General features: G+C 62.2%; 104 protein-coding genes (1 of these 104 running past the window's edge). 38 read left to right on the plus strand and 66 right to left on the minus strand.

Annotated features, from left to right (window positions below):
• Positions 1-324 precede the first annotated feature (324 nt).
• The 4 genes from pssA to CK501_RS12285 are packed head-to-tail and all read right to left on the minus strand — an operon-like array spanning position 325 to position 4465.
• The gene (gene pssA / locus CK501_RS12270; protein ID WP_095618039.1) at positions 325-1146 is read right to left on the minus strand and encodes a CDP-diacylglycerol--serine O-phosphatidyltransferase; all 822 of its coding nucleotides are present in this window, start codon (positions 1144-1146) and stop codon (positions 325-327) included.
• Between the two features lie 45 nt (positions 1147-1191).
• The gene (ilvC, locus tag CK501_RS12275) at positions 1192-2205 is read right to left on the minus strand and encodes a ketol-acid reductoisomerase (RefSeq protein ID WP_095618040.1); all 1014 of its coding nucleotides are present in this window, start codon (positions 2203-2205) and stop codon (positions 1192-1194) included.
• A 42-nt stretch (positions 2206-2247) separates the two neighbouring features.
• A complete protein-coding gene (gene ilvN / locus CK501_RS12280) occupies positions 2248-2739 on the minus strand; it encodes an acetolactate synthase small subunit (protein WP_077529096.1) in 492 nt (163 codons plus the stop codon).
• Between the two features lie 4 nt (positions 2740-2743).
• On the minus strand, positions 2744-4465 hold the full coding sequence (locus CK501_RS12285; protein WP_095618041.1) for an acetolactate synthase 3 large subunit: 1722 nt from the start codon (positions 4463-4465) through the stop codon (positions 2744-2746).
• A 361-nt stretch (positions 4466-4826) separates the two neighbouring features.
• Between CK501_RS12285 and CK501_RS12290 the strand changes: the two genes are divergently transcribed.
• A complete protein-coding gene (locus tag CK501_RS12290) occupies positions 4827-5285 on the plus strand; it encodes a DUF4124 domain-containing protein (protein ID WP_095618042.1) in 459 nt (152 codons plus the stop codon).
• A gap of 11 nt (positions 5286-5296) precedes the next feature.
• Here the strand turns inward: CK501_RS12290 and clpB are convergent, their stop codons facing one another.
• From clpB to rluD, 3 genes are all read right to left on the minus strand, one after another.
• Positions 5297-7873 carry an ATP-dependent chaperone ClpB gene (clpB, locus tag CK501_RS12295; RefSeq protein ID WP_095618043.1) on the minus strand — a complete coding sequence of 859 codons (2577 nt, stop codon included), beginning with the start codon at positions 7871-7873 and terminating at the stop codon, positions 5297-5299.
• Positions 7874-7971: 98 nt separating this feature from the next.
• The gene (pgeF, locus tag CK501_RS12300; RefSeq protein ID WP_095618044.1) at positions 7972-8730 is read right to left on the minus strand and encodes a peptidoglycan editing factor PgeF; all 759 of its coding nucleotides are present in this window, start codon (positions 8728-8730) and stop codon (positions 7972-7974) included.
• A complete protein-coding gene (rluD, locus tag CK501_RS12305; protein WP_095618045.1) occupies positions 8727-9701 on the minus strand; it encodes a 23S rRNA pseudouridine(1911/1915/1917) synthase RluD in 975 nt (324 codons plus the stop codon). The genes pgeF and rluD overlap by 4 nt, the downstream gene beginning before the upstream one ends.
• A gap of 102 nt (positions 9702-9803) precedes the next feature.
• Between rluD and CK501_RS12310 the strand changes: the two genes are divergently transcribed.
• Entirely contained in the window at positions 9804-10685 is an 882-nt protein-coding gene (locus CK501_RS12310; RefSeq protein ID WP_095618046.1) for an outer membrane protein assembly factor BamD, read from the plus strand.
• 6 nt (positions 10686-10691) lie between these two features.
• Here CK501_RS12310 and CK501_RS12315 read toward each other — a convergent pair whose 3' ends face one another.
• Positions 10692-12314: an NAD+ synthase gene (locus tag CK501_RS12315; RefSeq protein ID WP_198949507.1), complete on the minus strand. Its 1623-nt coding sequence runs from the start codon at positions 12312-12314 to the stop codon at positions 10692-10694.
• A gap of 85 nt (positions 12315-12399) precedes the next feature.
• Between CK501_RS12315 and CK501_RS12320 the strand changes: the two genes are divergently transcribed.
• The 3 genes from CK501_RS12320 (at position 12400) to CK501_RS12330 (ending at position 16071) form a co-directional block, all read left to right on the plus strand.
• Positions 12400-14043, plus strand: coding sequence for a sensor histidine kinase (locus CK501_RS12320; RefSeq protein ID WP_095618048.1), 1644 nt, complete (start codon positions 12400-12402; stop codon positions 14041-14043).
• Positions 14040-15413, plus strand: coding sequence for a sigma-54-dependent transcriptional regulator (locus CK501_RS12325; RefSeq protein WP_095618049.1), 1374 nt, complete (start codon positions 14040-14042; stop codon positions 15411-15413). The genes CK501_RS12320 and CK501_RS12325 overlap by 4 nt, the downstream gene beginning before the upstream one ends.
• A gap of 100 nt (positions 15414-15513) precedes the next feature.
• Positions 15514-16071 (plus strand): GspH/FimT family pseudopilin, encoded by a 558-nt coding sequence (locus CK501_RS12330; RefSeq protein ID WP_095618182.1) that lies wholly within the window; start codon positions 15514-15516, stop codon positions 16069-16071.
• 6 nt (positions 16072-16077) lie between these two features.
• Here CK501_RS12330 and CK501_RS17095 read toward each other — a convergent pair whose 3' ends face one another.
• The 12 genes from CK501_RS17095 to murJ form a co-directional block, all read right to left on the minus strand.
• On the minus strand, positions 16078-16533 hold the full coding sequence (locus CK501_RS17095; protein WP_095618050.1) for a type IV pilin protein: 456 nt from the start codon (positions 16531-16533) through the stop codon (positions 16078-16080).
• Positions 16530-20015, minus strand: coding sequence for a pilus assembly protein (locus CK501_RS12340; protein WP_158223113.1), 3486 nt, complete (start codon positions 20013-20015; stop codon positions 16530-16532). The genes CK501_RS17095 and CK501_RS12340 overlap by 4 nt, the downstream gene beginning before the upstream one ends.
• Before the next feature lie 22 nt (positions 20016-20037).
• Positions 20038-20574: a pilus assembly PilX family protein gene (locus CK501_RS12345; protein ID WP_158223114.1), complete on the minus strand. Its 537-nt coding sequence runs from the start codon at positions 20572-20574 to the stop codon at positions 20038-20040.
• Positions 20575-20579: 5 nt separating this feature from the next.
• Positions 20580-21650, minus strand: coding sequence for a PilW family protein (locus tag CK501_RS12350; protein WP_158223115.1), 1071 nt, complete (start codon positions 21648-21650; stop codon positions 20580-20582).
• A 26-nt stretch (positions 21651-21676) separates the two neighbouring features.
• On the minus strand, positions 21677-22048 hold the full coding sequence (gene pilV, locus CK501_RS12355) for a type IV pilus modification protein PilV (protein ID WP_095618054.1): 372 nt from the start codon (positions 22046-22048) through the stop codon (positions 21677-21679).
• 30 nt (positions 22049-22078) lie between these two features.
• Positions 22079-22561, minus strand: a complete 483-nt coding sequence (locus CK501_RS17100; RefSeq protein WP_095618055.1) for a GspH/FimT family pseudopilin — start codon at positions 22559-22561, stop codon at positions 22079-22081.
• Positions 22562-22724: 163 nt separating this feature from the next.
• On the minus strand, positions 22725-23681 hold the full coding sequence (gene ispH, locus CK501_RS12365) for a 4-hydroxy-3-methylbut-2-enyl diphosphate reductase (protein WP_095618056.1): 957 nt from the start codon (positions 23679-23681) through the stop codon (positions 22725-22727).
• 18 nt (positions 23682-23699) lie between these two features.
• The gene (gene fkpB, locus CK501_RS12370; protein WP_095618057.1) at positions 23700-24128 is read right to left on the minus strand and encodes an FKBP-type peptidyl-prolyl cis-trans isomerase; all 429 of its coding nucleotides are present in this window, start codon (positions 24126-24128) and stop codon (positions 23700-23702) included.
• Complete coding sequence (gene lspA, locus CK501_RS12375) at positions 24125-24637, minus strand: signal peptidase II (RefSeq protein ID WP_095618058.1); 513 nt, start codon at positions 24635-24637, stop codon at positions 24125-24127. Before lspA ends, fkpB begins: the two co-directional genes overlap by 4 nt.
• A 4-nt stretch (positions 24638-24641) precedes the next feature.
• Positions 24642-27461 (minus strand): isoleucine--tRNA ligase, encoded by a 2820-nt coding sequence (ileS, locus tag CK501_RS12380; RefSeq protein ID WP_095618059.1) that lies wholly within the window; start codon positions 27459-27461, stop codon positions 24642-24644.
• 27 nt (positions 27462-27488) lie between these two features.
• Positions 27489-28469 carry a bifunctional riboflavin kinase/FAD synthetase gene (gene ribF / locus CK501_RS12385; protein WP_095618060.1) on the minus strand — a complete coding sequence of 327 codons (981 nt, stop codon included), beginning with the start codon at positions 28467-28469 and terminating at the stop codon, positions 27489-27491.
• A gap of 83 nt (positions 28470-28552) precedes the next feature.
• The gene (gene murJ, locus CK501_RS12390) at positions 28553-30148 is read right to left on the minus strand and encodes a murein biosynthesis integral membrane protein MurJ (protein ID WP_095618061.1); all 1596 of its coding nucleotides are present in this window, start codon (positions 30146-30148) and stop codon (positions 28553-28555) included.
• A gap of 154 nt (positions 30149-30302) precedes the next feature.
• Here murJ and rpsT point away from each other — a divergent pair, with 154 nt between their 5' ends.
• Positions 30303-30572, plus strand: coding sequence for a 30S ribosomal protein S20 (gene rpsT / locus CK501_RS12395; RefSeq protein ID WP_095618062.1), 270 nt, complete (start codon positions 30303-30305; stop codon positions 30570-30572).
• Positions 30573-30648: 76 nt separating this feature from the next.
• On the opposite strand, the gene proB is transcribed toward rpsT, so the two are convergent.
• From proB to rplU, 4 genes are all read right to left on the minus strand, one after another.
• Entirely contained in the window at positions 30649-31776 is a 1128-nt protein-coding gene (gene proB, locus CK501_RS12400) for a glutamate 5-kinase (RefSeq protein ID WP_095618063.1), read from the minus strand.
• A gap of 11 nt (positions 31777-31787) precedes the next feature.
• Entirely contained in the window at positions 31788-32966 is a 1179-nt protein-coding gene (gene cgtA, locus CK501_RS12405) for an Obg family GTPase CgtA (protein ID WP_095618064.1), read from the minus strand.
• A gap of 108 nt (positions 32967-33074) precedes the next feature.
• Positions 33075-33335 (minus strand): 50S ribosomal protein L27, encoded by a 261-nt coding sequence (rpmA, locus tag CK501_RS12410; protein ID WP_095618065.1) that lies wholly within the window; start codon positions 33333-33335, stop codon positions 33075-33077.
• 9 nt (positions 33336-33344) lie between these two features.
• Positions 33345-33656: a 50S ribosomal protein L21 gene (gene rplU / locus CK501_RS12415; RefSeq protein WP_077529122.1), complete on the minus strand. Its 312-nt coding sequence runs from the start codon at positions 33654-33656 to the stop codon at positions 33345-33347.
• Between the two features lie 220 nt (positions 33657-33876).
• Between rplU and CK501_RS12420 the strand changes: the two genes are divergently transcribed.
• Both CK501_RS12420 and ispB read left to right on the plus strand, forming a co-directional pair.
• Complete coding sequence (locus tag CK501_RS12420; protein ID WP_198949508.1) at positions 33877-35451, plus strand: Na+/H+ antiporter NhaC family protein; 1575 nt, start codon at positions 33877-33879, stop codon at positions 35449-35451.
• Positions 35452-35548: 97 nt separating this feature from the next.
• Positions 35549-36517 (plus strand): octaprenyl diphosphate synthase, encoded by a 969-nt coding sequence (gene ispB, locus CK501_RS12425; RefSeq protein ID WP_095618067.1) that lies wholly within the window; start codon positions 35549-35551, stop codon positions 36515-36517.
• Here ispB and CK501_RS12430 read toward each other — a convergent pair.
• Entirely contained in the window at positions 36509-37525 is a 1017-nt protein-coding gene (locus tag CK501_RS12430) for a glutathione S-transferase family protein (protein WP_095618068.1), read from the minus strand. The genes ispB and CK501_RS12430 overlap by 9 nt on opposite strands.
• A gap of 117 nt (positions 37526-37642) precedes the next feature.
• Here CK501_RS12430 and CK501_RS12435 point away from each other — a divergent pair, with 117 nt between their 5' ends.
• The 3 genes from CK501_RS12435 (at position 37643) to CK501_RS12445 (ending at position 40429) form a co-directional block, all read left to right on the plus strand.
• Positions 37643-38557, plus strand: a complete 915-nt coding sequence (locus CK501_RS12435; RefSeq protein ID WP_095618069.1) for a LysR substrate-binding domain-containing protein — start codon at positions 37643-37645, stop codon at positions 38555-38557.
• A 40-nt stretch (positions 38558-38597) separates the two neighbouring features.
• On the plus strand, positions 38598-40019 hold the full coding sequence (locus tag CK501_RS12440) for a wax ester/triacylglycerol synthase family O-acyltransferase (RefSeq protein WP_095618070.1): 1422 nt from the start codon (positions 38598-38600) through the stop codon (positions 40017-40019).
• 134 nt (positions 40020-40153) lie between these two features.
• The gene (locus tag CK501_RS12445; protein ID WP_233128898.1) at positions 40154-40429 is read left to right on the plus strand and encodes a DUF6316 family protein; all 276 of its coding nucleotides are present in this window, start codon (positions 40154-40156) and stop codon (positions 40427-40429) included.
• A 9-nt stretch (positions 40430-40438) separates the two neighbouring features.
• Here the strand turns inward: CK501_RS12445 and CK501_RS12450 are convergent, their stop codons facing one another.
• From CK501_RS12450 to glyA, 8 genes are read right to left on the minus strand one after another with little or no spacing between them, the layout of a single operon-like run.
• Positions 40439-40921: a phosphatidylglycerophosphatase A family protein gene (locus CK501_RS12450; protein ID WP_095618071.1), complete on the minus strand. Its 483-nt coding sequence runs from the start codon at positions 40919-40921 to the stop codon at positions 40439-40441.
• On the minus strand, positions 40914-41876 hold the full coding sequence (thiL, locus tag CK501_RS12455; protein WP_095618072.1) for a thiamine-phosphate kinase: 963 nt from the start codon (positions 41874-41876) through the stop codon (positions 40914-40916). Before thiL ends, CK501_RS12450 begins: the two co-directional genes overlap by 8 nt.
• Before the next feature lie 17 nt (positions 41877-41893).
• On the minus strand, positions 41894-42367 hold the full coding sequence (gene nusB, locus CK501_RS12460) for a transcription antitermination factor NusB (protein WP_095618073.1): 474 nt from the start codon (positions 42365-42367) through the stop codon (positions 41894-41896).
• Positions 42364-42843, minus strand: a complete 480-nt coding sequence (ribH, locus tag CK501_RS12465) for a 6,7-dimethyl-8-ribityllumazine synthase (RefSeq protein WP_095618074.1) — start codon at positions 42841-42843, stop codon at positions 42364-42366. Before ribH ends, nusB begins: the two co-directional genes overlap by 4 nt.
• 20 nt (positions 42844-42863) lie before the next feature.
• Positions 42864-44006: a bifunctional 3,4-dihydroxy-2-butanone-4-phosphate synthase/GTP cyclohydrolase II gene (gene ribBA, locus CK501_RS12470; RefSeq protein WP_095618075.1), complete on the minus strand. Its 1143-nt coding sequence runs from the start codon at positions 44004-44006 to the stop codon at positions 42864-42866.
• Between the two features lie 22 nt (positions 44007-44028).
• A complete protein-coding gene (ribD, locus tag CK501_RS12475) occupies positions 44029-45171 on the minus strand; it encodes a bifunctional diaminohydroxyphosphoribosylaminopyrimidine deaminase/5-amino-6-(5-phosphoribosylamino)uracil reductase RibD (protein WP_332888981.1) in 1143 nt (380 codons plus the stop codon).
• Between the two features lie 11 nt (positions 45172-45182).
• Complete coding sequence (gene nrdR, locus CK501_RS12480) at positions 45183-45701, minus strand: transcriptional regulator NrdR (RefSeq protein ID WP_095618076.1); 519 nt, start codon at positions 45699-45701, stop codon at positions 45183-45185.
• 38 nt (positions 45702-45739) lie between these two features.
• Entirely contained in the window at positions 45740-46996 is a 1257-nt protein-coding gene (gene glyA, locus CK501_RS12485) for a serine hydroxymethyltransferase (RefSeq protein WP_095618077.1), read from the minus strand.
• Between the two features lie 260 nt (positions 46997-47256).
• On the opposite strand from glyA, the gene ettA reads away from it, so the two are divergent.
• From ettA to CK501_RS12505, 4 genes are all read left to right on the plus strand, one after another.
• On the plus strand, positions 47257-48918 hold the full coding sequence (ettA, locus tag CK501_RS12490) for an energy-dependent translational throttle protein EttA (protein WP_095618078.1): 1662 nt from the start codon (positions 47257-47259) through the stop codon (positions 48916-48918).
• A 63-nt stretch (positions 48919-48981) separates the two neighbouring features.
• On the plus strand, positions 48982-49347 hold the full coding sequence (locus CK501_RS12495) for a PilZ domain-containing protein (RefSeq protein ID WP_095618079.1): 366 nt from the start codon (positions 48982-48984) through the stop codon (positions 49345-49347).
• Positions 49319-51001 (plus strand): HAD family hydrolase, encoded by a 1683-nt coding sequence (locus CK501_RS12500; protein ID WP_233128900.1) that lies wholly within the window; start codon positions 49319-49321, stop codon positions 50999-51001. Before CK501_RS12495 ends, CK501_RS12500 begins: the two co-directional genes overlap by 29 nt.
• A gap of 123 nt (positions 51002-51124) precedes the next feature.
• On the plus strand, positions 51125-51868 hold the full coding sequence (locus tag CK501_RS12505) for a lysophospholipid acyltransferase family protein (RefSeq protein ID WP_095618080.1): 744 nt from the start codon (positions 51125-51127) through the stop codon (positions 51866-51868).
• A 3-nt stretch (positions 51869-51871) separates the two neighbouring features.
• On the opposite strand, the gene CK501_RS12510 is transcribed toward CK501_RS12505, so the two are convergent.
• The 18 genes from CK501_RS12510 to CK501_RS12595 all read right to left on the minus strand — a co-directional run bounded on the left by CK501_RS12510 (position 51872) and on the right by CK501_RS12595 (position 71102).
• Positions 51872-52753, minus strand: a complete 882-nt coding sequence (locus CK501_RS12510) for an AgmX/PglI C-terminal domain-containing protein (protein WP_143421431.1) — start codon at positions 52751-52753, stop codon at positions 51872-51874.
• Positions 52750-53241 carry an ExbD/TolR family protein gene (locus CK501_RS12515; protein WP_095618082.1) on the minus strand — a complete coding sequence of 164 codons (492 nt, stop codon included), beginning with the start codon at positions 53239-53241 and terminating at the stop codon, positions 52750-52752. The genes CK501_RS12510 and CK501_RS12515 overlap by 4 nt, the downstream gene beginning before the upstream one ends.
• A complete protein-coding gene (locus tag CK501_RS12520) occupies positions 53238-53759 on the minus strand; it encodes an ExbD/TolR family protein (protein WP_095618083.1) in 522 nt (173 codons plus the stop codon). The genes CK501_RS12515 and CK501_RS12520 overlap by 4 nt, the downstream gene beginning before the upstream one ends.
• A gap of 9 nt (positions 53760-53768) precedes the next feature.
• On the minus strand, positions 53769-54461 hold the full coding sequence (locus tag CK501_RS12525) for a MotA/TolQ/ExbB proton channel family protein (protein WP_233128901.1): 693 nt from the start codon (positions 54459-54461) through the stop codon (positions 53769-53771).
• A 2-nt stretch (positions 54462-54463) separates the two neighbouring features.
• Positions 54464-54772 carry a hypothetical protein gene (locus CK501_RS12530; protein ID WP_095618084.1) on the minus strand — a complete coding sequence of 103 codons (309 nt, stop codon included), beginning with the start codon at positions 54770-54772 and terminating at the stop codon, positions 54464-54466.
• Entirely contained in the window at positions 54769-55365 is a 597-nt protein-coding gene (locus CK501_RS12535) for a tetratricopeptide repeat protein (RefSeq protein ID WP_158223116.1), read from the minus strand. Before CK501_RS12535 ends, CK501_RS12530 begins: the two co-directional genes overlap by 4 nt.
• Positions 55349-58150: a tetratricopeptide repeat protein gene (locus CK501_RS12540; protein WP_158223117.1), complete on the minus strand. Its 2802-nt coding sequence runs from the start codon at positions 58148-58150 to the stop codon at positions 55349-55351. The genes CK501_RS12535 and CK501_RS12540 overlap by 17 nt, the downstream gene beginning before the upstream one ends.
• On the minus strand, positions 58147-59208 hold the full coding sequence (locus CK501_RS12545) for a hypothetical protein (RefSeq protein WP_095618087.1): 1062 nt from the start codon (positions 59206-59208) through the stop codon (positions 58147-58149). Before CK501_RS12545 ends, CK501_RS12540 begins: the two co-directional genes overlap by 4 nt.
• Positions 59209-59486: 278 nt before the next feature.
• Complete coding sequence (locus tag CK501_RS12550; RefSeq protein ID WP_143421432.1) at positions 59487-60836, minus strand: tetratricopeptide repeat protein; 1350 nt, start codon at positions 60834-60836, stop codon at positions 59487-59489.
• 4 nt (positions 60837-60840) lie between these two features.
• Positions 60841-61473: an energy transducer TonB gene (locus tag CK501_RS12555; protein WP_198949509.1), complete on the minus strand. Its 633-nt coding sequence runs from the start codon at positions 61471-61473 to the stop codon at positions 60841-60843.
• Positions 61473-61889: an ExbD/TolR family protein gene (locus CK501_RS12560; RefSeq protein WP_095618089.1), complete on the minus strand. Its 417-nt coding sequence runs from the start codon at positions 61887-61889 to the stop codon at positions 61473-61475. Before CK501_RS12560 ends, CK501_RS12555 begins: the two co-directional genes overlap by 1 nt.
• Before the next feature lie 10 nt (positions 61890-61899).
• On the minus strand, positions 61900-62433 hold the full coding sequence (locus CK501_RS12565; protein ID WP_095618090.1) for a MotA/TolQ/ExbB proton channel family protein: 534 nt from the start codon (positions 62431-62433) through the stop codon (positions 61900-61902).
• A 12-nt stretch (positions 62434-62445) separates the two neighbouring features.
• Complete coding sequence (locus CK501_RS12570; RefSeq protein ID WP_095618091.1) at positions 62446-63840, minus strand: MotA/TolQ/ExbB proton channel family protein; 1395 nt, start codon at positions 63838-63840, stop codon at positions 62446-62448.
• Positions 63837-64640: a DUF3450 domain-containing protein gene (locus CK501_RS12575; RefSeq protein WP_095618092.1), complete on the minus strand. Its 804-nt coding sequence runs from the start codon at positions 64638-64640 to the stop codon at positions 63837-63839. The genes CK501_RS12570 and CK501_RS12575 overlap by 4 nt, the downstream gene beginning before the upstream one ends.
• Positions 64641-64800: 160 nt before the next feature.
• Positions 64801-66237 (minus strand): hypothetical protein, encoded by a 1437-nt coding sequence (locus CK501_RS12580; protein ID WP_095618093.1) that lies wholly within the window; start codon positions 66235-66237, stop codon positions 64801-64803.
• Positions 66238-66296: 59 nt separating this feature from the next.
• On the minus strand, positions 66297-69383 hold the full coding sequence (locus CK501_RS12585) for a TonB-dependent receptor (RefSeq protein WP_095618094.1): 3087 nt from the start codon (positions 69381-69383) through the stop codon (positions 66297-66299).
• Between the two features lie 159 nt (positions 69384-69542).
• Positions 69543-70157, minus strand: coding sequence for a methyltransferase domain-containing protein (locus CK501_RS12590; RefSeq protein WP_095618095.1), 615 nt, complete (start codon positions 70155-70157; stop codon positions 69543-69545).
• Between the two features lie 63 nt (positions 70158-70220).
• Entirely contained in the window at positions 70221-71102 is an 882-nt protein-coding gene (locus tag CK501_RS12595; protein WP_095618096.1) for a metallophosphoesterase family protein, read from the minus strand.
• Between the two features lie 138 nt (positions 71103-71240).
• Here CK501_RS12595 and CK501_RS12600 point away from each other — a divergent pair, with 138 nt between their 5' ends.
• The gene (locus tag CK501_RS12600) at positions 71241-71996 is read left to right on the plus strand and encodes a VIT1/CCC1 transporter family protein (RefSeq protein WP_095618097.1); all 756 of its coding nucleotides are present in this window, start codon (positions 71241-71243) and stop codon (positions 71994-71996) included.
• Between the two features lie 10 nt (positions 71997-72006).
• On the opposite strand, the gene CK501_RS12605 is transcribed toward CK501_RS12600, so the two are convergent.
• Complete coding sequence (locus tag CK501_RS12605) at positions 72007-72387, minus strand: MerR family transcriptional regulator (RefSeq protein WP_095618098.1); 381 nt, start codon at positions 72385-72387, stop codon at positions 72007-72009.
• A gap of 142 nt (positions 72388-72529) precedes the next feature.
• On the opposite strand from CK501_RS12605, the gene CK501_RS12610 reads away from it, so the two are divergent.
• The 3 genes from CK501_RS12610 (at position 72530) to CK501_RS12620 (ending at position 78781) form a co-directional block, all read left to right on the plus strand.
• Positions 72530-75013 carry a heavy metal translocating P-type ATPase gene (locus CK501_RS12610; protein ID WP_095618099.1) on the plus strand — a complete coding sequence of 828 codons (2484 nt, stop codon included), beginning with the start codon at positions 72530-72532 and terminating at the stop codon, positions 75011-75013.
• Positions 75014-75023: 10 nt separating this feature from the next.
• Positions 75024-75824, plus strand: a complete 801-nt coding sequence (locus CK501_RS12615) for a crotonase/enoyl-CoA hydratase family protein (RefSeq protein WP_233128902.1) — start codon at positions 75024-75026, stop codon at positions 75822-75824.
• A gap of 239 nt (positions 75825-76063) precedes the next feature.
• On the plus strand, positions 76064-78781 hold the full coding sequence (locus CK501_RS12620) for a TonB-dependent receptor (RefSeq protein WP_158223118.1): 2718 nt from the start codon (positions 76064-76066) through the stop codon (positions 78779-78781).
• Positions 78782-78924: 143 nt separating this feature from the next.
• Here the strand turns inward: CK501_RS12620 and CK501_RS12625 are convergent, their stop codons facing one another.
• Positions 78925-79461 (minus strand): methyltransferase, encoded by a 537-nt coding sequence (locus CK501_RS12625; protein WP_095618102.1) that lies wholly within the window; start codon positions 79459-79461, stop codon positions 78925-78927.
• A gap of 146 nt (positions 79462-79607) precedes the next feature.
• Between CK501_RS12625 and asd the strand changes: the two genes are divergently transcribed.
• Positions 79608-80489 carry an archaetidylserine decarboxylase gene (gene asd / locus CK501_RS12630; RefSeq protein WP_198949510.1) on the plus strand — a complete coding sequence of 294 codons (882 nt, stop codon included), beginning with the start codon at positions 79608-79610 and terminating at the stop codon, positions 80487-80489.
• Positions 80490-80562: 73 nt separating this feature from the next.
• A complete protein-coding gene (locus tag CK501_RS12635) occupies positions 80563-81198 on the plus strand; it encodes a hypothetical protein (RefSeq protein WP_095618103.1) in 636 nt (211 codons plus the stop codon).
• On the opposite strand, the gene CK501_RS12640 is transcribed toward CK501_RS12635, so the two are convergent.
• Positions 81192-82901 (minus strand): aminotransferase class III-fold pyridoxal phosphate-dependent enzyme, encoded by a 1710-nt coding sequence (locus tag CK501_RS12640; RefSeq protein WP_095618104.1) that lies wholly within the window; start codon positions 82899-82901, stop codon positions 81192-81194. The two genes, CK501_RS12635 and CK501_RS12640, sit on opposite strands and share 7 nt — an antisense overlap.
• 165 nt (positions 82902-83066) lie before the next feature.
• Here CK501_RS12640 and CK501_RS12645 point away from each other — a divergent pair, with 165 nt between their 5' ends.
• The 4 genes from CK501_RS12645 to CK501_RS12660 all read left to right on the plus strand — a co-directional run bounded on the left by CK501_RS12645 (position 83067) and on the right by CK501_RS12660 (position 87434).
• Positions 83067-83603 (plus strand): arsenate reductase ArsC, encoded by a 537-nt coding sequence (locus CK501_RS12645; RefSeq protein ID WP_095618105.1) that lies wholly within the window; start codon positions 83067-83069, stop codon positions 83601-83603.
• A 172-nt stretch (positions 83604-83775) separates the two neighbouring features.
• Positions 83776-85563, plus strand: coding sequence for a bifunctional diguanylate cyclase/phosphodiesterase (locus CK501_RS12650; RefSeq protein ID WP_143421433.1), 1788 nt, complete (start codon positions 83776-83778; stop codon positions 85561-85563).
• Between the two features lie 132 nt (positions 85564-85695).
• Positions 85696-86619: a UDP-2,3-diacylglucosamine diphosphatase gene (locus CK501_RS12655; RefSeq protein WP_095618107.1), complete on the plus strand. Its 924-nt coding sequence runs from the start codon at positions 85696-85698 to the stop codon at positions 86617-86619.
• Between the two features lie 68 nt (positions 86620-86687).
• Positions 86688-87434, plus strand: a complete 747-nt coding sequence (locus CK501_RS12660; protein WP_095618108.1) for a ParA family protein — start codon at positions 86688-86690, stop codon at positions 87432-87434.
• Between the two features lie 136 nt (positions 87435-87570).
• Here CK501_RS12660 and CK501_RS12665 read toward each other — a convergent pair whose 3' ends face one another.
• From CK501_RS12665 to CK501_RS12675, 3 genes are all read right to left on the minus strand, one after another.
• Positions 87571-87852, minus strand: a complete 282-nt coding sequence (locus tag CK501_RS12665) for a hypothetical protein (RefSeq protein ID WP_095618109.1) — start codon at positions 87850-87852, stop codon at positions 87571-87573.
• A gap of 103 nt (positions 87853-87955) precedes the next feature.
• On the minus strand, positions 87956-89977 hold the full coding sequence (locus tag CK501_RS12670; protein ID WP_095618110.1) for a hypothetical protein: 2022 nt from the start codon (positions 89975-89977) through the stop codon (positions 87956-87958).
• A 66-nt stretch (positions 89978-90043) separates the two neighbouring features.
• Complete coding sequence (locus CK501_RS12675; RefSeq protein ID WP_095618111.1) at positions 90044-90418, minus strand: DUF4112 domain-containing protein; 375 nt, start codon at positions 90416-90418, stop codon at positions 90044-90046.
• A 93-nt stretch (positions 90419-90511) separates the two neighbouring features.
• Between CK501_RS12675 and CK501_RS12680 the strand changes: the two genes are divergently transcribed.
• From CK501_RS12680 to CK501_RS12705, 6 genes are read left to right on the plus strand one after another with little or no spacing between them, the layout of a single operon-like run.
• Positions 90512-93310, plus strand: coding sequence for a monovalent cation/H+ antiporter subunit A (locus CK501_RS12680; RefSeq protein WP_095618112.1), 2799 nt, complete (start codon positions 90512-90514; stop codon positions 93308-93310).
• Positions 93311-93652, plus strand: coding sequence for a Na+/H+ antiporter subunit C (locus CK501_RS12685; protein ID WP_095618113.1), 342 nt, complete (start codon positions 93311-93313; stop codon positions 93650-93652).
• Positions 93649-95169, plus strand: coding sequence for a monovalent cation/H+ antiporter subunit D (locus CK501_RS12690; RefSeq protein WP_095618114.1), 1521 nt, complete (start codon positions 93649-93651; stop codon positions 95167-95169). The genes CK501_RS12685 and CK501_RS12690 overlap by 4 nt, the downstream gene beginning before the upstream one ends.
• 1 nt (position 95170) lies before the next feature.
• Positions 95171-95674: a Na+/H+ antiporter subunit E gene (locus tag CK501_RS12695; protein WP_095618115.1), complete on the plus strand. Its 504-nt coding sequence runs from the start codon at positions 95171-95173 to the stop codon at positions 95672-95674.
• The gene (locus CK501_RS12700; protein ID WP_095618116.1) at positions 95671-95940 is read left to right on the plus strand and encodes a K+/H+ antiporter subunit F; all 270 of its coding nucleotides are present in this window, start codon (positions 95671-95673) and stop codon (positions 95938-95940) included. The genes CK501_RS12695 and CK501_RS12700 overlap by 4 nt, the downstream gene beginning before the upstream one ends.
• Positions 95937-96344: a Na+/H+ antiporter subunit G gene (locus CK501_RS12705; protein ID WP_233128903.1), complete on the plus strand. Its 408-nt coding sequence runs from the start codon at positions 95937-95939 to the stop codon at positions 96342-96344. The genes CK501_RS12700 and CK501_RS12705 overlap by 4 nt, the downstream gene beginning before the upstream one ends.
• Here CK501_RS12705 and CK501_RS12710 read toward each other — a convergent pair.
• Both CK501_RS12710 and CK501_RS12715 read right to left on the minus strand, forming a co-directional pair.
• Complete coding sequence (locus tag CK501_RS12710; RefSeq protein WP_095618117.1) at positions 96305-97696, minus strand: sigma-54-dependent transcriptional regulator; 1392 nt, start codon at positions 97694-97696, stop codon at positions 96305-96307. The two genes, CK501_RS12705 and CK501_RS12710, sit on opposite strands and share 40 nt — an antisense overlap.
• Positions 97693-99162 carry a sensor histidine kinase gene (locus CK501_RS12715; RefSeq protein ID WP_143421434.1) on the minus strand — a complete coding sequence of 490 codons (1470 nt, stop codon included), beginning with the start codon at positions 99160-99162 and terminating at the stop codon, positions 97693-97695. Before CK501_RS12715 ends, CK501_RS12710 begins: the two co-directional genes overlap by 4 nt.
• A 208-nt stretch (positions 99163-99370) precedes the next feature.
• Between CK501_RS12715 and CK501_RS12720 the strand changes: the two genes are divergently transcribed.
• Together CK501_RS12720 and CK501_RS12725 are read left to right on the plus strand one after the other, a co-directional pair.
• The gene (locus CK501_RS12720; protein WP_095618119.1) at positions 99371-99757 is read left to right on the plus strand and encodes a DUF4168 domain-containing protein; all 387 of its coding nucleotides are present in this window, start codon (positions 99371-99373) and stop codon (positions 99755-99757) included.
• Positions 99758-99896: 139 nt separating this feature from the next.
• Complete coding sequence (locus CK501_RS12725) at positions 99897-100334, plus strand: DUF4168 domain-containing protein (protein WP_095618120.1); 438 nt, start codon at positions 99897-99899, stop codon at positions 100332-100334.
• A gap of 56 nt (positions 100335-100390) precedes the next feature.
• On the opposite strand, the gene CK501_RS12730 is transcribed toward CK501_RS12725, so the two are convergent.
• Positions 100391-101128, minus strand: a complete 738-nt coding sequence (locus CK501_RS12730) for a DUF481 domain-containing protein (RefSeq protein WP_158223119.1) — start codon at positions 101126-101128, stop codon at positions 100391-100393.
• A gap of 95 nt (positions 101129-101223) precedes the next feature.
• Between CK501_RS12730 and CK501_RS12735 the strand changes: the two genes are divergently transcribed.
• On the plus strand, positions 101224-101889 hold the full coding sequence (locus tag CK501_RS12735) for an SDR family oxidoreductase (RefSeq protein ID WP_095618122.1): 666 nt from the start codon (positions 101224-101226) through the stop codon (positions 101887-101889).
• On the opposite strand, the gene CK501_RS12740 is transcribed toward CK501_RS12735, so the two are convergent.
• From CK501_RS12740 to CK501_RS12750, 3 genes are all read right to left on the minus strand, one after another.
• The gene (locus CK501_RS12740) at positions 101878-102192 is read right to left on the minus strand and encodes a hypothetical protein (protein ID WP_095618123.1); all 315 of its coding nucleotides are present in this window, start codon (positions 102190-102192) and stop codon (positions 101878-101880) included. The genes CK501_RS12735 and CK501_RS12740 overlap by 12 nt on opposite strands.
• Positions 102193-102290: 98 nt before the next feature.
• The gene (locus CK501_RS12745) at positions 102291-103070 is read right to left on the minus strand and encodes a crotonase/enoyl-CoA hydratase family protein (protein WP_095618124.1); all 780 of its coding nucleotides are present in this window, start codon (positions 103068-103070) and stop codon (positions 102291-102293) included.
• A 117-nt stretch (positions 103071-103187) separates the two neighbouring features.
• On the minus strand, positions 103188-104990 hold the full coding sequence (locus CK501_RS12750; protein ID WP_095618125.1) for an acyl-CoA dehydrogenase: 1803 nt from the start codon (positions 104988-104990) through the stop codon (positions 103188-103190).
• A gap of 114 nt (positions 104991-105104) precedes the next feature.
• Between CK501_RS12750 and CK501_RS12755 the strand changes: the two genes are divergently transcribed.
• Both CK501_RS12755 and CK501_RS12760 read left to right on the plus strand, forming a co-directional pair.
• Positions 105105-106109 carry a GlxA family transcriptional regulator gene (locus CK501_RS12755; RefSeq protein ID WP_095618126.1) on the plus strand — a complete coding sequence of 335 codons (1005 nt, stop codon included), beginning with the start codon at positions 105105-105107 and terminating at the stop codon, positions 106107-106109.
• Positions 106110-106236: 127 nt separating this feature from the next.
• Positions 106237-108573 (plus strand): TonB-dependent receptor family protein, encoded by a 2337-nt coding sequence (locus tag CK501_RS12760; RefSeq protein ID WP_095618127.1) that lies wholly within the window; start codon positions 106237-106239, stop codon positions 108571-108573.
• A gap of 278 nt (positions 108574-108851) precedes the next feature.
• On the opposite strand, the gene CK501_RS12765 is transcribed toward CK501_RS12760, so the two are convergent.
• From CK501_RS12765 to CK501_RS12775, 3 genes are all read right to left on the minus strand, one after another.
• Positions 108852-110906 (minus strand): FAD-dependent oxidoreductase, encoded by a 2055-nt coding sequence (locus CK501_RS12765; RefSeq protein ID WP_095618128.1) that lies wholly within the window; start codon positions 110904-110906, stop codon positions 108852-108854.
• Positions 110907-110972: 66 nt separating this feature from the next.
• A complete protein-coding gene (locus tag CK501_RS12770) occupies positions 110973-112415 on the minus strand; it encodes an HDOD domain-containing protein (protein ID WP_095618129.1) in 1443 nt (480 codons plus the stop codon).
• A gap of 54 nt (positions 112416-112469) precedes the next feature.
• Positions 112470-113300 (minus strand): hypothetical protein, encoded by an 831-nt coding sequence (locus tag CK501_RS12775; RefSeq protein ID WP_143421435.1) that lies wholly within the window; start codon positions 113298-113300, stop codon positions 112470-112472.
• 20 nt (positions 113301-113320) lie between these two features.
• Here CK501_RS12775 and CK501_RS12780 point away from each other — a divergent pair, with 20 nt between their 5' ends.
• On the plus strand, positions 113321-113872 hold the full coding sequence (locus CK501_RS12780) for a PH domain-containing protein (RefSeq protein ID WP_158223120.1): 552 nt from the start codon (positions 113321-113323) through the stop codon (positions 113870-113872).
• Positions 113856-115343 carry the 5' portion of a PH domain-containing protein gene (locus tag CK501_RS12785; RefSeq protein ID WP_095618132.1) on the plus strand. It continues 12 nt past the right edge of the window, so the window shows 1488 of its 1500 coding nt (coding positions 1-1488); it begins with the start codon at positions 113856-113858; its stop codon lies off the right edge, out of view. Before CK501_RS12780 ends, CK501_RS12785 begins: the two co-directional genes overlap by 17 nt.

Here is a 115343-nt window from a genome sequence, read left to right on the forward strand (position 1 = left end):
ACAAGCTCAAAGACCGCACTCGAATCAACGAGCACTGACTTTGATGATCGCACCGACCACCACAGCCAGCGCCCACACAAATAACCTGACCCCATTGTTAAAGAACCTCAGAAGGCGTTAAGCCCCTGATTGGAAAAACAAAATTCTAAAGCATTTCAGAACTTTGTCAATCCCCGGAACAACTCATCCGCGCCCGAAAGCGCCGCCGCTGTGGGCCGTTGCCCCGAAAGAGATGCGTATTCTACACCCTGCGCCGTGAGCGTCAACACGTTTTTTGAATGACCTGTAACAGCAGCACAAACAGCCACTGCCACAGGTGCGCAATCACCCCTGAGTCGCGTTCTTCCTGCGCCGCAGTCGACGCCAAAGCCAGAGCATCGGCCCGGACAGGGTATACCCCAGGAACGCGAGGAACAGGATGACAGGCGGCTCAATGGCGACTACCGCGAAGGCCAGCACCACCAGCAGTATGGCCGCAAAGGGCACCCGCCCCTTGAGGTCCAGATCCTTGCCGGAGTAGTACAGCACATTGCTCACCATGAGCGTGCCCGCCCCTGTGACAAGAACCACCGCCAGCACTTCCAGCCACCATGACTGCTCCAGCCCATGGAGGCACCAGACCATGCCCGCGACCACTGCCGCTGCCGAGGGACTCGGAAGCCCGACGAAATAGCGCTTATCCACGGACCCGATCTGGGTATTGAAGCGGGCCAGCCTGAGCGCCGACCCCGCCACATAGATGAAGGTCACCACCCAGCCCAGCTTGTCCAGATCGTTGAGCACCCAGAAGAAGGCGACCAGCCCGGGCGCCACGCCGAAGGCGACCATATCCGCCAGGCTGTCGTATTCCTCACCGAAACGGCTCTGGGTGTTGGTCAACCGCGCGACGCGGCCGTCCAGACCATCCAGGACCATGGAGACGAAGATGGCGATGGAAGCCATCGCGAAGTCACTGTTGGAGGCCGCCACAATGGCATAGAACCCGGAGAACAATGACGCCGTGGTGAACAGGTTGGGAAGAAGGTAGATCCCGCGCTTACGCACACGGGATCCGCCCACAACCTCTTCCTCCACCACTTCGGCGCCCTCAATCTCCTCCTCGCCGGCCTCAGCCGGGGGCGACACGTCCTGCTCGGATTCCGCCATCAGGCTACTTCTCCCTTCAATACTACCGGGCGCAGCAAAACAGTCTCACTCGTTACCGACCAGGCGGCTTTTCTGCAGCCACGGCATCATGCCACGCAGCCGATCACCCACTTCGGTGATCTGGTGCTGCTCGGCAATACGGCGCTTGGCCTTGAGCGTGGGCTGGCCCGCCTGGTTCTCAAGAATGAATTCACGCGCGAATTCACCGCTCTGGATCTCGTCCAGGCACTTGCGCATTTCTTTCTTGGTGTCCTCATTGATGATGCGCGGACCACGGGTCACATCGCCATACTCAGCGGTATTGGAGATGGAGTAGCGCATGTCCGCAATGCCGCCCTGATAGAGCAGATCCACAATGAGCTTGAGCTCGTGCAGGCACTCGAAGTACGCCATTTCCGGCGCATAGCCCGCTTCCACCAGGGTCTCGAAGCCGGCCTGGATCAGCGCGCTGGTACCGCCACACAGCACCATCTGCTCACCGAAGAGGTCGGTTTCAGTCTCTTCCTGGAAGCTGGTCTCGATGATGCCGGCACGACCGCCGCCGTTGGCCGAGGCGTAGGAAAGCGCAGTGTCCTTGGCCTTACCAGTAGCGTCCTGTTTAACCGCGATCAGCGAGGGTACGCCACTGCCTTCAACATACTGGCTGCGGACGGTGTGGCCCGGGCCCTTGGGCGCGATCATGATGACGTCCAGATCCGCACGCGGCTCGATCTGGTTGTAATGGATGTTGAAACCATGAGCGAACGCCAGCGCGGCGCCCTTGCCGATGTTCGGCTCGATCTGCTGCTCGTAAAGGGCCTTCTGGTGCTCGTCCGGAGTCAGGACCATGACCACGTCCGCGCCGTTCACGGCATCCTCGATGGTCTGCACTTTCAGGCCGGCTTCTTCCGCCTTCTTCCAGGAGGAGGAGCCCTGACGCAGGCCAACAACCACGTTGCTGACGCCGGATTCCTTCAGGTTGTTGGCGTGGGCGTGCCCCTGGGAGCCGTAGCCGATGATGGCCACTTTCATGCCCTTGATAATGGAAAGATCACAGTCTTTATCGTAGTAGACCTGCATTACGTTCCCCTGTTCAGAGTGTCTTTAAATGGAATTGGCGATTCAGAGCGACAGCACTTTCTCACCGCGGGCGATACCGGAGACGCCGGAGCGCACCACTTCCAGAACGCCCATGGTGCCGACCGCCTGGATGAAGGCATCGAGTTTCTCGCCGTCACCGGTCAGCTGCACCGTGTAGACGGTGCTGGTCACGTCCACGATCTGGCCGCGGAAGATGTCGACCGTACGCTTGATCTCGGCCCGCTGGGCCCCTGTGGCGCGCAGCTTGATCAGCATCAGCTCGCGCTCCACATGGCTGCCCTCGGTGAGATCAACCAGCTTGACCACCTCGATCAGCTTGTTGAGCTGCTTGGTGATCTGCTCGATGACCTTGTCCGAGCCCTCGGTGGTCAGCGTCAGCCGGGACAGCGTCGGGTCTTCCGTCGGCGCCACCGCCAGACTTTCGATGTTGTAGTTACGCTGGGAGAACAGCCCGACCACACGCGAGAGGGCGCCGGGCTCGTTCTCCATCAGGATCGATATGATTCGCCGCATGGTATCAGACCCTCTCCGTCTTGCTGAGCCACATGTCCTTCATCGAGCCGCCGGCCACCTGCATCGGGTAAACGTGCTCGTAGGGGTCCACGTAGATATCGACGAAGACGAGCTGATCCTTCATGGCGAAGGCTTTCTCTAGCACGGGCTCAAGATCCTCGCGCCGCGTTACCGTGAACGCGACATGGCCATAGGCCTCGAACAGCTTCTCGAAGTTGGGCAGCGACTCCATGTACGAGTGCGCGTAACGCGACTCGTAGTTCATGTCCTGCCACTGCTTGACCATGCCCAGGGCCTGGTTGTTCAGGTTGATGATCTTCACCGGCAGGTGGTACTGCTTGCAGGTGGACAGCTCCTGGATGTTCATCTGGATGCTGCCCTCGCCGGTCACGCACACCACCTCCTGTTCGGGCATGTGCAGCTTGATGCCCATGGCCGCGGGGAAGCCGAATCCCATGGTTCCCAGCCCGCCGGAGTTGATCCAGCGGTTGGGTTTGTCGAACGGATAGAACTGGGCAGCGAACATCTGGTGCTGACCGACATCCGAGGTGACGTAGGCATCCCCTTTGGTAACGCGATAGAGGGCCTGGATCGCCTCCTGGGGCATGATGTTGTCACCGTTCTGCTCGTAGTGGTAGCGCGAACGGTACTGACCCCATTCCCGGATCTGCTTCCACCACGCCCCAAGCGCCTCCTGATCCGGCTGCTCCTCGCTTTCACGCACCAGCGAGCGCATCTCCTCAAGCACCGAGTCGACGGGCCCCACAATGGGAACGTCCGCCTGGACCGTCTTGGAGATCGAAGCCGGATCAATGTCCACATGGACGATGCGGGCACCGGGACAGAACTTGTCCGTGGCATTGGTCACACGGTCATCAAACCGGGCCCCGATGGCCAGTATCAGGTCCGAATGGTGCATGGCCATGTTGGACTCATAGCTGCCGTGCATCCCCAGCCACCCCAGCGACTGCGGATCAGTAGCCGGAAAGCCGCCCAGTCCCATGATGGTGTTGGTCACCGGGAACCCGAGCTCGTGGGCGAGATCCGTCAGCTGCTGAGAAGCCTTGCCGAGGACCACACCCCCACCGGCATAGATGACCGGCCGGCGGGCATTCATCATCATGTCCACGGCACGCCGGATCTGGCCGGCATGGCCACGCACCGCCGGATTGTAGGAGCGCATGCTCACCTTTTCCGGGTACTCGTATTCAAAGCGCCCGTTCGGTGCGGTCATGTCCTTGGGAATATCAATCACCACCGGCCCCGGCCGACCGCTCTTGGCGAGATAGAACGCCTTCTTCACGAGCTGGGGAATCTCGGAGGGATGGCGGACCGTCATGTTGTGCTTCACGATCGGCCGGGAGACACCGATCATGTCGGTCTCCTGGAAGGCATCCTCACCAATGAGATGGGAGGCAACCTGGCCACAGAGCACGACCATGGGAATGGAATCCATGGAGGCGGTTGCGATACCGGTGATGGTGTTGGTGGCACCCGGACCGGAGGTCACGAGAACCACGCCGGGTTCACCGGTGGCGCGCGCATAGCCATCCGCCATATGCGTGGCGGCCTGCTCATGGCGCACAAGGATGTGTTTGACATCGTCCTGACGGAACAGCGCATCGTAGATGTGCAGCGCAGCCCCGCCCGGGTATCCGTATATGTATTCAACACCCTGGTCCTTGAGGGACCGGATGAGCATTTCGGCACCAGACAGTAATTCCACGTTGGATCACCCTCTTACACAGCAATCAATGTTCAATGTCTCTTCCACTGCCTGTGCCCTGGAGAAACGCTTCTTGTGAAAGCTGAATCGGGCTCTGTTCCACACCGCCCCGCGAGGAGGTTGGCTCCGGGGCAACTGCACCCTGAGGGTAAAGGTGTACAGCAGGTTGAGTGGTGTGGATGCCGAGGAATTACACTACCGGGATTGCCGCCATGCAATTCAACCGCCTACAGGCACCGTCAATTCTGACAGGGTGTGCCGGAGTGTCAACCGTAAGACCCTGCGTGACGGCACATTTTGCGATCAGCCTGTAATGGGCTAGATTCGGGAGTAAGATTGATCCACACCACGGAGCTCCGCCATGCGCATTTTCCGCCAGCTTTTCCTGCTTGCCGCCCTCTGCATTGCCCTGCCGGCGGGCGCAGAAATCTACCGCTGGACCAACGAGGCCGGCGAAACCAACTTCGGCTCGAATCCTCCCGCCGGTGTTGATGCCGAACGGGTTTCCACGGGAAGCACCAATACCATTGATACCGGTTCACAGCAGACCGAGCAGCAGGACAGCAGCGCCAGCACTGACAGTAATGAGTCCCAGCAGGAAACGGCGGCTGATGGCGAAACACAGGACGGGAAAGAACAGCAGGAAAGAGAGGCGATCCGCGAGAAGAACTGTGAAGCGGCGCGCCAGGCACTGAAGACCCTGGAGCAGAATGCCCGGGTTCAGGTTATGGAGGATGGGGAGCGCCGCTACCTTTCCCCGGAGGAAAAGGAAGCGGAACGCGAACGTTACGAAAAAATCCGTGACGAGAACTGCGACTGAGGCCTCAAGCCTCAGCCCGCAGTAAAGCGGAAGGCGTCGCCTTCCACATTCGCCTGGATGTTGGTGCCCGGCTGGAATTCGCCCTCCAGCAGCTGCTGGGAAAGCGGATTCTCGATGTAGCGCTGAATGGCCCGCTTGAGCGGCCGTGCGCCATAGACCGGGTCGTAACCCACACCGGCGATCTTCTTCATCGCCTCCTCGGAGAGGCTCAGACTCAGCTCCTGCTCAGCCAGACGCGCATTGAGCTGGTCGATCTGGATCTGGGCAATGCCCTCAATCTGCTCCTCGTCGAGCGGATGGAAGACCACCACATCGTCGACCCGGTTAATGAACTCGGGCCGGAAGTGGCTGCTCACCACATCCATCACTGAGCTCTTCATCTGCTCGTACTGGCCTTCGCCGGCCATGGTCTGGATGATGTCCGACCCCAGGTTCGAGGTCATCACGATCACGGTGTTACGGAAGTCCACCGTACGTCCCTGGCCATCGGTCAGGCGGCCGTCATCCAGGACCTGGAGCAGGATGTTGAAGACATCGCCATGCGCCTTTTCGACCTCATCCAGCAGCAGCACTGAGTAGGGCCGGCGCCGTACCGCCTCGGTCAGATAGCCGCCCTGTTCATAGCCGACGTACCCCGGCGGTGCACCAATGAGCCGTGCCACGGAATGCTTCTCCATGAACTCCGACATATCGATGCGCACCATGGCTTCCTCGGTATCGAACAGGAAGTTCGCCAGGGCCTTGCAAAGCTCGGTCTTACCCACCCCGGTGGGACCAAGGAACAGGAAGGAGCCATTGGGGCGGTGCGGATCCGACAGACCGGCACGCGAACGGCGCACCGCATTGGCCACGGCACTGATGGCCTCATCCTGCCCGATCACCCGCTCATGCAGGCTCTGTTCCATGCGCAGGAGCTTGTCCTTCTCGCCCTCGAGCATCTTGGAAACCGGAATGCCAGTCCACTTGCCGACAACCTCGGCGATCTCCTCGTCCGTCACCCGGTTACGCAGCAGCGACATCTCCATCATCTCGGCCTGGCTGGCGCGGTCCAGCTGGCGCTCCAGTTCCGGGATCTGGCCGTACTGGATCTCGGACATGCGCTGGAGGTCCCCGGTACGACGGGCGTTGTCCAGCTCGATGCGCGCCTCTTCCAGTTGCTCCTTCACCCTCTGGGCGCCATGGAGAGAGGCCTTCTCGGTGTTCCAGACCTCCTCCAGATCCGCGTACTCCTTCTCCAGATCCGCGATCTGTTCCGACAGCTCATCCAGGCGTTTCTTGGAAGCTTCGTCTTTCTCCTTCTTGAGCGCCTCGCGCTCGATCTTGAGCTGGATCAGCCGCCGCTCGAGCCGGTCCAGGGATTCCGGCTTGGAATCCATCTCGATCCGGATCTGACTGGCCGCCTCGTCCACCAGGTCGATGGCCTTGTCCGGCAGCTTACGGTCCGTGATATAGCGATTGGAAAGCTTGGCCGCAGCAATGATGGCGCCGTCGGTCACCTCCACGCCGTGATGGACCTCGTAGCGCTCCTTGAGCCCGCGCAGGATGGCGATGGTGTCCTCCTCGGTGGGCTCGTTGACCATCACCTTCTGGAAACGGCGCTCCAGGGCGGCATCCTTCTCGATGTTCTCACGGTACTCATCCAGGGTGGTCGCACCCACGCAGTGGAGCTCGCCCCGTGCCAGCGCCGGCTTGAGCATATTGCCCGCATCCATGGAACCTTCGGTCTTGCCCGCGCCAACCATGGTGTGGAGCTCGTCGATGAACAGGATCACCTGCCCTTCTTCCTTGCCGAGCTCATTCAGCACCGCCTTGAGGCGCTCCTCGAAGTCCCCGCGGTACTTGGCCCCGGCCAGGAGAGCGCCCAGATCCAGCGCGAGCACGCGCTTGTCCTTCAGGCCATCAGGCACCTCGCCGTCCACGATACGCTGGGCCAGCCCTTCGATGATGGCCGTCTTGCCGACACCGGGCTCGCCGATCAGAACCGGGTTGTTTTTCTGGCGGCGCTGCAGTACCTGGATCGTCCGCCGGATCTCATCATCCCGGCCGATCACCGGATCCAGCTTACCGTCCCGGGCCCGGGCGGTGAGATCCGAGGTATACTTGTCCAGAGCCTCACGGTTTTCCTCTGCTGAGGGGTCGTCCACGGTCTCACCTCCACGCATGCTGTCGATGGCCTGGGCCATTGAGTCCTTCGTAACGCCGAATTCCCGGAAGACCTTGCCCAGGGGGCCCTTGTCCTCGGTGGCGGCCAGCAGAAAGAGCTCGCTCGAGATATAGCCATCACCACGCTGCTGGGCGAGCTTATCCGTCATGTTGAGCAGGCGGCCAAGCTCCTGGCCCATCTGGACATCGCCCTGGTTGTCCTTGACACGCGCCAGGCCATCGATGCCCTCGGCCACGGACTGGCGGAAGCGGTTGGGGTCCACACTCAGCTGCTGCAGCAGCCCGCGGGTGCCACCGTCCTTCTGGTCCAGCAGCGCCTGCATCAGATGCAGGGGCTCAATGGTGTTGTTGTCGTTCCCGACCGCCAGTGACTGGGCATCCGCCAGCGCGTTCTGGAGCCGGCTCGTCATCTTGTCGATTCGCATCGATTCATTCTCCCACTGTTCCAGGAACCGTGTGGTGCCATCACCAACGGTTGCTCATTTTGGCTTTGTGGGGAGATATTGGGGCTTTTACCGGCTCTTCAAGCGTTGTCAAGCCAGATCAGGGATGCCATGCGGCCGGTGGTGCCGTCACGGCGGTAGGAAAAGAAGTCCGCCTCATCCGAGAAGGTGCAGGCGCAACCTCCGAAAACGCGCTTAACCCCGGCGGTCTCGAGCCGGTGCCGGGCAAGGCCATAGAGATCCGCATACCAGGTTTCACCCAGCGAGGATGCCGGGCGGAAATGGAAACCAGCTTCCGGATCCTCCGCAATAAAGATCGCACGGACCTCATCGCCCACCTCAAAGGCGGAGGGCCCGATGGCGGGCCCCAGGTACGCCAGAACCCGCGACGGCTCCGGGAAAACACCCAGGGCTGCCTCCAGCACACCCTCCGCCAGTCCCCGCCAGCCGGCATGGGCCACAGCAACCCGGGATCCCCGGTCATCGCAGAACAGCACCGGGAGGCAGTCCGCCGTCATGACCACACAGGCCTGGCCCGGCTGGTCCGTCCAGGCCGCATCCGCCACCGGCGTCTGTTCCATGGCGGGGACACGCACCACCCGGTTGCCATGGACCTGTTCAAGCCAGTGGACAGCCCCTGGAGCCAGCCCGCTGACTCGGTTCAGCTTTGCCCGGTTGGCGTGCACGGCCCCCGCGTCGTCGTTCACATGAAAACCGAGATTGAAGCTGCGCCAGGGACCACTACTGAAACCACCACGGCGTGTGGTGACCAGGGATCGAACCCCGGCAGGAGCAGGCCAGTCCGGAACGAAGACGCTTTCGTCAGACTCCGTGATCATGAAGCGGAACGCCTTTCCTCAAAAGCAGACAGAGCATCCAGAAGCTGACGGAAATCCGCGGGCAATGGCGCCTCCCACTCGCAGAACTCGTCGGTGGCCGGATGCGCCAGCTCAAGGCGGGCCGCGTGCAGGGCCTGGCGGCGGAACCCGTCCAGCACGGATCGAAGCTCCTCATCCGTCCCTCTGGGATAGCGCATACGGCTTCCATAGACCGGATCACCGAGCAGCGGATGACGGATGTGTGCCATGTGAACCCGGATCTGGTGGGTCCGCCCGCTCTCCAGCTGGCAGCGGATGTGACTGAACCCGGCCACGCGCCTGACCAGCCGGTAATGCGTGACCGCCGGGCGGCCATCGGGCACCACGGCCATTTTCTTGCGCTGTTGGGGATGGCGACCGATGGGCTGCTCAATCCGCCCACCACCGGTCAGCTCCCCCAGACAGACGGCCTGGTATTCGCGCCCCATACGCCGTTCCTGCAACTGCGCCACCAGGGAGGTATGCGCCTCCAGGCTCCGGGCCACCACCATGATGCCGCTGGTGTCCTTGTCCAGCCGGTGCACGATCCCCGCCCGGGGAATACGCTCCAGCTCCGGGGCATGATGGAGGAGCGCGTTGACCAGGGTCCCCGCCTCGTGGCCGGCAGCCGGATGAACCACCAGACCCGCCGGCTTGTTCAGCACGATCAGATGCTCATCCTCATGGATGATGTCCAGATCGATCGCCTCCGCTTCCCAGGTGACCTCAGCCTCCGTTTCAGCGGCCACCTCCACGCGGTCGTCCACCAGTACCTGATCCCGTGGCCGGCGTTTCTCGCCGTTGACCGTGAGCTCGCCGGACCGCACCCAACCCTGGATGCGCGAGCGTGAATGCTCCGGCATCAGCCGTGCCACGGCCTGGTCCAACCGCTGGTCGCTGAGTTCCGGCGGTACACTGAAGCTTGCCTCGATGCGTTCTGTGCCGCTTGTCATGGATTGTGCTGTCCTGCCCTCTGCTGGTTCCGAATCATGATCCCGGCCGTTACAATGGCCGTCAACTCACACCCTTTTACATCACAGTATACAGGTAATCGCATGACGCGCCGGTCGCTGCCCCAATCCGAAGGTTCCATCCAGCGCACCGCGGGCCGGATTCTCGCTCCCGTGCTCACCGCCCTGCTTCTGGCTGGCTGTGCCAGCACCGGGGAGGAAACACTGCCCGAGGAGGAGTACTACGAACAGGCCCGCAGTTCCATGAACGCTGGCAACTTCGAGTCCGCCCAGCAGAACCTGGAGGCACTGGAGACCTACTACCCCTTCGGCCGCTATGCGGAACAGGCCCAGCTGGACCTGATCTATGCCCGCTACCAGAACCTCGACCTCCAGGGTGCGCGCAGCGCGGCGGACCGCTTCCTGCGGCTGAACCCCCAGAGCGAGAATGCGGACTACGCGCTCTACATGCGCGGCATCGCCTCCTATTACATGGACCTGGGGCTGGCCGCACGCTACTTCCCCATTGAAGTGGACGCCCGTGATCCCGGACAGCAGCTCCAGGCCTTCGAGGATTTCTCGCAGCTGGTCAGCCGCTATCCGGAAAGCCAGTACACCGCCGACGCCCGCCAGCGCATGATCGCCATCCGTAACCGGATGGCCGGGCAGGAGCTGGCGGCAGCGCAGTACTACATCAAGCGGGAAGCCTATATCGCGGCACTGAACCGCGCACGGACCGTGGTTGAGGAATACAACCGAACGCCGGCGGTGGAAGAGGCTCTGGTCATCATGGCCGAGATGTACGCCCGACTGGGACTGAAACAGGAACGCGAAGACACGGCCCGCGTGCTGGCCGAAAACTACCCGGACAACCCGGCGCTGGACGATGACGGACGCTTCATCCGCCAGACCTTCGGCATCCGGGACCGCTCCCTGGCCAGCGTACTGACCTTCGGACTCATGGGCGGCCCGGAAGAGGAGGAGTGACGGGCTTCAGTCGCCCGCCTTCCACCGGTTGGTGATCGGATAGCGCCGATCCCGCCCGAAAGCACGCCGCGTGATGCGGGTGCCGATGGGGGCCTGGCGGCGCTTGTACTCGTTGATATCCACCAGCCGAACCGCCCGCAGCACATCCTCCCGGTCATACCCCTCGGCGATGATGCCCTCGGCGCTGATATCCTGCTCCACATAGCGCTCCAGGATCCGATCCAGCACCTCGTAGGGCGGCAGGCTGTCTTCATCCTTCTGGTCCGGTGCCAGCTCCGCAGACGGCGGGCGTTCGATGATCCGCTGCGGAATCGCCTCCTCTTCCCGATTACGCCAGCGTGACAGCCGGTAGACCAGTGTCTTGGACACGTCCTTGAGCACACTGAAGCCACCAGCCATGTCGCCGTAGAGGGTGGAGTAGCCCACGGCAAGCTCGCTCTTGTTGCCGGTGGTCAGAACCAGACTGCCGAATTTGTTGGAAAGACTCATCAGCAGGGTGCCACGAATCCGGGCCTGCAGGTTCTCCTCAGTGGTATCCATGGCGCGGTCGCCAAAGGGGCCGGTCAGCGTCTCCATGAAGGCATCGTAGATGGATTCAATGGACAACACCCGGTACTCAACACCCAGGCCATCCGCCATGCGCTCGGCATCCTCCAGACTCATACCCGAGGTGTACCGGAACGGCATCATCACCGCGGATACCCGGTCCGCGCCCAGTGCATCGACCGCCACCGCCAGCGTCAGGGCCGAATCAATCCCCCCGGAAAGGCCGAGCACCACCGAGGGGAAGCCGTTCTTGCCGATGTAGTCACGCAGCCCCACGCACAGGGCCCTGTAAGCCAGTGCATCCTCATCAGGTTCCGGTGCCAGCTCCGTTTCCACCAGGTTTCCATCAGCATCCAGCTGCACCGGATGCAGCGCCTGATCAAAGCGCAGCGCCCGGGCACACTCCTGGCCCTGGCCGTCAAAAGCCAGTGAACCACCGTCAAAGACCAGTTCATCCTGGCCGCCCACAAGGTTCACGTAGATGATGCCCAGATTGTGCGCACGGGCCAGTGTGGCCAGCCGCTCCCGCCGCTCCGGCTGGCGTTCCAGATGGTAGGGGGAGGCATTCAGATTAATGAGCAGCCGGGCTCCGCTATCAGCCGCCGCAACCGCCGGCTGATCGTGCCAGATATCCTCACAGATGGTGACGGCAACCGGCAGCCCCCGCAGCTCAAACACACTGGTGGCCGTTCCCGGAACGAACCACCGCTTCTCGTCAAACACATCCTGGTTGGGCAGGTACTGCTTTGCGGCCTGCCCGAGCACCTGGCCGGAGTCCAGCACCATGGCCGCATTGACCAGGCCCTCATCCGTAACCCGGGGAGCGCCAAAGATCAGGATGGCCTCTGGCATGGCCTCCGCAATATGTTCCAGTGCGCGCTCCACCCTGGTCCCCAGACTCGGACGCAGCAGCAGGTCCTCCGGGGGATAGCCCGTCAGCGCCAGCTCCGGGAAAACCACAATGTCCGCCCCATGCGACCGAACCGCGTCATGGGCCATTGAGAGGATCCCTTCGGCATTACCGGGGATATCCCCGACCGTGGCATTGAACTGGGCCATCACGACCCGCAAACCCGCTGTCATTCCCCTGTCTCCTGTCACCATGGGCGCTGGGACGCTATTATAACCACCTGAATCCATTTTGACGTTCCACTCACACGGAGTCTCCATGGAGGCGTCGCCACAGGCAGCAAAGAAGGACCAGCGGGCCCGTCTTTTCCGCATCTACAACTACTACCGGATCGTCATCAGCCTGCTGCTGGTGGCGCTGCTGCTGCTTGAGACGGATCTGGTCGGCACCAGACTGCACAACGAATGGCTGTTCCAGGCCACGGCCCTCACCTACCTGGCGATGAACATCGTCACGGGCATGCTGCTGCTGGCCGGCTATGCGCTCCGCCCCTGGCACATCACCCTCTCCATCCTGGCGGACATAGTAGCGATCCACCTGCTCGCCTTCTTCAGCGGCGGCATCAGCAGCGGCATCGTGAACCTGGGCATCATCAGCGTGGCAGCGGGCAATATCCTGATTCCCGGCCGGGTCGGTATCTTCTACGCCGCACTGGCCACGCTGGCATCGCTGGTAACAGCCACCCTGCTCCTGCTGCAGGGACTGTCCGGTGTGGATGACATCGTGCGGGCCGGCGTCATGGGGCTCATCTACTTTGCCGCCGCCTTCCTGCTCCAGAACATCACCCGCCGCCTGGCCTCCAGTGAACAGCTGGCCTCGGAACGCGCCCGCAGCATTGAGGAGCTGGAACAGCTCAACCATCAGATCATCCAGCGCATGCATACCGGCATCCTGGTCGCGGAGCCCAATGGGGCCCTCCGGATGGCCAACGCCGCTTCCGGCGAGCTGCTGCTGGGAGAACGCACGGCAGCCCCGCGCCTGACCACCCTGCCCCAGGCGCTCAAGCAGCGCCTTGATCAGTGGCTTGAACAGCCCGGCGAACGCACACCGCCATTCCAGGCCCGCAACGACACGCCCAGTGTGCAGGCGAATTTCATGCGCCTGGACAGCCCACTGGAGCATCTGGTCCTGATCTTTCTGGAGGACACGGGCAAGATCGTCCAGCAGGCCCAGCAGCTGAAACTGGCCTCCCTGGGGCGACTCACCGCCGGCATTGCCCATGAGATCCGCAACCCACTGGGTGCGATCAGCCACGCGGCCCAGCTTCTCGGCGAATCCGATACCGCGGATGATGGCGACCGCCGGATGGCCGGCATCATCCAGCGCCACAGCGAACGCGTGAATGCCATCATCGAGAATGTGCTGGAGCTCTCACGCCGGCGCACAACCAGTGTCCGCCTGATGGATCTGGGCGAGTGGCTGGCCGGGGTGGTCAACGACTATGTGGAGACGGTCCAGGAGCCGGTGCTGATCGACCTGAAACTCTCCGGCGTTCCGGGGTCAGCCCGTTTTGATCCCTCACAGCTGCAGCAGGCGCTGACCAACCTGATTGATAATGGCCTGCGCTACAGCCGTCAGCGAACCGGCCGCCCCCAGCTCACGGTGCGGACCGGCGTGACCGAGGACGGTCAGAGGGCCTATATTGACGTGCGGGATTACGGCCCTGGGCTGGATGAGACCCAACAGGCCTCGCTGTTCGAACCGTTCCACACCACCGAACAGGAAGGCACCGGCCTGGGACTCTATCTGGCACGGGAACTGTGCGAGGCCAACCAGGCCCGGCTCTTTCTGCTGGAGAGCGGCGAGACCGGATGCTGTTTCCGCATCACCTTTGCCCATCCGGGGCGCCGCGCTCTGGATTTCAGTGCCTCGGGCGCCAACCTGACAGGGAATGAACCATGACCGATTACAGGGCCCTGATTGTCGACGACGAGCCGGACATCCGGGAACTGCTTGATATCACGCTCAGCCGGATGGCTGTTGAGTGCACAACCGCCGCCACACTGGCTGAAGCGCGGGACCTGCTCGCCAACCAGGTCTTCCACCTGTGCCTGACCGATATGAGCCTGCCGGACGGCAACGGCATTGACCTGGTCGACTGGATGCAGAGTCAGTGCCCGGACATACCGGTAGCGGTGATCACCGCCTATGGCAGCATGGATTCCGCGATAACAGCGCTCAAGACCGGCGCCTTCGATTTTGTCTCCAAGCCCGTGGAACTACCCCGCCTGCGGGAGCTGGTTGAAAGCGCTCTGCGACTGCCCCCGGAAAACGCTGGCGAGGACCGGGGAACCACTGGTGCCAGAGACGAGGAGCTGTTGCTCGGCGAGTCGCCGGAAATTGACACACTCCGGCGCCAGGCCCGCAAGGTCGCGCGCAGCCAGGCCCCGGTCTACATCAGCGGCGAGTCCGGCAGCGGCAAGGAACTGGTGGCCCGGCTGATCCATGAGCACGGCCCTCGCCGGGAGCATGCCTTTGTTCCGGTCAACTGCGGCGCCATTCCCCAGGAACTGATGGAGAGCGAGTTCTTCGGGCACCGCAAGGGCAGCTTTACCGGCGCTACCGAGAACCGTGAGGGGCTCTTCCAGGCTGCACACCAGGGCACCCTGTTTCTGGATGAGGTCGCAGATCTGCCGCTGCCCATGCAGGTAAAGCTTCTTCGGGCCATCCAGGAGAAGCGTATCCGGCCTGTCGGGGCTAAGGAGGAGGTTGCCGTGGACGTGCGTATCCTCAGCGCCACGCATCGCAATCTCGCCGCACTGGTGGAGGACGGCCTCTTCCGCCAGGACCTGTTCTATCGGATCAACGTGATTGAACTGAGGGTGCCTTCCCTGCGCGAGCGTGCCGCCGATATCCCGATACTGGCCCGGCACATCCTGGAACGCCTGGCACGGGACTACGACCTGCCACCGGCCCAGCTCAGCGACGACGCGGTAACCGCCCTGCAGGCCCACCCGTTCCCGGGCAACGTAAGGGAACTGGAGAACTGCCTGGAACGGGCCTTCACCCTGAGCGAGGAGGATGTGATCCGGGGCGAGGACCTCCAGCTCAACGGCGCCCCCTCACCAGGGTCGGCCCCGGAGGAGAGCGCAGCCATTCCGGAGCCCGGGGAGAGCGGCATGGACCTGGAGTCCTACCTGGAATCCATCGAGCGCACCACCATCGAGAAGGCCCTGGCCCAGACCGAAGGCAACAAGACGGCAGCCGCGCGCTGGCTGGGGATCAGCTTCCGGGCCCTGCGTTACAAGCTCAAGAAGCTGGGCATGGAGTAGCACTTCCGCGAATCCCTTCGTTGCGCTCCCGGGCCCTCTTTGCCTAGAATCCGCTCATCCGAACAGGGATTGAACGGATCTGACAGAAGAGGACTCAGGGATGAGACGCACGGAATGCGGCGTGACGCTGCTCGAACTGATCATCGTCATTGCGGTACTGGCCATTGTGACCACTACCATGGTCCCCGGCCTGCAGAAGCTTTTCGAGAACACCACCCGCCGGACCCAGATGCAGAATATGGTGGGGCTTTTCCATCTTGCCCGAACCGAGGCGGTCAGCCAGGGCACCATCGTGACCATCTGCCCCCTGGATGACAGCAATCAATGCACCGGGGACTGGCAGAAGCCAGTGCATGTCTTTGCAGACCCGAACAACAAGCGCGCGCTCACGGCCGGCAGGCAATCACTGCGCATCAAGGAACCATCGGAATCCGGCTCATGGACGGTACGGGTGGGCAACCGGGGCTATTTCCAGTATCGGCCCAACGGCATGATCCGTGGAACGCTCGGCAATCTGACATGGTGTCCGGAAAGCGGTGACGAGAAAAACGCCGGACAGCTCATCATCAATATGGGCGGACGCCTACGCTACGCTCAGGACCATTCGGGAGATGGGATCGTTCAGGGCAGCAACGGACAGGCCGTAAGCTGCCCCTGAGCGCGGTTACCAGCAGTCGCTGCCGTCGGCGCCACGGTTACCCTGGTTATCCAGTGTGAGCGTGCCGCAGTCGTCACCGCTCTGCCCATTCTTTGGCTGGGCCTGGAGCGTGAAAGAGTTCTGATCAACATTGCCGCTGAAGCTGATGTCATAGAACGCATCCCCTGAATCATACTCACGCGGTGAGTGACTGAAGGGTAGTGCCGGGGCATTGCCATCATCATTCAGGTAGCTGAAGTTCTCGCTGTAGCGGCGCTCCATCCACTGGGCCAGCTCCATCAGGTCGCCCTGGGCCGTGGTGCGCCGGGTCCTCTCCACATGGTTCTGATACGTAGGGAACGCGATGGCGGCGATGATGCCGATGATGGCGACGACGATCATCAGTTCGATGAGAGTGAAGCCACCTACCCTCGCCTTTTCCTCAAACACTGGTGAACTAGCCTCGCCCCACTGCCCTGTCATTGCAGCAACTCACGCCATCCACGCCGACCAAGCCCTTCCACGTCCGCCGATGACGGCGGGATACCGCCAACATCGAGAGTACCATCCGAGAGGGTGGTTACGCGGTAATCCTCTTCACCACCACTAAGCACCTCTGAATCATTGGGCAAGGCGCCCACCTGATAGCCGGCAATCGGCTGTTCAAAATCCAGAAATGCCCGTTCTTCTGGAGTCTGACCATCCAAGCCAAACGCCATAAGCCAACCCTTGCCTCCCTGTGCGCAGGGATTGACGTCAGGAATCATCGAATTAACAAACACGGTATCTCCACGAGTGTCCGCCGACGTTGTAATCCGTTCAAAGCGGTCAGGCAAATCCAAGTACCACCCATGCTTATTGGTATAATCCACAGGATTACCAGACGATTGGCGAATATTGCGGCCTTCGGAAGTGGTTTCCGAAACTGTGCGCTCAACCAAGCCATTACGACTGAGCCCACCGCTACCGTTATCACGAACAGCATAGAAGCTCTGCTGCTGGTCGTCACTGGCGTCACCATTGAACTCATACTGCCCGGTTCCAAAAAGAACCAGGAAATCCTCATCGTCACTGTCCACGCTCGCCACAGGTGTCCGTGTTACACGAGGCGCAGCCGTAATGGGTTGCGGCTTTCCCTGCCTGCTCGGCGTACTGAACAACGGCTGAGGAGTGGCGTTATTCCCATTGCCTGAGGTATAAACCGATCCCCACTCATTCTGGCCAGAGGCAGCCCAAAGGTTTCCTTCCAGATCACCTGCGTAAATACGGTCGGCAATACCATCGGAGTCGGTATCAAGAACCGCCATCGAGGAGAGTCCTGTTGCCCCGTCCCCTGAGTCAAACTCAACGAATTGCCGGTTCTCGTCACTCCAACCGTTCTCAATTCCCCCTTCAAGATCCAGCATGAAGAAGCCGGTTGTATCGGAGCCGGACTTATAGCCATTCGGAAGGAAAACCGTCCATCGAACGTCCGTGTTATTGCCCTGTCCTCCCCAATCCGCGAGCGAAACGATGGGAGCCTGGGTGATCCGACCCATCCGGTTGTCATCCGAATCCGAAAACTCCCAGAGGGCAATATCGTCGGCATTGGCTTCACTGAAGTTGCTGGGATCCGTCACATCCAGTGCAAAGATGCCATTCGCACCAGTACGGCTCCCCCCGAGTAATACAGTGCGCCACTCCCCATCGACGTAAACATCCTGAGTACGTGGTGAGAGATCAACGTAGTAACGATGCTCGTAATCCGGATCCGCAAGGGCATGCAGACCTTCCCCTTGTTCGTCCGAATAAAGGTATTCAGGGACATAGGCAAGGAGTTCCTCCCCGCCATTTTCCGTAGCCTTGAAGCCATGAAGCATCCCATCATTAGCGCCCGCATAGATCACCGGAGTACGCCCCTCCTTCTCCGCAGCAAAGTCAGAATAGGGGGACTCAGAAGGTGCATACGGGGGAACATCCGGCCACCCCGCTTCAGGATCCCCAACATAGGCTGGCGTGGAATTCACGATATCCCCCAGGCGACTCCCGCGCTCACGGAAGGTAGTGCTCTCCTGAGAACGATCACCGCGCAGGAATGCCAGTAATTCCTCTGGGTCATCGCCTACCCCGGCCTGAAGGTCCGCTTGCTGGTCAGAATTGAGCTCATCCCACGCAAAAGGCTTACCTGCCCCGCCTGTAGCCGTAATGATGGTCCGCCCGTTGCTTTCCAGATTGCGCTCATCCAGACGCGCCGCAGCGGACCAGACCCCCTGATCAAAACGGTCGGGAAATGTCACATCCCCGTCGTCCTGTCTCTCGATGGATAATGCCTGGATATCACCGCTCCAACTTGCGGGGTCAAAGGAAGCTGCAAAAGTCAACGCTTCCTCCTGAAGCGTGGCCACATCAAAAGAGACCCCACTGGATGAGGCAGCTTCACTCTCAATCTCGGTGAGCAAGTTGGCCATTTGGCTCCCGAACGTTTCCACATCAGAAGTACTGAAGAACTGTCCCCTAGTATTCACGGAGGCGTGTAACAGATCATCAATCTTCGCGGGGCTCCCTTGAGCCACGTTAACGGGATCCGGCCAGTCATAGGAGGCCAGTTCGGATTCAGGGACGGGGTCCCTGTTTTCGTTACCGGAAAGGGACGCCAACTCATCAAGCACTTCCTGATCGTCAAATGTTCCTTCAACGCCAAGCCCCACCCCATGGGTCACCATGTGCTGCCAGAATGCCGGGTTCTTTTTGGAATCCGGCACGAAATCATCGAGATCCTCACGGATATCCCGCCGCCAGTAATTCATAGCAACGTCAGCAAGGGTGTTACCTGTATCATCAGACCAGAATCCATGAGGCTCGTATTTATAGCTATCTCCAGATGCCTCGTTCTCTATGAGCTCACCCTCTGTACCATCCAAATTCCCAGGTTGAGGAGTGCCGCTCTGATATCTTTCGCTCCAAAAACCGTCCGTCATCAGGATCGTATTGGACTGACGACACTCACGCAGTTCCGAATCGCCGGATGCAGGATCAGCTGCCCAGGATCGGTCGTTTTGCTCATAATACTGCCCCGCCCCATCCAGAGCAGAAAGTAGCGGGGTCCCGCCGTCAGGCTCCACCTCGTCGTACAGGAAATCGTAGAATGACTCCCGATGAGACCCATAAGGGCGAACTCCCTGGGTTACTGTTCTCTGGTTCGTTCCATCCACCGAGTTTGACGCAGTGTTGATTGACCCCCAGCCAAGCCGTACTTCGTCTCCCAGCTGTTCAAATCCTTCGCCGATCGCTGCACGTGCGCTGAACATCCGGGTCCGATAATAGGAATACCAATTGGCGAATTTCTGTTTCAACGGCTCGGGCTGAGTGTTCATTTCCACGTAGGTATAGCACTTATTCTGTTTCGGGTTGTCTTCACACCCTTCAACCGTGCCATCAAACTCGTAATAGAAAGCACCGGACTCCTGGAATGTAGTTCCACTGTGGCGAAAATCATCCTGAAGACCGCGCTTGGTAGTGCCCCCGTTTTCGTTATAAAAGTCCTTGTAGCCGTCGACCCAAGCATTCGTGTAGTCAGCATCCGGCATGCGGTCGTCACTGTTTTCCGCATCGGGTTTCAATGGCGGATTATAGGGACGGTCTGGATCAAAATAGACTGAGTTTACACGCGCTGAATAATACCACTGGTTTTCGACACGCTCCCCGGATGATTCCGGATACTCCCATTCCTGACAACCCTCTTCCCACCAGTTTGATCGAACACAGTCCCCCCTTCCATTACTGGCGTCATATTGGATCTCATCCGGCATGAAGCTCCAGCCCATTGAACCGGAATCGTCAATGACAAACATAACGTTGGGCTGCACCTTGGAACCCACAAACAGGGGTTTATTAGCCAGGTCCGCGCCACTGGCCAAGAGGGGTACCATCAGGAACAATCCCACCAACCAGTTCCGCGCGATTTTTCTGCACATTGCCCCGTTCATAACGCCTCCACTGAAGCCCGCTTCAGGCATCCGGTTCATAGACATAGAATGATTCGATCAGCCGCTTACCATTGCCGTGGTTGCTGCGCGCCATTACCACTATCCGGGCACGGCGCACATCAACGCTGCTCTGCTGGTTACCGTCCCTGAAATCCCTCACTGAACTCGCGACCGAACCGGTTATCTCCGCCTCTCCGAGATCTTCGATGAAATATCGATATTCGGGTGAACGCTCACTCTCAAACCCCTCCACATCAATCGTCTGGGTACTGTTCCCAGTCCAGGTATCACTATCGAAAGGGTCAGGCGCATCATCAGGATCATGGAAGTCAGTCGGCCCCAATGATCCTGCCCGGATGCGGGCCTCCACCTCAGATAATGCAGCGTCGGCCAATTCCAGAGCCACGACACCTTCACGCTGGGCCTGAGCCATGCGGTTCTGCATTAAAGCGCCATCGAGGCTCGAAATACCCAACAGGGTCAGGACAAACAGAATGATCAGGGCAAGCAGTAGCGCTGCCCCTCCCTGTTTACGACGGTGTCCAGCCATTTTATTCATGGTCATCATTCCAGGTTACGATTACGAACAGATGCAGTCGCGGTATAAACACGATAGAGCCGCCCATCCGAGGCCGTGGTTCTGTTGGAGGATTCTGTACAGTCCTGCCCATCCCAGGGCTCTCCCGGGAAACAGTACGTCATCGGATCATTCATCAGGTTCTCGTTCTTTGAACGGACGAGGATGCTGATACGCACCGCACGCACATCCGCCCAATTCGGGTCAACAGCTGAAGGGGAGCGCCAGTCAACAGATCCCGCACCAACTCCATACTGCACCCGCATATCCGCAACGCCCTGAACCAGTTCAGTACCACTGTTTGTTTCAGGATCCCAACGGAACAGCGCGGGTTCAGCATCTGTGGGATTCTCCACGTAATACATCGTTACCCCAAGGCGATTGATCCGCGCTCCTTCGCTGTACAGTCGGCTGGGGCAGTTACTGCCGGAGCACCCATCAAAACCCTCGTCATAGCTATTCCCCGGTGAATGGGTAGTACCGCTGTTTGCGACGATCACGCCCCCACTCTGGACATTGGTCACCTGAACCACATCGCCGCCGATGCAATCCGTCAGGGCGATAATATCGCCCTCTTCCAATCCATCGGCATTGTTCACCTGGAAGTTCGCAGAATTGGGAACATCCTCAACCCGCATTTCGATAGCGTTACCGCTGCCATCACGAGCGGCCTTAACGCCAAGCAACCGAAGGTTGTGACTGTTCGTGATCTGATTGGTAGGCATTGACAGTGAGGAGGAAGGCTGAACCGTCATCACAGCCTCATCAAGGCTCATGTCATGCTGGTCTTCCGAGTACCCTGCATCGTTCTCATCGAGATTATTGACCAGCCCTTCACTCGGGGTGCACCCGAAAAATCCTGCGTTCCGAGCTTCCCGCGTCAGCATTTCCATTGCTATCCGGCCTGCCTCCTGAGTACGCGCGTTCGCTTTCTGCATGTGAAAACTTTTGTTGTTGGCGATAAAAATCTGCACAACACCCAGCATCACAAGAGACGAAATCACCAGAGCAACCATAAGCTCAACCAGGGAGAATCCCTTTTCATGACGATTGGCCATACCTTTTTCCCCAATGCAACCCGTCATCATTGCGACCTCGTATAGACCGTCACCGAATTCATCCCATTCCCATCATTTTGCTGCGACTTCCAGCTAACCCGAATCCGTGCGAGTTCATCCTCAACCGTCAGCGCCACTCCCGCCTCATCACCAAGATGACGTTTTACGACCCGGTTCATTGCACTCTCATCCCACGCCCCGTCATTCACACGGTAATTTTCGGCAACTGTATTGGCATGTAGCGTCGCAATACTGCGCTTCTCAGCCCCGTGGGTCTGCTTAACCGCCTGGGTTTGAAGCCCGACCATACCCAGAAGGCCAATGGACAGGATCAGAACCGCAACGATTACTTCGGTAATCGAGAACCCCGCCTCCCTGGTCTTGGTTAATCTGTTCATTGAATTCCTCCTGTCCCGCTGGCAGCCAAATCAGTTACAACTATTCTTGGTGACCCGAACCTGGCCCGCCGGGGATATGGCCACGAACTGAGGCGCTTCGTCCCCCCCCGCATCAATCTCCAGGCACTTGCTCTGGCCGCCAAACACCTCTCCGACGGCGCGGAACGCGAAAGATTCTCCCGTAAAAGTAACACCATCGGTGATCTCAATACGCTGTATGGTGTTGCCATCCACCTCGATGCTCATTCCGTTCCCCCAGTCTCCATCCAGAGGGTTAATACTTACCTGTTCACCCCTTGAGGCAGCCTCTGAACGAGCGAAATTCAATCCTCCGACCACATCATTGGTGGCGGACGTCAGTCGATTTCGTTCTACAAAAGTATTGAGTGCCGGTACCGCGACGGTAGCCAGAATCGCCGCTATGGCAACCACAATCATCAACTCAAGCAGAGTAAAACCTCGCTGGAGGTTTCCGTCCGAACCAGCAGGCACTTCCATTCCGATACGCTTCATGACACGCCTCGTCCAATCGATGGACACGGTTCAATTGACTCAGTATTGAGGATAGCGCGGGTTACAGAAATGTCAGCCGATGGCCGACGAGCGGAAAGGATCAGGGGATGAGCGGTAAAACGGTGTGAAAGACTTCACACCGGGATGATTACGGAGGCCCGACTCAGGCCTCCACTTCCTTGGCGGGAATCCGGAGTGCCTTGGGCATGCTGAAGACCACGTTCTCCTGCTCGCCTTCCAGTTCATCCGGCGTTTCGCCGCCGAACTCACGCAGGCGGGCCACGACTTCCTCAACCAGGACCTCAGGCGCGGAGGCGCCGGCCGTCACGCCCACGGCGCCCACGTTCTCAAGCCATGAGGCCTCAATCTGGTCGGCCGCATCAATCAGGTAGGCGGGCGTATCCATACGTTCAGACAGCTCGCGCAGGCGGTTGGAGTTGGAGCTGTTGGGTGACCCCACCACCAGCATCAGGTCGCACTCGGCGGCGAGCATCTTCACCGCGTCCTGACGGTTCTGGGTGGCGTAGCAGATGTCGTCTTTTCGCGGGCCTTGGATGGCCGGGAAACGGGTCTGGAGGGCGTCGATAACGCGCGCTGTGTCATCCATGGAAAGCGTGGTCTGGGTAACGAAGGCCAGCTTTTCAGGGTTCTTCACCTGCAGCTTCTCGACATCGGCCTCGCTTTCCACCAGGTAGATGTCGCCGCCATTGCTGCGATCGTACTGGCCCATGGTGCCTTCCACCTCGGGGTGGCCGGCATGGCCGATCAGGATGCATTCACGCCCTTCGCGGCTGTAGGTCATGACCTCCATATGTACCTTGGTGACCAGCGGGCAGGTGGCGTCAAAGACCTGCAGCCCGCGGTCCTGGGCCTCCTGCTGTACGGCCTGGGAGACCCCGTGGGCACTGAAGATCACCCAGGCGTCGTCGGGCACCTGGTACAGCTCGTCCACGAACACGGCACCGCGCTCGCGCAGGTTGTCCACCACGAACTTGTTGTGGACGACTTCGTGGCGCACGTAGATGGGGGCGCCGTACACATCGAGCGCCCGGTTGACGATCTCGATGGCGCGGTCAACGCCGGCACAGAATCCACGGGGATTGGCGAGCTTGATCTGCATGGTCATGATTCCCGGTGCTTACTGGACATCCACAATCGAGACTTCAAACTCAAGTGTCTTGCCCGAGAGTGGGTGGTTAAAGTCTACCTCAACGGTATCATCATCAAACGCCTTGATGACACCGGGCACTTCCGCCTTGGCAGCATCCGCGAAGGAGAGCACCATGCCCTCCTCCAGCGGCAGCTCGGGGCTGAACTCGCGGCGCTTGAAGGTCTGTACGTTGTTCGGGTTGGGCTGGCCAAAGGCATCCTCGGGCGGTACCGAGAAGGTCTGCCGGTCGCCTGCTTTCAGGCCGTGCAAACAGCGCTCGAACGCTTCCGGCAGGTTGCCGTCGCCCACGGTGAGCGTGGCCGGCTCTTTCTCAAAGGTGGAATCCACGTCCGAGCCGTCTTCCAGCCGCAGCGCGAAATGCAGGGTCACCTGGCTGTCCGGTCCGATTACGCTCATTGCCTGTTGCCCTTTTGCTGTGACCCGCTGTCGCCCTGCTCGCTGCCCATGAAAAGGTCCAGCAGCAGCATGATGGCGCCAACGGTAATGAAACTGTCCGCCACGTTAAAGGCGGGGAAGTGGTAACCGGCCCAGTGGAAGTGGAAGAAATCCACCACATAGCCGTGCACCACGCGATCGTAGAGGTTGCCGACAGCGCCGCCAAGCACGAAAGCCAGCGCGATGCCAAGCCAGGTCTCGTGCCGCTTCAGCCGTGTCAGCCACACCACCAGCACCCCCGAGATGACGACCGCGAGCGTGATGAAGAGCCAGCGCTGCCAGCCGGCCCCCTCCGAGAGGAAGCTGAAGGCCGCGCCGGTATTGTGCAGCAGCGTCAGATTGAAGAACGGCAGAACCACCCTGGCCTCACCGTAATCCAGCATGGCCGTGGCGGCGGCCTTGGTGGTCAGGTCCGCGATCACGATGAAGGCCGCGATGATGAGCCCGTTACGGGCCAACGGTGTCAGCATACCGTTACGCAAACCGCCGTTTTTCGCCATCGCCGCTGATGTTGCTGATGCAGCGGCCGCACAGATCCGGGTACTCGCTGTGCTCGCCCACATCCGGGCGATGGTGCCAGCAGCGTTCGCACTTGGTGTGGTTTGCGGCGACTACAGCCACCTTCAGCCCCTCCACATCCGTTTCCGGGGCATCACCCGCCTCGGCCAGCGGTGCCACCCGCGCCTCGGAGGTGATCATCACGAAACGCAGCTCCTCACCCAGGCGCTCCAGCAGTTCCTTAAGCCCGCCGTCCGCGTAGAGGGTAACCTCGCCACTGAGCGAGCCCTTGATCGTGCCTTCATTCCGGGCCGCCTCAAGCTGCTTGTTCACGACGCTGCGCACCTCGATGAGCGTATCCCACTCATCCTGCTTGATCGGTGCGTCCGCCGGCAGCGCTTCCAGCCCTTCGTGCCAGGTGGCCCAGTGCACGCTCTCATCGCGCTCCCCGGGGATATGCTGCCAGATCTCGTCCGCTGTGAAGGTCAGGATGGGCGCGATCCAGCGCGAGAGCGCCTCGGCCACGTGATACAGCGCGGTCTGGCAGGAACGCCGCTCCAGGCTGTCCGGCTGGGTGGTGTACTGGCGATCCTTGATGATGTCCAGGTAGAAACCGCCCAGATCCAGGATGCAGAAGTTGTGTACCTTCTGGTACACCTGCAGGAAGCTGTAGCGGTTATAGGCGTCGATCACCTCCTCCTGAAGGCGCCGCGCCCGGTCCACCATCCACCGATCCAGCGCCACCATGTCATCAAAGGCCACGCTGTTTGTGGCCGGGTCGAACCCGTCCAGATTGGCCAGCAGGAAGCGCGAGGTATTGCGGATACGCCGGTACGCGTCCGCCGTGCGCTTGAGGATGTCCTGGGAGACGGACATCTCGGCACTGTAGTCCGTCGCCGCCACCCAGAGCCGCAGAATGTCCGCGCCCAGCTCGTCCATCACCTTCTGGGGCGCGATCACGTTGCCCATGGACTTGGACATCTTGTAGCCCTTCTCGTCCACGGTGAAACCGTGCGTCAGCACTTCCTTGTAGGGGGCCATCTTCTTGATGGCGATGCCGGTCTTGAGCGAGGACTGGAACCAGCCGCGGTGCTGGTCCGAGCCTTCCAGGTACAGGTCCGCGGGGTAGCGGTTGAGGTCCTCGCGCCGGTCCAGAACCGAGGCGTGGGTCACGCCCGAGTCGAACCAGACGTCCAGGGTGTCCGTGACCTTCTCGTAGGTGTCCGCGTCGTCGCCGAGCAGTTCGCGCGCATCCAGCTCATACCACGCATCAATGCCGTCCTTCTCGATGGCCTTCGCCGCTGCCTCGATCAGCTCCGGCGTGCGCGGATGCAGCTCGTAGGTGTCCTTATGCACGAAGAGCGTGATCGGCACACCCCATGTGCGCTGGCGCGAGATGCACCAGTCCGGGGACTGCTCGATCATGCCCTCGATGCGCTGCTGCCCCCAGGACGGAATCCAGCGCACACCGGGAATGGCCTCCAGAGCGCCTTGCTTGAGTCCGTTGCGGTCCATGCTGATGAACCACTGGGGGGTGGCACGGTAGATCAGCGGCGTCTTGGTGCGCCAGCAGTGCGGGTAGCTGTGTTTGAAGGACTCCTGGAACAGCAGGCAGCCCTCACGCGCCAGCGCCTCGCAGACCGGCGTATCCGCCTTGTAGATGTGGATGCCCGCGAACTCACCCGCCGCCTCGGCGTAGGTGCCGTCCGCCTTGACCAGGTTGAGGGTGCCGATGCCGTTCTCGCGCCCGATCTCGAAGTCATCCGGGCCGTGATCCGGTGCAGTGTGCACCAGGCCGGTGCCCGCGTCCGTGGAAACATGATGCCCCAACAGAACAGGTACCTGGCGTTCATAGAGCGGGTGCTGCAGCATCACCCCGGTGAGCGCCGCGCCACGGCAGCGTGCCACCACCTCGGCGTGCTGCAGGCTCCAGCGCTCGGTCACTGCCTCGCGCAGCTCTTCGGCCACCACGAGGTACTCTGTGCCCCGCCCGGCATCCGCGCGGATAAGGCTGTATTCCAGTTCCTCGTTAACGGCCACCGCCTGGTTGGCTGGGATGGTCCAGGGGGTGGTGGTCCAGATCACCAGTGATACCGGAGCATCCAGTCCGTTTTCACCAAAGGCGGAAGCCACCCTGCCCGGCTCGACCGCCGGGAAACGGACGTCAATCTGGATGGAGGTCTTCTCCTGGTATTCCACCTCGGCCTCGGCCAGGGCGGACTGGCCGACCACGCTCCAGTAGACCGGCTTGAAGCCCCGCTCCAGATGGCCGTTGTCGATGATGCGGCCCAGGGAACGGACGATGTCCGCCTCCACCTTCGGGTCCATCGTCAGGTAGGGGTTATACCAGTCGCCCATCACCCCCAGGCGGATGAAATCCTGGCGCTGGTTGTCCAGTTGCTCGGCAGCGTAGTCGCGGCAGGCCTGACGGAAGGTCTTGTAGTCCACCTTGTCGCCGGCCTTGCCGATGTCCTGCTCCACCTTGTGCTCGATAGGCAGGCCGTGGCAGTCCCAGCCCGGCACATAGGGCGCGTCATAGCCCATGAGGTTACGGGACTTGACCACCATGTCCTTGAGGATCTTGTTGACCGCGTGACCAATGTGGATGCTGCCGTTGGCGTAGGGCGGGCCGTCGTGCAGCACAAAGCGCTCGGCGCCGGCGCGGCGCTGGCGCAGCGTGCCGTAGAGGTCCAGACGGTTCCAGCGCTCGAGCATTTCGGGCTCGCGCTTGGAGAGGTTCCCGCGCATGGGGAAGTCCGTCTTCGGCAGGTTCAGCGTGTCTTTGTAGTCGCTCATGAAGGTTCCCGGAGTCTGTCGTTTCGGTCAGCGTTCCACATTGGTCGGTACCGGGCGGTTGTTCGCCAGCCAGTCACGCCCCTGGTTGATGTCCTCGTGAATGCGTTTTTCCAGTTCGTCCACGGAATCGAACTTGACCTCATCCCGCAGGTGGTAAAGGAAGGTCACCCGTAACCGCCGACCGTAGAGGTTGGCGGAGAAATCCAGCAGGTGCACCTCCAGCGACGGGTACTGCCCGTTGACCGTCGGCCGCATGCCAATGTTGGCCAGCCCGCGTTCAATGTGCCCACCCGGCATTTCAACCGCCACCACGTAAACCCCCCGCAGTGGCGGCTTGCGCCCGCTGAGCAGGATATTCGCGGTGGGCACGCCCAGCTCACGCCCTAAAGCCTTGCCATAGACCACCCTGCCGGACAGCGAATAGGGCCGCCCCAGCAGTTCATGGGCGTCCGCGAGGCGGTTTTCACCCAGCGCCTGACGCAGCCGCGTGGAACTGATGCGCTCGCCCCCCACCCGGATGGTCTGGGTGTGTTCCACTTCGAAGCCGCGCTCCGCCCCTACCTGCTGCAGAAGCCTGAAATCCCCCTTCCGATCGCAGCCGAAACGGAAATCATCACCCACCACCAGGTGCTGCACGTTCAACCCTTCCATCAGGACCTGCTCGATGAAGTCCATGGCCGAGAGATTGCGCAGCCGGGAGCGGAACTGCAGGCAGACCACAATATCCACATCATGGGAGAGCAGCATTTCCACTTTTTCCCGGAAACGCATCAGCCGTGGCGGCGCATCGGCACCGCCAAAGAACTCCCGCGGCTGAGGCTCGAACACCATTACCACCGAGGGAACGCCCAGCTGATGGGCCCGGTCCCGCACCTGGTCAATGATTACCTGGTGACCACGATGGATACCGTCAAAGTTGCCTATGGTGGCGACACACCCATTCGCAAGGGGGTTGTCACTGCGTTCCGCCCAGCGCTTGAGATTGTGCAGCCCTCGGATCAGCCGCATGCGGGGCTCCTCCTGATTTTCGGGGACCGCGGATTATACCGCAATGGTGGGACCGGGCCCAATGCCCGCCGTTGCAACAGGCCTCAATGCATACGGAAATGCCGCAGCCGCACGCCGCAGATCAGGAGCACGGCAAAGTAAGTCAGTGCCCCACCCGTCACCAGGGCGGCTGTAAAGGCCATGCGCGTGAGCAGATCAAAGTCCAGCCACTGCGCAGCCGCCGGCGAAAAGGCGAACAGCAGCCCACCCATGACAGCGTTGGCCGCCAGCAGCTGCAGCGCGAAGCGCCCCCAGCCTGGCTGGGGCCGGAAGACACCTTCGCGGTACAGCCCCCGCAGCAGAAGGCTGCCGTTCATCCAGGCGGAGAGTGCCGTTGCCAGCGCCAGCCCGGCGTGCGCCAGCGGCCAGACCAGGATGAGATTGAAGACCATGTTGGAGGTCATGGCGATCACCGCGATCCGGACCGGGGTCCGCATGTCCTGCCGGGAAAAGAAACCGGGCGCCAGAACCTTGACCAGCATGAAGGCAATCAGCGCCAGGGCATAGGCCCGCAGGCTCTGCGCCGACATGAACACATCCCGCGCCGTGGTTTCGCCGTAATGGAAGAGGGTTGCGACCAACGGCTCCGCCAGCAGGCATAGCGCCAGCCCCGCCGGGATACCCAGCAGCAGCACGCTGCGCAGCGCCCAGTCCAGAGTGCGTGAAAAGGCATCCATGGACTCATCCGCGTGTTTGCGGGAGAGATTCGGCAGGATCACGGTGCCGATGGCCACGCCAATGATCCCCAGCGGCAACTCTGAAAGGCGATCCGAGTAATAGAGCCAGGACACACTGCCAGTCTCCAGCATCGAGGCCAGTATGGTATCCAGCAGGAGGTTGATCTGGCTGACCGAGACCCCGAACAGCGCGGGCGCCATGAGCTTCATGATCTGGATAACGCCTTCATGCCTGTAATCGATTCTTGGCCGCGGCAGCAGATTGAGGCGGGCCAGAAACGGCAGCTGGAACAGCAGCTGCAGGACACCGGCAATCAGCACCCCCCAGGCCAGCGCCAGCACCGGCTCCTGCATGTAGGGGGTCAGCCAGATGGCGCTGGCGATCATGCTCAGGTTCAGGATCACGGGCGTGAACGCCTGGACCCCGAAAATGTCGTAGCTGTTCAGTGTGCTGCTGCAGAAGGCCGTAAGCGAGATCAGCATCAGATAGGGAAAGGTGATGCGCAGCATCTCCACCGCCAGCGGGTAGCGCACCTCATCCCCGATGAAGCCAGGCGCAAACGCCGCCGTGATCCAGGGCGAACCCAGTACCGCCAGCACGGACAGCACCAGCAGCACAAACCCCAGTGACCCGGCCACGGTATTGACCAGTGAGTGCACCGACCGGGTGTCATACTTCTGGCGGTATTCGGAAAGCACCGGCACAAACGCCTGGTTGAAGGCACCCTCACCGAAAAGCCGACGCAGGAAGTTGGGAATCTTGAACGCCACGAAGAAAGCGTCCGCGTCCGGGCCGGCCCCGAAGTAGCGTGCGATCACGATATCCCGGGCCAGCCCCAGGACCCGGGAGAACATGGTGAAAACGGCGAAGATGCCGGAGGACCCCAGCAGGCCACGGGAGCGACCAGCCGGCGGCGTCTCATCGCTCTGCGGTGCTGGCTCTGTCTGCGGCTCCTGAGTCATGCCTGATGATCCCGGGTGAAAACGCCGGATACTACCACCCCGCCCGCCGGATGACGACAGCACCACCGGCCTGTCCTTGACAACAGGCCATCTGCGCGGCATTATTCCGCGTCATTTCAGACCCATTGGTAACCCGAATTCGAGGAGTCAAACGGTGGCTAACTCTCCGCAAGCAAGAAAGCGTGCCCGCCTCAACGAGATCCAGCGCAAGCACAACGCTGGCCAGCGCTCACGCGCCCGCACCTTCATCAAGAAGGTCGAGACCGAGCTGAACAAGGGCAACGCAGAAGGCGCACGGGCAGCGTTCCGTGAGATGGAACCCGTGCTCGACAGCAGTGTTAACAAGGGCATCTTCGCCAAGAACAAGGTGGCCCGCCACAAGAGCCGCCTCAACGCCCGCATCAAGGCGCTCCAGTCCGCCTGATCGGCACCGGGTTGCCGTCCAGCAGACAGACCCCGCCTCGGCGGGGTCTGTCTGTTTCAGGGGGTGGGAAGCCGGTTTACACCAGAACCATGTTATCCCGGTGTATCAGCTCCTCCTCCTGAAGGTAACCCAGCCGCTCGGCAATCTGCTCACTGGGGCAACCCACCAGTTGACGGGCTTCAGCCGCATCATAGCTGACCAGCCCACGCGCGACCTCCCGGCCCTGTTCATCTACACAGGAAACCATTTCGCCACGCCGGAATGCACCCTCTACCCGACGCACACCGACCGGTAGAAGACTGCGCCCGCCTTCAGTGAGCACCCGCACAGCCCCTGCGTCCAGAACCAGCCGCCCACGCGTGCGCAGATGCCCCGCCATCCACTGCTTACGGGCATCCAGCCGCTCCTGGTCTGGAACCAGAAGGGTGCCTACCGGCTCACCGGCCCGGGCCCGGGTCAGGACCGCCTCCATGCGCCCGCCCGCGATCAGCGTGAAGGCTCCGGAACGGGCCGCCAGACGGGCTGCCCGAACCTTGGTCGCCATACCCCCGCTACCGAGCGCACCCCGCCCGCCGCCGGCAACCATGGCATCCAGGCGCTCATCGCTGGCATGCGCCTCCGGAATCAGCGCGGCGTCAGGATTGCCGCGTGGATCGCTGTCATAGAGACCCTCCTGATCCGTCAGAAGAATCAACCCATCCGCTTCCACCAGATTGGCAACCAGCGCGCCCAGGGTGTCGTTGTCACCAAAACGGAACTCGTCGGTGACAACGGTGTCATTCTCATTCACAACGGGCACAACGCCCATGGGCAGCAGCGTTCTGAGCGTACTGCGCGCGTTCAGGTAACGCTTGCGGTCGGAAAGATCATCATGGGTAAGAAGAATCTGGGCGGTATGGCTGCCGTAGCGCTGGAACTGGGCTTCCCAGGCCTGCACCAGACCCATCTGCCCCACTGCCGCGGCCGCCTGCAGTTCATGCACATGTTCGGGCCGCTGCAGCCACCCAAGGCGGCTCATGCCCTCGGCCACGGAACCGGACGAGACCAGCACGATTTCCACGCCAGCGCGCTTCCAGACCATGAGCTGGTCCACCCACTGGGTCAGAATGCTCTGGGAAAGACCGCGACCATCGTCGGTCAGCAGCGCGCTGCCGATTTTCACCACCAGCCGCCGGGCCTCAACAATACGCTGGCGCTCAGTCATGGCGCGCAGCCTCAGCGCACGTAGACCACCTCGACATCGTGATCATCGTCCTCGTCGTCGTCATCATCGTCGTCATCATCCTGCCGGGGGCCACGCAGCGACTGGATGTGTTCCCTGGCTTCCTCATCCACACGATCACGCAGCTCGGCCTCGGCCCGCGCGAACTCCGGGTCATCCCGCTCAAGTTCGTCGCGCTCCTCAAGCCAGCGCATGATCGCCTGGGAGAGAGCCTGGATTCCGTCACCACTGAGCGCCGATACCAGGAAAACCGGTCCCTGCCAGTCCAGCGCCTTGCGCATGCGCTCCACTTCCTCCTCGGCATCGGGAAGGGAGTCCGACTTGTTGATGACCAGCCAGCGCTCACGCTCGGCCAGAGCCGGACTGAAACGCTCCAGCTCATGGGTGATGGTATGGACGGAATCCACGGGATCCGCGTCATCCCAGGGCATCGGGTCCACCACGTGCAGCAGAAGCCGGGTGCGCACCAGGTGACGCAGGAATCGGATCCCCAGGCCGGCGCCCTCGGAGGCGCCCTCGATCAGCCCCGGAATATCCGCCACCACGAAACTCTGGTGCGCCGCCACGGATACCACGCCCAGGTTGGGCACCAGGGTCGTGAAGGGATAGTCCGCAACCCGTGGCTTGGCCGCGGACATGGCGCGGATCAGTGTGGACTTGCCAGCATTGGGCAGGCCGACCAGGCCCACGTCCGCCAGCACCTTCATCTCCAGGCGGATCTCCCGGGCCTCACCCGGCGAGCCGGAGGTGGTCTGGCGCGGCGCCCGGTTCACGCTCGACTTGTAGCGGGTATTGCCGAGGCCGTGAAAGCCGCCCTGAGCCACCAGCAGGCTCTGCCCCGCCTCGGTCAGGTCGCCCAGGATCTCGTCCGTATCGCAGTCGACCACGGTTGTGCCCACGGGCACATCCAGAACCCGGTCCTCACCCTTACGGCCGGAGCAGTTGCTGCCACGGCCATCCTCGCCGGTACCGGCGCGGAACTTACGCTGATAGCGGTAATCCGCAAGGGTGTTGAGGTCGCCGTGTGCCCGCAGGAGAACGGAACCGCCGTCACCACCGTCGCCTCCGTCCGGCCCACCCTTGGGCACGAACTTCTCGCGGCGGAAGCTCAGGCAGCCATTACCGCCCTTTCCGGCCTGAACCACAATGGTGACTTCGTCTACGAACTGCATGGAATGCCTCGAATCAAAAAACCCCGTACCGGGTCGGCGACCGCCACTGGCTCAGCCAGCAGCGGACAGCACGTCGGCACGGGGTTGTTCAGCGTCCGGAAGCGCGGTTCAGCCCGCGGATTCGACGCTCACATACTTACGGTTGCGGGGCCCCTTCACATCGAACCGCACCACGCCCTCGTCCAGGGCAAACAGGGTGAAGTCCTTGCCAATGGCCACGCCCTGGCCGGCATGGAAGCTGGAGCCGCGCTGGCGAACAATGATGCTGCCGGGCTTGACTGCCTGGCCACCGAACGCCTTCACACCCAGTCGTTTCGACTCGGAATCGCGTCCGTTTTTGGTACTGCCTGCTGCCTTTTTGTGAGCCATGCTGCCCCCTTAAGCCTTGATACCGGTAATCTTGACTTCAGTGTACCACTGCCGGTGCCCCATCTGCTTCATGGAGTGCTTCCGGCGGCGGAACTTGATGATCTGGATCTTGTCGTGACGACCGTGGCTGACCACTTCGCCGGTCACTTTCGCGCCTTCCAGGTCCGGGGTGCCGATCTTCACATCGTCCCCTTCGCCCGCCAGCAGAACACGGTCGAATTCAACCGTACCGCCGGTCTCGGTCTCGATCTTCTCGAGCTTGATCTTTTCGCCTTCGCGAACGCGGTGCTGCTTACCACCGCTGACAAACACTGCGTACATGCGCCTTCTCCGTCGATGACCCATCCCTGCTCTTTGACCTGGTTCTAAGGGAAGCGCTCTGGCGACCCTATAGCAGGGAGCGGCAGGTATTGGGATGAGTTACAGGGCTGCGGATTATAGAGAAATCCGCCCCCGGAGACAAGCACAACAACCCTCGTGGTGATCATCCGGGTGCGTTATGCTCCGGTCAGGCAGCAGGCAGAATCAGGGAGACCGGAACATGAACGGAAACCGTCATGACACCAACCCCGCTACGGGGCCGAACAAACGCGTGATCGCGGCCCTTGCCGGGATCGTTCTGGGCGGCACTGGCCTCTACCTGGTGGGCCAGTCCCACCCGGGCGACGCGGAGCACTTCGGGATCTGGTCCCTGGTACCGCCCGCCCTCGCGATTGTGCTCGCCTTCTGGCTGCGCGAAGTCATCAGCGCCCTGGCCATCGGCATCATCGCCGGCGGACTCATTGCCGGGCAGGTGAACGTCATCGACGCCTTCCTGATCCCGTCCATCGGTACGGAAAGCTACGCCCTCATCCTGCTGGTCTACCTGTGGGCGCTGGGCGGGCTCATCGGCATATGGACCCGGACCGGTGGCGCCGCCCGTTTCGCCAGCTGGGCCGGGGAACGGATGGTCCGCGGCCCTGTCAGTGCCCGCCTGTTCACATGGATCATGGGGCTCATCTTCCACCAGGGCGGCACCATCTCAACCGTGCTGACCGGCACCACGGCGCGACCGCTTGCGGATAAACACCGCGTCTCCCACGAAGAGCTGTCCTACATCACGGACTCAACGGCCTCACCCGCGGCCACCCTGATCCCATTCAACGTCTGGCCCATCTATGTGGGTGGCCTTCTGGCCGGCACCATCCCGCTCTTCGAAAGCAGCGAGGACGGCATCCAGTTCTTCTTCCAGGCCCTGCCTTACAACTTCTACGCCATCGCCGCCCTGCTCATCACTCTGCTCTTCGCACTGGACCGGCTGCCCTTTTCACCCGGCAGGCGGATGCGCGAAGCCATGAGCCGGGCCCGGGATACCGGCAAGCTCGATCGTGACGGCGCCCGCCCACTGACCTCCAGGGAGCTGACCGAAAACCACGTGCCGGAAGGCTACCGTACCGGGCTGATCGACTTCCTGGCACCAATCGGGATCCTGCTGGGCGTTGCCATCATTCCCTACTTCGTGACCTACTTCCTGCTCGGCTGGACCGGGGGCGAGCAGGACCCGCTTCTGCTGGTGGCCGAAGCGTTCATCCTCGCCGTGATCACCGCCATTGTGATCGCCCTGGTCAAGGGCATGCCCTTTGATGAGGTCATGGGCGGGTTCGTGGATGGCTGCAAGGGCGTCACCATTGGCGCCATCATCCTGGGGCTGGCCGTATCCCTCAAGGACGTCACCGATGCTGTTGGCACCGCCGACTTCCTGGTCTCCACCGTTGGCGACAGCATACCCGCCGCACTCATGCCCGCGCTGCTGTTCGGCCTCTGCCTGGTGATCGCCTTCGCGACCGGCACTTCCTGGGGCACCTACGCGGTCATGATCCCCATTGCCATGCCCCTGGCCTGGCACATTGCGCCGGACCCATTCTTCGTCACACTCTGCTTCAGCGCCGTGATCGGGGGTGCCGTCTTCGGGGACCAGTGCTCACCCATATCGGACACCACCGTGCTCTCCTCGCTGGCCACCGGCGCGGACCTGATGGACCATGTGCGCACCCAGATCCCGCTGACCGTCCTTGCCGGCGGCATTGCCGTAGCGGGCTACACCCTGCTGGCGCTGGTGACAGGGGCGGGGAGCTGACCGTTCAAGTTGACAGCCCCGGGCGCGCCCCATAATGTACGGCTCCTGCATGTCCCGGCAGCCGCTGGGGCGCCGCCCGACAACTGCCCGAATGCCTATGAGTCTGGATGCGATCTACGCCCCCGTCCGGGATGACTTTGAGCGCGTCAACGCGCAGATCCACGATCAGCTGAATTCCCGTGTGCCGCTTGTCGAGCACATCGGACACTACATTGTGGACAGCGGCGGCAAACGCCTGCGCCCCCTGCTGGTCCTGCTCAGCGCCGGCGCCCTGGGTAACGGCGGGCAGCGCCAGGCGACCCTGGCGGCAGTGATCGAGTTCCTGCATACCGCCACCCTGCTGCACGATGACGTGGTCGACACGTCCGAACTGCGCCGGGGTCGGGAAACGGCCAACGCCCGCTGGGGCAATGCCCCCAGCGTCCTGGTCGGCGATTTTCTCTACGCCCGCGCCTTCCAGATGATGGTGCGCCTGGAGAACATGCGGGTGATGGACCTGCTGTCCGAGGCCACCGGCGTCATCGCCGAAGGCGAGGTGCTGCAGCTGACCAATGTCCGCAACCCGGATCTTTCCGAAACGGACTACCGCAACGTCATCCACAGCAAGACCGCCATGCTGTTCCAGGCGGCTTCCCACTCCGCCGCCGTGCTGGCGCAGGCGGATGGAGCCACGGAAACCGCGCTGCGGGATTACGGCCAGCACTTGGGAATGGCCTTTCAGATCGTGGACGATGTTCTGGATTACGAGGGCAGCGCCGAAACCATGGGCAAGAATGTGGGTGACGACCTTGCCGAGGGCAAGACCACCCTGCCCCTGATCCACGCCATGGCAAAGGGCACGGCCGAGGATGCGGCAACCGTGCGCCAGGCCATTCGCAGCGGCGGCCCGGACCAGCTGGGCCCGGTGCTTGAGGCTGTCCACAACAGCGGCGCCATCGAGTACTGCCGCTCGCGCGCGGCCGAGGAAGCGGAAAGGGCCCGGCAATGCCTTGAAACCCTGCCCGATTCCCCTCACCGCCAGGCCCTGTACCACCTGGTGGATCTGGCGGTTCAGCGCTCAGACTGAGGCGCTGGCACAGGCTTCCGGAAAGTCCGGCCCCAGATGCCCCCGCCCATGGGGCCGTTCCAGTTCCAGCTCCGGCCCGGCCGGCACAATCTGGGTCGGATTGATGGTTCTCTGGCTGCGGTAGTAATGACGCTTGATCTGGTCGATGTTCACCGTCTCTGAAACGCCCGGGATCTGGTACAGATCCTGCAGATAGCCCTGCAGGTTCGGGAAGTCACGCAGCTGCTGGCGGTTGCACTTGAAGTGGCTGTAGTAGACCGCGTCAAAACGCACCAGGGTCGTGAACAGGCGCCAGTCCGCTTCCGTCAGGCGGTTACCCACCAGGTAGCGCTGCCCGGCCAGAACCCCGTCGAGCCAGTCCAGGGCATCAAAGACCTCCGTGAACGCCTGCTCGTACTTGTCCTGGGCGGTGGCAAAGCCAGCCCGATAGACGCCATTGTTGACGCTGTTGTACACCCGCTCGTTCACGGCCTCGATCTCCTCCCGCAGCGACACCGGGTGGAAATCCAGCGCCCGCGCGCCCTGGCCGTCAAAGGCACTGTTGAACATCCGGATCAGGTCAGCGGATTCGTTGCTCACGATCCGCTGCTGGTGTGTATCCCACAGACACGGAATGGTGACCCGACCGGTATAATCCGGTGTATCCCGGGTGTAGATCTCATGCATGAACCGGGCACCGTTCTCGTGATCGCGATGGAAAGGCTCATCCGGCCGGAACTCCCAGCCGTTCTCCAGCATGTCCGGGTGTACAATGGACACCGGAATCATGTCCTCCAGCCCCTTGAGTTTGCGGAAAACCAGCGTGCGGTGGGCCCAGGGGCAGGCCAGCGCCACATAGAGGTGATAGCGCCCTGGCTCGGCGGCAAAGCCGGCCTCGCCCGTGGGCCCGGCACTGCCATCCGGTGTGACCCAGTTGCGGAACTGGGCGCTTTCGCGCACAAAGGCACCGCCGCTCTTGGCGGTGTCGTACCACTGGTCATGCCACTGCCCATTGATCAGCAGCCCCATGGGACCTCCTTCTTTCAGAAACGTTCAGGGGAATGAATACGCCTGACGTCAGATTGCGTTAGACTGGCGCTCACAACAAGCAACCAAATCTGGCCAACCCTTTCAGTTTTTCTGACCATGGCATTTCCCATCACCATAGACGCCCTGCGCGTGCTCGACGCCATCGCCCGAAGGGGCAGTTTTGCCGCTGCCGCCGAGGAGATGCACCGGGTGCCCTCCGCCATCAGCTACACAGTGAACAAGCTGGAGGAGGACCTGGATGTACTGCTGTTTGACCGCTCCGGCCACCGGGCAACCCTGACCAATGCCGGCCATTACCTGCTCGAGGAAGGCCGGCAGCTTCTGGAGGCCGCCAACACACTGGCACGCACCACCCGGCGTGTAGCTGAAGGCTGGGAGGCGAGCGTGGCGATTGCCGTAAATGCATTACTTCCCGTGTCAGCTCTATTCCCGGCCGTCAATGCATTCAACGAGCTGGGGGTTCCGGTAGAAATTCAGCTGCTCGATGAAGTCTTCAATGGCCCCTGGGATGCCCTGCACACCGGCCGGGCGGACCTCATTGCCGGGGCCACCAGCGAAATCCAGCCCCAGGGAGATTTCGAACACCGGGATATAGGCCAGATGCCCTTCGTCTATGCCGTCGCCCCTAATCACCCCCTGGCGTTCGAAACGGGCCCACTTTCCGAAGAGATCCTGAGCGCCTGGCCGGCGATCGTGGCAGCGGACAGCTCCCGCCAGCTGCCGGCCGGTTCCGCGGGCATCTTCGCCCGCCAGCGCACTCTTACGGTCTCCAGCATGGCCCACAAGATCGAGGCCCAGAAAGCCGGCATGGGCGTAGGCTGGCTGCCCCGCCCGCAGGTGGAAACGGCCCTGGCGTCCGGGGAACTTGTCGCGCTGGACGTAGCCACCAAGCGGCCGCCAGTGATACTTTGCATGGCCCGCCGACGCGGAGACCAGGGCAAGGCCATCAACTGGTTCTGGGAGCACCTCTCCCGGCCGGACTACTTCGACCCCTGGCTCGATCCGGCCTGAAACGGACATCATCCATCACGGAGCAGAGCGGATTTCCCTGATGCATCAGCTGAACGAACTGGACGCGTCCTTTCTCTTTCTCGAATCCGAAACCACCCCAATGCACATTGGGGGCGTCTACATCTTTGATGCCTCGGAACGGGAGAAGGCCCTGACCTTCGATGACTTCCGGGATTACCTGAACCACCGCCTGCACCTGGCCGGGTTCTTCCGCCAGAAGCTGATGACCCTGCCCTTCAACCTGGACCGGCCATACTGGATCGACGACCCGGATTTCGACATCAACCAGCACCTGGAATCCGTGGATCTCCAGGGCGGCGGCTATGATGCCCTCATGGACCTGGCCGGGGAGCGCCTGGCTACCCTTCTGCCACGGACGCGCCCCCTGTGGCAGGTGACCTGGATCGATGGATTCGGCCGGGATACCCTGCTCCCGGTGGATGGCTTCGCCCTGGTGGTCCGCGTGCATCATGCCGCTGTCGATGCTTTCAGTGGCGAAGAGGTGATGGGCAAGCTCCTGGAATACACCCCCGACACCCCGACCAAGACACGACCGCCAGCGTGGCAGCCGGAGCCCGCGCCACGGGCGGAGCAGCTCCTGACCCGGGCCTCGCTGAACCTGCTGCGCAAGCCCTTCCAGTTCATGACCCTGACACAGTCCACCATGACAGCGGCCCTGCGCGACCTTCTGGAGCACCCCATTGGCCGGCTCCGCGCCGCCAGGGATGTTCTGGGCGCGCCGCGCACGCCCTTCAACCGCAACCTGACGGAACGCCGCCGCCTGCACAACACCTCCATTGATCTGGCGCGCCTCAAGACGCTCAAGGCCGCCATCGGGCCGGACATCAGTCTCAATGACCTGGTCCTCGGAATCTGTGCGGAAGCCCTGAACCGCTATATGGTTCGCCACGGCATCGACACCCGGGAGAGCCTGGTGGCGCTGACGCCGGTATCCGTGCGCTCACGCAGCCTGCGCCAGCCCACGGGCAACCAGATGTCCGCCATGCTGGTGAGTCTGGCCACGGATGAACCCGACCCGGCTCGCCGGGTGGCCCGTATCCGCGACAACACCCGAACCTCGGAAAACTACCGGGAAGCCATCGCGGCGGACCGGCTGACGGAACGCCTGCCCTCCACGCTGGTGGCCCTGTCGACCCGGCTCTACAGCGAATTCCATCTGGCCCAGCACTACCAGCCCGCCTTCAACCTGCCGATCACCAATGTCCCAGGTCCCCAGGTGCCCCTCTACCTGAAGGGCGCCCGACTGGTACACCAGATCAACTCGGCGCCCCTGTTCCATGGTGCCGGCCTGGCCATTCTGGCGCAGAGCTACGCGGGCGCCGTCCACGTCAATCTCACCACCTGCCCGGACCTGGTACCGGACGGCGAACAGCTCGCCGAGCTGATCGAGACCGCCGTGGAAGCAATTGAAGCCAATGTTATGGCCGGAATGGACAAATAAACGGTAGACTTAAGGCAGTCCCGCCAATCACAATCCAGTAACATCATGTAACCGTATCCCGCTGTGGGTGGCGATTCGTGACGGATTGTCAAATTGGGTTTAAATCTGTCTATACTGGCGGAGAGGGGTGATCAGTGAGTACCCGGAAAGACGCGGCCGAAAACAACGACAACGACATGGTACTGAAGGGGGCAACCATGGAGCCGAAACCGAGGGCGGGTGAAGAGCGCACCCCCATCCCGTTCCGCAGCAGCCGTTTTTTCTGCGTTGGCAACCGCTGGTACTTCACCACCCGGGAAGGTTTTGACAGCGGCCCCTACGCGACCCGTGAGCGTGCCGAGGTAGGACTGCGCCGGTTCCTGAGCGTTGTGCGGATGCTGCCGGAACAGCAGTCAGAGACCCGGCACTGAAGCAGCGCTTCAGAATCCCCACTGGAGCAGCGCCATCAACACCAGGGCATAGGCGCCGGCCACTACGTCGTCGACCATGATGCCGAGCCCACCTGGGGCACGACGGTCCAGCCAGCCGATGGGCCAGGGTTTGATGATGTCGAAGAAGCGGAAGGTCACAAACGCGAACAGCAGCCAGACCAGCGCGGTCGGCTGCAGTGCCAGCGCCAGCCAGATGCCCACGAACTCGTCCCAGACAATGGCTGGATGGTCATGCACGCCCAGCGCTTTCGCCGTACGCTCGCACAGGTAGATCCCGGCCACGAAGGTCAGCACCAGAACGCCCACGTAGACCGGCCAGGGCATCCAGACGATCAGCGAATAGAGCAGCAGACCCGCCAGGGTTCCCCAGGTTCCCGGTGCCTTCCGGATGCATCCGGAACCCAGCCCCAGCGACAGGCAGTGGCCGGGATCCCGCAGCAGTGCGCGCGGATTAACCGCAGTGTCAGTCATGGTGCCCTCCGAAATGGGTGTAACCCTGCTCTTCCAGCTGGATGCTGCCCTCAGGGCCATTGAGCGTCACGCCCGGGCCTTCTGTCACGGTCCCGATCACGGTCAGTGGCAACGCACTGCCCGTCGGCCCTGACGGTGCAGGTCCATCGCCCGGCCAGACAAACAGCAGCTCATAGTCGTCCCCGGCGGATGCAGCCAGCCGCCGCGCCCCTTCCAGACCCCGCAGGGAGACCAGTCCGTCGGAAACCGGCAGGGCCTGCCAGTCCAGCTGGGCACCCCGGTCAACCAGAAGATGCCCGAGATCCGCCAGCAAACCGTCACTCACGTCCACGGCTGCAGAGCCGGCCTCACGCAGCCACTGCCCGAGAGCCAGGCGGGGTTCCGGGTACCGGTAGCGCTGGAGCACGGTGCCCACCGCCGGATCCGGAATATCCGATTCGTCCAACCAGTTGAGCGCCTCACCGGCCTCTCCCAGGCTGCCGCTGACACAGATCCGGTCACCGGGTTGGGCATTCCCGCGGCGCACGGCTGACCCGGCCGGCAGAAGCCCCTGGGCCTGCACCGTGATGCTCAATGGGCCACGTGTGGTATCCCCGCCCACCAGCTGGATGTTCTCGCGCACCGCCAGCGCCTTCATGCCGTCCGCAAACGCGGCCAGCCAGGAGGCACTGGCTTCCGGAAGTGTCACCGAGAGGGTAAAGCACAGAGGCTGGGCACCCATGGCGGCGAGGTCGCTGAGGTTCACGGCCAGAGCACGCCAGCCCAGGGCATGGGGCGGCATATCGCGGGGGAAGTGGACGCCCTCCACCAGGGTATCCATGGTCATCACCTGATCCTGACCGGGCGGGCAGCGTAAAACCGCGCCATCATTGCCGATGCCCTCAATCACCTCACTGCGGGTGACCGCGTCCCCCAGGGGCTTCCAGAACCGGTCGATCAGGCTGAATTCGTCCATGGTGGAACCGGGCGGGATCAGGCCCGCCGCGAGCGTGTTTCCGACGGGCGCAGGCGCGGGCTGAGGCGGTCGAGTATACCGTTGATGTACTTGTGACCGTCGGTGCCGCCGAAGCGTTTGGCCAGTTCGATACCTTCGTTGACCACCACACGGTAGGGCACGTCAATGCGGTTCATCAGCTCGAAAGTGCCGATGCGCAGTATGGCCAGCTCAATGGGATCAAGCTCGCTCACCGAACGGTCCAGCAGGGGCTCGAACTGGCGGTCCAGGTCACTGCGGGAACGGTCCACGCCCTGCAGCAGCTCCCGGAAGTAGGCACCGTCGATTTTCTCCATGTCGTTGTCGGTCACGAACTCCGCCTCGATCTGGCTGATCGGGCTGTCGGAGAAGTGGCGCTGATACAGGGCCTGAAGCGCCAGCGAGCGCGCCTTGCGGCGATCCGCCGGGCGTGACTTGCCCTGGTTGTTCTCTGGCTGACCGCCTTCACTCATTGCGCGTCAATCCTCCGGAACAGGCTGACCATTTCCAGTGCCGTCATGGCGGCATCGGCGCCCTTGTTGCCGGCCTTGGTGCCGGCGCGCTCAATGGCCTGCTCAATGGTGTCCAGGGTCAGTACGCCGAAAATGACCGGCAGCCCCGTGTCCAGACTCACACTGCCCACACCGGAGGCACTTTCCCCGGCCACGTAGTCAAAATGGGGGGTGCCACCGCGGATCACCGCGCCCAGTGCGATCACCGCATCATGGCGCCCGCTTCGGGCCACTTTCTGGGCCGCCACCGGAATCTCGTAAGCGCCCGGTACGCGGTAGATGGTGATACTGTCCCGGCTGATGCCATGCCGGATCAGGGTGTCCGTGGCCGCCTCCACCAGGCTCTCAACCACGAATCCGTTGAAGCGACCCACCACCAGCGCGTAGTCCCCGCGGCAGTCGGTGAAGTCACCCTCAATGGTCTTGATGTCTGTCATTGCTGTCTCCGTAGCGGGTCTCAACCTTGCTGGCCGTTCCCGTCATCGTAGGGGAGGTATTCCACAACCTCCAGATCAAATCCGGAAATCCCCGAGAACTTGATGGGGGCGCTCATCAGCCGCATCCGGCTCACCCCGAGTTCCCGCAGGATCTGGGAACCGGTACCCACGGTCAGGTAGACACCGGAGCTGCCGGTGGAGTCCGTGGATGGCTTGCCATCCGAGCGCGCCTCAAAGAAGCCCCGGATGCGTTCCTCCAGGGCATAGCTGTCCTGGCCGTTGTTCAGAAGCACGATCACGCCCGAGCCTTCCTCGGCCACCTTGCGCATGGCCTCATGCAGCGGCCAGCGCGGCGATCCCGGGTAGTTGGCGTGCAGCAGGTCCCGCAGGGTGTCCGTGATGTGCACCCGGACCAGCGTTGGCTTCTCCGGGTCCACCTCGCCCATGGTCAGTGCCAGATGGGTCTCACCCTGAATGGAATCGCGGTAGGTGTGCAGTCGGAATACCCCGTATTCCGTCGCCATCTCGTAGTGATCAACGCACTCAACGGTGCGTTCGTTCATGGTGCGGTAGTGGATCAGGTCCGCGATGGTGCCGATCTTCAGTCCGTGGCGTTCCGCGAACGCCTCCAGCTGGGGGCGGCGTGCCATGGTGCCGTCATCATTCATCACCTCACAGATCACACCGGCCGACTCGAATCCGGCCATACTGGCCAGGTCGCAGGCCGCCTCGGTGTGACCAGCCCGGGACAGCACGCCCCCGGGCTGCGCCATCAGCGGGAAGATGTGGCCAGGGCTCACAATATCCTCCGCCCTGGCGCCCCGGGATGCGGCCACCTGCACGGTACGGGCCCGGTCAGCGGCGGAGATCCCCGTAGTGACCCCCTTGGCAGCCTCGATGGAGACCGTGAACTTGGTGCCGAACCCGGAACTGTTGCGCTGTACCATCAGCGGCAGGTTAAGGCGCTCACAGCGCTCGCGGGCCATGGGCATGCAGATCAGGCCGCGCGCCTCAGTGGCCATGAAGGTGACGTGCTCGGGCTGGACGCACTCGGCGGCCATGATCACATCGCCTTCATTCTCCCGGTCCTCGTCGTCCATCAGGATGACCATCCGACCCTCGCGGATGTCCTGAAGGATTTCCTCAATACTGTTCAGCGCCATTCTGCACCCTGTTCGCTGTCTCTTAATGGCCGGACGCCGCGGGTTTCAGGATCAGTCGCTGATCCGCGCCGACCACCCGCCGGTCCCATACCTCCATCCGGTGCTGCTGCGCCATCCGATCCAGCGCCAGCTCCGCCATGGGTTTCGCCCGACTGCCCAGTATTGTTGGTGCCTGGTACAGCCAGAATTCGTCAATCACATCCGCTTCCAGGGCCGCGCCCGCCAGCGTGGCACCCGCCTCAATGAGCACGTCGTTGATGCCACGCGCCGCCAGCAGCCCCAGGACCGCCGCCAGCGCCGGTCGGCCACAGCCATCGGGGTCCACGGTCACCACTTCGGCACCACCATCACGCAGGGGCCTGGCCCGGCTTTCCTCCAGGGCCGCCGCAGTGCTCACCACCAGGCACTGCCCCTCCCCCGTCACCACACGGGCGCCGGGGGCCGTAAGCAGACGCGGGTCGAGCACCACACGCAGGGGCTGCTGCAGCGGCAGCGTTTTGTCTCCGGGATCCCCCAGCTCTCCAGGGCGCACCGTCAGCGACGGATCGTCGGCCAGAACCGTCCCGGAACCGGTGATGATGGCACCGGAGCGGGCACGCAGCCGCTGGACATCCGAGCGGGCATCAGGCCCTGTGACCCACTGGCTTTCACCGGACGCCATGGCAGTACGCCCATCCAGGCTGGCGGCCACCTTGAGCCGCACCCAGGGGGCGCCACCGGCCATACGCCGCAGAAAGCCCGCGTTCAGCGCCCGCGCCGGTTCCTCCAGCACACCGCTGAGCGTTTCGATGCCCGCCGCTTCCAGCAGCGCCAGCCCCTGGCCGGCTACCGCCGGATTCGGGTCCCCGGTGGCCACCACGACCCGCTCCACACCGGCATCAACCAGCGCCTGGGCACAGGGCGGCGTGCGCCCATGATGGCTGCAGGGCTCCAGGGTCACATACACGCTCGCCCCGCGCGCACGCGCCCCCGCCTCGGCGAGGGCGTTCACCTCCGCATGAGCCTCGCCGGCCCGGTGGTGCCAGCCACAGCCCACTATGTCGCCCTCACTGACCACCACGCAGCCAACCCTGGGGTTGGGGTGTGCGCTGTACAGGCCGCGTTCGGCAAGCTGTAGCGCCAGGGCCATGTATCGGGTATCGAAAGCGTTGGTCAAGGCGGGCACCCGTTTCCGGACTATTTATCCACGGATTCCTTCAGCGCCCGTGCCGCCACGGTCACGGGGGATTCATCACCCACGTCACCGGAATGGCTCAGCCGCTCGATCTCGTCCTTGAATTCATTGATGTCCTGGAAGCTGCGGTACACGGAAGCAAAACGAACGTAAGCCACCTTATCGAGCTGGCGCAGTTCGTACATGACCTCCTCACCGATCATCAGGGATTTCACTTCCCGTTCACCGGTGGAACGCAGCCGGAACTTGATCCGATTGATGGCGGCCTCAATGGCCTCAATATCCACAGGGCGCTTTTCGAGGGCCTTCATCAGACCCTCGCGCATCCTGTCCTCATCGAAGGGAACCCGCGAGCCATCCTGTTTGACCACCCGGGGCATGATCAGCTCCGCCCCCTCGAAGGTGGTGAAACGTTCGCGGCAGGATAGACACTCACGACGACGGCGCACCTGGTCGCCATCGGCAACCAGGCGCGAGTCGATCACTTTGGTATCCGCCTCGCCGCAGAAAGGGCAATGCATTCAGTCACACTCCCGGACGGCAAGCGGGCCAGCGGTGGTCAGTCAGCGTAGACCGGGAAACGCCGGCACAGCTCCAGAACCTGCTTGCGGACCCGCTCGATGGTCTCTTCATTTTCCAGATCATCAAGGATATCACACATCCAGCCGGCCAGGTCCCGTGCCTCGGTTTCACCAAAGCCACGCGTGGTCATCGCCGGCGTACCAATCCGCAGACCGGAGGTCACAAACGGCGAACGCGGGTCGTTGGGGACCGCGTTCTTGTTGACCGTGATGTTGGCCTTGCTGAGCGCGGCGTCCGCATCTTTACCGGTGATATCCTGCTTGATCAGGCTCAGCAGGAAGAGGTGGTTCTTCGTACCGCCGGAGATCACGTCGAAGCCTCGCTCCTGGAACACCCCGGCCATGGCCTGGGCGTTCTTCACCACGCGCTGCTGATACTCCTTGAAATCATCCTGCATGGCTTCCTTGAAGCACACCGCCTTGCCGGCGATCGCGTGCATCAGCGGGCCACCCTGGCTGCCCGGGAAGACCGCGGAGTTGAACTTTTTCTCCAGCTCCGGATTGGACTTCGCCAGGATCAGGCCACTGCGCGGGCCCCGCAGGGTCTTGTGGGTGGTAGTGGTCACCACGTCCGCGTATGGCACCGGATTGGGGTAGACACCCGCCGCCACCAGGCCGGCCACGTGGGCCATATCCACAAACAGATACGCCCCGACCTTGTCCGCGATCTCGCGGAACCGCTTGAAATCCAGTTCCTGGGAATAGGCGGAAAAACCGGCCAGCAGGACTTTGGGCTTATGCTCAACCGCCAGGCGCTCGACCTCGTCGTAGTCGATCATGCCCGTTTCGGTATCCAGACCGTACTGGACGGCATTGTAGGTCTTGCCGGAGAAGTTGACGCTGGCCCCGTGGGTCAGGTGGCCGCCGGCGTCCAGGCTCATGCCCAGCACCGTCTCGCCCGGCTTCATCAGCGCCAGGTAAACCGCATTGTTAGCGGAGGAGCCGGAGTGCGGCTGGACGTTGGCGTAATCCGCCCCGAACAGCTTCTTGGCGCGCTCAATGGCGATCTCCTCAACCACGTCCACGTGCTCGCAGCCACCGTAGTAACGCTTGCCGGGATAGCCCTCGGCGTACTTGTTGGTGAGTGCCGAGCCCTGCGCTTCCATTACGCGTGGACTGGTGTAGTTTTCGGACGCGATCAGTTCGATATGCTCTTCCTGTCGGCGGACTTCCGCCTCCATGGCATTCCAGACTTCCTCGTCGTAACCGGCAATGGTCATATCTCGCTTAAACATTGTCAGCCTCTCGTGTGCTGGCAATTGACGCGCCCCGAGGAACGCCTTTGCTTGCCAGAAAATGGTCGATGATGAACTCTCGGGGTCTCTCTGAAGGCGAGGCTATTCTACCGAAAAGGGGCCGCAATAACATCCGCCGTCCAAAAACGCGCCAGAACGCCCGCCACTGGCGGTCTTTATTGCCTCAGAAGCCGCTATTGGTTAACGTACGTCCAGACTTACGCTTCCATTTTCCGACTTCCCAGCAGGACACCGATTCCATGGCTCAGTACGTATTCAGCATGAACGGCCTCGGCAAGGTCGTTCCCCCGAAGAAAGAGATCCTCAAGGACATCAACCTGAGTTTCTTCCCAGGCGCCAAGATCGGCGTTCTCGGCCTCAACGGCGCGGGTAAATCCACCCTGCTGCGGATCATGGCCGGCGTTGAGACGGACTATGTGGGCGAGGCCCGCCCGCTGCCGGGGCTGAACATCGGCTATCTGCCCCAGGAGCCACAGCTGGACGAGAACAAGACCGTCAAGGAGATCATCGAGGAGTCCGTGGAAGGCGTCCATAAGGCGCTGGCGCGGCTGGATGAGATCTACGCCGCCTATGCCGAGCCGGACGCGGACTTCGACGCCCTCGCCAAGGAGCAGGGGGAACTGGAAGCCTTCATCCAGGCCTCCGAGGGCCATGATATCGAGCGCCGCATGGAGGTGGCCGCGGATGCCCTGCGCCTGCCGCCATGGGACGCTGGCGTACACCATCTTTCAGGCGGTGAACGCCGCCGCGTGGCGCTGTGCCGACTGCTGCTGTCCAGCCCCGACATGCTGCTGCTGGACGAGCCCACCAACCACCTGGACGCCGAGAGCGTGGCCTGGCTGGAGCGTTTCCTGCACGACTTCCCGGGCACTGTGGTGGCCATCACCCACGACCGCTACTTCCTGGACAACGTCGCCGGCTGGATCCTCGAACTGGACCGTGGCCAGGGCATCCCCTTCCAGGGCAACTACACGGGCTGGCTCGAGCAGAAGGAGAAGCGCCTGGAGCAGGAGGCCAAGCAGGAGGCTTCCCAGCGCAAGGCGGTGCAACAGGAACTGGAATGGGTGAAGTCCCAGGCCAAGGGCCAGCAGTCCAAGAACAAGGCGCGCCTCAAGCGCTTTGAGGAGCTCAACTCCCAGGAATTCCAGAAGCGCAACGAGACCAACGAGCTTTACATCCCACCGGGTCCACGCCTGGGCAACAAGGTGATCGAGGTCGAGGGCGTGACCAAGCGCTACGATGACGAGGTCCTGTTCGAGAACCTGACCTTCAGCGTGCCGCCGGCCAGCATCGTGGGCATCATCGGCGGTAACGGCGCGGGCAAGTCCACCCTCTTCCGCATGATCGCTGGCACCGAGCAGCCGGACGAGGGTCAGATCGTACTGGGTGAGACCGTGGAGCTGGCCTACGTGGACCAGATGCGCGAGCTCAACGAGGAGAACAGCGTCTGGGAAGAGATCAGCGGCGGCCAGGACATCATCCAGGTCGGCCAGTACCAGACCCAGTCCCGCGCCTATGTGGGCCGTTTCAACTTCAAGGGCGCCGAGCAGCAGAAGCGCATCAAGGAGCTTTCCGGAGGTGAGCGCAACCGGGTGCACCTGGCCAAGCTGCTGCAGGAAGGCGGCAACGTCCTGCTGCTGGACGAGCCCACCAACGACCTGGACGTGGAGACCCTGCGTGCGCTGGAGGAAGCACTGCTGGTCTTCCCGGGCTGTGCCATGATCATCTCCCACGACCGCTGGTTCCTGGACCGGGTCGCTACCCATATCCTCGCCTATGAGAGCGACGGCGAGGTGGTCTTCCACGAAGGCAACTTCTCGGACTACGACCGCGACCTGCGCGCCCGCAAGGGTGAGGACGCCTGGGTTCCCAAGCGGGTGAAGCATAAGAAACTTGCCTGATCGGTTTTCCCCATCAGGGCATCTTTCACTATAGTGAAGGAAACGCCCTGATGAGGTTTGCCCATGGCCAACCGGGAACGCCGCTTTTTCAGCCGCATCCTGTTCGATGCCGCCTGTGAGATCCACCTGGGAGACCGCATCTGGCCCAGCCAGGTCCAGGACATCTCGCTCCACGGCGCGCTTCTGACGGCACCGGAGGACTTCACGGGCCAGCCCGGTGAGGGCTACACCATCACCATCTGGCTTTCCGACAACACCACCCAGATCACCATGGGTGCCACGCTGCGCCATCGGAAGGATGGCTTTCTGGGCTTCGAATGCCGCTCCATGGACCTGGAAAGCGCCACCCATCTCCGGCGCCTGGTGGAACTGAACCTTGGCGACGAAGCGGAGCTGCACCGTGAACTGGCGCGCCTCAGCGACACCTGAGCTCATCCTCTTTGACTGGCACGGAACCGTCGTGGACACCCACGATGCGATGTTTTCGGCCATGGAAGAGATGCTCCCCCAGCTGGAGGAGCTCGGCCTGGTGGAGGAACTGCTCCCGGAAGACCAGTGCAAGACCGCGGATGACGCACGGCTGGTGCGCTACATCCGCCTCTTCCGTCGGCTCCACCCGCGCATTCTTTCGGAACGCCGGGTCTCGCGCACCGACATCTTCAACGCCATCTTCGGCGACAACACTGCCGCCAAGCAGGTTGCCCACGAAGCCTACAATGCCTGTTACCGCAGCCACTACGGCGAAGTCAGGCCCTTCCAGGAGGGGATCTTCGAGTACCTCAGCGCCTGGCGTGCCGCCGGAATCCGCCTGGGCGTGGCCACCAACCGCAACCGCGAGTTCCTGGAACATGAGCTTACCCTGGTGGATGGCGGGCGCTGGGCGCCACTGATCGACGTCATCGTCTGCGCCGGGGACGTCACCGCCTACAAGCCCGACCCCGAGATCATCCTGAAAGCCGCGGAGGCTGCAGGCTGCCCGGCGGATGAACGGGTATGGTATGTCGGCGACAGCACCACGGACATGATCACTGCCGGCAATGCGGGCGTCACCCCGGTGTTCTTCAACGGTGGCCAGTGGGAACCGGAATACATCAAACGCCGTTTTGCCGGCGATCCCGACCACCACCCGGCCGCCATCGCCCATTCCTTCGAGGCGCTGACCGACCGCATCGCGGAAAATCTGGAGGGCGATGCCAGGGCCACACTCGATGCCAGGCGCCCGCCCCCCTATCCGGCGCCGCAGCCACCGGAACCCCGTATCGAACCGGACTGGCACCCCTCGGTGGTCAACCTGACACTCCCCAGGGTCATCCTGTTCGACTGGCACGCTACTCTCGTGGATACCCTGGACGCCATGTACCACGCGGTGGACGACATGCTGCCGGAACTCCGGGAACGGGGCCTTCTGGACAACATCGCCACCACCTCCAACGCCCGCTCCCCGGAGGAGCAGCGCCTGGTGGACTACGCACGCGACCATTCCCGCCTGCACCCCCAGGTCCGCGCCGACCGCAAGATCTCCAGAACCGACATCTTCGAGGTGCTTTTCGGCGAGGACGACACCAGCAAGAGCCTTGCCCACCAGGTCTTCCGGCATCATTACCGACGCCACTACGGCTCCGTGCTGCCACTGGAACCGGGGGTGCGGGACCTGCTTTCAACGCTGAACACACTCCCCCTGCGCATTGGCGTGATCACCAACCGCGACCGTGAATTCTTCGAGGAAGAACTGCGCCTGGTGGATGACGGCGGCTGGACGGAACTGTTCGCCATCAACATCTGTGGCGACGACGTACCCCACCGCAAACCGCACCCGGATCAGCTGCTGCTGGCGGCGGAACGCCTGGAGGAAGCCTCGGACGCCGGCATCTGGTACGTGGGTGACAGCACCACGGATGTGAGCGCGGCCCAGCGCGCCGGCCAGACCGCCGTATTCTTCAACAGCGCCCAGTGGGACCTGCCAGCCCTCAACCGGCTGTTCCCGGGGGATACCAACCACCCCTACCAGCCGGATGTAGTCGTCAACGACTTTTCCGAGTTCTGGGCCATGCTGCTGACCTGCCTCGATGACGCCACCCCCTGACCCGGACCGCTCTCCCAAACGCCTCATTGGTGATGGTTACAGTTGACTACAAATTGACCGATGACAGGTTTCTGGTACGGCTGTACACTGAAATAAAGTGAACATCTGTACGAGGAATACCGAATGCGCTGGCTCCAGAGGATCGGCCTTTTCATCACGGCAATACCAGCAACCCTGGCCGGCTTCCTGCTCTGTGTGGCACGCCCATTCCATCGCGGCAACAACAGAATCTGCGCACGCATGTACGCATGGGGTGGCCTCAGGGTGCTCAATGCCCGGGTACGCCTGGAAGGCTGGCAGCATCTTCCCACCAACGAGCCGCGCGTTCTGATCGCCAACCATCAATCGAATCTGGATCTCTACGTGGTTGGCAGTATGACCCCGGACAATGCCGTGGTTGTCGGCAAGCAGAGCCTGGGATGGATTCCGCTGTTCGGTCAGATCTTCTGGCTGGGCGGCAACGTGCTGATCCGGAGGCGTAACAGGGCCAGGGCCATGACCGCCATGACTGCCGCCAATCTCGCGATCGCGGCCAGAGGGCAGTCGGTATGGATCATGCCGGAGGGCACGCGCAGCCGTGGTCGGGGACTGCTGCCCTTCCGCAAGGGCGCATTCCATACCGCCATCGCCACGGGTGCCCCCATCACCATGGTGTGCATCAGCGACTACCTGAAAACACTGGCATCGGGCAAAGGTCCTCACACCATCACCGTGAGGGTGCTGCCGCCGGTGGAGACAGAGCACCTGGGCAGTGCCGATGTGCCCTGGCTCATGGAGCACTGTCGCTCGCTGATGGTCCGCAACCTGACGGAACTCAATGGCGAGTCCCCCGCTCCGGAGGAAGTGCATCCCCGGCAGGCCGCCTGACGCCTAACCCGGTGGCGCGAAATCCACCGGGAACCGGACCGAACGCTCCGGCACCTCCATGGCGCCGAAATTGAACAGCGCAACACGCTGGGCAATCTTCCGCGCCACGCCCTCATCGCCCAGCGTTGATTCGGCCACCTCCACCTCCAGCACGTTCCCGCCCGGGCCAATTCTCAGGGCCAGCACCACCTCGCCCTCCAGCAACGGATTCTGGCGGCGGGCGCGGTTGTAGATGGAGAAGAGCGCGGACTTGTTGCGCTCAAAGGTCTCCCGGATGTTCGCCATGGGGCGCTCCTCCGGTTCGGCGGGCTGTGCGCCAGAGTTGTCGCCGGATCCGGCAACATCCCGGGTTTCGCGGCGGGTCATATCGCCTTCCTCAACTGAGGCTCCGCCCGGTTCACCAGGACCGCCCGAATCCGCCATGAGCTGCTCTTCATCCGGCCCGTCCGGAAGCGCCCCGGCACCGTCGTCCGCACTTTCCTCCGGATCCCGGATGTCGGTCTCCGTCTCCGGGGCCAGCGAACGCAGCTCCGCCAGCTGATCCCGCATCCCCACCAGACCGGATTCACGCGCCACTTCCCGCGCTTCTTCAACCGTCTCCTCAGGCTGGGGCGCCTGCGGTGCGTCCGGCTCCGGTTCCGTTTCCGCCTCGCTGACTTCAGGTTCCGGCTCGGGCTCCGGTTCAGGCTCCTCGGGTTCCTCGAGCATGCGCGCCATCTGCGGATCCGGTTCGTCCGACTGCTCCGGTGCCCGCTCTGGCAATTCCATTCCAGGCACCAGTACGACCAACGGCAGGAAAACCACCAGCAGCATCGCCAGTATCACCCCGAGCAGTCGGTCTTCGCCCCGGGTGCTGCGCCACGGCAACGACGGAGAACGGCTCAAGGCCTACCTCCTTCACTCTCCGGCGTGCTTTCAACGGCTAGATGAATCCGGGTGTAGCCCGCATTCACCGCGCTGCGCATAACCGGGCGCAGGCGTGCGTAATCCAGGCTCCGGTCCGCCACGATCATTGCCCTGGCCTCGTCACCGGATTCCACGCTGCCGGCCAGGTGCGCCTGGAGATCGGCAATGACCTCACCGCCCTTGCCCTCGGTTACGCCGTCCAGCCGGGCCACCTCGCTGCCACCGACGAGGATGCTTTCGCCGGCCACCACCACCCGGAGGATGCTTTCCGGCACCTGCTCCGCCGCGGAGCGCGGCAGCTGGATATCGCTGTCCTCCTGCAGGACCTGAACATCTGAGGAATTCACCATCAGGAAGAACACCAGGATGGTGAAAATGTCCATCAGGGCCGTGAGGTTCAGTCCACCCGGGCGGTTCATGCGCCGGTAGTGGCGCTGGATGCGGCGGGCGCGGCGGGATGCCTTCATGAGTCCGCCTCCCCACCCTCGGGCGCCGGCGCGTCACCGAGGGCGATGTCCGGGAAGAGTTCCGCGGTGACCGCATCCGCCGCCACCACCTCCGGGTAGCCGCGAACGGTGTCCATGGTGGTCACCAGTGTCTGGTAATCCGTATCCGGCCCCGCGAGCAGTCGGATGTTACGGGTTTCGGGGAAGCGCTCCTTAACGCCCTTGAGAAGCTCCCGCAGCCCCGCAAAGTCCGGGTTGCCCTCTTCACCCGGCTCAAAACGCCGGAGCACGCCCCCGTTGCGGTCGCCCACTTCCAGGCGTCCATCACGCACGATCACGTAGAGCGCGAGCTCCTCCCCGTCGTCCACCATCTCATCCAGGCGCTCACCGGCTTCCGGGAAGCGCAGTTCCAGGATGCGGGTCTGGGTGAAGACCATGCTCAGCAGCAGCACGGGCACCAGCACGATCATCAGGTTCAGGAAGGGCGTGATGTTCAGGTCCGCTTCCGCCGTCTGCCGGCGATGTCGGCGTCGTCTCATGGGCTGGCCTCACCCTTCGCTGCGCGCGGTACTGCCCGCCTGGGTTTCCGAGATCAGGTTCAGGAGCTTGACCCCGGCCATCTCCAGGCTGTCGATCATTTCGTTGGTACGGGTCTGGAGATAGGCATGGGCCAGCAGTAGCGGAATGGCGGACATCAGCCCGAAAGCCGTGGTGTTCATGGCCACGGAGATGCTGTCCGAAAGCATGCTGGCCTTGTCGGCCGGGTCCGCATCCGCCACGGCGGTGAAGGCCGAGATCAGGCCCATGATGGTGCCCAGCAGCCCCAGCAGCGTGGCCACATTGGCCAGGGTGGCCAGGTAGGGCGTGCGCTTCTCGAAGCGTGGCAGCACCTCCATCAGCCCCTCTTCCATGGCGTATTCCACATCCGAACGCGACTGGCTGTTGCGGAAGCGGGCCAGGCCGGCGGCCACCATCTCGCCCACCTCGACGCCCGACTCCCGGGCCGCTTTCGAGGCTTTCTGGAACTCCCCCTTCTGCAGCAGTGGCCAGAGACCGGACTCAAAGAGCCTGCGGTTGCGCCGTCGTGCCACCTGCAGGTAGATCATGCGCTCCAGCACAATCGCCAGGCCGATGAGCAGGATCAGGGCAATGGGAACCATGAACAGCCCCCCTTGCTGGAAGAAACGGACTGCGGATTCCATCAGTGGGATCTCCGTTGCGTTGGCTATCGGTGTCTGCATGGTCAGCGGGTCTCTCCGGTTGAGGCAGCCCCCGGCAGCGCTTCCAGAAGCGTGCCGGGGTCACTGCGGTATCTGAGATAACGGCGGTAGCTCTGATCATCGAGGGGGCTGAGGAGCTCGCCCAGACGCCCCTGTTCCGCCCGGGGTGCCTCCATGGGGGCATCCCTGGGCAGTCGCCAGGGCATCAGGTGCATCACACCCGGGCGCTCGTCCACACCCTCGATGCGGATGCCCTCCGGGTCGTCCTGGGCTGTCACCGGCAGGGCCAACAACGCCAGGGCCATCAACAGGGTTCTGTACCGCGTCTTCATTCCACCCTCCGTTCCAGGTCCCGGATCCACAGGGCGACTTCCTCATCCTCGGTGTCCGTCAGCGACTGGTAGCGCCGGTAATGGGTCAGGGCCTGCTCCAGATCGAGCAGATAGAGTTCCGACAGGACAGCGAGGTTGTAGTGCAGCTGCGGATGCTCAGGATTGGCCTCCAGCGCCTGGCGCAGCAGCGCCGCGGCCTGATCAATCCGCCCCTGTTGCCGGTAGAGCAGCGCCAGATCGTTGGCCGCCGCCGCATGCTGCGGGGACTGATCCAGCAGTGCCTCCAGCGCCCGAACTGCCTGCCGCGGCCTGTCCTGGTGACGGGCCACCATGGCCCTCAGCATCAGAACATCCGGGTGGAAACGGTGATCGTCTTCCACCCGCTCAAGCTGCCGCCCGGCAGCAGCTGGACTGCCATCAGCGAGCGCGGCGCGCACCTGCTCCAGTCGATCCCGGTCCGATGGATCCAGCGCTGGCGTGACCAGCGCCACTCGCTCCGGCATCCGTCCTGGCTCCGGCCCTGACTGCATACCGGCACAGCCGGCCAGAAGCCCCATGACGAGCACCATCCCCCATTCAGCGCGCCGCTTCATGGCGTGCCTCCGTCCACTGAAGATCGCGTTCATAGCGGGCCGGGAAAAGATCCGCCAGGCTGTCGAGGCTGCGGCTCACCCATCCCGTCCAGTGACCCTCTGGGATCCGCTGCTGATTGCGCTGGTGGAGTTCAATGGCTTTTTCCTCAAAGGGGTAGGCTTCCTCTTCCAGCAGCATCTCGTACTGGTTGGCCTGGAGATCGGTCAGCCCTGAGGGGCGCTCGGAGTCAAGCACGTCCTGAGCCAGCTGGCGGTACAGCTCGGCCATGCGATAGGTGCTTTCGGTGGCGGTCTCCGCGATGCCGAAACGCTCTGCCCTGCGGAACCACTCCAGGCTCTCGGAAAGGGCGTCACGCTTGCGCGCCAGGGATTCGTCCAGCGGCGCCCCGAGTTCGATCCGCTCAAACACGTCAGCAGCACGCCGGCCCAGCCAGAGCGCACTGCGGCTGGCCAGCCGGGCGCTCCGGGCCGTTCCTTCGGCCCCATCCTCGGCTTCGACAATGGCCCTGTGGGTCCCGGACAGTGCCTCCTCCCTTTCCAGCGTCTTCTGCATCAGTGCAAGCTCATGCCGGCGCTCCTGCTGGAAGACATGCCCGCCCAGATGGTCGGTCCCGTCCGCCAGGTAACGTTCGTAAAGCGCTACCGCATCCGCCAGGCGCCCCGCCTCACGGTAGTAGCGGGCGGCCCGCAGCTGACGGCTCCAGCGTTCCTCGGGGTCCAGATCGTCCGGCGTTGTCGCGAGCATGGCATCCGCTGCCTCTCCCGGGCGGCCCGCCTGGCGGTGGGCATGCACAATACGTTCGCCCGCCCCTTGGGCCAGGTCATGTTCCGGGAAGCGCTGGCGGAATGTCTGCAGAAGGCGGATGGCTTCATCCCACTGCGCCAGTTCCAGCACCAGGCCGGTTTCATCATAGCGGGCGCTGGCCGCCACATCCGTGCCAGGCGCCGCCCTGTAGGCCTTCTGGAACCAGGTTCGGGCCTGCTCTGACTGTTCCCCGGCAGCCAGCCGTTGCGCTTCCCGATAGAGAGCCAGGCCATGGCGCTCCCGGAAATCCGCCATACGGTCATCCTCTGCCGGTGTCAGCTTCCGCACCTCGGCCCAGGCGCTGGCGGCATTCGCGTATTCCTCCGCGTCCATGCGCAGATGCCCCAGCAGGATCCAGCCTGCCCGGCGCTGATCGTCTGTGGCATCGGCGTCCACCAGGGTCCGCGCCACCCCGCGTGCTTCGGCATACCGCCCCGCCTCGTACAGCCGGTTCGCCAGTGTCTGCCGCACGCCGTTGATATCCGCGTGCCAGGGGAAGTCCTGAACAAAGCGGCGGGCATCCGCGATCAGCCGATCCCTGGACTCCGCGTCCTCCTGCCTGTGCCACTGGTCCTGGCGCAGCTGAACAAGCGCATAGGCTGCCTCACCCGCGCCCGGGAAAGGCGGTTCGGACCAGGCCGCACGCTCATACAGGCCGGCAGCCCCTGCGGTGCGGCCACCCCGAAGGGCGGCATCCCCTGCAAGCAGCACCATGTAGCCGGCGCCGGTTCCCATGGCGTCGGCCTCCATCCGGAAACGGCCGGCGCGGTCGGCATACTGGCGCAGCCGCTGGGATGCCTGGCGGTAATGGCTGCGGGATTCGCCGCCTTCCAGAGCCTGGCCCCGGGTGTAATGCCACACTCCCAGTGCACGCAGATAGCCCATCACCTGCCGGCGCACCGGCCGGTCAAGCGCGGCCATCGCGTCCGGCTCGGCATGGGCTTCCACCGCCTCCGCCATGGCATCACGCATCCGCTCGGTATTGCCCGCCAGCCGCCAGCTCTCAACCACTTCCGTGAGCATCGCCGGCGCCGCAACATGGTCCAGGTAGCGGGCACGGAAGGCTTCGGCGGTGGCCACACTGCCCTGATGATCACCCCGCTCCCTCAGGAAGCGCAGCAGGTGATCATAGAGGGTAGCGGCATAGGGGCGGTCGCCATGGGCATCGAGCACGCGTGCGAGTGTTTCCGGGCCACGATCATAGGTGGCGATAAGGCTGAGCACCCGCTGGGCATCCGCCACCTGCTCGGCGTCCTTGCCCGAGACACTGGCGAAGCCCGTGCCCTGGTCGTGATAGCGATCCATGAACACCAGGAAAAGCCCCGCCGCCTTCATGGCCTCGTCATTGAGAAAACGGCTCCATCCCAGCATGTAGAGGCTGTCATTGCGGAAATCGTCATCCGGCCCATGCTCCCGGGCCCCTCCGAAGGCCTCCGCCGCGTCCGCGTATCGGCCCTGACTGAAACGGTGCTCGCCCGTGCGGAATGCCGCTTCCGCCATGAACTCCGAATCCCCATGCTGCTCCAGGATCCGTTCCAGATACCCCACGGAGCGCCGTGGCTGGCCCGCGATATCGCTGGCCCGGGCTGCCTCGTACAGCAGTTCCGCCTCCCGTTCGCCCTTTGTGCCTGCCAGCAGGGTCTCAAAGTCGTCCAGCGCTTCCCTGTGCAGACGTTCTGAGGCTTTCTCGGAGAGGCCCAGCGGACCGCCGAAACGGGCCTGGAGATTCTGGATGCGGTTGAGGGTACGCACCCGCACCAGCGGGTCATCCGCCCGCCGGAAAACCCGGGCGTGACGGCGCACCGCTTCTTCCAGCGAGGCGTCCGGCCCGGTACCGCCACCCGTACGGATGACAATGGGGCTGAGGTCCCCCAGCGTAGCCGCGCCTTCCTGCAGGAGCACGGTTGCACGGGCGCCACTGGCCCCGGTCATAAGGAGCGCGATGAGGCCCGCATTCAGGAGACGACCGGCACGCATCATTCCCATCCGCCCCGCTGAACCGGCCTTTCCGTCTGGCGCAGGGCCACCTGCTCATAGACCAGCGCCTGCTGCCTCAGGTTGCGGTCCCGGAACCCCGCCAGCCGTTCACGCTCATCGGCCAGGAACCCGAGAAATCCGGAATCCAGTTTCGCTGGTTCCACCGAGGGATCACCGCCGTCCGCCACATATTCCAGTACCCAGGCGATCAGTGGCGAACGGGTGTGGTTCCGGCTGCCCCGCAGGAACTCAACCAGATCCTGGTCTCCCTGCAGCTCCGAACGGATCAGGCGCGCCAACCCGTGTTCCCTCACCTGCTCCCGCAGGCCATCAAGCCGTTCGATGCTGCGCTCAAGGTAGGCACGGTTGCGTTCCGCCGTGGTCAGCGCTTCACCGTGATGACCGGACTCGATGTAACCCCAGACACGCGCCAGCCGCGCCTCCACCACTCCCGGCCAGGCTACCGGAAAGCGCTCCACCCGCTGCCAGGTCTGGAGGGCACGATGCAGGCTGCCGTTCCGGGCCCGTGCGATGCCGAGCAGATAGAGCCCCTCGCTGACCAGGGTGCTGTCCGTGCGTACGCGGCTCAGGACCTGCTCTGCCCGCGGGGAATCGTCTTCACGCAGGGCAAGCAGTCCCTCGGCGATATGCGCCCGGCTGACCAGGTCCGCGCCCCGCAGAGAGCCATCGCCACCCGCCAGCGACCGGACCACCCGCAGCGCAACGCGCGTGCGACTCAGCGACTCCCGCTCCAGGTACGCCATGGCCAGGTTGTAATACCCCATGCCCCCCCAGAACGGGTCACTGATGCGGTTGAGCTGGTTACCCGCCTCACTGAAGTGCTCGTAGTGACGTGCGGTCTCGGCGAGCAGGAAGAAGAGTTCATCACGCTCCTCGTCACTCACACTGTCGGGCGGGATATTCTCGGACAGGATGGACTCCGCACGCTCCGGGGTATCCTGGTCGAGCGCTTCCCGCGCACGGTCCAGCGAGGAGGCCAGCGCTGACGGAACGAACAGAGCGCAGAACAGGACAAAGACCGTAATCAACCGGATCGCCATAACCTCCAGACTCCGGATTACCGGGATAGGCGGCGGCCAGTTTACCAATCGCGGTCAGCGCGGGATGTGGGACAGGTCACCCACTGGCGATCCGGAGTGTTATGGCTGTCTCAAATCGGGCCGTCAGGGGCCGGCAATGGCAGCGGTCTACGTGATTTCAAAGCAGCGCCGGGCTTCGGATACACCGCACGCCGGCCATACAGCGTTTGCGGTGTTTCTGGTTGTCATCGCCCTCCCTTGCCTGACAACCGAGTATGGCGATCATGATGCCTTTCCTGTCAGAGAACCTGGGCCGCACTCTCGTCCTGCCCATTCCCCGATTCCGCGGACGCCTCCAGCTGCTGGCGACGCTTCTGTTCGCGCTCAACGTAGTCATGCCACTGGCTGGCCATCTTCCGCGTCTCCTCGAACTGACGGGCCTGCTTCAGCGCCTGAAGACTCTGACTGAAACGCTCCAGGTGATAGAGCGCAAGCCCGCGCACGACGTGAGCCCGTCCGAGCCGATCAAAATCACCCCGCTCAACCGCCGTGGCCGCGTACTGCTCCGCCTGCTCCCAGTTGCCGAGGTCCGCCGCGATCTGGGACATGCGCAGGTGCAGCTCGCCATCCTCAACCTTCGATGCAGCCTGCCTGAACGCGTTGATGGCCTCTTCGTACTCCTTGGCCATCAGGAAGTTGTCCCCCATCCGCTCCAGGTTTTTCCTGCTGGCCTCGATATGGCCATTGTCGATGCCGTCACGCAGAACCTGGGCCGCCTTGTAGGGACTGTCCTGAGAGGCCATCAACTGCGCCAGCCCGACCAGTTCGGACTCCTCTTCCAGGTAGCCCTTCTCATAAGCCGCCTCACGAACCGCCAGCTGATCCGCCGGCCGATCAAGCTCACCGTAAACCGAGGAAAGTTGCATCAGATAACTCTTCTTGGGGAACTCCCGCACCAGAATTTCCAGGACATTCGCCAGCCCCTGATAATCTTCCTGCTGGTAGAGGACCCCTCGCTTGAGCAGGTACCAGTTCTCGGATACTGCCTCGTCGCTGTCCCTGCGAGCCTGGATCGCCTGATTGATCGCTTGCAGGGACTGTTCCCAGTTCTCCTGCCGGTAGTGGATCTGCGCTTTCAGGGCATAGGCACCCCCTCCCGGCTCATCCTGGAGCGCGAACCATTCATCCAGCGCCTTCTTGGCGGCCTCGTAACTGCCACGCACCATCTCCACCCGCGCCAGGCTGTACCAGGTATCCTGTTCCAGGCTAAGAGGGATGTCCGATTCCTCCAGGAGCTTGCGATAGGCGTTGGCGATGGCGGCGTTATCCCCCTTCTGGTGGTACAGGAACGCCGCCAGCTTCCAGCGCATGGCCCGTTCGTAGCTGTTGAGTCCGGACGGGTCCATCTGTTCCCAGACCTCGAACGCCTTGTCGAGCTTGTCGTTATCCACCAGATCCCGGATGCGGCTGAAGCGCTTGTGCGTGCTCTGCCGCATGGCCGGCGTCCGGCGCACATTGTCGTCCTCTTCGGCATGGGCCGTATTGAACAGCCCCGCCGGCCCCTTATCCATAACCGGAACCGGTTGCCCCAGAAACAGCGTGGCCGCGATCAGCGGAACGCTGCATGTCCTGATGGCTCGATTAATCATGACCTCACCTCCCATCCTCCATCTCGAAACGGATGATGTTGCGTACGCCCGCGACCTCAACGGCTTCCCCGTTGACGGTCTTGGGCCGGTATTTGAACTTCTTCGCCGCTTCCTTGGCGGCCTCGTCGAAGACACCCTGGGGGTCGGCCTCAACCACCCGGGGGTTCTCCACGTTGCCCCGCTTGGTGACGGTGAATTCCACGACCACGTAGCCCTCAATGCCCCGTCGCAGGGCGCGCTGCGGGTAGTTCGGCTCAACCTTGACGATCGGCAGGTACTCGCTGTCCCCCCCGCCGGAAATCCCGGCACCGATATCCAGGCCGCTATCCATGGCCACATCGCTAATGTTCAGGCTGCCGCCGCCGGTACTGGCCTGCTGCTGGGTCTGCTGCGGCGTCTCCGGTTCCGGCGGTTCCTCCGGCGGCTCGGGCGGTTCCGGCTTCTCGCGCTCCTTTTCCTTCACCTGGTCCTGTTCCTGGACGCGCACGAAGTCCACGGTGTAACGCTCGCTGTCCTCATCCAGCGCCGTCGTCCCGGAGGCGATCAGCTGCTGCATCAGGAAGAAGACCGTAAACGTCACGGCGGCCCCGACAGCCAGTGCTGCCAGCAGCCGCCCCAGAATGCCGACTCGGTTCATCACGGCTCCTGCGCTGCAATGGAGACATTGTTGACGCCCGCCTCACGGGCGGAGTCCATGACCGAGACCAGGTGCCGCGTGGCGGCCGCCTCGTCCGCCTGAATCACCACGGAACCCTGGGGGTTCTGGGCGTGCAGGCGTTCGATGTTGGCCCGGACCGAGCCTGGCTCGACCTTGCGTTGGTCAATCCAGATATCGCCGTCCGGTCCGATCGCGACCAGGATGCTCGCCTGGTCCTGCTGGTTCGCCGTGTTCGCATCAGGCCGGTTCACCTCCAGGCCGGATTCCTTGACGAAGGAAGCGGTCACAATGAAGAAGATCAGCATGATGAAGACGACGTCCAGCATGGGCGTAACGTCGATGCTTTCCTCTTCCTCGGCTTCCTGGCTGGCGAATGATTGAAAACGTCTGCGCATGATTCGCTACTCAGTGGTCAAAGGTCAGTTGGTCTTCAAGCCGTGTGGCCTTCAGGCGCGCGTTGCGCTGAAGCACCGTGATGGCGAAGACCCCCGTCAGGGCCCCCACCATCCCGGCCATGGTCGGAATGGTGGCCTTGGAGATCCCGGAGGCCATTGCCCGGGCGCTGCCAGTGCCCATGACCGCCATGACATCGAATACCTCGATCATGCCGGTGACGGTGCCGAGCAGGCCCAGCAACGGGCATATGGTCACCAGCGCCTTGATCAGCCCCAGCGAGCGCTGGAGTTCCTGGCGCACGCCGGTGACCATCTCCTGGCGGATCTGATGGGCGTACCAGGACTGGCGCTCGGAGCGGGCTTCCCACTGGTTCTGTACCTGGTCGGCCAGGCGGCGGAACGTCAGCACAAAGAACAGGCCCCGCTCGATGATGAGCAACCACATCACGAAGATGACCACCATGATGAACCCCAGGACCGTACCCCCGCGCTCCAGAAACTGGAGCACCTGGTTGTAAGCTTCGATGAGCTGTACCGGTACCATGCTGGGCCCTCCTCAGGCGGTCGCCTCGGCCGTGCCGCCGGCGCCCTCGTCGTCACGCCACGCGATGATGCCGATGGAGCGCTCCTCAAGAAGCTGGCTCAGGCGTTTGCTCCGGCCCTGGACCACTGTGTGCAGCAGCACCGTCGGGATTGCCACGGCCAGACCCATGACGGTGGTCACCAGCGCCTGGGAAATACCGCCAGCCATCAGCTTGGGATCGCCGGTGCCGAACAGAGTGATGGCCTGGAAGGTATTGATCATGCCGGTGACGGTGCCCAGCAGACCCAGAAGCGGCGCAACGACCGCGATGATCTTGAGCACCGCCAGGAAGCGGGTCAGCTTCGGCGACTCCTGGGCAATGCTCTCGCTCAGCTTGAGCTCCAGGGTCTCGCCGTCCTTGTGCCGGTTCTGCTGGTACACCTGCATGACACGGCCCAGCGGATTGCCGGGGTCGGGTTCGCTGCTGCGCGCCTGGCGGTTCACTTTCATCGTGACGATACCAAGCGAGATCAGGCGTTCCAGCGTCAGCAGCAGGGCAAAGGCCCCCAGCGCCAGGATGATGTAGCCAATCACACCGCCCTGGTCGATGCGCTCACGCAGATCCGGCGTCTGCAACAGCAGGGACAGCAGGGAGCCACCGGAGGGGTCAACCCAGAAGTCCTCGCGCTCGCCCGCTTCGGCGTTTACGAACCCAGCGGCTGCGGACAGGTACCGACCGGCGGGCTGGCTCGGCAGTTCCACCAGGTTACCTGTGTCGCTTTCCCAGTTGAGGTACCGGCCTTCGCCGTCGAGCACGTTGAAGGTGCCCACGCGGACAACCTCGCGCTCGTCGGTCTCGCCCGTGTCGTCAACCACGTCCGCGTTGTAGCGCTTGATTTCGCCGGAGGCGACCATTTCCTCCTGCATGCGGTACCAGAATTCCTCAAGCTCGCGGATGGAAGGCAGCTTGGACGATGAACCGGCTTTCTCGATCAACTGCTGCAAGAACTCGCCGCGCCCCGGATATTGCGAGCTGGTGGGCGAGGCCGCCAGTGTGGAGCGCACATCGCTGCCGACCTGCTGAAGCACCCCAAACAGTTCTTTCAGGTCGCCGGAGCGCTCGTCGAGGCGATCCTGAAGCTCTGCGATCTCGGTTTCGTTCTCGTCAAAGCGACTCTCCATCGCTTCGACCTCGTCCTGGAGTTCCGCCAGGCGTGCCTCGCGCTCCTGCAGCCTCTGGTCCTGCTCATTGCGTTCCTCGATAAAGGTCTCCAGGCGCTCGCGCTGCTCACTGGCATCACGGGCCTTGCCCTGGCGAACGAGCTCCAGCAGTTCCCCGAGACGGGCCCCTCGGTCGGAGCCGGAATCCTGTGCCACGGCCGGAACCGCAAGGCACAGGCACAGCATCAACATCAGAATCCGGTTCATTCTTCGGCCTCCTCTGGCGCGCTCAGCGGCAGTCGGATCAGGTCGGGGGCAGCCTGTTCACGGGCGATTTTCAGCCCTTCCTGAACCTGGCTGTTGTAGGTGGCGGGCAACGTCTGCCACTGCTCCTCGTTGTTGTCCCAGACGCCACTGCGACTGCCGTCGAGGGTCTGATACAGCAGCGCGATGCGCCCGATTCGCAGGAAGTCCACCTGGCGCTCGTTGCCCTCGGTTTCCAGAGTTCCCCGATAGGCCTCGATGGTGCGGCCATACTCGATCTCTTCCTGGTAGGCCTCGAGCAGATTGCGGAACTTCTCGGCGGTGCTTACGTCCGAGCGGTCCATGGTGTCGACAATGCCCGCAACCGTTTCCTCGCGCTCTTCCTTAAGGAAGGGAACATCCAGTTCCACGAACTGCTCCAGCCCATCCACCATCTTGAGCATCAACGGCGTAATCTGGCGCTCGGTCTCGGTCACCTCGTCGATGGACTGTTCCAGGTCCGCCATCTCGGTTTCCTGACTCTCCACCTGGCGCTCAAGCTGAGCAAGGTAGATCTCAAGCCCGTCGATCTCGCGATTAACGCTACGATAATTCTCGACTTTCTCGCGGATTTCGCTGTCCAGTTCGTTGATGCGCTGCTGCATCTCGCGGTTCTGCACCAACCGGTCCTTACCGGTCTCGACGATCTGCTCCAGCTCTTCATCCTGGGCCTGCGCTGTGGTCCCCAACACCATGCCCATAACGGAAACCGCGAGCAGCGAACGAACGGGCCACCATGGCCGGCGAACACTTGCCTGGGTCATCGGAACTCCTGGTTCATCGGTTTGATTCAGGCGAGATGATGACAGGCGAATGTTGCAGTTACGTGACGTTTAGACTGCAGAAATATGAAAGCCCGCGCACCGGAGGTGGTGGGCGGGCTTTTTAAGGTAGGACCGGCGCAGGGGCCGGTAATGTGGGGCGTTACAGGGTATTTTCCAGGGTCCAGCCTTCGAACCAGAAGGGGCTGGAAGCGTCTGGATCAACGGCGCCGAGATAGTCCGTTTCCTCGAGGAAGTTCATATCAGCTGTAGCATCCGCCGGATCTCCCGCATTTTCCTGAACCGTTCTGAAGTTCTTGGCGGAACTCAGCGTGGCGTTGGCGGACGAAGCCTGGTAGGTGTCTTCGTCCAACATCGGATCCTCAGCATAAATGGTGTTGGATCCGTTATTGTTCACGATGAGATCAGCGAACTCATTGCCATTATCGTCATCATCGTCACCCGCGGTATTCGCGGCACAATTGAAAATGACCTCGTCGTAGATGAGCTCGTCGTTGTTGATCTCATTGTTCTGATCATCCACGTCAATGCAGACATCACCGGCGTCGTAGACAGCATTATGGATGAAACCACCCATACCTTCGCGATGCAGCGCATTGGCGCCGGCACCTGTCGCGCCCTTGATTGTCAGGTTGGCGATGGTCGGGCGGGTCCGCGGCGTCGAGTCGAAACCACTGCCGTTGTTATCGCTTTCAATCCCCCGATCGCTTTCGGAATTCTTCTTGACGATCGCGTACTGGATATTGCCCTGCCAGCCAAGGTCAAAGTCGATGCTGTCGTCCAGGTTGTCCGTCAGCACCAGGTGGCTCACCTGCGCCGTGCCGCCGAAGAACTCGATGCCATCGTCCTGGTTGTCGTGCACCTGGATATGGTCGATCGTGGTCTCATTGCCCACGCCAAAGAGCGTAAAGCCGTTGAGCTCCTCACCCGGGGCCACCTCAAAACCACCTTCGGCGATGCGCACGTACTGAACCGTACCACTGTTGTCGTCGTTGCTAACGCCATCGTTGGTCGTGGGCCCGTAGATCCCGAGACCGGCTTCGGCATCCACGTTGTTGCCCGGGTTTGCCTGAGCAAAGCCCTGGAGTACCAGGCCACCCCATTCACCAGCACCCTGAAATCCGTCGTCTTCAGAGCTGAAGGTGATCGGGTTGTCCTCCGTACCTGCTGCGTTGATCTGCGAGCCACGGGTGATGATCAGCCAGCTGTCAGCGCGGCCACCGCGGATGTCGGTGCCGGGTTCGATAGTGAGAGTCAGGTTATCGGCGTCAGCTTCATTGTCGAGCGAACTGTTGCCGTTGCCGACCTCAATCTTGCCGTCGAGAAGCCAACGGATGTCGCTGGTCAGGGTGCGGTCCTGTTCAATGTCTTCCTCGATAGCGCAGACATTCGTGCCGTCTGAGGTCTGCGGTTCCGGCGTAGTCCAAGCGGGGCAGGTACTTACAGTACCGCCGCCACCACCGCCACCACCGGAGCCACTGCTCAGGTCCACGTTCACATCGTCACCGTTGTTACAAGCGGTCAGGGCCGCCATCGAGCCCATAAGGGCAATTGCGCTTACCAGTTTCTGTTGTTGCATGGGGACAACTCCTTGCTTGCTTGAATGGCACCGTGTGCCGTCGTTGGTTTGGACATTGCTCAGAATCGCCAGTCGGCGCCGACACTGAGGCTCATACCGGGTTTGTACTTGAAGAAGGTATTGCCTCCCTGAGTGAACTCCTTCTCTGCATCCAGCAGGTTTTCCACCTTGGCCTGGAGGGTAAGGCTTGGAGTGAACGTCTTCTTGTAGGTCACATCCACCTGGTTGACCGGCTCCTCAATGACGCTGGGCAGATCGCCGCGTGAGGCGTCTTCAATGCTTTCGCCATTGCGGTTGAACAGCAGGGTGACTTCCTGGCCGCTATCCAGGTGGTCATACCCCAGCGCAAGGTTCAGGGTGGACTCGGCCTGCCCCTGGAGCGCCCGGCTGCTGCGGTTCTCGCTGCTTCGCTCCGGGAGCGTGACTTCGGAATCGATCAGGCTTCCATTCGCCTGCACGAACAGGGTCTGGCTGAATCCCTCGTCCAGCTGGAATTCCTTGCGGAAGTCCACCTCGATGCCCTGGATCTCGCCGTCCTGGGCGTTGGCGAAGCTGCGCGTGCCCTGCAGTGCCGAGCCGCCACTGGGCACGATGATGCGCTCAATGGGCTGACTCAGGTCTTTGTAGAAGGCGCCAACCGTAAGGGTGTCGTTCTGTGAGAGGTACCACTCCCAGCGCACGTCAAAGTTATTCACCTCAGAGCTTTCCACATCGGGATTGCCCCTGACGGTGAAACCGAACACCGGATCAAAGAAGCTGGCGTTAGCCATTTCCTTGAAGTCCGGCCGTGCAATCGTCTGGCTGTAGCCGACGCGCAACTGCATGGCCGGCGTCATGAACCAGGTCAGGTTCGCGCTGGGCAGAACATCCGTTTCGTCGAACCCTGTATTCACCGCCTCGCCATCGGAATCGAAGGTGTCCACGCTCTGTTCGGCGGTTTCGACTCGCGCCCCAGTCACAAGGCGGAACCGGTCGTACAGATCCATGTCGGTCATGAGGTAGGCGGCATTGATGTCCAGATCACCGTCGTAACGGTCAGAGGGCGCAGTCAGGTTCTGGAGGACGAACTGATCCTCATCGATGTTGGAATCCCCCAGCACGTCGTTGGCCCCGGGTGTAGGCTCCTGCCGGATCAGTTCCAGCTCGTCCTGCCGGTCACCGCGCCAGTCGTAGCTGAAACGGGCGGTTTCGGACTCACGACTGCGCCGGGTCATGCTCAGACCGGACTTGAGATCGGCCATGACGTTGGTGCCCGAATAAGCCGGGAGCGTGAAATCCAAGCTGGCGTCATGGTTCTCGTCGGTCAGGTCGTCGTAGCGGCGCGAGAAACCCGAATCGTTGAATACCAGGCGCTCGTCGTTACTCTTCAGTGTGTCGTAGCGGATGGTGCGTCGGTCCGGAGCGTAGCGTTCGGCCAGTGAATAGGTGTACTGCCACTCGACCAGAAGCTCGTTGTAATCTTGGAAAAAGTGCTCACCGGCTAACTGCTGGGATAAGAACTGGCGTTCTTCGTAGTTGAACTCCAGATCCCGGAGCCGTTCCCCATTCTCGCCGGAGATACCGGTGGTCTGCCGCGTCTGGGTCTGGGTTTTACGCGAGAAGAGAGTGGTCACATCCAGTTCATGATCGAGACCGAGCTCAGCGCCCAGAGCCAACATGCCTCCAAGGTCCACGTTATGCTCTGTCTCAGTGAAGTCGAACTGATTCCTGGTACTCAGCTGGCCGTCACCGCCCCCGGCAGCGAAGGTATTTTCGACTCCCTCGTCTTTGATGCTCCAGCTATTGTCGTAAGAAAGAGACCCATAAATGCCGTAAAGATTGTTGCCACGGCTGATCTCCTGACCACCGCTGAGCCCGAGGGACACGTCCGGGTTGGCCGTGGTTTGCTGCGCTTCCAGGTTGCGCTCAAAGGACTGGCCCAGTAGTTCGGTAATCTGGGGGTTATCGTATTCCTCGGGGCTTACACGACCGAAAGCCGTAAGGCCATTCACGAGACCCGGCAGCTTGCGGGTGCCGTCGTCATAACCCAGCAGATCCGTGTCGCCGTCTGAAGGATCCGAGATCACGCTGTCGCCGGTAATCCGGGTGTTGCCTCCAAGCCCCAGGGAGAGCTCCAGAAAGTCCTCTTCCGGAGAGGAACGGGTCTGCAGCTGCACATTGCCGGCAGAACTGTCACCAGGCATGTCAGGCGTAAAACTTTTACGGACCTCCACCTGATCCAGAACACCAGAGGGGAACAGATCCAGCGGCGTGGTACGGCGACTGGGGTCAGTACTGGGCATCGATGAGCCGTTGAGCGTTGTGGTTGTGTAACGCCCACCAAGCCCGCGCACAAACACAAACTTGCCCTCGGCCACGTTGACCCCGACGCTGCGCCGCGTGGCTTCCGCTGCGTTGGAGTCACCAAACCGGGCAAGCTGTTCGCTGCCGATGACGTCCAGCACCGACTCGGAGGTGCGTTCCTGCTCCGATACTGTATCCGGCTGGTAGCTGGCCACGGCGGTTACCTCTTCCAGCTGACCGCCACCGGCGCCAGCCGCGCTCAGCTCGTAGCCCACGTTCGTGGTGACGTTAGCGACGACCCGCACCGCGTCTGCCGTAATGTTGCTGTACTCAGGATGCGTGATGGCGAGCTCATACACACCCCGGGGCATTTGCAGTTCAAAGTTACCGTTGGGGTCAGTGGTCGCGGCGTAGTCCGAACCCGGCACAGAAATCCGGGCATCACTCAGCGCAGCGCCGGTTTCACGGGAACGGATCTGCCCGGCCAATACGCCCTGCGGCTCGCCCGCACGTTCCGAGAAACTCTCGCGCGGATCATAGGTTTCCACGCTGATCTCGGGATCGCTTTCACCCTGAAGCCGAACCGCAACGTCTGCGTTCTGGTTCTGCCCGCTGTCCAACCGGAAAGCACCCAGCTCGTTGCCGCCCCGGGTCAGAAGAACGCGGTAACTGCCCTGCGAGAGGTCGAGTTCCGCTCGACCCGATGCATCGGTGGTCGCTTCAGTGCCATTCAGCTCAACCGTCACACCCTGGGCGGGTCCGCTCTCTCCGAACACGTAAACCAGAAGCTCACTGGCCTGAACGCCGGGACTCAACGCCGTCATGGCGAGAAACCCCCACAATGCCGTGGTCTGTCGTCTCATCTGCCTGCCTTCTTTGTCGTGACTTGAACCAGGAGGGGCTGTACCCCGCTAGGAAAAGAAGACTAGAGAGGAGCTGTGACAGGCAGATGACAAAAACGTCATTCAAAAGGGGATTGCCCCTTTTGTCACAAAAACTTCACGGAAGTGAAACAGAATCTTTCAGGAGTTGAGGCGCTCAAACCGAGCCAGCTGAGAGGGAGCCCCCAGATCCGGATCCGCCTCACCAATGCCGCTGAATCGCACTTGGTAACCATGGCGCCTCGCAATCCCACTAGCCCACTGGCGGAAGCGGGCCTGGCCCCATTCAAACCGGTGATCGGGATCCCGGAACTCGCCCGGCGCAAGATCAAGGAGCGGATTGTAGTCGGCATTCGGGGTAGTCACGACGACCATGCCCGGGCGGTAGCATTCGAAGACGGCGCGCTCAACCGTGGAGAGATCACGCGGAGGCACGTGCTCAATAACCTCCACCATAGCGGCGGCATCAAAGCCCCTGCAGGCGTCATTGGCATCCTGGAAAGATCCCCGGACCAGGCTGACAGGCGGGTTAGGCTTGGACAGCCAATGAGCCAGCCTGTCCCGGGCATTGCGGAGGGAGATACCGGAGGACTCCAAGCCCACTACCCGGTCAAAAGCACCGGACTCAAGGAGGCGCTGCAACAGAGCGCCGGAGCCACAGCCAAGATCCAAGACGGTGCGCGCCCCACTGCCTTGTAACAGGGAAGCAACGGAATCAAGGCGGACTTCGTGGAGGGCACTGGTCTGGGTATCCATGGGGTGAAAAGCCTAACACACCTGACAGCCTCGCGCTCAGAGGGCGGCGCAAACCATCCCCCTCTAGCGCTTCAGGTCAAACCGGTAACTCTGCTCCGGCTCGAAACGCTCCGCGACCAGGTTGTAGGTGCTGACCACCACCTCACCGTTATCCTTGACGGAGACAATCCGGTAATAGGGGTGGTGGCGCAGCTCATCCGGAACCTTGGTACGCTCAAGCGGCGGCACCTGGATATGATGCACGCCGTGCTTCTCACGCATGGATTCAACCCGCTCGATATCAACGTGCAGGTCACCGGAGAAGGTCGCGACCAGGTTGGGTTCATCAAAGAGCCTGCTGAAATCCGGGTTACGCACCCCCTTGTCACCCCCTTCCGGGAAGACACCACGGGGGGCACCGTGGATAAACAGCATCGCCGGCTTGCCCCCAAGGGCTTCCAGCTCGGACTCAATCCAGTCAATGCCCTCGCCCGAGAAATCGCGCCCGTCGCGGTCGGGGGTGGCAAAGATGAACGCCACATCATCCTCTTCAATGGTATACCAGACGCTCTCAATGGCCGGCTCACCCTGGTTCCAGCGCGTTGCATATTCCAGGAACCGCTCCTCCGTGGCGGTGAACTCCTCGTTGCCCATGATCGGGTAGAATGGAATGGACAGCGTCTCGAGATGGGAAAGGGAAGCTTCGTACTGGGGGACCGTTCCATCATGGGGGATATCGCCGACACCCCCGACAAACGCCAGGTCGAGCGGCCCTGTCAGTTCGTTGATGCTGTCCACAGCCGCCTCAAGGCCCGGGAATTCCGGATCCGGCTTGGGCTCGGCATCCCCGATAACCGCGAACCGCAGATCCGCCTCTTCAGGAATCCCCTCCTGTGAGGCCAGCACGCCGACACTGAAGACCGTAAGCGTAACAGCAACGGTTGTGGGCAATAGATGACGCTGCATAGCGTAGACTCCTCCAGTCCAAGTTGATAACCGACAGGACGCTGCCGGAAACCTGTGTCACCATGATGACAGCTCAATGACGACGCCCCCCGGCTGCTGCACCATACCCAGAGGGGCCACAACGAAAGAGTAACCGTGATGTCCGATCACCACCTTGAGCACAGCCATGACCCCGCCGCCATACGCAAACGCCTTAATGAAGAGCCGGCTCCCAGTTACCTGCGGGATGCCATCCTCGGCGGCATCGACGGCTGTGTCACAACGGTCGCGGTTATCGCCAGTGTTGCGGGTGCGGGCCTGCCAGGGATGATTGCTTTCGTTCTTGGCATTGCCAGCCTGATCGCCGATGCCTTCAGCATGGGCGTCAGCAACTACCAGGCGGTGAAGAGCGATGACGATGCCCGGGAGCGCCTGCGCGATCAGGAGGCACGCCACATCGAGATTGACCCGGGCGGAGAACGGGAGGAAATCCGCCAGATTTTCAGCCAGAAGGGGTTCGAGGGCGAGACGCTGGAGAATATTGTCCAGACGATAAGCGCGAACAAGCGGCTCTGGATCAACACCATGATCCAGGAGGAATTCGGGCATCCCCTGTCGGGCCCCTCCCCCTGGAAAGCGGCCCTGGCAACCTTCAGCGTGTTCATTGGTGTGGGGCTGATCCCGCTCCTGCCGTTTCTGGCACCCTTCCTCGCCGGCGCGGAAATGTTCTATATCAGTGGCGCCGTCGCCATCCTGTCCCTTTTCGGCATCGGCTGGGTCAAGGGCGTCATCCTGGGGATGGACCGATTCCGCGCCGGATTTGAAACCCTGGCTATGGGCGGCGGTGCCGCTGCTCTGGCATTCCTCCTAGGATTCGTCTTCGAACCCATGTTGGGTAATCTCCAAGTCGGATAACACTGACCGTTCAGACGCCGAATGAGGCGAGGATCGGACAGGGCCCAGAGTTCTCCGATTCGCACTCTGCCGCCAGCTGCTGCAGGGAATCACGTGCCTGCTGGAGTTCCCGGATCCTCTCCTCCAGCGCCTCGATACGGGTTCTGGCCAGTTCCCGTGCCCGCTGGTGGTCATGGCTGGCATCCAGGCCGAGGAGTTCATGGATTTCCGTCAGCGCAAAGCCCGCCGCCTGGGCCTTGCGGATGAACCGGAGCCGGCGCAGGTCCTCGTTCCCGTAGTGGCGCACCCCGCCCTCGCGTTCAGGGATCCTGAGCAGTCCCTTGCGCTGGTAGAAACGGATGGTTTCAACCCCCACATCACAGGCAGACGCAAGTTTACCGATGGTCAGCATGATTCCCCCGGGACAGTGCTTGACTCCGTACCATGGTACGGTCGTTATCTTGATGTCATAGCGCAACACTCAGGGGATGACAAGAGCCCCATTCCTGTTTCCGGCCTGTTCCCGGAAACCTCTTGAACGGCGGAGGAAGACAATGACCGCAAAAAACCACGAATACGATCTCACCATCGAAGGTTTGAACTGCGGTGGTTGCGTCAGCAAGGCGGAGAAGGCCCTGCATGGCGTGGACGGCGTCAGTGAGGCCAGCGTCAACCTGGCCACCGGCAGGGCCCACGTGGCGGCCGGTGAGGCAGTCTCGCTGCAGTCGCTGACCGAGGCCGTCCGGCAGGCAGGTTTCGATGTCGCCACCGAGACCATCCACCTCCGGGTCACAGGGATGCATTGCGGTTCCTGCGTCAGCCGGGTGGAGGAAGCCGCCCGGAGCGCCAGTGGGGTCGTTGATGCCACGGTCAACCTCGCTACCGAGAAGGCCACGGTAACCGTTGTCGCCGGCACGATCACCGCCGACGCCCTGGCGCGGGCAGTCAGTGAGACCGGTTACGAGGCCACGCCCATTGAGGATCAGGCCAGCACCGAGCCCTCGGAAGACCGTCAGGTCCAGGAGGCACGCAGCCTGAGACGCTCGGTTGTTGTCGCAGCCCTGTTCACCCTACCTGTATTCATCCTCGACATGGGCGCGCACTTCATCCCGGCTTTCCATGAGTGGCAGATGCAGGCCATCGGCCAGCAACCACTGCATTACCTGTTCTTCGTGCTGGCCACCGTGGTCCTCTTCGGCCCGGGCCTGCGTTTCTTCCGCCAGGGCCTTCCCGCCCTGCTGCGCGGCGGGCCGGATATGAATACCCTGGTTATGCTGGGCGCCACCGCCGCCTGGGGCTACTCGGTGGTCGCCACATTCCTGCCCTCGGTGCTGCCGGAAGGCCAGGTGCAGGTCTACTACGAGGCCGCCGCGGTGATCGTTACCCTGATCCTGGTGGGCCGATACCTGGAGGCCCGGGCCAAGGGCCGCACCGGCGAGGCCATCAAGCGCCTGCTGACGCTGCAGGCGCGTACCGCTCGGGTAATCCGCGAAGGCGATGCCCAGGAGGTGCCGATTGAGGAGGTTACCCAGGGCGACACGGTGCAGGTGCGCCCCGGAGAGAAGATCCCGGTGGACGGCACCGTCACCGGCGGCAGCTCCTGGGTGGACGAGTCCATGATCACCGGCGAGCCGGTCCCGGTCGAAAAGGGTGAAGGCGATGAAGTTGTGGGCGGCACCATCAACCAGTCCGGCAGCCTGACCTTCACCGCCACCCGCGTGGGCGGCGACACCACCCTGCAGCAGATTGTTCGCATGGTGGAGGAAGCCCAGGGCTCCAAGTTGCCCATCCAGGCACTGGTGGACCGGGTAGCCGGTGTCTTCGTGCCCATCGTCATGGCTGTAGCCGCCCTCACCTTCGGCATCTGGATGCTTTTCGGCCCGGACCCGGCGCTGAGTTTCGCGCTCATCAACGGTGTGGCCGTGCTCATCATCGCCTGCCCCTGTGCCATGGGCCTGGCGACGCCCACATCCATCATGGTCGGCACCGGCAAGGGGGCCGAAATGGGCATCCTATTCCGTCGCGGTGATGCACTCCAGCGGCTGCGCAACACCCAGGTGGTCGCGTTCGACAAGACCGGCACCCTCACCAAAGGCCAGCCGGAACTTACGGATCTCGAGGTGGTGGGCGACTGGAACGAAAATGACCTGCTCACCCGCATTGCCAGTGTGGAACAGGCCTCGGAACATCCCATCGCGCGCGCTATTGTGGCAGCCGCTGAAGACCGGGGGCTCACGCTCTCCGGGGTCACGGATTTCAACACCGCCACCGGCAAGGGCGTGGTCGCCCATGTCGATGGCCAGGAGATCACCCTGGGTGGTGCCGGCTATATGGGAGAGTTGGGCGTTGACCTGACCGCCGTGGGCGACACCGCCGAGCGACTTGGCAACCAGGGCCGGACGCCGCTCTATGCCGCGGTGGACCGCCGGCTGGCCGCCGTGGTTGCGGTGGCGGATCCGCTCAAGGAAACCACCGTCGACGCCATCCGTTACCTGCATGAGGCGGGCCTGCGGGTTGCAATGATCACCGGCGACAATACCCACACCGCCAATGCGATTGCGCGGCAGTGCGGTATTGATGAGGTGAAAGCGGAAGTGCTTCCGGACGGCAAGGTGGATGCGGTCAAGGCTCTCCAGGAAGGCGGCCGGGCAGTGGCCTTCGTCGGTGATGGCATCAACGATGCGCCGGCGCTGGCGCAATCGGATGTGGGCATTGCCATCGGCACCGGCACGGACATTGCCATCGAGTCGGCGGAGGTGGTGCTGATGTCCGGGGACCTGCAGAACGTACCCAACGCGATCAGCCTTTCCCGGGCGACGATCCGCAACATCAAGCAGAACCTGTTCTGGGCGTTCGGGTACAATGCGCTGCTGATTCCCGTGGCAGCAGGCGTGCTCTATCCGTTCGTTGGGGTGTTGCTGTCGCCGATGTTCGCAGCGCTTGCGATGGCGGCATCCAGTGTCTGTGTGCTGACCAACGCCCTGCGGTTGCGGCGGTATCAGCCACCCATGCAAACTGAAGCCTCCTCTGCAGCCTGAGATGCCATCCATGGATAAACGCGTCACACTCGACATTGAAAACGACATCGCCTACGTCACCCTGAAACGGCCGGACAAGTACAACGGCCTTGACATGGCGATGTTCAATGCCATTGCCGATACCGCCAGGACCCTGAAGAAGGACCGCTCGATCCGCGCAGTGATCCTACAGGGCTCGGGCAAGGTCTTCTGCTCTGGGCTGGATGTGAAGAGCGTGACCGCAAACCCGATGAACTTCGCCAAACTGCTTTTCAAGCCTGGCCGGAAGATCAGCAACCTGGCGCAGGATGTGGGCTACCTGTGGCGGGAGGTCCCGGCGCCTGTGATCGCGGTGACACACGGGGTCTGCTACGGCGGTGGGTTACAGATCGCGCTGGGGGCGGATTTCCGCTACAGCACCCGGGACTGCGAGTTCTCCATCATGGAGGCGAAGTGGGGCCTGATTCCGGACATGAGCATCACCACCACGCTGTCAGAGCTCATGCCGATCGATAAGGCCAAGGAACTGACCATGACGGCACGCGTCATCGAGGCACCGGAGGCTGAACACCTGGGCATGGTGACGCATGTAAGCGATTCGCCGCTGGCCGATGCCGAGGCCTTCGTCGAGGAACTGAAGGAGAAATCGCCGGACGCCGTAGCGGCGACCAAACTGCTCTACAACCGCGCCTGGCAGGCGGACGACCGCACAGCTCTGGGCTGGGAAACCCGGTTGCAGAAAAAAATCATCGCGCGGGCGAACCAGCGTACGGCGGTTGCACGCAATACCGGCAAACCTGACCAGACGTACGCTCCCCGGCGAGGCTTCTGAGTGAGACGCTTCGGATCGAGTCCATTAATCGGTGATTTCCGGCGCCTCAAGACAAAGAACGAAAAGTGAAATTCTAATGCAACTCGACTGACCGAAAACTTTCACCACTCCTCTCCACCCTGTAGCGGAAATTAACCGCAAGCAACGGAGAGCGAGGTATGTCTGGCAGTCGATCCAGAACTCAGTTTCCCCGAACGTTACTCGCAGTAGCGACGGGATTATCAGTATCCACACCATCAATGGCCGCCGACATCTCGGGTCAGGTGGTCAATGCGGAAACCGGCGAGCCATTGAGCGGCGTTCAGGTCCGCGCCCTGGGGAGTAATAAGGAAGCCTATACGGACGATTCCGGCCGTTACGAGCTGGAAGATGTTGATGAAGGCAATCAGACACTGAGCTTTGATTACCAGGGAATCCCCGCCAAGGAAGAACAGGTAGAAGCAGCTTCCGAAGACGTCGTGCTGAACGTCGGCCTTGGTGGATCCGCCTCATCATCACTTCCAGAGATGGTGGTAAGCGGCCAGCAGTACGCACAGAACAAAGCCCTGACGAAGTACCAGAACACGGATGCCATTGAGAACTTCATCTCCTCGGACGAGATGGGCCAGTTCGTCGACCAGAACGTTGCGGAATCCGCCCAGCGTCTTCCCGGCGTTTCCATCACACGCGACCAGGGTGAGGGCCGTTTTGTCAGTGTACGCGGCATTGGCCCGGAACTGAGCACAGTAACCGTGAATGGTATGCGGATGGGCACGCCAGAGGATGGTTCCCGCGCGGTACCGCTGGACGTGATACCAACTGGCTCAGTGGATACCATTGGTATTACCAAGGCGCCCACTCCGGATATGGCGGGCGATTCCATTGGCGGCAATGTGAATGTCGAATCCGCATCACCCTTTGACCAGGACGGGCCGAGCGTCCGCTACCGCGCAGAGGCAAGCCACAATCAACTCAGCGGCGAGACCGGCCCCAATTTTCAGCTCAGCATGAGTGACGTGTTCAATGAGACGTTTGGCGTTTCTTTCGGCATCAATTACCGTGACCGTACCCTCGAATCCGACAACGTAGAGGCTGAGTACGACGAGCTCGACGGCCCTGACGGCCCCGGCTTCTCAATCATTGAACTGCAGGAACGCAAGTACTTCATCAACCGCGAACGCCTGGGGGCAAACCTGAACCTCGAATTCCGCCCCGACAGTGACACACGCTTTTTCGTCGATACTCTCTACAGCGAATTCACGGACGCGGAGACCCGTCAGCGCAACAAGTTCGACCTGGACAGCGGCGACCTGACAAGCCTTGACGGAAACCGCGGCACCATCGAGAACATTGATGGCGACGACTACAACCGCCGGATCCGCTTCCGCACAAAGAAGCAGGACACACTGGCCGTCAACGCAGGCGGCGAGCATGACTTCGATGACTGGAAACTGGATTATTACGCCGGAATCTCCGACACGAAGGAACGAGTCCTTGACGAGAATGAGGGACGCTTTGAATACGATCAGGGCCAGCTCAGTGCCGACTTCGGCATTGGCAACGGCCGCCCTGATGTCAATGTGAACGCGCCCAACGGCAGCGTTCTCAATGACGCAAACTTTGTAATGGATAAAACCATACTGGAACCCAAGTCTGTGGATGATGAGCAGCGCAACATCGGGTTCAACGTTGAGTTCCCGGGTGCGATGGACATCAGCAGCCTGACGCTTAAAACCGGTGTCGATGCGCGTTTCACGGACAAGGACGTGGATGTCAACGAGATCGAGCTGGCGGATACGCCCGATGTGAGGCTGGACGAGTTCTCGGACGGCGCACTGAAGAATTTCTCAACCAAATCCGTCAACCATGGCTTTGCCGATCTCGGTGAACGCATCAGCTTCAACCGCTATCTCAACTTCTTCAATGCCAACCGCGAGGATTTCAACATTGCCCCCGGCGACGAAGACGAGATAAGGGAGCTGACAACCGCTGAGGATTTCGTGGCCGAAGAGGACGTCCTTTCAGGTTACATCATGGGAACCTGGGAGATGGACCGCTGGCAACTGATCACTGGTGTACGCGTTGAGCAGACGGACTTCTCAGCCACGGGCAACCAGCTGGAATTCGACACCAATGGCAACCTCAGCGTCAGCCCACGCCAGGCGGATTCGAACTACACCAATGTGCTGCCCGGTGTGCATGCCAGCTATGACCTCTCGGAGAATATGGTACTGAGAGGCGCCTGGACCAACACCATTGCCCGGCCTGACTACCAGGATATATCACCCCGCACCGAGATCGACCGCGAGGACCAGGAAGTGGAACAGGGCAACCCGGACCTGGATCCGTTTGAAGCCACCAACTATGACCTGATGTTCGACTGGTATTTCGCGGAAGCGAGCGTGTGGTCTCTGGGGGCCTTCTACAAGGACATCGACAATTTCGTGGTTGATCAGACCAGCAACAATGTTGCCGAATTCGGCGGCTTTGACGTGACCCGCCCAACCAACAGTACGGAAGCCAGCGTCGAAGGCATTGAAACCAATTTCCAATACGGGTTCAGTGAGGGAGCCCTGACAGGGATACTGCTGGGCGGGAACCTGACCCTCCTGAATTCCGAGCTGGAAGTACCAGAACGCAGCGGCGAAACCTTCAGCCTGCCGGATTCCCCGGACCGCACCGCGAACCTGTACCTGGGTTACGAGGAAGGTCCGCTCAGCACGCGGCTCAGCGTCAGCCACCGGGATGAGATCCTGAACGAACTGGGTGACGACGAGCGTTTCGATGTCTATGAAACCGAGCATACCCAGGTCGACTTCACTTCTTCCTATCAGGTTAGTGAGTCCATACAGGTATTGGCAGAGGCCACCAATATCACGGACGAACCCCTGGAACTCTATCAGGGCTCCGAGGGAAGAACCCTCCAGTTCGAGGAATACGGCCCCACCTTCTCGGTGGGCGTCAAAGGCAGTTTCTAACTGATACCTCCGCAAACAAAAGCGCCGCTCCCTCATGGGAGCGGCGCTGGAGACGGTCAGAAAGTCACTGGACAACCATCCCGAGACCGAAGCCCCCCGGCACTCCGATTCCAACTGACAGCCAGGAATGATCTTCCTGCAAGCTATGGTTCCTTATGGGCCCCCCAGGCGTAAAAAGCTGTCTCCATCAGCGGCAGATAGAACCAGTCGCCATGGGGGAAACGCATCACCACAAACAGGCCCCAGATGCAGAGCAGCGCCCCCAGGTACTGGGGGTGACGCATCATGGAGAACGGAAAGCCGGTGATCCACGGGACCTCATAGCCAATTTCAGCTCCGTAGAAAACACCGGTGCGGCCCAGTCGCGAAAACACCGCCGCATTCAGAAAAATCCCCGCGCCGACCAGTAGCAGCCCCGCAATCAGCGCAATACCCTCGGCGGTTGGAAGCGGCATCCAGGTATCACCGAAGCGCATCCACCAGTAAAGAAACACCGCCCCCTGTATCGCCTTGAAACCGTAGAACAGTTTGTGGAGCGCATTGACGGGGCCACCGAAGGCGGCCAGCGGCGGGCGCTGGCAGAGGCGGTACCAGCCTTCAGGGTAACGTGACACCAGGAAATAGGTGATCCGTTCAAAGCTGAGCAGGAGGGCACTGACCAGGAGGATAACGACCAGCATGCAGGAACTCCGGTTATGGAAAGACCCGCATGATGGTCCATGAAGGATGTTACGCTTTTTTGACGGCCGCCTTCATCAAGTGGTCACACGCCTGTTTCATCCTCTCTGTCGCTCGTACTGAAACCCATCAGCCCGGACGATCGACTGTGACACCAACCACACTTCTCCACCGGCTGACCCGCTGGGAACGCCTGAATTTCCTGCTGACCAACCGCATACCCAGGCGTTGGGCAACCCTCTTCATGGGCCGTTTCAGCCGCATCCGCCACCCATGGATCAAAAAGCCATGCATGGGCCTGTGGCAGTTCTTTGCGGGCGACCTCCGCCTGGAGGAGGCCGAGAAAACGGAATTCGACAGCATGCACGATTGCTTCGTTCGAGCCCTGCGCCCCGGCATGCGCCCGCTGGACCCTGATCCTGCACGGCTCGTCAGCCCCTGCGACGGCATTATTGGTGCCATGGGCGAAACCAATGGCACACAGGTATTCCAGGCCAAGGGCTACCCCTACGATCTCGCGGAACTGCTGGGAGATGACACGCTTGCCGAGCGCTACCGCAACGGTTCATTCCTGACGTTGCGCATCACCGCCAGCATGTACCATCGCTTTCATGCGCCCGATGCCTGCCAGTTGCACCAGATCCGTTACATCTCCGGGGATACCTGGAACGTCAACCCAGTCGCGCTGAAGCGTGTTGAGAAGCTTTTCTGCCGAAACGAACGCGCCATCCTTGAACTGCACCTACCGCCCGCAAAAACCGGCGACGAGCCCGCCAGCATCCTGCTGGTACCGGTCGCCGCCATCCTGGTCGCCAGTATCCGCCTGTACGCCCTGGAATACCCACTTAACCTGCGCTACGAGGGAGCGAACCACATTCCCTGCAGCACCCAATATGAGCGTGGCGAGGAGATGGGGTACTTCGAGCAGGGCTCAACCATCATCGTGCTCACGGGACCGGAGCTGACGCTCCATCCAGCCCTCCAGGAGGGGCAGACGATTCACATGGGAGAACCTGTCCTCAACCGGTAAAGCCCCTGTCAACAAACTATCACGACCCCTGCCTGACAATAGGGTTGCGATATAAACAACTACTGGAGTGACAATGATCAACATACTGAGAGAGCTTGAGGAACAACGCTGGGACGACCACCGCTACTATCACCAGAGCCGGATCAATCAGTCGCTGCATCTGGTCAGCGCATTCAGCTTCCTGACCGCCTATTTCTACCTCGCCATCAACCCGATGGTCTCGGCGTTCATGGGCTGGGGCGTGGCCATGATGTCGCGCCAGATCGGGCATTTCTTCTTTGAGCCCCATGACTACGACAAGGTGAACCACGTCTCGCACTCCTACAAGGAAGAGATCAAGGTGGGGTACAACCTCAAACGCAAGGTGGTGCTGCTCTCGGTCTGGGCACTGACACCAGTGGCGCTGTGGATGAACCCTGGGTTTTTCGGGCTTCTGGAGGCGCAGACCAGCTGGAACGGCTACTTCTACAATCTGTCATTGATCTGGATTGCCCTGGGCATGGCAGCATTGCTGTTCCGCACGGTGCAGCTCTTTTTCATCCGCGATGTCCCCACCGGTGTGATCTGGCTGCTGAAGATCATCACCGATCCGTTCAATGACATCCGGATGTACTACCGCTCGCCGTTCTACCTCATGCGCGGACAGTTGATCGACCCCATGGACGATCTTGATCCGCCCCATGCCGAGACGGAACACGCCAATCACTGATCCGGAATCGGCGAGCCCGCAGCAGGGGCGTGGCGTCCAGCCCCTCCCCTGCCACGCAACCAGCAGCCCAGCATTTCGCGAAGAATCTGCTTTTTGATGCGCTTGTTCGTCAGGCGTCCATCGTTCCACCACCATCCGTCCGCCTCCATGGAACTGGCGGCGGCAATAAAGCGGTGCTGGACAGCATCGAAATCCTCGTCCGTGTAATTATGGCTGAAGATAAGGCGACCGGTTCCCGTCCAGGACAGGTGCAGTCCTTCCGCACGCAAATAGAACTGGAACAGCCAGTTGTACCGGCCTGGACGGCTATAGATGACACTCCAGATTGAAACGAGATTCACAACCCGGACCGGCAGCTGTCGCAACTCCAGCGCGTGGTTGAGTTGTTCGACACGCCGGTCCCAGAGTGCGCGCATGTCGCGATAGACGCGCCGGATGGATGGGTCCTGGATGCGCTCCAGAAACACGTTCATTGAGGCCATCACGTAGGGGTGCGCATTGAAGGTCCCGCGGGCGAAGCAGACATCCGTGGGTCGATCATCGCGGAAGCGCTTCATTAGATGATGCTGCCCGCAGAGCACGCCAACCGGAAGGCCACCGCCGAGCGTCTTGCCATAGGTCACCATGTCCGCCTGTACCCCGAAATACTCCTGGGCACCGCCATAGGCTATGCGGAAACCGGAGAACACTTCGTCAAATATGAGCACGATGCCGCGCTGGGTACAGACCTCCCGTAAACGTCGTAACCAGTCCCCGTACCGGTCCGGATCAAACGCACAATGGCGGTCACTGTTCACAAGCGTTGCATCGCCGGGAGCACCACCGTTGGGGTGGAGCGCCTGGAAGGGACTGACAAGGACACAGGCAATATCCGTGCGGGTGCGAAGCACGCGCAACGTCTGCTGATCCATATCCTTGAGCGTATAGACGTCGTTAACCGCACGTTGCGTCCCGATACCGGGCTGAACCCCGTCCCACCAACCGTGATAGGCGCCGCAGAACCGCACAAGATGGGAACGCCCCGTATGATAGCGGGCCAGTCGTGTCGCCTGCATCACGGCCTCGGTACCCGACATGTGGAATGACACTTCATCGAGCCCGGAAATGTCCTTGATCCGCTCCACGTTATCCAGCACCAGAGGGTGATAGGTGCCCAACACTGGCCCCAGGTTGCGCACCCGGTTTACGCCCTCGTCGATACAGCTCTTGTAAAAATCGTACCCGAAGACGTTCACCCCATAGGACCCGGACAGATCGTAGTGCCAGTGGCCATCGATATCCCTGATGCGGGTGCCGGCCGATGCATCCGCAACCATGCCCGGCATCAGATGGTCGCGCACGGCGCTGCGGAACTGGAACGGTACCCGATAGCTGTTGATGAACTGGGTATCAGAGAGGTGTTGCTCCAGCGACGAGGTCAACTGCCCCGACTCCGAGGTGGCGCCACGCAGCCGTGCACTGAGTGCCTGGAACCCCTCGCGCCGGCGCTGCGCGATGGACTCCGGTGCGCCATCGCAATTGAAAAGGGCATCGCCCTGGAACTCGTAGAAAGGGACCCACCGGGCAACACGGCGGGCCATCTTTGAGTGGCCCTGAAGCGAGGGGTGTTTGGCCCGTGAGAGTTCCAGCCGCCAGTAGAGGCGATTCAGCGTAAAAGCGACCAACAGGATAACCAGCACTGCCAGTGCATAGGTGGCTCCCATAACATGCTCCTGTTTTGGATAGAAGATGACAGGGTCCAGTCTGGCGCCGGATTGTTAGAGGGATATGACAACCGGGCGATGATCCTGGCATGTGGCCCGCTGTAACAACGCTGTCATAAAAGGTTGGTTCACTAATTTTTCATCGTGCGGTGAGGTGGTGTCGAATTGAGTGAACAACAACCCTATAACGTCCTTTTCGTGTGTACCGGGAACAGTGCCAGAAGCATTTTCGGTGAGGTATTGATCAACCGGTTAGGTAACGGACGCTTCAGAGGCTTCAGTGCGGGAAGCAACCCTGAGGGATCCGTGCATCCGATTGCTCTGAAGTACCTCGACAGCATGGGGTTCGACACATCGGGCCTTCGAAGCAAAAGCTGGGACGAATTCCATGGACCCGATGCCCCGGATTTCGATTTTGTCTTTACGGTATGCGACAAAGCCGCTGCTGAACCCTGCCCGGTGTGGCCTGGGCAACCAATAACGGCGCACTGGGGGCTTGAGGATCCGGTGATAGCCGATCCAGGTGAGTCCGCCTCTGACGAGGCCAGGCTGAAACCCTACAAAGCCACCTTTGCGATGCTGCGCAAGCGCATACAGCTTCTGATGAACCTGCCTATTACCTCACTGGATCGCATGAAGCTCGAGCATGAAGTCCGGGAAATAGGCAGAAAAGCCGATGACGACCTGGAGACGCCGGAATAGCCCTGCAGGCTCACGCCAACACTTTTTAGCTCTCGGGAATGATGTTGCGCTTACCCACCCCATACTGAGGTGGCCAGTTACATCCTGAAACTTCGATTCATAAAACAGCCACCTCTCACGCGTATAAAGCACAAGCACTCAATGAGCAGTTATCCGGAGGCAGTCCGTGAGCTTGAGCAGTCTTGAAGCAGAACTGGATCGAGTTCTTGACAATAAACTGATCCAGACACTCTTCCAGCCCATCATCGATGCTCAGAAAGCCACCATTGAAGGTTTTGAAGCGCTCAGCAGAGGTCCCTCCGACAGCCCTCTGCACCCGGCCCCAGTGCTTTTTGAAACGGCTGAACGCGGCAATCGCAGCCTGGAGCTGGAAAACGAATGCCTGCATGCAACCCGTCAGGCCTGGCAGAGCACTCACCGGACCCAGACCCTTTTCGTCAACGTCAGTCCGGACAACCTGATACCCGGTCATCTCGACAGGGAGATACTGAAGGCCCTGTTGAACCCAAGTACCACGCCGCCGGACCGGATCGTTATCGAGCTTTCGGAGCGTTTTCCGGCCGCTGACATGGACGAACTCAAAAACTCGCTCAAATGGCTTAAAAGCAAAGGATTCAGAGTCGCACTGGACGACCTTGGTGCCGGGTATTCCGGGTTGAAACTCTGGTCCGAGGTTGAACCGGATTACGTCAAGATCGATCGCCATTTCATCCAGGACATCCACGAGGACCTGGTGAAGCGGGAATTCGTCCGCTCAGTCATGCAACTCTCGCAGCGACTGAACTGCCGTGTTATTGCGGAGGGCGTAGAGCGTTACCAGGAGTTGGAAGTATTGCAGGACCTGGGCGTACGTTACATTCAGGGATTTCTCTTTGGCCGCCCCAAAGCCGTCGCCACGGCGAATATGGAGCCACTATCCCATCTGAAATCCGGACACCAACAAAGGGGCCGGCTCAGCGCGGCCAGCCTTATGCATTACGTGGACACACTGCACCCGGACGATACGCTGGGTGACGCCTGGGAACAGTTGCAGGCAAACCCCGGCGTTTTTGCACTGCCCGTTGTCGACAACACAGGCCATGCGAAGGGGGTCCTCCACAAATGGCAGATCCTGGAACGTTTCGGAACCAACTTCGGTCGTGCGTTGCACGAAAAGAAACCAGTTGGGACCGCTATGGCCTCGGATGCGCTCGTTTTTGAAGTGGACACGCCCCTGGAAGAGCTCAGCCAGAAGCTCACTGAGGATGAGGACGATTACCTCAGGCAGCATTTCCTGGTGACGCGCAACGGTTTTTACGAGGGCATGGGGGCGACCAGGGCGCTTCTGAAGCAGATTACCGAGCAACGCATCGACAAGGCCAGGCATTCCAACCCCTTGACCGGCTTACCCGGCAATGTACCCATCCAGAAAGAAATTGAACGCAGGCTTGGGGAGAAGCAGCACTTCTACCTGCTCTATTTCGACATCAGCGCCTTCAAGCCACTGAATGACCATCTCGGCTTTGCGACCGGAGACCGGTTGATCGTTCTTCTGGGCGAGCAGCTCCAGCGACACTTTAACTGGCCGGATGACACGATCGGCCATCTTGGCGGCGATGATTTTCTGGTCTTCTCGCACGATCCGCGCCATGCGGTTGAGGCGACCAGTCTGGTCACGGAGCGATTCGACACCGAATGCCTGAAGCTTTATCCCGAAAAAGCTCAGCAAGTCGGCTTTATTGAAGCAGAGGACCGTACTGGTCAGTACCACACATGGCCGCTGGCCCATCTGACGACCGGCGTCATCAAGGTTACACCGGACACTGCTCATGATGTGGATTCGGTCGTTGAAGCAGCCACAGAAGCCAAACAGAGGGCAAAAAAGGGGTGTGAGTCGCACGCAACAAGGCCGCGAAACGCGTCTGTTAAGAGCGATACACCCACCCCTGACTTCTGTAACAGATTCAGCGAAGCACTCTGAGTAATGCGGTCACTCCTCGTTGCCAGTGAACCTGCCAGCAATTGTCACGGTATTGAAAACGCGTATTAATCCCAGGGTCATCCGTTCATTGCATCCTCGTAATGGAAGGGCATGCAATAAGCGGAGGTGGTTGTGCACGAATACCGGAGCGTCTTCATTTCGGATCTCCATTTAGGGTCACTGGACTGCCAGGTCGAGCATCTACTGGATTTTCTGGACTCGGTGACCTGTGAACGGCTGTACCTGGTGGGCGATGTCATCGACCTGATTGCCATGCAGCGCCGGGTATTTCTTCCGGAAAGCCATCTCGAGGTTATCCGCAGGGTGATGGCGTTGGCGAGCAACGGTGTCCATGTCGTCTACATCCCCGGTAATCATGACGAGTTTCTGCGCTCGTTCTGTGGCCAGACTATCGCGGGCATTGAACTGCGTGAAAGCACACAGCACACCATGGCCGATGGCCGCTTATTCCACCTCTGTCACGGCGATGAATTCGACCAGGCAGTCCGCTGTAGTCCCTTGATGCTGTTGGTCGGGAGTCCTTTGCATGAACTCCTCGTTCGCGCGAACCGCTGGACCAACTATTGGCGGCGCTTGCGCAGAAAACCGTACTGGTCCCTTGCGGGCTACATCAAACAGCGTCTGGGAAAGGCCAGGGCCTTTATTGCACGCTTTGAGCACGCGGTGTTGATGGCCGGGAGAAGAGGCCGGGTTGACGGCACGATCTGTGGCCATATCCACTCTGCGGGATTCCGCCTCGGTGAGGATCACCTTTACTGTAACGATGGGGACTGGGTGGAGCACTGCACAGCGTTGGTTGAGGATTATGCGGGCCGGCTCAGCCTGATGCATTGGTCCGAGCATCCGCACATTGTTGCCAAGGAGCCGTCGCAAGACACCGCATTGGATGAAGAGGCCTGCGTGAACTATCCGAATTCTCCCTCCCCAACCCGGTACCAGCAGAAAGGCAGTTCCCCAAAGAGGCCCAATGCAAGCGCAGGACTGACAGCGAGACATCACCAGAAACCAGGGTTTGAAGATGGGACGTGTCATTGAACTGACATAATATCCGCCAGCCTGATACGTATGATGCGCGCTGAATTCCAGTCGACTGGTAAGCATGCATGCAGGTTATCGCCTTTCACAACCTTAAAGGTGGCGTCGGTAAGACCTCAGCCGCCGTGAATATCGCGTATCTTGCGAGCCAGGAGGGCATATCCACACTGCTCTGGGATCTTGACCCACAAGGTGCCGCCACATGGTTCCTTTCCGGGGACGATCAGCAGATAGGGAAAAAGCTCGGGCCCCTGATCAAGGGTAAGTCACCCATCGGAGATTTCGTTCAACACACGCCCTACTCCAGACTTGAATTGATCCCCGCGCATCAGAGCGCGCGCAATTTCGACATCAAGCTTAATCAGAGCAACGCCGAGAACCCATTTAAAACATGGCTCAAACCGCTGTCCGAGGAGACAGCCCTGATTATTCTCGATTGTCCCCCGTCTCTATCGGAGCTCGCCGAGCAGGTTCTGAAAACCGCAAACGCAATTTACGTTCCGGTTATCCCGACGTGGCTCTCCCTCAACAGCTGGCAGCAAATGAACGCATTTGCCAAGGACCAGAAGGTGAAACCGAAACGTATGCGCCCCTTTTTCTCCATGGTCGACCGACGCAAGAGCCTGCATCGCGAAATTGTGGACAATCGGGCGACAGCACTGCCCAGAGCACTGACAACGGCCATTCCCAATGCCAGCGCAATCGAGAAAATGGGTGAGCATCGAAAGCCACTGGAGCTCATCGATCGCCACGGCCGGGCAGCGCGTGCCTACCGCGAGCTGTGGCTGGAAATCCGGGCAAAACTGAAACTGTAATCTTCCAGTGAACATCCGACCCTAAATCAAGTCCAAACCTGTGCACTGACGCAGGGAGGCCTGGCTCCAGATGGCGCTCCAGACTGGAGACAGTAGCAGGCAACCGCGATCACAGCCCCGCGGCTGGCAGGATCATTCAGGCGGCAGGTGGCCCATTCACCGGACCATCAAGGCGTTGACTGACTGATCGTCTGATGGGCAGGACCGTGACACCCAGACTGCTTACGTGATCAATGAGCTCCGCGCGAATCCTGTTCACCAGCGTTGTATCCTCGCCGCCCTCATTCGGGGTTCTTACCCGTAATAGTACATCCGTAGCAATGATCTCAAGCTCTTCCTGGGGGACGACTTCGGCTTTCTGAAGCGCTTCACAGGCCTGCGTGACTTCAATGTGGATATCAGATCTGAGCCTACTCATCAGAACCTCCTTCCGGCAGGATCTCCATGGTTCCTCATGACCCACAGGAAGGTCACCTGCCGCAGGTCATGACGTTAGCGAGGCGAAATCATAGCGAACGACTTTAACGATTTGGTGACACTTTCCTGCCCAGCCGGTCCGCACCCCAACTGCCTTCCATCAGGGCACGCACTCCCTGTATCTCTTCAGGCGGGACTTCAGTGGTGTGCAGCTGCCAGTCAGTCACATCGTAGTGGAAGATATAGAGCCGCGATGTGAATTCGCTGATTGGCAGGGAGGATTCGCCGTGCTGCTCGCCATAGCCCTCGGTGGAGACGGTCACGCCCTTGCCCCAGTCCTGGCCGCTGTCGTTGTTGGGGTTGTAGAAATACACCCGCATCACCTCGTCCTGGTCCAGCGCCACGCGCAGTATGGCGATGGCGTGCCAGCCCACGAACCGGGCCTGGCTGTCGGTGACGGCAATACCCGCCGGCTGCGGGTGCACCACGGGGGTATTGCCGTTGTAGAGCGGGTTGTACAGCGAATAGAAGGTCCGGATGAAACCGTCCGGATCCTCGAGCCTGCCGGTCTCCACGTCCACTGCGATCGCAAACCCACGGTGCACCCACCAGCCGTGGAATTCCGGATTGATCCAGCGGTGGGGGTCCTCACCGCGGCCGTCAGAGAGCCGCCCCATTTCCAGATAGAGCCGGTCGAGATGCGGCACCAGCACCAGTGACAGCGGATCCAGGTCCAGATTCCACTGGCTGACCACCCCCGTATAGAGGTAGGCGGAGTTCAGGGACTGGCCCTCGAACTCCATCACCACCTGGTTGTCCCGCGACGCCCAGCGCACCAGCTGCAGAAGGTAAGCGGGGTCCGTGTACGCCCACATGGAGAGCGCACGGGTGGACTGGCAGGCCGGATTGTTGCCCTGCCCCAGGCCGAGCGGCAGCCCCAGGGCACCGATCAACCCTCCCATCAGGTAGACACCGGGTTCATGGGCATCCCCATAAAGCCCGGTCAGCAGTGCGCGCACATCCGCATGGATCGGGGTTTTCATCTGGCGCCAGAGGGCGGCGGCAATGCTGTTCTGGTAGAGAATGCCCCGCTCCAGCAGACAGGCAAGCCCATAGAGCGCATGACAGTTCTCCGGAAAGAGGCTATAGCGGGCCAGGTCCATCATGAAACGGCGGTAGCAGAACAGGCAGTCCCTGCCGGTGCTGCTCAGCCCCAGACAGCGGGCGACCATCTCGGCATCGTCCTGTTCCAGCGCATAGCGCAGAAAAATCGCATGGTAGGGAGCGACCAGCCCGGTATCATGCATGGCGCGGGCGAAACTGGCGGCCTCGGCGTCCAGCGCCATGTTGTCCAGACCGCGGACCCGTTCCTCGTAGACCTCCACCCCGGGATCCTCGCGGGAATGCTGGGTGGGGCCGTAGAGCGCGCTCACCAGCTGCTCGGCACCGCGAGCCGTGGTGCCCAGGCTCACCTCCGGGTCAAAAAGACAGACCGCGATACGGTCGATCATCTGGCGGATGTTGTCCACCTGAAGCGGCCGCTGGCGCAGAAGGCGCCAGACTTCAGCCACCACATGGTCCAGAATGCTGTCGAAGCCGATGTGCTCGGCCACGAACCCCAGATGATGATCAAGCATGCGCTGGATGTCCGCCGGGCGGTTACGCGCGGCTTCATCACTGATGCCAAATACCGATTGCAGGTTGAAGGCCAGCACCTGGGTCAGGAAGTGTTCCGCCTGCTCGGCGGACAGGCGCGGATGGAACCAGCTGCCACTGGCGACGGCCAGCATGCGCAGTTCGCTGAGACACTCCAGGGCAATCAGCCGGGCCTCGCCCTCGGCAAAGGTGGCGGGTACGAAGCGAGCCTGCAGGGAATCCGGCAGCTCCCAGTCGCTGCCCACGAAGACCCCGGCCTGCTCCAGCCGGGGGGCACGTTCGAACAGCAGCGCCGGCCCTTCCGGCAGACCCAGAAGCTTGCGGGCCTGGTCCAGGACCTGGCCCACGTGGTTGCCTCTGGCGTGGGATGGGGCCTTCTCCAGGCTGGCCATGGCATTATCAAGGGCGCTGACAATGGGACTGGCATCAGGGCCCGGCGTGGTCCCGGCGTACCGAACGGGTTCAGACATGCGTTTGTTTCCGGTCGTGGATTCCTGCCGCCCAGTTTCCCTCCATTGGCACAGGATGCAAGCAGTTTAGACCATGACCCGCGACTCCAGATGCTCCCGCAGCAGGGTCACATTGCGGTTGTTGGCACGGTAGAAGACATCGAACACATCACCGGCCACCGGCAGGGTGCCTCCCACGGCATCCACCAGACCGTTACCCAGCATACGCAGCTGAAGGGAGCGGGGCGCCCCGATCTGGCGGGCCTGCTGGATCAGGTACAGTGACAGCACCAGTCCCGCAAAATCCCCCACTCCCGGAATCAGGCCAATCAGGGGGCCGATACCGAAACGGATACCGGTGAAGGGAACCCGGAAACGGGAATCGGTCAGCCGGGCAAACCGCTCCAGCCGCGCCAGTGTGGCACGCTCGTGTTCAGGGTCTCGGGCAGGGATCTCACTCATAACGGAAGCAGCCTATACCTCCTTCGGGTAGCTGACAATCCAGCCTCCCTCCAGTACCCTTCGCGGCGTCGGAACCCAAGGATACCTGCGTTCATGATGCTGCTGTCGACTGTCGCACTGCCCCTGCTCGGGGCCCTGATTACGCCGCTGGTCTCGCGGCGCTCGACAGCGATCCTGCCTGCCCTGATTGCCGGAACCATCGGAATCACCATGGTCAGCGTGCTGCTGAGCCAGGCCCCGGATGTTCTGGGTGGCACCATTCTCATCGAACACTATCCCTGGCTGCCCGGGATCGGTCTCTCGCCGGCCTTCCGGCTGGATGCACTGGGGCTTTTCTTTGCGCTCATCATCGCCGGCATGGGCCTGCTGATCACGCTCTATGCCCACTTCTATTTCGCCGGCAAGCACGGGGCCGTGCGCTTCCATTCGCTGATGCTGGCCTTCATGGGCGCCATGCTGGGCATTGTGACCTCCGAGAACCTGCTGTTCATGCTGGTGTTCTGGGAGATGACCAGCCTGGTGTCCTTTGTCCTGATCGGCTTCCACCAGGACGAACGCCCGGCCCGCCGTGGCGCGCGTATGACCCTGGTGATTACCGGCGGTGGCGGGCTGGCACTGATGGCGGGGGTTCTGCTGATCGGTAACAGCGTGGGCAGTTTCCAGCTGAGTGACATCCTGGCACCGGAAACAGCCCTGACCTCGGACCCGCTCTACCCCTGGATGCTCGGCCTGGTGCTCATCGGCGCCATGACCAAGTCCGCCCAGTTCCCGTTCCACCTCTGGCTGCCGAATGCCATGACGGCGCCCACGCCGGTCTCCGCCTACCTGCACTCGGCCACCATGGTGAAAGCCGGCATCTTCCTTCTGGCCCGGCTCAACCCCGCCCTGGGGGACACGGACGCCTGGCTCTACAGCATCTCAACCGCCGGCATGGCGACACTGCTGACGGGCGCCTTCATCGCCATGTTCAAGCATGACACCAAGGAGCTCCTGGCCTATTCCACCGTCAGCCATCTCGGGCTGATCACCCTCCTTGTGGGGCTGAGCACACGCATGGCAATGGTGGCCGCGCTCTTCCACCTGCTGAACCATGCCCTGTTCAAGGCACCGCTGTTCATGATGGCCGGCGCCGTCCAGAAGGCAACCGGCACCCGGGACATGCGCCGCATCAACGGCCTGTGGCGAACACTTCCGGCCCTGACGGTCATCAGCGCCGTGGCCGCCGCCTCCATGGCCGGGCTGCCGCTGCTTGGCGGTTACCTGAGCAAGAAGATGTTCTTCATTGAAAGCCTGGGAGCCCCGGTGATCATGCCGCTGCAATGGCTCACTCCAGCGCTGGCCGCCATTGCGGGCCTGTTCTCCGCCGCCTATTCCTTCCGCATCTTCCACAACGTGTTCTTCAACGGAAAACCGCAGGATCTGCCTGTCTGGCCCCCGAAGAACCCCGGCGTGGGCATCCAGATCCCGGCTGCCGTGCTGGCCCTGGCAGTAGTGCTGGTAAGCTGGCATGCGGAGTCAGTGGTCCATGGGCTCATCGGCCCCGTTGCATCCGCCGCCGCAGGCGTCGCCCTGCCCGACTACGACATGCACCAGCTCCACCACATCGGCACCGCCTTCTTCATGAGCCTGGCGGCCATGCTTGGCGGTCTGCTCGTCTACATGGCCCGGGAGCCGCTGTTCCGGCTTTATGACCAGCTGCCTCCGGCCGATGCCCGTGAGATCTTTGAATGGCTGATGACCCGCGCCGGCGGCAGGGCCGAACGGCTGGTCCATGCACTGGAGAACGGCTCGGTCCAGCGCTACATCGCCCTGATCATCCTCTCGGCCATTGTGCTGGCCGGACCGGTTCTGCTTTCCGGCATCCAGTGGCACGGTGGCGAGACCATGACGCCCGTGGATCCCCTGACCGGCCTGGGCCTGGTGCTGCTGATGGCCACCGCGGTAGGGGCGGTGCTCGGCCACCACCAGCGCCTGTTCGCCCTGCTCCTGCTTGGCAGCGCGGGGCTCTTCGTCACTCTCACCTTTGCCCGCTTCTCGGCGCCGGACCTGGCGCTGACCCAGCTCTCGGTCGAGGTGATGGCGGTGATCATCATGATGCTGGCCCTGTCCTTCCTGCCACAGACCACGCCCCGTGAGTCGAGCCGGTTGCGAAAGGGTCGTGACCTGGGCGTTGCCGCTCTGGGCGGACTCGGGATCGGCCTGGTGTCGTTCGCCATCATGACCCGCCCCCACAGCACCATCGCGGACTTCTTCCTGAGCCAGAGCAAGCCTGGTGGCGGTGGCAGCAATGTGGTCAATGTCATACTGGTGGATTTCCGCGGCTTCGATACCCTGGGCGAGATCACGGTACTGGGGATCGCGGCCGTGGCGGTCTTCGCCCTGACCCGCAACCTCCAGCTCAAGGACCGCATCCCGCAGGAACGGGACCAGTACTGGGCCTCGAATCCCCACCCGCTGATCCTGCGCACCATGGCGCGGCCGATACTGCCCATAGCGCTGATGGTCTCGGCCTACATCTTCCTGCGTGGGCACAACATGCCTGGTGGCGGCTTCATCGCCGGACTGATCACGGCGGTTGCGCTCTCACTGCAGTACATGGCCGGCAGTCTTGCCTGGGCCCATGAACGCATGCTCACACCCTTCCGGCCCCTGATCGGGCTGGGGCTGCTGCTTGCCTGCGGCACCGGGCTGGGCAGCCTGCTGTTCGGCGAAGCGTTCCTCAGCTCCTGGTTCGGGCATTACAAACTGCCCCTGCTGGGCCACCTGGAGCTGGCCACCGCGCTGCTGTTCGACCTGGGCGTCTTCACCACCGTGGTCGGGGCCACACTGCTGATCCTCGCCAACCTGGGCAAACTCATGACCGTGCACGGCCCCGGCAAGGAGATCGGATAGATGGAAGCACTCTACGCCACTGCTGTCGGCGTACTCACCGCCTGTGGCATCTACCTGGTGCTGCGCGGTCGCACCTTCCCGGTCATCATGGGACTGACCCTGCTGTCCCATGGGGTGAACCTCTTCCTGTTCGCCAGTGGCCGGCTGGCTCTGGCGGCGCCGGCGGTCATCGGTGAATCCGCTGACCCCACGGACCCACTGCCCCAGGCACTGGTTCTGACAGCCATCGTGATCAGTTTCGCCATGACGGCTTTCGTGGTGGTGCTCGCCCTGCGTGCCGCGGTGGAGCTGCGTAATGACCACGTTGACGGTGTGGATCCCGAGGAGGACTGGCGCCCATGAATCACCTGCCGGTCCTGCCCATACTGCTGCCTCTCATTACCGGAGCGCTGCTGGTCACCCTGCCGCGGCTGGGCCTGAACGCCCAGCGCTTCATCAGCCTGGGCGCCACTGTGGCCGGTCTGGGTCTGGTGCTCTGGCTGGGAAGCATGGTCCTGGAACACGGACGGATGGTCTATGCCCTCGGTGGCTGGGCGCCACCTTTCGGGATTGTGCTGGTTCCGGACCGGCTGAGCGTACTGATGCTGGTGCTGACCGCCACCCTGGCCCTGCCGGCGCTCATCTACGCCTGCCGGGGTGACGACGATGCCGGCGCCCATTTCCACGCCCTCTTCCAGTTCCAGCTCATGGGGCTCAACGGCGCCTTCCTGACCGGGGACATCTTCAACCTCTTCGTCTTCTTCGAGGTGCTGCTCATCGCCTCCTACGCCCTGCTTCTGCACGGCGGCGGCACCGCCCGCAGCCGGGCCGGGCTGCACTACGTGATCATCAACCTGATCGGTTCAGCGCTCTTCCTGCTGGCACTGGGCATGCTCTACGGGCTCACGGGCACACTGAACATGGCGGATCTGGCGGTCCGCATCAGCCAGGCGCCCCAGGCTGGCCAGCCTCTGCTGCAGGCCGCATCCCTGGTGCTGCTGGTGGTTTTCGGGGTCAAGGCGGCCCTGCTGCCGCTGCTGTTCTGGCTGCCACGCGCCTACACCGCGGCGGCCGCACCAGTAGCGGCCCTGTTTGCGGTCATGACCAAGGTCGGCCTGTACGCCATGATCCGGGTTTTCCCACTGGTGTTCGCCCTGGATGAGCCACTGGCAGCCCTGACGGCCTGGCAGTGGCTCTGGCCCCTCGCGCTGGCGACCCTGGCACTGGGCGGCATCGGAGTTCTGGGCGCCACCAGCCTGCGCAACATGACCGCCTACATGGTCATCGTTTCCACCGGAACCCTCATGGCTATCATTGCCCTGGGCAGTACCGAGGCGCTGGCCGCCGCGCTCTTCTATCTGGTGCACACCACACTGCTGACGGGAGGCTTCTTCCTGTTCGCGGACCTGATTGCCCGCCAGCGCGGTGCAGCCGGAGACTACATGGTCGTCACCGCCGCCATGAAGGACAGGCGAACCCTGGGCATCCTGTTCTTCTTTGGCGCCGTGGCGCTGGCCGGGCTTCCGCCGTTCAGCGGCTTCGTCAGCAAGGCCTGGATGCTCCAGGCGAGCCTCGCGGAAGGCGCCGCCGGAATTTTCTGGCCGCTGCTGCTCGGGGCCGGCTTCCTGATGCTGGTGGCGCTCAGCCGGGCGGGCAGCAAGTTCTTCTGGCGCCAGTCACCGGAACGGGACCATGACATGAGGGCCGACCGGGTGCGGCTCGCCTGTGTGATCGTTCTGGTAGGAGCCGGACTGGCGCTGAGCCTGGCCGCAGCGCCGCTGATGGACTACACCCGGTCAGTAGCAGCACAGCTGATGGCGCCGGGTGATTACGTGAGGGCGGCCCAGGAGGCCGACCTCAGACTGACGGGAGGGCACTGACATGACACTCATGCCGCAGCTGACCCACTGGTGGCCCAGACCCCACTTTTCGCTGTTCCTGCTGGTGCTCTGGCTGCTGCTGGTCAACTCGGTCAGCCCGGGGCAGGTGCTGATCGGGGCGGTGCTGGGCTGGCTGATCCCCTTCTCAACCCAGCAGTTCTGGCCGGAGCGCCCGCACCTGCACAACCCCGGCCGCCTGCTGCTGTACATGCTGCGGCTGCTGGTGGACATACTGCGCTCGAACCTGACCGTGGCACGGCTGATCCTGCGCGATCCCGATACGCTGACGCCGGGATTCGTGCGCTACCCCCTGTCGCTGACCAATGAGTTCGCCATCACCATGCTGGCCAGCAGCATCTCGCTGACCCCGGGCACCGTATCAGCGGGCCTGAGCCCGGACCGGGCCTACCTGCTGGTGCATGTCCTGCACCTGGACGATGAGGACGAGCTCATCGAACAGATCCGCGAGCGCTACGAGACACCGCTCAGGGAGATCCTGGAATGACCGCCACCGTACTGCCCATCGCCCTTGCGCTGTTCAGCCTGAGCCTGCTTCTGAACCTGTACCGCCTGCTGCGCGGTCCGGACATCGTCGACCGGATCCTTGGCCTGGACACCCTCAACGTCAATGCCATCGCAGTGATCGTTCTGGGAGGCATCTACATGGACTCATCACTGATCTTCGAGGCGGCCCTGCTGATCGCGCTCATGGGATTCGTGAGCACCGTAGCCATGACCAAGTACCTGGTGCGCGGGGACGTGATCGAATGATGGGGGAAAGCATGGCACTGCCGTTCTGGCTGGACGCACTGATCGCACTGCTGCTGCTCAGCGGTGCCCTGGTCGCCCTGCTGGGCTCCATAGGGCTGGCGCGCATGCCGGACGTCTACATGCGCCTTCACGGCCCCACCAAGGCCAGCACCCTGGGGGTGGGCGCCACACTGCTGGGTTCCATGATCTGGTTCGGCGTGGGCCACGAGGGTCTGAGCGCGCAGGAGGTTCTGATCACCGTCTTTCTGTTCGCCACGGCCCCGGTCAGCGCCCACATGATGGCCCGGGCCGCGCTGCACCGTCGGGTGGCCTGCCGGGAAGGCACCCATGGCGAGCCATGGGACGAAATGGATCGTCTCCCGGGCTACGCGGAGTCTTCGTCATCCTCCGATAACCAGCGATAGAGGGTCCGGCGGTTCACGCCCAGGATGCGGGCGGCCTGGCGCTTGTTCCCCCCCACCTGCGCCAGCACATGCTCCACATACCGCTGCTGGAGTGTCTCCAGTGTTGGCAGCGCCTCCCCCGGCGCAAGAAGTCCCTGCGTGTCCGCACCCGCGGGTTCGGGAGGCGACCCAGCGGCGTCAGTCGCTTCCCGCACCCGCGGTGGCAGATGCTCCGGCAGGATGCGCTCGCCATTGCAGAACGTCACCGCCCGCTCGACCACATTGGCCAGCTCACGGATGTTGCCGGGATAGTCGTAGGCGCGCAGGCAGGCCAGAGCCGCGTCATCAAAGCGCAGATCCCCGCGCCCACTGCGCCGCAACGAAGCCTCCAGGAAGAACATGGCCAGCCGCTCAATATCATCGGCACGCTCACGCAGCGGCGGCACCTCCAGTGCAAGCGCTTCCAGCCGGTAGTAGAGATCCTCACGGAAATCACCGCTGGCCACGCGGGCCTGCAGATCCTGATGCGTGGCGGCGATCACCCGCACATCCACGCTCTGCTCGGAATCCGACCCCACGGGGCGGATACTGCCCTCCTGCAGCGCCCGCAGCAGCTTGGCCTGCAGCGCCAGCGGCATTTCCGCGATCTCATCCAGCAGGAGCGTGCCACCATCGGCCTGACCGAAAAGACCCGTCCGCGCCCGGTCCGCACCGGTGAAGGCACCCCTGGCATGGCCGAAGAATTCGCTTTCCATGAGATCCGCGGGAATACCGGCGCAGTTGACTGCTACGAAAGGCTGCTCCGCACGTGGACTCTCCGCATGGATGGCCCGGGCCACCAGCTCCTTGCCCACACCGCTTTCCCCCAGCACCAGCACCGGCATGGCCCCGGTTGCCACCTGCCGGATCTGATCATACAGCCGATGCATGGGAGCGCTGCCACCGATGATCCCGTGGAAACCGGCCGTATCCCCACTGGAGCGGTAGGCATCCACCTCGCGGCGCAGCGCCCGCTGTTCGAGCAGACGCCGGATCATCAGAAGCAGGTGATCCATGGACAGCGGCTTGGTCAGGAACTCATCCGCGCCGGCCTTGAGGGCATCCACCGCCTGATCCACGGTCCCGAAGGCGGTGATCAGAACGAACAGCGGTGGCTCAGGGAGCGCCTGGGTCCCCCGCAGTACGGCCATGCCATCGCTGTCCGGCAGGCGCAGATCCGAGACCACCAGATCCGGTGCCCCTTCCTGGCAGAGCCGGAGGCCCTCATCAGCCCGCTGGGTGGTGACCACCTCGTAGCCTTCCGCCTCCAGTTCCTCGCGCAGCAGATCCAGCAGGCTCGAATCGTCCTCGATGACCAGGATACGCACACTCATGCGGATTCACCTCCTTCCGATCCACCGGCCCTCGGCCACTGAAGTACCACCGCACAACCGCCCCAGCGGCTGCTTCCGATGATGATGGCTCCCCCATGCTCCTGCATCACACTGCGGACCACGGCCAGCCCCAGACCGGTACCCTCACCGGAAGCACGGGTAGTGTGGAAGGGCTCGAGAACGGCTTCACGATCCCCCGGCGGGATACCGGGGCCATCATCCTCAACGGTCACGGCAATGGCCTGGGGCCCCTTGCGGACACTCAGCATGACCTGGGAGCCGGCCGCCAGGAAGGCATTGCGCAGCAGGTTGGAGACTGCCAGCTCACAGCGTGTCCGGTCGCCATTGATCACCGCTTCCGGCGCCGCATTATCAATCTCCAGGGTGATCCCTTCAGGGGCCTCGCCCTGGGCGTCGAGCACGCCGGTCATCAACTCCGCGGTGGTGAAACGACCCTCGGCGGCGCTGGGAGAATGCCGGAAACAGTCCAGCAACTGTTGCACAATCCGGGTCATGCGCTGGACCTGGTGACGTATGTCCCCGAGATTGCGCTGGCCGCGTTCATCACCGGTACGACGCTCCAGAATGCGGGCACGCCCGTCGATGACACTCAGGGGCGCACCAAGCTCATGGGCGACACCGCCGGCTACCCGCCCGATCATGGCCATCTTCTCCTGGTGCTGCAGGCGCTGGTTGAGCCGCGTCTCCCGCGCCTTCTGGTCAATGATCTCCTGTTCCGCCGCTTCGATGCTGTCGAGCATCTCGTTGAGTGCCGCGGCCAGCTGACGGGTTTCCCGAGGCCCCCGCAACTGGGCCCGGATGCGCCGGTCGCCGCCCTGGACCCGGGCCATGACGTTCGAAAGCCGGCCGACGTGGCGCCCCACGCCGCCATAATGCCCGCCGATTGCCACCAGCAGTATGGCGCCGGCGGTCAGCGACCATATCCACCAGGCATTGTTGCGCAGATCCGCCAACCGCTGGTCGAAATCGCTGCGCTGCCGTGTGATCTGCAACAGCCCGATGATGCGGCCATCCTCGCTGAACAGCGGCGTGAAGTGGGAGAACACGTCCTCGCCCTCGATCTCGCGATAGGTTCCCAGATCGTCCCCCTGGGCCACCGCATCCGCCGCGCTGCGGCTGTCGCTCACATCCCGGTCCACAATGCCCACCTGTGAGACACGGTCACCGCGCTGATCGTAAACGGAGGCGCCGTAGACACGGCCTACACTGAAAATGGAAGTGGTGATGTCGTTGACCTGGACGTAGTCCCCGTTCTGAAGCGCCCTGGAAAGCGGGTAACGGGTTGCCTGGGCCAGCAGCGCCAGATCCTGCTGTAGACGCTCCTCATCGTGGGACTGGATCACGCCCAGGCCCCAGTAGACCGCCACGCCACTGACCAGCAGCAGCGGCAGAACCACCGCCAGGATCAGCGTGAACTGAAGGCCGGGTAGACGCAGACGTTTCATCGATCCCTCCCTGAGCATGAGAGGCATAATGTCACACAGGTACGCCCCATGTGTCATTATGTCACACCTCCAGGCGTTCCAGCCCATGGCATTTATTGCACAGAGCGACCGCTAACTGATTAAGAAACGGCAATTTTCAGGCTGTGATCCGGCCCTGGCACAACTCCTGCAGAGGCAGGGTGCGAATCCAGCAAAGGAGACTTCCACAATGATTCGAATCACCAGCCTTGCACTTGCACTGGCACTCGGGCTGACCGGCGCCCAGGCTCTGGCCCAGGATTACGGCAGCGGCGAAGGCCAGCAGGATCCGGGCATGGAACAGTCCCAACAGCCGGCGGACTTCTCGGACGAAGAACTGCAGCAGTTCGTGGACCTTCAGGACAGCATTGGCGAGATCCGCGAGGAATACGTCTCCCAGATCGAGGCGGCGGAATCCGAGGACAAGGCGCGCCAGCTCCAGCAGGAAGCCCAGTCCGAAATGGTCAGCGCCATTGAGGATGCTGGCATGTCCGTACAGGAGTACAACGCCATTGCCGTGGCCTACAACTCCAATCCGGACATCCAGGAGCGTGTGGACGAGATGGCAGGCGAATAAGCCTGTACACGCTGTCATGAACGCCTCCTCCGGGAGGCGTTTTCATTTAACACCTGTTCATCCTGTCACATTCTGGCACAGCAGTTGATTCCTCCCGGGTGTCGCACCACACAACCCGTTACCTTGAGGAGGTACCAACATGAAACTGAAAACGCTCACTGCAGCTGTCGCATTCGCACTCAGCACCGCCGGCATGTCCGCCGTGGCCCAGGACTACAGCAGCGGCAGCGGTGCCGAAGGTCAGGGTCAGCAGCAGCAACAGCAGAGCCAAGGCCAGGGCCAGGGCCAGGGCATGGGAGCACCGGAGCAGCAGCAGAATGCTGACTTCTCCGACGAAGAGCTCCAGAATTTTGTTGAGCTGCAGGACAAGATCGGCGAGGTCCGCGAGGACTATGTCTCACAGATTGAGTCCGCTGAATCCGAGGACAAGGCCCGCGAGCTCCAGCAGAAGGCCCAGACCGAGATGGTCGAAGTGATTGAGGAAGAAGGCATGACCGTTGAGGAATACAACGCCATTGCCGTAGCCTACAACTCCAATCCGGAAATCCAGGAACGCGTGGACGAAATGTCCGAATGAATCCGCTCCCGGATTGTCCACAAGCCCCGCCAAGTGCGGGGCTTTTTCATGGGTACTCAGAAGCCGTAGAGCAGCGTCACCGCCGTGATCGTGTCCGTGCGCTCGGTCCCGGTCGGCGGGTTGGAATTGTGCTCAACCGTGTAGGAGAGCTTTATGGCCAGGGAGCTGTTCACATTCGCCTGGAGCGCGGTCACTGAGCGCGATAGGGCATCCCCGTCATCCAGACTCACTTCGGTTTCCGCCTCCTGACGGAAGTGGGCGGTTTCCGACAGCTGATAGCGGAAGTCACCAGCCAGGCGCCCTATGGGATCTTCCTCTTCCTCCCCTTCCTCGGGATCCGGGGTATCGAACCGACCGTAACGATAACCCAGACCGCTCGACACATCGAAGTAGCTTTCCCCTTCGCTCCAGAGGCGCCGCCCGTAGCCGGCCGAGGTCGAGGCCTGGAACTGGTAACCACTGAAATCATCGTTGGAGTAACTGCCCCGGACAAAGACAAAGTCATTGGGATTGAATTTATAGTCGAGCTGGGTCGCCGCGGAATAGCGTTCGGCGGTCCGCTCACCCCCCTGTTCCGCATACCGCGACTGGAGCAGGACATTCTGCCGCCAGTCGTTCCAGTTGCGGGTGACATCCGCCTCACCTGAAATGGTGGTTTCCTCGGTATTGCCGGAGGTTTCGACAAGGCCAAGTTCAACCGAGCCGCTCCATTCGTCCGACTCCTGCGCCGCAGCCGGTGCTGTCAGGGCTACAGCGATGCCTGCCACCAGTAATGACCTCTGTATCTGCAACACGTTTTCCTCCTCAATGGTTTCGTAATAGGCTGTTGATACGGCGCAGGTTACCAGACAGGCCTGCGCTGACCAGTTAAATCACGACAGGAGGACGCATGAGCCAACACGTGGTCATTACCGGCGCCAACCGTGGCATCGGACTCGAACTTGCCCGCCAGTGGCATGAACGCGGTGACCGGGTAACAGCACTGTGCCGGGCAGCCTCGGATGAACTGAAGTCCCTGGGCGTGAATATCATCGAGGGCGTGGATGTCACCGACGACATCAGCCTTGGCAAGGCGCGGCGCAATCTCGAGGGGGAAACCATTGATGTGCTCTACAACAACGCCGGCCTGCTGACCGATGAGAACCTGAAGGATATGGACTGGGACCGCATCCAGACCCAGTTCGAGGTGAACACCCTGGGGCCGCTCAAGGTCACCACAGCCCTGCTTGAGCTGATACCGCAGAACGGCAGGGTCGTCATGATGACATCACGGATGGGCTCAATCGCGGACAATGACTCCGGTGGGCGCTACGGCTACCGGATGACCAAGGCAGCCCTCAATGCCGCCGCGAAATCACTGGCAGTGGATCTGCAACCGAAAGGCATCAGCGTCGGCATCCTGCATCCGGGCTATGTGCAGACGGCAATGACCGGTCATACCGGCCATATCACGCCCGCCCAGGCCGCAGAGCGGCTGATCCAGCGGGTGGACGAACTGAACCTGGAGAACAGCGGGGTATTCCGGCACTCGGATGGATCCGAACTACCCTGGTGAATTGCTGCGGGAGAGCTTGCGGCGACGGCGGTGGCTGACCTTAACGCCACTGCCCTCTTCCTGTTGCGGCTTGCCAGTGGCCTGCGCCACGTGCGGGCCGCCACCCTCTTCCGGCCAGGCCGCCTCAAAGGCCTGGTAGCCCTCACGGATCAGGCGCACCAGCTCCAGGGACTGCATACCATCGGGTACTCTGGAAGGGCTGCCTGAAAAATGCTTGGTCCGGGGGCGCCCCTCGAACGTCAGCTCCAGGCCACTGCTGTGGCGAGCCTTCTGGCTCTCCACGTCGATCTGCCAGTCGTCCATCGTATTCAATCTCTCGCGACGTTACATACGCTTAAGGTTGGCAGCATATCGGCGCTCAGACTGTGGATCAACCGGCAGAACGCGCACTCCGGGCCTGCTCAGACGCCCTTGAAGACCGCCTCACGCCGCTCCAGAAAGGACTGGATGCCTTCCTGCACATCCTCACTCCGCATAACCGGAGCCAGATCCGGGAACAGTCGGGCCTTCGCCGCATCATGCCCCTCTGTGCGGGCGATACGCGAGGAACGCAGACTGCCCTGGACCCCCAGGGGGGCCGCCCTGGCGACCTTCTCCGCCAGCTCGCGGGCACGATCAAACTGCTCTCCCGGCGCCACCAGTTCCTGAACGAGCCCCCACTCACGCGCCTGGGCGGCGCTCCACTCATCCCCCGTCAGCAGGTAACGCTGGGCATTGGCCCAGCCGACCTCTTCCTGGAGACGGATGGTCGCGCCACCGCAGGCGAAGATGCCACGTTTCACTTCCAGCTGGCCATAGCGCGTATTGTCAGCCGCCACCCGGATGTCCGTGTTGAGCATCATCTCCACACCACAGGTAAAGCAGATCCCCTGGGTGGCATAGACCACGGGCTTGTCCATGGCCGGCCCCACGATGCCGAAGGGGTCCATCTCGCCCTCGTTCAGGGACAGCCCCTCACCGTTGGCGAATACGCCCGCCCAGTCGTCCAGCTCCAGCCCGGAGGTGAAGTGATCCCCTTCGGCATAGACCAGCCCCACACGCAGTTCCGGCTCGCGGTTCAGCCGGCCGTAAGCGGCGGCGATGTCGTGGTACATCTGCCGGTTCATGGCATTCATCTTCTCCGGCCGGTTCAGGCCAATGAAAAGGATATGATCTTTCGCTTCAACGTTGACCAGAGCCATAGTGCCTTCTCCAGAATCTCAGTTTTCACTGTAGGAGCGCGCATGCGCGCGATACCCTTGATCGCCTGCGAAGCAGGCTCCTACAGACCTCCGCAATCGCACAGCAGTCATGCCGGTTCAGAACCATTCGTCGCGCATGGCATAGCAGGTATCGTCCTGGTTCTGCAGCAGGACCAGGTCCTGCGCGACAGTGGGCAGCTCCCAGTGGAAGAAATACTGCGCGGCCTGCAGCTTGCCCCGGTAGAAGGCCTCATCAGCCGCCGAGACCTCACCAGCCAGGGCGGCACTGGCCGCATTGGCCTGACGCAGCCACATCCAGGCCACGCAGATATGGCCAAACAGCCGCAGGTAGACACTGGCGTTGGCCAGCCCCTTCTCCGGCGCCTCCTGGGCCAGCGCCTGCCCCAGGGACTGGGTGACCTTGCCGGCCTGTTGCAGGGTTTCGCTCAGTGAATAGGCCCATTGCCGGCACTGTTCATCCGGTGCTTTCTGAAGGTCCGCCTGGATGGCTCCGAACAGCTGCTGGATGGCCTCGCCGTTGCCCTGCCAGACCTTGCGCCCCAGCAGATCCATGGCCTGGATGCCGTTGGTGCCCTCGTGGATGGGGTTGAGGCGATTGTCGCGCCAGCACTGCTCCACCGGGTATTCCCGGGTGTAGCCGGCGCCACCGTAGACCTGGATGGCAAGATCATTGGCCTTCGGTCCGTACTCGGAAGGCCATGCCTTGATGACGGGCGTCAGCAGATCCAGCAGCTGACGTGCCTGATGCCGCTGAGCCTCGTCCGGGTGGGTATGGCTGTCGTCCATCAGCCGTGCGCCATAGAAGCACAGGGCCAGCGCCCCCTCCATCCAGGACTTCTGCGCCAGCAGCATGCGCCGCACGTCCGCATGCTGGATGATCGGTACCGGCTCGGTGGTCGGATCCTTCTCGGAGGGCGGCCGCCCCTGGCGACGATCGCGGGCGTACTCAAGGCTGTGCCGGTATCCCCGGTAACCAATGGCGGCAGCCCCGAAACCGACACCCACACGGGCCTCGTTCATCATCTGGAACATGTACTTGAGGCCCTGATGGGGCTCGCCCACCAGATAGCCATGGCAGTCCGCATCGTCCCCGAAACTCAGCGCCGTGGAGGTGGTGCCCCGGTACCCGAGTTTGTGGATCAGCCCGGCCAGGCCCACGCCATTGCGCTCCCCGGGATTGCCGTCCGCATCCAGCCGGTACTTGGGCACGATGAACATCGAGATGCCCTTCACGCCCGGAGGCGCCCCATGGATGCGCGCCAGCACCAGGTTCACGATGTTGTCGCTGAGCTCATGCTCGCCCCCGGAGATGTAGATCTTGGCACCCTTGATCAGGTAATGCCCCTCGTCCGTGGGCTTGGCACTGGTGCGCAGATCCGCCAGGGAGGAGCCGGCCTGGGGTTCGGTCAGCGCCATGGTGCCAGTGAACCGCCCTTCCAGCATGGGCTGCAGGAACCAGTCCTGCTGTTCCCGGGATCCGAAGGTGCGGATGACATTGGCCGCCGCCGTGGTCAGGAAGGGATAGCCCGCTGTGCTGGGATTGGCCGCCATGAAGAAACCGTTGCAGGCGGTCATGACCGTCTCGGGCAGCTGCATGCCGCCCAGATCGTAATCATAGCGCCCGGCAATGAAGCCGGCCCCGGCGTAGGCGTCCACCGCCGTCTTCACCTCCGGGCGCATGGTGACTTTGCCGTCCTCGAAACGGGGCTCTTCCCTGTCGGCCAGGCTGTTGTGGCTGGCGAACTGCTCCCGGGCGATACGCTCCGCCGTATCGAAAACCGCATCGAAGGTCTCCCGGCTGTGATCGCTGAAGCGCTCACGCTCATTCAGGGATTCGGTATCCAGCACCTCATAGAGCTGGAACGCCAGATCGCGTCGGTCAAGCAGGGTATCGGCCATGGCGATGGGGTCTCCAGTGATTCATTCCACGCCCACACTGCCACAACCGACCATGGCCGCCTACTGTCATCAATGACACAATATTGGCGGATCCTGCCAACCATGGATGCCGGAATGCCTCAGCCCGAGCACTACCAGGTCACCGTCATCGGCTTTGAGAAAGCCCTGGCCACCGCCATTACCGGCGTCATGGATCTGTTCCGGATGGCGGGTGTGACCTGGGCCCGCATCCACGATCAGCAGCCGGAACCAAGGTTCAGCGTCACCCTCGCGACCGCTGACGGTGGCCCCTGTCACTGCGTCAATGGCGTCAGCCTGATGGCCGGCAGCCGCTGGGACACGACACCACAGGCCGATCTTGTGATCATTCCCACCATCGGCGGCGACGTTGACGGGACCCTGGATGCCAACCGGACGCTGCTTCCCCTGCTCCGGCGCTGGCATGACGAGGGCCGCGACCTGGCCAGCAACTGCACCGGCGCCTTCCTCCTGGGGGAAGCCGGCCTGCTGGACGGTCGTGAGGCCACCACCCACTGGGGCTACAGTGGCCTGTTCCGTGAACGCTACCCGGAAGTGGACCTGCGCCCCCACCGGCTGATCACCGCGGATGACAACGTCTTCTGCGCCGGCGGTGGCATGGCGTGGCTGGACCTCGGCCTCTTCCTCGTGGAACGCTACTGCGGCGTGGATACGGCCCGCGCCCTGGCACGGGCCTTCGTGATGGACATGGGCCGGGAAAGCCAGGCCGCCTACGGCAGCATCCATGCCCGGCGCTACCACCAGGACGAGGCCATCAGCGCGGTACAGGACTGGCTTGCGGAACACCTCGCCGAGTCCATCCGCATGGACCAGCTGGCCGAGCACTTCCATATGACCCCGCGCACCTTCAAGCGCCGCTTCCGCAATGCCACCGGCGATACCCCCCTGCGCTACCTCCAGCAACTGCGCGTGGAAAAGGCCAAGAAACTGCTGGAACAGCCCCACCGGCGCCTGGCGGAAATCACCCGGGCCGTGGGTTACGAAGACACCAGCGCCTTTTCCCGGCTCTTCCATACCCGTACCGGCATGACGCCGGGGGCCTACCGCAGCCGATTTCTGCCTTCAACGCCCTCCGGATAACCTGCATCCGGGAAAGGTTGACTCTGCACCAATCTGCGAATAATCTTTCGCATCCAATAATCGTTCTCATTATTTTTATTGATCACCGAGTACAGCTTTCAGTTCACCAGAGGAAGACAGAAGAACCATGCAGAACCTCCAATCCCGACGCAGAACTCTTACCCTGGCCATAGCCGCCGCGCTCACCGCAAGTGCCGCCCAGGCCCAGGAAGGCGGATCCCAGCAGGATTTCACGCTGGATCAGCTGACCATCACCGGCGGACCGGAACGCATCAGCAATGTGCCCGGCTCGGCCCATGTCATCGATGAGGAAGCCCTGGACCGGCACAACTACGGTGACCCCATCCGGGTGCTCAGGCAGATCCCGGGCGTGAACATGCGCCAGGAGGACGGTTTCGGTCTCTTCCCGAACATCGGCATGCGGGGCACAGCCACCGGCCGCAGCAGCAAGATCACGCTGATGGAGGACGGCATCCTGGCCGCTCCGGCTCCCTATGCAGCCCCTTCCGCCTACTACTTCCCGCCGGTTGGGCGCATGCACAATGTGGAGGTCCGCAAGGGCTCCAGCGCCATCCAGTACGGCCCCTACACCAATGGCGGCGCCCTCAACATGATCTCGACGCCGATCCCGTCCGAGGAATTCAGTGGCCGCATCCAGTCCATGCTCGGCTCCGACGGCGGTGAGCGCCATCATGCCAACATTGGCGGCTCCGAGGGGCAGTGGGGCTGGATGATCGAGGGCTACACCGATGGTTCCGATGGCTTCCGGGATCTGGATACGCCGCGTGATGTGCAGGGCGAGCGCAGCGAGAACCTGAGCGAGCGCGACACCGGCTTCGAGCGCCGCGAATTCGTGGGCAAGCTGCGCTGGCACTCCGCCCCGGGCGCCGAGTACTACCAGCAGGTGGACCTGAAGGTTGGCATGGGCGAGCGCGACGCCAACGAAAGCTACATGGGCCAGACCCTGTCCGATTTCCGGAAGGATCCCTACCGCCGCTATGCCGCCTCGGCCCAGGACCGGTTCCACAGCGAGCGGGAACAGTACAGCCTGACCCACTACATTGAATTCTCGGAGGATCTCGACCTGAGCACCACGCTGTACCGCAACAACTTTGAGCGCAACTGGTACAAGCTGGGTGGTGTTGCGGATTCCAGCGGGGCACAGGGTTCCACCGGCCTTTCCGCCGTAGACGATTCCGGAGAAAGTCACAGCAGCATCATCGGAAATCCGAGTCAGTTTGCCGACCGGCTTGATTGGCTCAGAGGAGAACCTGATTCTGCAAATGCCTTCGGTGGCTCGAACGAATTTGTCGGGCAAGTCGATGCCGGCAACCGCAAATACTACAGCCAGGGCATCCAGACGGAACTCGGCTACCGCTTCACCACAGGCGATGTCCAGCACGAGCTGGACGTGGGTCTGCGCATCCACGAGGACGAGATCGACCGGCATGAGTGGGACGATGAGTACGCCATGACGGAAACCGGCTCCATGGTGTTCACCGGCACCAGCGGCGGCCCGCGCACCGGCTCCAACCGCAAGACGGAAGCGGATGCCATTGCGGGCTACGTGCTCAACACCATGTCCTTCGGGCGCTGGCAGGTGATGCCGGGCGTGCGTTACGAGTCCATCGACCTGGAACGCACCGAGTTCGGTGATGTGGCACGGAACACCGTCACCGGTGGCCGGGAGAACAGCTATGACGTGGTCACACCGGGCATCGGTGCCACCTATCGGGTCAGCGATGCTCTGACGCTGCTGGGCGGCGTGCACCGTGGTTTCTCCCCTGCCGGATCTGATCCCGATGCCGAGGAGGAAACCAGCATCAACTACGAGCTGGGTGCCCGCTACAATCAGGGCGCCTTTTCCTCTGAGCTGATCGCGTTCTACAACGACTATGACAACCTTGTGGCCGAGTGCAGCCTTTCAAGTGGGTGCAGCCAGGATGAGGTCAATGATTCCACGGTCTTCAATGGTGGTGAAGTCGAAATCCGGGGCCTGGAAGCCACAGCGCTCTATGACCTCGGTGCCGATCAGCAGCTGGGGGTCAACCTGCCGCTCAGCATGACCTACACCTACACGGAATCGGAATTCAAAAGCGACAACATTGAAAACTATGCTACATGGGGTAATGCCCAGAAAGGCGATGAGCTGCCGGATATCCCCGAGCATCAGCTGACCGTCAGCGCTGGCATCGAGACCGGTCCCTGGTCCGGTGACGTGACCGGCAACTACGTCAGCGATGCCCGTTCCGAGGCCGGCAGTGGCGCTATCCCCGCGGATGAGACCATTGAGTCCCGGTTCCTGGTGGACGTTTCCGGGCGCTACGCCTTCACCGAACAGGTGAGCGGTATTGTGAGCGTCGAGAACGCCACGGATGAGGAATACATCTCATCCTGGAACCCGGCGGGTGCCCGCCCCGGCATGCCGCGCACCTACTGGGCCGGTGTTGAAGTGAACTTCTGACATGCCCCACGGACAGTGCGGACTGACAGGAACGCAACAGTGACAGAAAAGGGCCCTTCGGGCCCTTTTTCATGGCGCACGAGGCGCCTTCCCTTTACTCCAGAGGGCACAGGTCACACCCTGCCAAAAATTAACGGATTTTTATTTGCATTTGAGAGTGTTTATCACCTAATATAAAACCATCGAAGCTGAGCTTCGATAGTGGGCAATCGACCCGCCAGGGTCATGGCATGACAGGGACGTCGCATCCTCGGGGGGCCTTCTGGCCCCCTTCTTCCTTACAGGGCAGCCGCCACCTCGGTCCCCTGCTGGAAAGCCCGCTTGGCATCGAGTTCCGTGGCGACATCCGCGCCGCCGATCCGATGGGTGATCACACCGCGCCGGGTCAGCTCCTCCGACAGATCCCGATACGGCTCCTGCCCCGTGCACACCACCACATTGTCCACCGCCAGGACCCGGTCCTCATGACCGTCCTCCGTCTGGACACTGATGTGCAGCCCTTCGTCATCAATACGCCGGTACTGCACGCCCGGAATCATCTCGACATTCCGGTTACGCAGCTGGACCCGGTGGACCCACCCGGTGGTCTTGCCCAGCCCCTTGCCGGGCTTGGAGGTCTTGCGCTGCAGCAGGTAGACCTGGCGCGGCGAGGGATCCGGATGGGGCTCCGTCAGCGCGCCCGGCGCCTCCCAGCTCGGGTCGACACCCCATTCGCGCTGCCAGTCGGCAACCGAGATCTGTTGCCCTTCGGGATGATGCTCGAAATCATGGGTCAGGAATTCACCCACGTCGAAGCCAATACCGCCTGCCCCGAGGATGGCCACGGACCGGCCCACGGGCTTATCACGACGGAGTACATCGAGATAGCCCAGTACCTTGGGGTGGTCGATTCCCTCGATCTCCGGGGTCCGTGGTTTCACGCCCGTGGCGATCACCACATCGTCAAAGCCCTCCTCAACCAGAGCATCCGCATCGGCACGGGTGTTGAGACGGAGATCGATGGCCAGCAGTTCGATCTGGCGATTGTAATAACGCAGGGTTTCGGCGAACTCCTCCTTGCCGGGAATCCGCTTGGCATAGTTGAACTGACCGCCAATCACCGGATCCGCCTCGAACAGCGTCACCTGATGTCCCCGCCTCGCCGCTGTCGTGGCAGCGGCAAGCCCGGCCGGGCCGGCACCCACGACTGCCACACGACGGCGCACAGCAGCGAGGGTCGGATTGAGTTCGGTCTCACGCCCGGCGCGGGGATTGACCAGGCAGCTCGCCTTCTTCGCCTGGAAGACATGGTCAAGGCAGGCCTGGTTGCAGGCGATGCAGGTGTTGATCTCATCCGCGCGCTCCTGCTCGGCCTTGCGCACGAACTCCGAATCCGCCAGCAGCGGTCGGGCCATGGAAACCATGTCCGCATCACCCCGTGCCAGCACGGTCTCGGCCGTGGCCGGGTCATTGATGCGGTTGGTGGTCACCACCGGGATCTCGACCTCATTCCGGAACTTGGCCGTCACACCGGTAAAGGCGGCCCGCGGCACCGAGGTGACGATGGTCGGCACGCGTGCTTCATGCCAGCCGATCCCGGTATTGATCAGGGTGGCACCGGCCTGCTCGATCGCCTTGCCAAGCATCAGCACCTCGTCCCAGCTCTGGCCGCCTTCCACCAGGTCCGCCATGGATAGCCGATAGATCAGGATGAACTCCGGCCCGACTTCCTCCCGGATCCGACGTACGATCTCGACCGGCAGCTGCATGCGATTCTCGAAAGGGCCACCCCACTTATCCGTCCGGAGGTTGGTGCGCCCGCACAGGAACTGGTTGATGAAATAGCCTTCGGAGCCCATGACCTCGACGCCGTCATACCCGGCCTTCTGCGCGTACCGGGCGGCATCCACGAACGCCCGGATCTGGCGTTCCACGCCCCGTGTGGAAAGCGCCCTCGGCTTGAAGGGATTGATGGGCGCCTGGATGGCGGACGCCGAAACACTGAACGGGTGGTAGCTGTAACGCCCCGCATGGAGCAGCTGCAGGCAGATCTTTCCACCGGCATCGTGAACCTCACCGGTGACATGGCGGTGCAGGCGCGCCGTGGCCGGGTTGTTCATGGTGGAGGAAAACGGCGCCAGCTGGCCGACCATGTTGGGGGCAAACCCACCGGTTACCATCAACCCCACGCCGCCTTCGGCCCTTTCGGCAAAGTAACGCGCCATCTTGTGAAGGTTCCAGAACCGATCCTCCAGGCCCGTGTGCATGGAGCCCATCAGGACCCGGTTGCGCAGCTCGGTGAACCCGAGGTCCAGGGGTTCAAGCAGGTTGGGATAGGCACTGTGACTGGTCATTTTCGACTCCGACGCCGGTGACTGACAGGGCGCAGAAGTCTAGCACACACGGCATCGGGGCAGGAGTCAGCCCTTCTCGGAGAGGTTGTTCAGACAGAGCTGGGCCTGCTGAACAAAGTGGCTGAACGCCTGGAACTGTTCCTGGCCCGGGGGCTGGAACAGATCACTGTTATCCGAATAGAACAGGCCAACAACCCGTTCGCCCACCATCAGCGGACCGAACAGGCCGGCACGGCGCCCGATGTGGCGATCGAACCCTGGTCGATCCAGATTCTTCCAGGGCTTTTCCTGCGGCTTTTCCAGGTGAAACGACTCGCCCCGCAGTACTGCCCTGGTCAGTAACGCATCCCGATCGTTCATATCGATGACGAATTCATCCCGCCAGTGCGCTGTCCCCTCACCCAGGACCTTGCGGGTGACCAGGTGATTGCCCTTGGGATCGCGCATCAGCAGCACCACCCGCTGCAGCCCGATGGCGCGGTGCATGCCTTCCACCACCGTCTGGAACACCAGGTTCAGGTCCGGGTTGTCGACCAGCAGTTCCGACAGCTCCCGCAGGATCTGGAGCTGCAGCATGGGGTCACCGTGGGAGTCCAGCTGGCCTTCACCCTGAGCACCACTGTCATCCCGATCCGGCAGCAGGGCCGTGACCTGGGGCATACCGTAAGACACCGCCACCTCCGCCGCTTCGCGGGAGTTCTCCTGGATGCTTTCGAGCAACTCATCCTTGGGCTGCTTCAGTGATCGGGCCAGCTTGTCCACAACCTGGTCCACTTCCCGGTCCTGCCAGCCGCGCTCGGAGGCTTCCGCCAGCGTCAGTGAATAGCGCACCAGTGACGACGCCGCTGAGTTCGCGCGCCCCGACGAAACCACCTCGCTCACCAGCGGTCCGAGAGACCAGGTGCTCACAAGCCCCCGCGTAATGCTGGCAAAGCTTGCTCCGATAACCTCCTTCTGGGCTTCCACAGGATCCATCTGGTTCATCTTACGGTCCAGCTCATCGGCCTGGGGAATACGGCAGGCCCAGAACGCCAGCTCGCCAATATGGCTGAGCAGCGCGGCCACAAAGACCTCCTCCTTTTTCTCGGCACTGCGTGAAGGCAGCAGAGAGCGGGCCTGGACGGCCGCATGCAGCGACCGCGCCAGACAGCGCAGCAGGTGAGTACGCGGATTGCGCGAGAGCAGTGCATCGATCACCAGGGAGGAGATGGCCATGGCACGCACCGCATCAAAACCGATCAGGGTGATGGCCCGGCTGACAGTGCTCACGCTCACCCGCGAGCGATTGTAGAACACCGTATTGGAAAGTCTCAGGACCTGGGACGTCAGGTCCGCGTCCTTGAGGATGACATCCGCCAGCTGGTTGACGGTGGAGCTGTCGCTGTCCGTCAGCTTGCTGATCTCTCTCAGCGTTTCCGCCAGAACCGGCATTTCCACCTGGCTCAGGTACTGCACCCAGTTATTGGACGACCCGCGGGTCGGGGGCTGTGTGGATTCCGTTTCGGCCATGACACCTCTCGCTACAGCCGTTTCATGAATGCCCGGTAATCAGTCCAGTATAGATCACCAGTGCAGTCGGACCAGCAGGAACGGCTGATCCCCCAGTGTCTGCCGGATCAGCCGGCCACTTTCCTCCCGGTAACGCACGCGGGTGTCCAGGCTCATGCCAGCCCCCAGCTCCATGCCCAGCCCCCGGTAAAGGGCGTTGAAACGCCGGGTCAGGGTCAGGCGCCACTCTTCAAGCCGGACCGTGCTCTCAAGCCGGCGCTGATCGTCCAGAGCCCCCCATTTGTCACCCAGGCGCGCCGCCCGAAACGACCAGCGCCCGCGCGGGCTGCGCCACTGCACCATCCGCGGCAGATCAAGCCCCAGCTGCCCGCCATCCGTGGCAAAGCCACCACGCAGCGCCGGCACCCACTGGAAACGGCCGAAGCGATGGTCCCCGCGCACCCCGAACGCCCAGCCTCCGCTGGCGGTCAGGTCACGCCAGAGCCCGAGACGCCCGACCCAGACATCGGAATGGGCGTCCTGATGCTTGAGCACATTGGAAGTCGCATGGATGCCTGCCCTGGCATAAAGCTGCCAGGCGCCGCGCTCCTGCCGGGTCTCCAATGCCACGCGGTGCAGGTGGCCATTGTGGGCGGGCTGGCCGGACCGGATCCGCAGCGGCTGGTAGTCCCATACAAAACGCAGCCCCTGCCGGTCTCCCACCTGCAGACCGCGAACGGAACGGCTGACGGGCTCCGCGGCCGTTGCGGGGCCCGGCGCGTCGTAATCCCGCCACTGCTGCCATTCCAGGAAACCGTCCCCCCAGCCGGCGGCCGGAACCATGAAGGCCAGCCCGGCAAGCGCTTGCAACAGTGGGCGTACGCCCCTGATACTCGTCACTCTCATATCCGGCCCCCTGGATGTCCATGCAGACGTTTTTCTCCAACCATAGCCTGCTCCCCCAGCAGCTGCCCAGCATCGAAGAAGCCCGGTGGCAGCGCCTGGCGCCGGACTATGCGCGCATGGTGCTGCTGAGCGGACTCGGGTTCTGGCTGCCGGCCGGGGTCGCAGGGCTCGTGCTCAGCACCCTGGGTGTCATCCCCTTCAACGCCATGCTGACGTCAGCCGTCTGGCTGGCACTACTGGTCCCGACCCTGCTCGGCTATCCCGCGGCCAGGGTCAAACGCTACGCCATCCGTGAGCAGGATGTTCTCTTCCATGAGGGCCTGCTCTGGAAAAGTACGACCGTCATCCCGCGTAACCGCATCCAGCACATCCAGACCGAGAACGGCCCGCTGGAGCGCTGGTTCGGGCTGGTCACCCTCAAGTGCTACGGTGCCGGCGGTCAGCAGGCGGACCTGGTGATTCCGGGGCTGGAGGAGACCCTGGGGCAGCAGCTGCGCCAGTACCTGCTGAACCAGGCCGAGGACACAGACGACCCCGGAAACGCCGGCGGGGACGATGACGTACAGCAGTGACTGGCACCGGGTCTCCCCACTGGCCATTATCCATCATGGGCTGAACTTTCTGCGCCAGCTGGTGGGCAGCAATCCGGGCCCGCTGCTGGGGCTGGTCGCGGGTACGGTGGCGTTCGCACGCGAATCCCCCCTGATGATCGCCACCACGGCCCTGACACTGGTTCTCCTCGGTGTGGTCATGGCGGTCATGGGCTGGCTCCGGTTCCTCTACCGTGTCCACGATGGCGCCATCCAGGTGCAGCAGGGCGTGTTCATCCGGCACAAGCTGACCCTGGCGTTCGAACGCATACAGAACGTGCGGCTCGAGCGCCCGGTCTACCTCAGGCCTTTCGGGCTCGCTCGGCTGACCATTGAATCCGCGGGCTCCGCCAGCGAAGAGGTGCACCTGCCCGGCATTCCCCTGGCCGAGGCGGAAGGCCTCCGGGATCGCGCCCTGAATGAAACGCCCTCCCGGCAGGCGCCGGAGGCAGAGGCCGCCGGTGCCGACTCTCCCACCACCCAGGAGCTGCTCAGACGCCGCCCCTCGGACCTGATCATCTACGGCATCAGCAGCCCGGCCATCCTGTGGGGCGGCGCCATTGCAGCCTCGCTGCTGGGCGCACTGACCCGGAATATGGGGGATGCCCGGAACCAGCAGGCCGAGCAGGCCATGAACACATTGCTTGAGGCCATGCCGGGCTGGCTTCCGGACTTCCTGGTGCTGCCGCTGGCCATACTGCTGTTACTGTTACTGATGGCTCTGGCTTCGATGACCATGGCGCTGCTGCGCTACCAGGGCTACCAGCTGTTCCGGGAGGGCGAACGCTACCGTGTCACCTCCGGGCTGGTGACACGGCGCGAGCAGGGCATCCGCCACCAGCGCATCCAGCACCTGCATCTGGCACAGAGTTTTGTGGCCCGCCTGTTCCGGCGCCACCATCTCAGCTGCCATCCCATCGGCCCCTCGCTGCCGGACCAGCCGGATGGCGGCGGTGGCGTCCTCATGGCCCCCTCCCTCACGCCCGATGAACAGGCCCGTGTCATCGAAACACTTTACCCGGACCTGGACTGGCACAGCCTCCGCTTCCAGCAGGTGAGTGCCCGTTTCATGCTGCCACGGTTCGCGTTCTGGGGGCTGCTGGCCGTGATCACTGCTGGCTGGGTAACGGTGAGTGACGTACCGGCCTGGACTCTGGCCCTCTTCCTGCCGGTACCCCCACTGATCCTGCTCAACTGGCGCCGCCAGGGCTGGTGCCTGCAGGGTGAACGGCTGATCCTGCGCGGCGGCCTTATCGGGTGCCACTACACCCTGTTCGACGCCTATCGGGTGCAGACGCTGAGACTGTTCCAGAACCCGCTGCAGCGCCGCGCGGGCCTGGCCAACCTGGGCATCAGGCTGGGCTCCGGAGGGTTCCGGATCCCCTTCATCCCCTGGGAGACCGGAACCCGCCTCATGGACCATCTTCTCTGGCAGGTGGAAACCAGCCGCGCG

It is taken from the genome of Halovibrio salipaludis (genome assembly GCF_002286965.1).
Classification (GTDB): domain Bacteria; phylum Pseudomonadota; class Gammaproteobacteria; order Pseudomonadales; family Oleiphilaceae; genus Halospina; species Halospina salipaludis.

Bases quoted from the DNA above. Each gene is read 5' to 3' on its own strand.
- pssA (WP_095618039.1), bottom strand. From the start codon at position 1,146: ATGGCGGAATCCGAGCAGGACGTGTCGCCCCCGGCTGAGGCCGGCGAG.
- ilvC (WP_095618040.1), bottom strand. From the start codon at position 2,205: ATGCAGGTCTACTACGATAAAGACTGTGATCTTTCCATTATCAAGGGC.
- ilvN (WP_077529096.1), bottom strand. From the start codon at position 2,739: ATGCGGCGAATCATATCGATCCTGATGGAGAACGAGCCCGGCGCCCTC.
- CK501_RS12290 (WP_095618042.1), top strand. From the start codon at position 4,827: ATGCGCATTTTCCGCCAGCTTTTCCTGCTTGCCGCCCTCTGCATTGCC.
- clpB (WP_095618043.1), bottom strand. From the start codon at position 7,873: ATGCGAATCGACAAGATGACGAGCCGGCTCCAGAACGCGCTGGCGGAT.
- pgeF (WP_095618044.1), bottom strand. From the start codon at position 8,730: ATGATCACGGAGTCTGACGAAAGCGTCTTCGTTCCGGACTGGCCTGCT.
- rluD (WP_095618045.1), bottom strand. From the start codon at position 9,701: ATGACAAGCGGCACAGAACGCATCGAGGCAAGCTTCAGTGTACCGCCG.
- CK501_RS12310 (WP_095618046.1), top strand. From the start codon at position 9,804: ATGACGCGCCGGTCGCTGCCCCAATCCGAAGGTTCCATCCAGCGCACC.
- CK501_RS12315 (WP_198949507.1), bottom strand. From the start codon at position 12,314: ATGACAGCGGGTTTGCGGGTCGTGATGGCCCAGTTCAATGCCACGGTC.
- CK501_RS12320 (WP_095618048.1), top strand. From the start codon at position 12,400: ATGGAGGCGTCGCCACAGGCAGCAAAGAAGGACCAGCGGGCCCGTCTT.
- CK501_RS12325 (WP_095618049.1), top strand. From the start codon at position 14,040: ATGACCGATTACAGGGCCCTGATTGTCGACGACGAGCCGGACATCCGG.
- CK501_RS12330 (WP_095618182.1), top strand. From the start codon at position 15,514: ATGAGACGCACGGAATGCGGCGTGACGCTGCTCGAACTGATCATCGTC.
- CK501_RS17095 (WP_095618050.1), bottom strand. From the start codon at position 16,533: ATGACAGGGCAGTGGGGCGAGGCTAGTTCACCAGTGTTTGAGGAAAAG.
- CK501_RS12340 (WP_158223113.1), bottom strand. From the start codon at position 20,015: ATGAACGGGGCAATGTGCAGAAAAATCGCGCGGAACTGGTTGGTGGGA.
- CK501_RS12345 (WP_158223114.1), bottom strand. From the start codon at position 20,574: ATGAATAAAATGGCTGGACACCGTCGTAAACAGGGAGGGGCAGCGCTA.
- CK501_RS12350 (WP_158223115.1), bottom strand. From the start codon at position 21,650: ATGGCCAATCGTCATGAAAAGGGATTCTCCCTGGTTGAGCTTATGGTT.
- pilV (WP_095618054.1), bottom strand. From the start codon at position 22,048: ATGAACAGATTAACCAAGACCAGGGAGGCGGGGTTCTCGATTACCGAA.
- CK501_RS17100 (WP_095618055.1), bottom strand. From the start codon at position 22,561: ATGAAGCGTATCGGAATGGAAGTGCCTGCTGGTTCGGACGGAAACCTC.
- ispH (WP_095618056.1), bottom strand. From the start codon at position 23,681: ATGCAGATCAAGCTCGCCAATCCCCGTGGATTCTGTGCCGGCGTTGAC.
- fkpB (WP_095618057.1), bottom strand. From the start codon at position 24,128: ATGAGCGTAATCGGACCGGACAGCCAGGTGACCCTGCATTTCGCGCTG.
- lspA (WP_095618058.1), bottom strand. From the start codon at position 24,637: ATGCTGACACCGTTGGCCCGTAACGGGCTCATCATCGCGGCCTTCATC.
- ileS (WP_095618059.1), bottom strand. From the start codon at position 27,461: ATGAGCGACTACAAAGACACGCTGAACCTGCCGAAGACGGACTTCCCC.
- ribF (WP_095618060.1), bottom strand. From the start codon at position 28,469: ATGCGGCTGATCCGAGGGCTGCACAATCTCAAGCGCTGGGCGGAACGC.
- murJ (WP_095618061.1), bottom strand. From the start codon at position 30,148: ATGACTCAGGAGCCGCAGACAGAGCCAGCACCGCAGAGCGATGAGACG.
- proB (WP_095618063.1), bottom strand. From the start codon at position 31,776: ATGACTGAGCGCCAGCGTATTGTTGAGGCCCGGCGGCTGGTGGTGAAA.
- cgtA (WP_095618064.1), bottom strand. From the start codon at position 32,966: ATGCAGTTCGTAGACGAAGTCACCATTGTGGTTCAGGCCGGAAAGGGC.
- rpmA (WP_095618065.1), bottom strand. From the start codon at position 33,335: ATGGCTCACAAAAAGGCAGCAGGCAGTACCAAAAACGGACGCGATTCC.
- rplU (WP_077529122.1), bottom strand. From the start codon at position 33,656: ATGTACGCAGTGTTTGTCAGCGGTGGTAAGCAGCACCGCGTTCGCGAA.
- CK501_RS12420 (WP_198949508.1), top strand. From the start codon at position 33,877: ATGAACGGAAACCGTCATGACACCAACCCCGCTACGGGGCCGAACAAA.
- ispB (WP_095618067.1), top strand. From the start codon at position 35,549: ATGAGTCTGGATGCGATCTACGCCCCCGTCCGGGATGACTTTGAGCGC.
- CK501_RS12430 (WP_095618068.1), bottom strand. From the start codon at position 37,525: ATGGGGCTGCTGATCAATGGGCAGTGGCATGACCAGTGGTACGACACC.
- CK501_RS12435 (WP_095618069.1), top strand. From the start codon at position 37,643: ATGGCATTTCCCATCACCATAGACGCCCTGCGCGTGCTCGACGCCATC.
- CK501_RS12440 (WP_095618070.1), top strand. From the start codon at position 38,598: ATGCATCAGCTGAACGAACTGGACGCGTCCTTTCTCTTTCTCGAATCC.
- CK501_RS12450 (WP_095618071.1), bottom strand. From the start codon at position 40,921: ATGACTGACACTGCGGTTAATCCGCGCGCACTGCTGCGGGATCCCGGC.
- thiL (WP_095618072.1), bottom strand. From the start codon at position 41,876: ATGGACGAATTCAGCCTGATCGACCGGTTCTGGAAGCCCCTGGGGGAC.
- nusB (WP_095618073.1), bottom strand. From the start codon at position 42,367: ATGAGTGAAGGCGGTCAGCCAGAGAACAACCAGGGCAAGTCACGCCCG.
- ribH (WP_095618074.1), bottom strand. From the start codon at position 42,843: ATGACAGACATCAAGACCATTGAGGGTGACTTCACCGACTGCCGCGGG.
- ribBA (WP_095618075.1), bottom strand. From the start codon at position 44,006: ATGGCGCTGAACAGTATTGAGGAAATCCTTCAGGACATCCGCGAGGGT.
- nrdR (WP_095618076.1), bottom strand. From the start codon at position 45,701: ATGCATTGCCCTTTCTGCGGCGAGGCGGATACCAAAGTGATCGACTCG.
- glyA (WP_095618077.1), bottom strand. From the start codon at position 46,996: ATGTTTAAGCGAGATATGACCATTGCCGGTTACGACGAGGAAGTCTGG.
- ettA (WP_095618078.1), top strand. From the start codon at position 47,257: ATGGCTCAGTACGTATTCAGCATGAACGGCCTCGGCAAGGTCGTTCCC.
- CK501_RS12495 (WP_095618079.1), top strand. From the start codon at position 48,982: ATGGCCAACCGGGAACGCCGCTTTTTCAGCCGCATCCTGTTCGATGCC.
- CK501_RS12505 (WP_095618080.1), top strand. From the start codon at position 51,125: ATGCGCTGGCTCCAGAGGATCGGCCTTTTCATCACGGCAATACCAGCA.
- CK501_RS12515 (WP_095618082.1), bottom strand. From the start codon at position 53,241: ATGAAGGCATCCCGCCGCGCCCGCCGCATCCAGCGCCACTACCGGCGC.
- CK501_RS12520 (WP_095618083.1), bottom strand. From the start codon at position 53,759: ATGAGACGACGCCGACATCGCCGGCAGACGGCGGAAGCGGACCTGAAC.
- CK501_RS12525 (WP_233128901.1), bottom strand. From the start codon at position 54,461: ATGCAGACACCGATAGCCAACGCAACGGAGATCCCACTGATGGAATCC.
- CK501_RS12530 (WP_095618084.1), bottom strand. From the start codon at position 54,772: ATGAAGACGCGGTACAGAACCCTGTTGATGGCCCTGGCGTTGTTGGCC.
- CK501_RS12535 (WP_158223116.1), bottom strand. From the start codon at position 55,365: ATGAAGCGGCGCGCTGAATGGGGGATGGTGCTCGTCATGGGGCTTCTG.
- CK501_RS12540 (WP_158223117.1), bottom strand. From the start codon at position 58,150: ATGATGCGTGCCGGTCGTCTCCTGAATGCGGGCCTCATCGCGCTCCTT.
- CK501_RS12545 (WP_095618087.1), bottom strand. From the start codon at position 59,208: ATGGCGATCCGGTTGATTACGGTCTTTGTCCTGTTCTGCGCTCTGTTC.
- CK501_RS12550 (WP_143421432.1), bottom strand. From the start codon at position 60,836: ATGATTAATCGAGCCATCAGGACATGCAGCGTTCCGCTGATCGCGGCC.
- CK501_RS12555 (WP_198949509.1), bottom strand. From the start codon at position 61,473: ATGAACCGAGTCGGCATTCTGGGGCGGCTGCTGGCAGCACTGGCTGTC.
- CK501_RS12560 (WP_095618089.1), bottom strand. From the start codon at position 61,889: ATGCGCAGACGTTTTCAATCATTCGCCAGCCAGGAAGCCGAGGAAGAG.
- CK501_RS12565 (WP_095618090.1), bottom strand. From the start codon at position 62,433: ATGGTACCGGTACAGCTCATCGAAGCTTACAACCAGGTGCTCCAGTTT.
- CK501_RS12570 (WP_095618091.1), bottom strand. From the start codon at position 63,840: ATGAACCGGATTCTGATGTTGATGCTGTGCCTGTGCCTTGCGGTTCCG.
- CK501_RS12575 (WP_095618092.1), bottom strand. From the start codon at position 64,640: ATGACCCAGGCAAGTGTTCGCCGGCCATGGTGGCCCGTTCGTTCGCTG.
- CK501_RS12580 (WP_095618093.1), bottom strand. From the start codon at position 66,237: ATGCAACAACAGAAACTGGTAAGCGCAATTGCCCTTATGGGCTCGATG.
- CK501_RS12585 (WP_095618094.1), bottom strand. From the start codon at position 69,383: ATGAGACGACAGACCACGGCATTGTGGGGGTTTCTCGCCATGACGGCG.
- CK501_RS12590 (WP_095618095.1), bottom strand. From the start codon at position 70,157: ATGGATACCCAGACCAGTGCCCTCCACGAAGTCCGCCTTGATTCCGTT.
- CK501_RS12595 (WP_095618096.1), bottom strand. From the start codon at position 71,102: ATGCAGCGTCATCTATTGCCCACAACCGTTGCTGTTACGCTTACGGTC.
- CK501_RS12600 (WP_095618097.1), top strand. From the start codon at position 71,241: ATGTCCGATCACCACCTTGAGCACAGCCATGACCCCGCCGCCATACGC.
- CK501_RS12605 (WP_095618098.1), bottom strand. From the start codon at position 72,387: ATGCTGACCATCGGTAAACTTGCGTCTGCCTGTGATGTGGGGGTTGAA.
- CK501_RS12610 (WP_095618099.1), top strand. From the start codon at position 72,530: ATGACCGCAAAAAACCACGAATACGATCTCACCATCGAAGGTTTGAAC.
- CK501_RS12615 (WP_233128902.1), top strand. From the start codon at position 75,024: ATGGATAAACGCGTCACACTCGACATTGAAAACGACATCGCCTACGTC.
- CK501_RS12620 (WP_158223118.1), top strand. From the start codon at position 76,064: ATGGCCGCCGACATCTCGGGTCAGGTGGTCAATGCGGAAACCGGCGAG.
- CK501_RS12625 (WP_095618102.1), bottom strand. From the start codon at position 79,461: ATGCTGGTCGTTATCCTCCTGGTCAGTGCCCTCCTGCTCAGCTTTGAA.
- CK501_RS12635 (WP_095618103.1), top strand. From the start codon at position 80,563: ATGATCAACATACTGAGAGAGCTTGAGGAACAACGCTGGGACGACCAC.
- CK501_RS12640 (WP_095618104.1), bottom strand. From the start codon at position 82,901: ATGGGAGCCACCTATGCACTGGCAGTGCTGGTTATCCTGTTGGTCGCT.
- CK501_RS12660 (WP_095618108.1), top strand. From the start codon at position 86,688: ATGCAGGTTATCGCCTTTCACAACCTTAAAGGTGGCGTCGGTAAGACC.
- CK501_RS12665 (WP_095618109.1), bottom strand. From the start codon at position 87,852: ATGAGTAGGCTCAGATCTGATATCCACATTGAAGTCACGCAGGCCTGT.
- CK501_RS12670 (WP_095618110.1), bottom strand. From the start codon at position 89,977: ATGTCTGAACCCGTTCGGTACGCCGGGACCACGCCGGGCCCTGATGCC.
- CK501_RS12675 (WP_095618111.1), bottom strand. From the start codon at position 90,418: ATGAGTGAGATCCCTGCCCGAGACCCTGAACACGAGCGTGCCACACTG.
- CK501_RS12680 (WP_095618112.1), top strand. From the start codon at position 90,512: ATGATGCTGCTGTCGACTGTCGCACTGCCCCTGCTCGGGGCCCTGATT.
- CK501_RS12685 (WP_095618113.1), top strand. From the start codon at position 93,311: ATGGAAGCACTCTACGCCACTGCTGTCGGCGTACTCACCGCCTGTGGC.
- CK501_RS12690 (WP_095618114.1), top strand. From the start codon at position 93,649: ATGAATCACCTGCCGGTCCTGCCCATACTGCTGCCTCTCATTACCGGA.
- CK501_RS12695 (WP_095618115.1), top strand. From the start codon at position 95,171: ATGACACTCATGCCGCAGCTGACCCACTGGTGGCCCAGACCCCACTTT.
- CK501_RS12700 (WP_095618116.1), top strand. From the start codon at position 95,671: ATGACCGCCACCGTACTGCCCATCGCCCTTGCGCTGTTCAGCCTGAGC.
- CK501_RS12705 (WP_233128903.1), top strand. From the start codon at position 95,937: ATGATGGGGGAAAGCATGGCACTGCCGTTCTGGCTGGACGCACTGATC.
- CK501_RS12710 (WP_095618117.1), bottom strand. From the start codon at position 97,696: ATGAGTGTGCGTATCCTGGTCATCGAGGACGATTCGAGCCTGCTGGAT.
- CK501_RS12715 (WP_143421434.1), bottom strand. From the start codon at position 99,162: ATGAAACGTCTGCGTCTACCCGGCCTTCAGTTCACGCTGATCCTGGCG.
- CK501_RS12720 (WP_095618119.1), top strand. From the start codon at position 99,371: ATGATTCGAATCACCAGCCTTGCACTTGCACTGGCACTCGGGCTGACC.
- CK501_RS12725 (WP_095618120.1), top strand. From the start codon at position 99,897: ATGAAACTGAAAACGCTCACTGCAGCTGTCGCATTCGCACTCAGCACC.
- CK501_RS12735 (WP_095618122.1), top strand. From the start codon at position 101,224: ATGAGCCAACACGTGGTCATTACCGGCGCCAACCGTGGCATCGGACTC.
- CK501_RS12740 (WP_095618123.1), bottom strand. From the start codon at position 102,192: ATGGACGACTGGCAGATCGACGTGGAGAGCCAGAAGGCTCGCCACAGC.
- CK501_RS12745 (WP_095618124.1), bottom strand. From the start codon at position 103,070: ATGGCTCTGGTCAACGTTGAAGCGAAAGATCATATCCTTTTCATTGGC.
- CK501_RS12750 (WP_095618125.1), bottom strand. From the start codon at position 104,990: ATGGCCGATACCCTGCTTGACCGACGCGATCTGGCGTTCCAGCTCTAT.
- CK501_RS12755 (WP_095618126.1), top strand. From the start codon at position 105,105: ATGCCTCAGCCCGAGCACTACCAGGTCACCGTCATCGGCTTTGAGAAA.
- CK501_RS12760 (WP_095618127.1), top strand. From the start codon at position 106,237: ATGCAGAACCTCCAATCCCGACGCAGAACTCTTACCCTGGCCATAGCC.
- CK501_RS12765 (WP_095618128.1), bottom strand. From the start codon at position 110,906: ATGACCAGTCACAGTGCCTATCCCAACCTGCTTGAACCCCTGGACCTC.
- CK501_RS12770 (WP_095618129.1), bottom strand. From the start codon at position 112,415: ATGGCCGAAACGGAATCCACACAGCCCCCGACCCGCGGGTCGTCCAAT.
- CK501_RS12775 (WP_143421435.1), bottom strand. From the start codon at position 113,300: ATGAGAGTGACGAGTATCAGGGGCGTACGCCCACTGTTGCAAGCGCTT.
- CK501_RS12780 (WP_158223120.1), top strand. From the start codon at position 113,321: ATGCAGACGTTTTTCTCCAACCATAGCCTGCTCCCCCAGCAGCTGCCC.